Here is a 114,828-nt window from a genome sequence, read left to right as displayed (position 1 = left end):
AGAATCATTAAAAGTGCAAGAAGAATACCGCCGAGAGTTTATTGGCAATGTGGCACATGAGCTTAAAACACCGCTTTTTACCGTGCAAGGTTATATTTCTACATTAATAGAAGGCGACGTAAAAGATAAAGAAATCCGCAAAAAATACTTAGAACGTGCCGATAAAGGCATTGAACGGTTAATTGACATTGTGAACGATTTGGATATGATTACCAAATTAGAAACCAATGAACTAAAACTGAATATACAATCTTTTGATATCATTGAACTTTTTCAAAGTGTTTTTGATCTTTTGGAAATGAAAGCCGATAAAAAAGACATTACTTTGATGTTTGATAAAGACCATTACCGCACTATTTTGGTGAAAGGCGATCGCGAAAAAATCAATCAAGTGTTTCTTAATTTAATTGATAATTCCATAAAATACGGAAAAGAAAACGGCACCACCGAAGTATCCATAGAAAATCTTACCGAAAAAAAATTACTGGTTCGCATTACAGACAATGGCTTCGGAATAGAAAAAAAACACATCGGTCGCTTGTTTGAACGCTTCTACCGAACCGATAGCAGCCGCTCCCGCGATATTGGTGGCTCTGGTTTAGGACTTTCAATCGTAAAACACATTATAGAAGCCCACAACGAACATATTTATGTGGAAAGCAAAGTGGGCGTTGGCTCTGAGTTTTCGTTTACCATTGAAAAAGCTGTTAAAGAATAATCGCTTTTTTTGTTTTTATCATATGCTAAATACCTTGCTACCATTTAGCACCTCTATTTATTTACATTCAGGGCATATTCCCGATAGCGCAAAGTTAACCTTATAAACTTTATATTCTTTTGGTAAATTAAATAGGGGCTCTACATCATCTATACAAGTTACAGAATGACATTCTTCACAACTAAAGTGAATATGGTTATGATGATGCTTGCTAGAGGAACAGCCATGACAGGCTGCATATTTAATCATTCCATAAATGGTAACAACTTTATGTATCAAGCCTTCTTCTATCAATCGGTCTAACACCCTATAAATTGTTACTCTATCACAAAAATCTTCTAACATTTGGTGAATTTCCGAATGAGCCAATGCTTTTTTCGAATCAGTAATCAATTCTAGAATTTTCGTTTTTGCTATTGTATTTCTACTTTTCTTCATTATTAAATAATTATTTAATGCAACTCTATTGCATTTACAAATATAATACATATTTTTGCAACACAATTGCATTAATAAATTTCTTAAACAAGCATTTGGATTAAAAATGAACAATAAAATCAGCAGGCGCTTAATAATTAAACAAGGTAGTTTAGCAATCACAGCTTTAATACTACCTTTTCCATTAACTTCATTTGCAAAATCAAATAGTATGAAAGAAAACAATCAGTTCGATGTAATAATTATCGGTGGAAGTTATGCTGGTCTATCCGCAGCCATGGCTTTGGGGCGTTCTTTAAAAAATGTATTAATTATTGATAGTGGAAAACCGTGCAATCGTTACACGCCCCATTCGCATAATTTCATAACGCACGATGGCGCTGTTCCTTCTGAAATAGCATCAAAAGCAAAAGAGCAAGTTTTGAAATACCATACCGTAAAATTCTTTGAAGGAAAAGCAATTAAAGGGAAGAAAACAGAAAACGGTTTTGAAATTTCAGTACATTCGGGTACAAATTTTTCGGCAAAAAAATTGATTTTTGCGACCGGTGTAAAAGATATTTTTCCAAATATTAAAAACTTTGAAGATTGTTGGGGCAAAACAGTTATTCATTGCCCATACTGTCACGGTTATGAGTTTAAAGGCAAAAAAACAGTTATTTTAGGTAACGGTGATCGTGCGTTTCATTTAGGTACTTTAGTGAATAATCTTACTAATGACCTTACAATTGTTACAAGAGGAAAAGCCGATTTTTCAGAAGAACAATTAGCAAAACTCAAAAAGCATCAAGTTAGAATAGTGGAGAAAGAAGTAAAAGAAATAGAACATCAAAAAGGAATTATTTCAGCTTTATTATATGAGGATGGAGCAAAAGAAAACATTGAAGCCGCTTATGCAGCAATCCCATTCGAGCAGCACTCAGACATTCCTTTTTTATTAGGTTGTGAGTTAACAGATTGGGGGCATATCAAAGTAGATATGTTTCAGAAAACAACTGTTCCAGGTGTTTTTGCTTGTGGCGATAATGCAACAATGATGCGTTCGGTATCATACGCTGTTGCAACCGGAGGTATTGCGGGGTCCATGGTTAATAATGAATTGACAATGGAACGTTTTTAAGCATCATAAACTAGTTGGAGGGTTTTATCATTTTAAAGAGAATTGAAAAAGCTGTTAAAGAATAATCGCTTTTTTTGTTTTTGGAAATATAAATTACCGTTCAATTGTTGTATTTTTACCAAAATTTATAAAAGTGGGAAGTAAAAACAAATTGAAACGCTTCAGAGAAAACGAAACGTTTTCAAATGTATATCAGCCAACCAGAGAAGCACTTACAACAAACAATTTTTCTTTTAAAGGCAACTGGAACAAAGAGGTTTTTAAAAACAACAACCCAATTGTTTTAGAATTAGGCTGTGGAAAAGGCGAATATTCGGTGGAATTGGCACGCCGATATCCAGAAAAAAACTTTATTGGTATTGATATAAAAGGATCTCGATTTTGGCGTGGGGCAAAAACCGCCATCGAAGAAAATTTACCAAATGTGGCTTTTTTACGCACACAAATCGAACTGATTGAAATGTGTTTTGCAGCAAATGAAGTAGATGAAATTTGGATTACTTTTCCCGATCCGCAGATTAAATACAAACGCACCAAACACCGCTTGACCAACGCCGAATTTTTGGCTCGATACAAAAACATTTTGAAATCCGAAGGAGTGGTTAATCTTAAAACCGATAGCGAGTTTATGCATGGTTACACCTTAGGTTTGCTTCATGGTGCTGGGCATAAAGTTTTGTATGCCAACCACAATGTATATAGAAACGAAGGTGCACCCGATGTGGTAACAGCCATTCAAACATTTTACGAATCGCAATATTTAGAGCAAAACAAGCCCATTACCTATATTAAATTTCAAATTAAATAATGAACTATTTCTTTCCTTTTTTCACTGGTCTTGGTGCATCGATACTTGGAACACTGCTTCCGGGTATTTTGAATGCCACAGTAGTGAAAATTTCTAAAAAGGAAGGAATGAAACACGCATATAGTTTTATTGCAGGCACATTGATTGTAATTGCTTTACAAACCTATTTGGCGGTTTTTTTTGCTAAAATAATAGACCGCAGTGCGTTTATCACTAATATGCTCCGCGAAATTGGTTTTGTGATATTTTTAATCTTAACCATCTATTTTTTTGCAACCAAACCCAAAAAAAAATTAAAAAGCGAAGTAACCATAAAAGGAAAAAGCAAACGCTTCAGTCAAGGAATATTGCTTGCTTTGATTAACGTGTTTCCTATATTTTATTATGTTTTTATAACAATCACGGCGATTAATAATAACTTTTACAGCATAAACTATATCAGCAATATTTTGTTGACCATCGGCGTGTTGCTAGGAACACTTCTTTCGTTTACTTTCTACATAAAACTATTTAAAAACACGGTAGTTGAAGAAAGTTTTGTGTTGAAAAACATCAATAAAATATTAGGATGCATCACTGGTATTATCACTGTTATTAATCTGTGTAAACTGTTTTATAAATAATGGAAAAGGATTTTTTTCAGCGGGTTTATGAAGTTGTAAAACAGATTCCGTATGGAAGAATCACCACTTACGGAGCTATTGCCAAAAAGATAGGTGCACCAAAATCAGCTCGAATGGTGGGTTATGCCTTAAATGCCTCGCATTTAAACGAAGAAATTCCAGCACACCGAGTGGTAAATCGCAAAGGATTGCTCACGGGTAAACATCATTTCCAAGGAACCAATTTAATGCAGCAGTTATTGGAAAATGAAGGAGTTAGAATAAAAGATAATACGGTTCAAAATTTTAACGAACATTTTTGGGAGCCTTGAAAAAAGTGTTCAAAGTTTAAACTTTGGACGTTTTCTGTTTTGAATCTTATTTTTTTATAAATTTAGAATGATAATTAATTTCATTATTAGATTCTAATTTTACTATATAATTCCCATATGCAAGATGCGAAACATTTATGCTGTTTTCAGAAACATTTTGTTCTACTATCTTCTTTCCATTAATGTCATATATGGTGATTTTTTCAATTATGATAACTTTTCCTGACCAAAAAAGTTTATCGGTAGTTGGATTAGGATATAGATTGATGTTTATCTCATTTTCATATCTCGGTACAGAAGCTTTCCCGCAATAATAAACCTCTTTAGGTGTAGTGGCAGGCGAAATTTGAGCAGGTAAATTTGTATTATCACCAAAATATGATAATGAATTGTCATTTTTTGTAAGCCAAAATCCCCTAGATACTCCTACACCTATTGATCCTGATACGCTTTTCAAGTCATTATTAGTACCTATTTTAGTTCGTATGTTTGTATTCATATTAGGCACATTCAAGTCTGATAATACTGTTATTACTTTACAACAATTTAGAAGTGACTCAACAAAATATGGTATTCACATAATTAACCAAGTTGGTTTTTTCGATCATAATCCTATCGCAATATTTAAAGTGTTTTAATTACTCAAATATTATACTCTCCAAAAATATTCAAAAAAAAAATAATCACTATACAACCTTTTTGATTTCTTTTGCGTCTATATAATAAACAGCCAAAAGTTGAAGGTAATAAACCATTTTTCCGAGACAGAATTAATTCAACAAGTGCAGAATAACAATCGGGTGGCACAAAAACAATTGTTCGATCAGTTTTCACCCAAAATGTTGAGTACTTGTAGGCAGTACATTAAAGATCTTCACAATGCAGAAGATGTTATGCTGTGCGCCTTTTTGAAAGTATTTCAAAACATCAATCAGTACCGGAACGATGGTAGTTTTGAAGGCTGGATCCGAAAAATCATGATTCGCGAAAGCTTGTCGTTTCTTCGTTCAAAAAAAGAACTCGATTTTATAGAAGACGCCAGTCAATCGGTATTAAGTGTGGTTTCAGATTCCTACGAAATATCAAACGATTACCAAAAACTGATAGACGATTTGCCACAAGGCTGCCGATATGTTTTCGTGTTGAGTGTGATTGAAGGATACAAACACCAGGAAATTGCCGAAATGCTGCATATTTCAGTAGGAACATCGAAATCGCAGCTGGCTTACGCTAAAAAATTATTAAAACAACAAATTGAATTAATACGATAGATGATGGAGGATTTTGAAAAAAAAATAAAAGATTTTTTCCAACGCCGTGAAATAAAACCATCGGCAGATGCATGGCAACGAATGGAACATCTTTTAAACGAACCACAAGCAAAACCAAAAAACGCATATAGAATTTATTGGGCAGTAGCAGCATCTGTTGTTGTACTATTCGGGTTGTTTACGTTACTACAGAAGCAAGATTCGGAATTGATTCAACCGGCTTCCAATAATGTGTATGTATCAAAAGACACATTATCAAATAAAATACAGCAACCACAAAACCATCATCCAATTGTGAAAACAGCAGTTGTTCCGCAGAAAACAGAAGATACTAAAAAGCAGTCGGCAATAATCAAGAAAGTTCCTGCAGAAATCGTTCAAAATATTAAAAATCAACCACAAGAATACGAAGTAGGTCAGCCAATCGAAAGTTATTCTATCATTCAGAAAGCAGATAGGGAAATCGAAGAAAAGCCTTTGATAGCTGCATCAAAAGTTGAAATCAAAGTGAATCCAAGCAAATTGTTGCGAAGCGCCGAAATGGAACGCCAAACCGACAATATGGTTTCAAACGGTCAAAATTTCTGGAAAAAAATAAAGGAAATAAACACAGTTGTAGCACATTCAAAATAATCCATTATGAAAAAAGTAATTTTAACAACCGCATTTTTATTAAGCATTTTAAGTGTTCAGGCACAAGAATTTTTTAGCGACAAACGCCCCGTGCAATCGGCAAATGAGTTTACAAAAAAGGTAAACGATATTTCATATGATATCGATCTAATCATTAAAAACAACAAAGAAAAGTTGAAACAGGATTTGAACGAAATCGACCTAAAAGTTGAAAATAACGAATTAACAAAAGCCGAAGCGGATAAGTTACGTAACGAAAAAGCCGAGTTTTATGCCAAACAAATCGAAGAAGAAACCAAAATTCAGGAAGATAAAATTAAAGTGCTAATTAATAATAAAATCGAAGATAATATTAATTTTAGTTCAGATATGACAGCTTATCAAAAGCAGTTAATAGAGAATAAATCATTATTTGTGGTAGAATATAGATTTGGTAACAGTTCTTTAATAATTGACGATTCGGTATATAAAGATTACTATGAAAGTGGTTTTGTTTCTTCGGCAGGTGTTGGTTTAGGAGCAAAAACGCGTATTGGAAAAGAAACTTCCCAAATTTATTGGAAATCTATGCTGGACGTTAACTTTCATCTTTTCAAGATAAAAGATAATAAAACATTTGAGAGTGTTAATAACGAAACCGTTTTAGATGATGTTGATTTTCCTGTAACTAAATCAAGAATGAATTTTACAGAACTAAATTGGTCTAATTATTTAGAATATGATTTTTCTAAGAGAAAATATGATGAATTTGGAAATCAAATCATAAAATCTCGCCAATCTTTTTTTGCAGGACTAGGAGGTTTTTTAGGATATTCACAATTAAGTAGGCAGTTAGAATATGAAATTGACGGAGAAAAATACAGACAAACAACCGCTGCTAAATTCAATTCCAATCAATTTATTTATGGAGTAGGAGCTTATATAGGTTACCAGAATTTTAGTTTAAGAGCTACCTATAATCTAAACCAAGTATTTAAACGATCATTTGCAGATCAAAACATATTTAATATGAGTGTTGTTATAGAATTACTATAATTTTGTAATAAAATGTTAAAAACGGCACAAGCTTTGCCTTTGCATGTAACAAATTATTAAATTACACACTCACTTAAAAAATTAAATACTTAAGAATGAAAAAACTATTATGTTTTGCATTATTTGCATTCACCGTATCGGTACAAGCACAGAATATCGATAGCCTCATCGAAAAAAACACTGCAATAAAAGAAGCGGTTGCCAACGAAGATTATTCGTTAACCGATAAAATTAAAGTGGTTAATGATCAAGTAGATATGGGGCGTATCTCAAAAGAGCAAGCCTATCAAATCATCACCAAAATTTCAAACGAACCGCCAGTAGCGATACAAGTTGTTCCAGTTGTGGAAGAAGTTGAGGTTGTTGAAGTAGAAGCAGTTGATGCAACCGAAGAAAACTATGATTACGATTGGGGCAAAGAAACCTCACCTTTCGATTTTGCCATGGGCGTACAAATGGATACCGTAGTAAAATACCGCACTAAAGTTACCCCTTATCTGGCATTTGGTGTAGGCAATGTAGCAACCGATGGTGCTTTCGCCAATTCCGAATTCGGTTATCTGCGTTCCAATTATTTCGAATGGGGAATCGCCGCACGAGCACCTTTCAGTAAAACCAACAACAAATGGGGAATTCGTTACGGTTTAGGTTTTAAATACAACGGATTAGCAACCACACAAAATCGCGAATTCACCCTTGCAGGTAACCAAACAGTAACAGCGCCTTCAACAAAAGAATTGCGTAAAAACTACGCCTATTTGCGAAACACCTATATAACCATACCCCTTTCGTTAGATTTCACAACCACCACAAAAACCTATAACCAAGCAAACCGCCGATTCACAACAAACGAAGGCATCAACTTTGGGATAGGAGGATATGTAGGGTACAACATCAATTCCAAACAATTCATCAGATACGAAAACGCCGATGGATACAAAATTTCCGAACAGCAAAAAGGCGATTGGAACGTAAACGATTTTCAATACGGTTTAACCGCTTATGCAGGAAAAGACACGTTCAAGCTGGTGCTAAAATACGATCTAAACCCTGTGTTCAGTGACAATATAGTAGATCAAAACTATTGGAGCATCGGCCTTCAATTAGGCTTATAAAACAAAAAACCAGCTCATCAGCTGGTTTTTTTATGCACGGGTGGAGGGATTCGAACCCCCATCAACGGTTTTGGAGACCGCTATTCTACCCTTGAACTACACCCGTAGAACATTTCGGTTGCAAATATAAACGCAAAAACCTTACAAAACCTAATAAATTAACCAAAGAAATTTAGCTTAACCCTTAATCTGTTTAATTTCAGCGCCTTTAATAAGTATAAATTAAATTTGGGCGTTCCCCTTCCATTCCGTTTCAAAACAAAGCTCAGGGTACACATACCATTTCGTCCACCACAGAAAAATCCAAGCAAACAGTCGGGTCGGGCTATTCGCTACAATCTTTTTGTTCGCGAGCTCACAAAAAGGATTTTCGCTGCTATCCCTAACGCGGTTTTTACTGTATAATGTAAATTGTATGTTTTAAAATTGTACAACTTTGCCAAAGTTTAGAACTTTGGCAAAGATTAAAAACATTATCAACGAAGAAGTTTCAATGCGCAATTGGTTGCAGGAAATGAAATAAGATTTTATACAAGAGGCTGTCCAAAAAGGATAGCCTCTTTGTTATACTACTAACTTTTCAACATCATCACTAAAGTTAATTTCTTGCTTTTTTTGAAATAAAGACCGCTGATAGCATCTAAATTCGACAAAAATGACAAGTTTAGAACCAAAAATACGGCGTTTGAATACCGTTTTTCTTCCCGCAACTGCTACAGCCACCATTTTTCTAAAATTATGTCCAAGAGCCATCAGTAGAAATTCTAATTCTACTTTCTCTAAGCCTTTGAATGTAAATCTATTAAAATCATTATTGTACTTGAGTTGCCCAAAAACAGCCTCTACTTCTATAGGGCGTCTACTGCGATGTTCCAGCCCTTTCTCGCTCGTTAATAAATTTCTCGCTCTTTCTTTAAGCTCATTCAAACGGTGATTGACTTCTATTCTGCGATTACCTTTTGCATTGAAACATTCCTCTCGAAGCGGACAATTATTACAGTTTTTTGATTGATAATAAGACACTTTCGATTCGTGTCCGTTGCTCGAAATTCGTTTTCCTTTGCCAACATTTTCCATTCGTTGCCCCATCGGACAAACGTAAAAATCTTGTTCTTTGTTGTAGAATAAATTCTGAACCAAAAACGGATTATTTTTCATCGTCCGTTTCGCTTCTTTGTGAAAATAATTGTACTTCACGTAGGCTTTAATGCTTTTATTTTCAAGCATTTCGTAATTTTCTTCGCTTCCATAACCTGCATCGGCAACCACATCTTTGCTTTGTTTTCCATAGAGATTTTCAAAACCATCGAGATGCGATTCCAAAGTCGTGGTATCCCCCGGTTTTTGATGGATGGAAACGTGGGTAATAAACTGATTTTCAGTTGAAATCTGCGTATTATAAGCCGGTTTAAGCTGTCCGTTTTTCATGTGATCTTCCTTCATCCGCATAAAAGTAGCGCCAGGGTCGGTTTTGCTGTAAGAATTCCTATCGCCTAAAGTTTCTAGGTCTTTTTCGTATTTTTCTAATTTTGGAAGATGCTCATCCTGAAGTTTTTGTAGCTCTTTTGCCTGTTTTTTAGTGGGTTCTTTCAGCTTTTTATTCAAGATCGATAGCTTCTCCCGAAGTTCTTCCGAATTGATGCTTTTAGGTAATTCTTCTTTGTTAATTTCTTGATTATCAGACTGAATAGCACTTTCGATATCTGAAATAATCGTGTTGATTTTAACTTCTAATTTTTCCTTGTATTTTTCAATCGAACCTCTCCAAACAAAAGTATAACGATTCGATTTGGCTTCGATTTTTGTTCCATCAATGTACTGAATATCAAGACTTACATAGCCCATTTCAACCAGCATTTTCACTACTTCGGCAAATAGTTGTTGAATATGATTTTTTAATATTTTCCCTCGAAAGTCGTTAATGGTTCGGAAATCGGGCGTAGAGTTGCCCGAAATGTACATGAAATAGATGTTTTCGGTGAGTGCTTTAGCTATTTTCCGGCAAGAATAAACGTTTGACAAATAGCTGTAAAACAACACTTTAATCATCATTCTTGGATGATATGCAGAGGTACCACCTCCTTTGTACAACTTAATTATATTGCTAATATCCAACGAGTTAACGACCTCTTCGATTAATCGAACAGGGTGATTATTAGGGATTTTATCAAAAATATTAATCGGAAAAAGTTCAGGACTATTGCCTGTTTGATTTTTAAAAACTACCTTAGCCATTGTTGGTTTTTTGTGCAACTCTAAGATAATTATTTTGGAGAAAAAATACAACAAAAAAAAGCTGTCCGACTTTTCGGACAGCTTCTTATTTAACAACATGTTAATTTTTTTATTATATTTACAATTCAATCAACTTAAATATAATAATTATGAGCAAATTAAGCAAAATTTTGTGGGGGGGGGGTAATAGGCCTAACCCTTACAGCATGTACAACCGACAGTGTATTTGAGGACAATGGTCAAGCAAGTACTTCAGAGCATCCTTCTAATCCCGGTTCACAGTATGCAACTTATAGCATGTCTGATTCTTATGAGTCGCCATGGGATATTGATTCATTGTATAAAGTGAAATACGAATTATACAGCGGTACAATGAACGACGGTGTACACGTCCGGGTAACCCCTTATATAGGTTTGGCATATTATGATGGTGCTAATGACGGTTTTTACAATACCCCAACAGGTGGGTTTAACTTGGCAAGCGGTGCCTATCCAAATCTTTTTGCCAGTGGAAATGAATACGGCGATTATGTACAAGCAAATCCTATTGTATTAACACAAGTGCCTGGTACAGGTTGGTACACCCACGAGTTGTGGGTGCAACACGATGAAGATCATTGCCCGTTAGTAAACATACCAGTGGGTATTAATTATAATTTAAACAGTATTGGTTTTGATATTGTAAACAACAATATTGTACAACCTATGCAGTTAGGGTATCCATTACCTGCGCCGCCACCTGCTGGTACGGGTGCAGAAGAACGTTTGTTGCGCGAGTATGGCAAAGTGTTTTATTACAAAGTAGAGTTTGGTACCGATATGTATAATTTTGACCCCGATGCGTATTATGTATTAGCCTTAGAAAATAATGTTACTACAAATGGTGATTGGTCTCCAATGGGGCTTTCAGATATGCCTTTTGGCAGCGTTTTGTTTTATCACGATAGCCCCAGTGGTGTAAGCACAAAAGAAATTGTTGTTGATCCAATTACGTTTACAGGTCCAGATCCTCAACATCGCAAAAGGTCTAGAGAGTTGTTTGGTACTGCTACCCCAGGCAGCGGCACTGGTATTCGCAAAATAACTACCGTGCCGTTTTATGATGAGTGGGTTCAAATTCCGGCTCTTACCGGTCCTTGGGTGCCAAAACCTAATAGACAACCTCGTGGAGTAAAAATTTATATAGAGTAAATAGTTAACTATGAAAAAGATTCTCCTTATTATAACCACCTTATTAGGCGTTTATAACTTAACTGCCCAAGTACTCTACACCGAAAATTTTAACAATTATCCTGTGGGAAATATAGGCACCGATTATAACGGCACGGTACCTGGTGTAGGCGGTTGGTTTACCAAATCTGTAAATAAGCTCATTTACAATTTACCGCTTATCAATAACGATTATAAAATTGTAGCCGAAGCCAACAAAGGGAATGTTGCACAAATAGGACCCCTCACCAAAAAAGGCGAAGCGAACCGTACTTTATTCCGTACCGATTTAAACACCTATTGGCAGCAGCGTACGGCAGGTAATAATGTTTTTAAGTGCAGTTTTGATTTGTATGTAGATGATAGTTATATAAGCTCCACTCCTCCATCTGATCCAATACGTATAATTTTATACAGCAAGGAAGGAGGGTTGACCAGGTTTTCATATGAACCTCGTTATCATCGTTTTGGTGCCGGTTTTGATTTTTCTAGGGGTAATTTTAATCGCGGAGGAGGTGAAGCTGTATTGGTAAGCCCCGGTACCCCCTTACAACCGCCACCAATGGGCAGTTGGATTACTGTAGAAATGTATATAGATTATGATAACAACAAAGCGTATTTCAGCATACCAACTTTAAACTATACGAATGTTAAAAACATTGCATTTACTTTAGAGTTGGGTGGTTTAGATACCGAGGGCAACCCCTTGCCTGATGACAGCCCTGTTGAATTAGTGTTTTTTTACACGAAGTCTGGCGATGTTGATGGTACTTTTTATACCCCCAAAATAGATAACATTAATTTAGTAGCTCAAAACACGGTACCCACTTTAGCAACTACCGAGCAGTTGGCTGCAAAATTTAACTTATACCCCAACCCAGCAAACAGCGTGGTAAACATCACCAACGCCGAGAATATGCAGATACAGCAAATCACGGTATATGATGTTGCAGGCAAGCAATTTAGTACTCAAAACTACAACAACGAAACCGATATACAATTAAACGTTGCAAACTTAGCAAGCGGCACGTATATGCTGCATTTGCAAACCAACCAAGGCACAGCGGTTAAGAAGCTGGTGAAAAAGTAGTTTTTTTTTCTGTAGCTTCAAAACAACTTTGCCAAAGTTCCAAACTTTGGCAAAGATTATTTTAACCTAGCTAAAACTTCAAAACCACACGCTGTCAAATAATTACAAAAAAGTTTAAAAAACTTTCAAAAAGCATTTGCAAAAGCCAAAAAAAGAGTAGTATATTTGCAACCGCTTTCAGGACAACGAAAGCCACGTTCCTAGAAAAAAAAGTAAAAAATAAATTTGGATGGTATAGAAAAAGGTTATTATCTTTGCAGTCCGTTCAAAAAGAAAAAGGGCGATTAGCTCAGCTGGTTCAGAGCACCTCGTTTACACCGAGGGGGTCGGGGGTTCGAACCCCTCATCGCCCACAAAAAAAACTTTTTCAAAAAAAAGCAAAAATAAATTTGCTGATTAAAAAATAAGTTTTACTTTTGCAACCGCTTTGAGAGAGAAGCGAAGGAAAGAAGAATAAGTTCATAGACATATTGGATTAACAGAGAATTAAAGAGTAAAAGCTCTTGGGTCACCAAGAGGTTTTAAACGACACATCAACAATAAAAAAAATTATACGATGAAGAGTTTGATCCTGGCTCAGGATGAACGCTAGCGGCAGGCCTAACACATGCAAGTCGAGGGGTATCCCGCCTTCGGGCGGGAGAGACCGGCGCACGGGTGCGTAACGCGTATGCAATCTACCTTATACTAAGGGATAGCCCAGAGAAATTTGGATTAATACCTTATAGTTAATAGAAATGGCATCATTTATATTATAAAGATTTATTGGTATAAGATGAGCATGCGTCCCATTAGTTAGTTGGTGTGGTAACGGCATACCAAGACGATGATGGGTAGGGGTCCTGAGAGGGAGATCCCCCACACTGGTACTGAGACACGGACCAGACTCCTACGGGAGGCAGCAGTGAGGAATATTGGTCAATGGGCGCAAGCCTGAACCAGCCATGCCGCGTGCAGGATGACGGTCCTATGGATTGTAAACTGCTTTTGTACAGGAAGAAACACTCCCATGCGTGGGAATTTGACGGTACTGTAAGAATAAGGATCGGCTAACTCCGTGCCAGCAGCCGCGGTAATACGGAGGATCCAAGCGTTATCCGGAATCATTGGGTTTAAAGGGTCCGTAGGCGGCTTTATAAGTCAGTGGTGAAAGTTTTTGGCTTAACCAAAAAAATGCCATTGATACTGTAGGGCTTGAATATTTGTGAAGTAACTAGAATATGTAGTGTAGCGGTGAAATGCTTAGATATTACATGGAATACCAATTGCGAAGGCAGGTTACTAACAAATGATTGACGCTGATGGACGAAAGCGTGGGTAGCGAACAGGATTAGATACCCTGGTAGTCCACGCCGTAAACGATGGATACTAGCTGTTCGAGCTTCGGTTTGAGTGGCTAAGCGAAAGTGATAAGTATCCCACCTGGGGAGTACGGGCGCAAGCCTGAAACTCAAAGGAATTGACGGGGGCCCGCACAAGCGGTGGAGCATGTGGTTTAATTCGATGATACGCGAGGAACCTTACCAGGGCTTAAATGTAGTTTGACGTATTTGGAAACAGATATTTCTTCGGACAAATTACAAGGTGCTGCATGGTTGTCGTCAGCTCGTGCCGTGAGGTGTCAGGTTAAGTCCTATAACGAGCGCAACCCCTGTTGTTAGTTGCCAGCGAGTAGTGTCGGGAACTCTAGCAAGACTGCCAGTGTAAACTGAGAGGAAGGTGGGGATGACGTCAAATCATCACGGCCCTTACGTCCTGGGCCACACACGTGCTACAATGGCCGGTACAGAGAGCAGCCACTTGGCGACAAGGAGCGAATCTATAAAACCGGTCACAGTTCGGATCGGAGTCTGCAACTCGACTCCGTGAAGCTGGAATCGCTAGTAATCGGATATCAGCCATGATCCGGTGAATACGTTCCCGGGCCTTGTACACACCGCCCGTCAAGCCATGGAAGCTGGGGGTACCTGAAGTCGGTGACCGCAAGGAGCTGCCTAGGGTAAAACCGGTAACTAGGGCTAAGTCGTAACAAGGTAGCCGTACCGGAAGGTGCGGCTGGAACACCTCCTTTCTAGAGATGGTTTAAACATCTTTTACTCTTTAACTGTTGGTTCAAAAAAAAGCAGAATAAAAAATACAGAGTCTCGTAGCTCAGCTGGTTAGAGTACTACACTGATAATGTAGGGGTCGGCAGTTCGAGTCTGCCCGGGACTACGAAGTATTACTGGGAAGACGAGAAGTTTATGCTGAGCCAAGTCGAAGCAAGTCTGCCCGGGACTACAAAGTATTTTATTCAAAGCAAATTTTAGGGTTGAGGGATTATTAAATTTAGTTCATATTTCATAATCCACAATTCATAATTAAATTGGGGGGGATTAGCTCAGCTGGCTAGAGCGCCTGCCTTGCACGCAGGAGGTCAAGGGTTCGACTCCCTTATTCTCCACCATAAGAGATTCAGCCAAAAGGGGCTGGAGCGTCCCGCTACAGGCGGGAAGGTCAAGGGTTCGACTCCCTTATTCTCCACGATTCAACGATTAATCGTTGATTTGTTTAATCGGTTAACCGATAACACGGTTTAACAATTAAACAAAAAAAGTTCATTGACATATTGAGATACATTTAAAAAGTAGAAATATTTAAAAATATTTTCAATAGGCATCAGTTTTAACTGGTGTTGAAAATAGTATAAAGCACATTTTTTGGGTTATAAATTTTTTTAAAGTAACAAGTTTAACTTGAAACCTTAAAAAAAGAAACATGAAACAAAAAAAATAGAGCACAATAAGCAAAATAAGGGCGTATGGGGAATGCCTAGGCTCTCAGAGGCGAAGAAGGACGTGATAAGCTGCGAAAAGCTACGGGGATCGGCACACACGAATTGATCCGTAGATATCCGAATGGGGCAACCCGGCATGTTGAAGACATGTCACATCGATAGATGAGCAAACCCGCTGAACTGAAACATCTAAGTAGGCGGAGGAGAAGAAAACAAAAGTGATTCCGTAAGTAGTGGCGAGCGAACGCGGAAAAGTCCAAACCAAAGTTGTTACGGCAATTTTGGGGTTGTAGGACCACGATATTGTATGCAAAGTGAATAAGAATCATCTGGAAAGATGAACCGCAGAGGGTGATAGTCCCGTATTGGTAAGCGATGTAATACATAGTGGTATCCTGAGTAGGTCGGGGCACGTGAAACCTTGATTGAATCCGGCGGGACCATCCGCCAAGACTAAATACTCCTGAGAGACCGATAGTGAACCAGTACCGTGAGGGAAAGGTGAAAAGAACCGTGAATAACGGAGTGAAACAGAACCTGAAACCATACGCCTACAAGCGGTCGGAGCCCATTCGTTGGGTGACGGCGTGCCTTTTGCATAATGAGCCTACGAGTTACCGTTGCTGGCAAGGTTAAGTAATTAAGTTACGCAGCCGAAGCGAAAGCGAGTCTGAATAGGGCGCATGAGTCAGTAATGGTAGACGCGAAACCGTGTGATCTACCCATGGGCAGGTTGAAGTTTGGGTAACACCAAATGGAGGACCGAACCGGTTGACGTTGAAAAGTCTTCGGATGACCTGTGGGTAGGGGTGAAAGGCCAATCAAACTCGGAAATAGCTCGTACTCCCCGAAATGCATTTAGGTGCAGCGCTGAAAAAGTTTAATAGAGGTAGAGCTACTGATTGGATGCGGGGGCTTCACCGCCTACCAATTCCTGACAAACTCCGAATGCTATTAAATGATTTTCATCAGTGAGGGCATGGGTGCTAAGGTCCATGTCCGAGAGGGAAAGAACCCAGACCATCAGCTAAGGTCCCCAAATGTATGCTAAGTTGAAAAAACGCGGTTTGATTGCCCCGACAGCTAGGATGTTGGCTTGGAAGCAGCCATTCATTTAAAGAGTGCGTAACAGCTCACTAGTCGAGCGATCGAGCATGGATAATAATCGGGCATAAGCATACTACCGAAGCTATGGATTGTACAATGTACAGTGGTAGGGGAGCATTCTAAACTGGGTAGAAGGTGATTTGTGAGAATTGCTGGACTGTTTAGAAAAGAAAATGTAGGCATAAGTAACGATAATGCGGGCGAGAAACCCGCACACCGTAAGACCAAGGTTTCCACAGCTATGCTAATCAGCTGTGGGTTAGTCGGGACCTAAGGCACACCCGAAGGGGGACGTCGATGGCCAACGGGTTAATATTCCCGTACTTGTAATAGTTGTGATGGAGTGACGCAGTGGTGAAAGTACCGCGAACTGACGGAATAGTTCGTTAAAGCACGTACCTATATCCTTTATAGTAAAATGCGTAGAGGATGGAGAAATGCGATAGTACTCGGAGCCTTCGGGCAAAGAGATAGTGTACCTAAAGGCTGTCAAGAAAAGCTTCTAAACTTAGATTATTACAACCCGTACCGCAAACCGACACAGGTGGTCGAGGAGAGTATCCTCAGGTGCTCGAGAGATTCATGGCTAAGGAATTAGGCAAAATAGACCTGTAACTTCGGGAGAAAGGTCGCCCCCGCCTCGGCGGGGGCCGCAGTGAAAAGGTCCAGGCGACTGTTTATCAAAAACACAGGGCTCTGCTAAATCGTAAGATGACGTATAGGGCCTGACACCTGCCCGGTGCTGGAAGGTTAAGAGGAGATGTTATCTTCGGAGAAGCATTGAATTGAAGCCCCAGTAAACGGCGGCCGTAACTATAACGGTCCTAAGGTAGCGAAATTCCTTGTCGGGTAAGTTCCGACCTGCACGAATGGTGTAACGATCTGGACACTGTCTCAGCCATGAGCTCGGTGAAATTGTAGTATCGGTGAAGATGCCGATTACCCGCAGTGGGACGAAAAGACCCTGTGCACCTTTACTATAGCTTAGTATTGTTCTTGGATAAGTGATGTGTAGGATAGGTGGGAGACTATGAAGCGGCGTCGCTAGGCGTTGTGGAGTCATTGTTGAAATACCACCCTTTGCTTATCTGAGATCTAACCCCGCTATGCGGGGGACATTGCTTGGTGGGTAGTTTGACTGGGGTGGTCGCCTCCAAAAGAGTAACGGAGGCTTCTAAAGGTTCCCTCAGCACGCTTGGTAACCGTGCGTAGAGTGCAATGGCAAAAGGGAGCTTGACTGAGAGACCTACAAGTCGATCAGGTACGAAAGTAGAGCATAGTGATCCGGTGGTTCCGCATGGAAGGGCCATCGCTCAAAGGATAAAAGGTACGCCGGGGATAACAGGCTGATCTCCCCCAAGAGCTCATATCGACGGGGGGGTTTGGCACCTCGATGTCGGCTCGTCACATCCTGGGGCTGGAGAAGGTCCCAAGGGTTGGGCTGTTCGCCCATTAAAGTGGCACGCGAGCTGGGTTCAGAACGTCGTGAGACAGTTCGGTCTCTATCTACTGTGGGCGTTAGAAATTTGAGTGGATCTGATTCTAGTACGAGAGGACCGAATTGGACCAACCTCTGGTGTATCAGTTGTGCCGCCAGGTGCATCGCTGAGTAGCTACGTTGGGAAGGGATAAGCGCTGAAAGCATATAAGCGCGAAACCCACCACAAGATGAGATTTCTTTAAAGGGTCGTTGGAGATGACAACGTTGATAGGCTATAGATGTAAAGGCAGTAATGTCATAGTCGAGTAGTACTAATAGCCCGTATGCTTATGTGCTCTGGAAGTTGCTTTGTAAAGAATAGTATTAAGATTTTAGTATTAAGTATTAAGTATTAAGACTAGAATATCTACAAAAAAAAGTATCGAAAATATGTTAACAATATTAGCCCGCCATTGGCGTGGCGTTTAAAGTTCAAAGTTTAACGTTCAAGGTTAAAACCTAAAACAAAAAAAACTTTAAACCTTAAACAAAGATTTAAGGTGGTTATAGCATCGGGGCTCACCTCTTCCCATTCCGAACAGAGAAGTTAAGCCCGATAGCGCAGATGGTACTGCATCTTCATGTGGGAGAGTATGTCGCCGCCTTTTTTTAAGAGAGGATTACTATTTTAGTAATCCTCTTTTTTGTTATAGGTGCGGCGCAATTCTCCGCCTCGGCGGATCGGGTCGCCGCCTTTTTTTAGTAAAGCCTGTCTTTTTCAAGACGGGCTTTCTTTTTTTGTTATTTACTGCGTACCGTTCGCTTCGCTTGGGTGGTGCGGCGCAATTCTCCGCCTCGGCGGATCGGGTTGTCGCTTTTTTTGTACAGTACCCAATATCTTTACACAATATTTTTCATATAAATGATGAGATGTAATATTATAGCATATTCTTTGTCTTAGGTCTTAAAGGGTTAAATGAGTTATAGTAAAAAACCGTCTCAATACTAATGAGACGGTTTGATTTACTTTATTGAAAGTTCTTAATGTTACTTTTTAACAAACTTAGAAGAAGCTTTTCCTTTCATAGTAGTAATATCAATTAAATAAGTACCTGCAGAAAGATCAGAAACATTAATTGTAGAAACATTGTTTAAAGTTCTTACCACTCTTCCAGATAAATCCGTAATTTTAATTTCTTTCATTTCTAAACCGTTTTTAGATGAAATATTTAAAACATCTGAAGTTGGGTTAGGGTATAAATTAAAGTTTTCTGTGAAGAATTGTTCTGATGAAGCTGAAGCATCTTCAACTAAGTCTAATACAATTTTACCGTTAGCCGGTGCCGGAGGTGTACCTACATTTACTGTGCTAATATCTGTTGGGTTTGCAATACCACAATTTGTTGCTTTAATAAAGCCACTAGTACCCGTAGCTGTTGGGGCTACAGCTCCCATTAAAAACAAACCTCCATTAACCGTAGCATGACTTACCTCTACAACAATTATATCTCCTACAGCAACCGGGACAGGCGTAGGTAAAGCAATATTTTCAGTTGCAGGAATTAAATTATTTTGAGAATCTACTGCAGATTTAGGTAATGCTTTGTTAACGGTAGCTAATTGCGTTAAACTAGAAGCTGGAAAAGCACCATTACTTTTATGTAAAGTTACAGTAATAGGAAAACTAGTAGGTGCTCCTGTTCCTGTTGCGAGGTTCACTATGTTTCCAACTTTTACAGATACAATTTTAGTAGCAGCAGTCATAGTGTATGATCTATAATAACTAGTTGCTTGAGTACCTACAGTTTGCGGAGGAGTTCCTGATTGTAGAGGACAAAAGATAGTATTTGTAGTTGGGGCTGCTCCGCCCGTTTGTGAAAGAGTTGTTTGCGCATTTGCTGCAATACTAGTAGCACCTATAAATGCTAAAGAGAGTAAAATTTTTTTCATGGTTAGAATTTTTTAAAATTATTATATAAAAGTAATTAAAAATTCAATATCTACAAATAAAAATTATATTATTCTCATTAAAAATTTTAAAAAACAATGTGCACTTTGTTTGTGATAGAAATGTAGTTACATTTTCAAATAAAAATCTTTAGTCAGGTTTATGTATTCTTGAGTGTAATTGTGGCGAGTTGTTTCAATGGTTAAAGCATCAATAATAGGTTCTTGTTTGAATCTAGAAAAAGCGATTAAACTGCGTTTAATTTCAGATACCGTGTTTCCTTTAACTCGTGTTATCTTTAACGGGAACAATCCAACAGATTCTGCTAAATCAATAAAGTTTTCTTCTTCTTTATGAGGAATGATCACTGCGAAGATGCCTTTTTCAGACAATAAAGCTTGTGCCGATTCTATTAATTCATCAAACGGTAAAGCTTCTTGAAAGCGTGCTTGATCGCGTTTTTCGTATCCCGATGAATAATTTTCAGAATAAAAAGGTGGGTTCGATACAATTAAATCATATTCTTCTTCATCTTCAAAAAATTCTTCTGTGAATTCATCAATCGATGCATGGTAGCAAAATAAACGGTCGTTCCAAGGGCTTTGCTCAAAATTTTCTACACATTGCTCGTAAGCTTCTTCGTCTATTTCAACCGCATCAATTTGCTGTGCATCGCTTCTTTGAGCCAACATTAAAGCAATTAAACCTGTGCCTGCACCAATATCCAATATATTGAATGGTTTATGAAAAATAGGAGTCCAAGCACCTAGCAAAACGCCGTCTGTACCAACTTTCATGGCACAATGATCTTGTTGAACGGTAAATTGTTTGAATTGGAACATTTTTGAAGTGGGTTTTTACTTCAAAAATACTGCTTTAAAATGAAAGTTAGCGGTAATTATAAGTACAAATCTATCAAACCTTCCGGAGTATTGAAAATAATGGATTTATTTTCGCGATTTACTTCAATAATAAATTCATCAATTAAAGGAACTAATATTAAGGCATCATCTTTCTGAACTTCAAACAAGGCTTGTACGCCGTTGTCGCTTATTCGGGCAATAGTTCCAAAATTACCTAATCGCTGGTCAATGGCATCAAAACCCACCACTTCATGGTAGTAAAATTTGTTTCCTTCTAATTTCGGAAGCATGGTAAGTGGCAAATACACATCTTTTCCCACTAAATCATCAGCTGCATCTTCAGAATGCACATCTTCAAATTGTGTGCGAAGAAATTTTTCTTTGTGTATGGATGCTTTTTCAATAAAAAAAGGAACCAAATGTCCGTTTATTTCAACGAACATTGATTCCAATTCTGTGTACAATTCAGGCTCGTCGGTGTCTAAAAACACCAAAACTTCGCCTTTGAAACTAAATTTCTTTGCGATTTTTCCTAAGTAAAAACAATCTTTTATACGCATTCAAAATCGCTTACAAATTATGCTTCCGTTTCTTCTGTATTTTCTTCTACTTCAGGAGTAGCTTCTTCTGCAGTTGCAGCTTCAGCAGCAGCTTTAGCTTCTTGTGCAGCAGCAATACGTTTTGCATTTACTTCTTTTTCAGCGTTTAATGCAGCAGCTTTAGCAGCAGCTTTGTTGTCAGCCAATCCAGAAACTTTAGAGTTCACTTTGTTTGCTTTTTCTTCCAACCAAGCAGCAAATTTTGCATCAGCTTGTTCTTGAGTTAAAGCACCTTTGCGAACACCTCCGTTTAAGTGGTGTTTTAATAATGCACCTTTGTACGATAAAATTGCGCGAGCAGTATCGGTTGGTTGCGCACCATTAAATAACCATTTTGCAGCAGCATCAACGTTTAAGTCAATCGTTGCAGGATTTGTGTTTGGATTGTAAGTTCCAATTTTTTCTAAGAATTTACCATCTCTTTTAGCACGTGCATCAGCAGCTACTACCCAGTAAAAAGGTTTTCCTTTTTTACCGTGTCTTTGTAATCTAATTTTTACAGACATAATCTTTTAATGATTTAATCGAGGTTCCCGACCTCATTTGTTATAAATTTCAATGTGCAAAATTAGTTATTTTTTTTATACCACCCATTTTTTGCGATTAAAAATAGGTGAAATTGTGTTAAAATTTAAAAAAGTTAAATAATTATTAAAAAAAATGATTGGCTGTAAAGAAAATATTCTATTTTTGTTTGTAAACATTGAATTCAGAATCTAAATAAATATGAAAAAATATTTTTTACTTGCATTAATGGCAGTCTCATTAGTTTCGTGCGAAGAAGAATTAAGCACTAATACACCCACTTTAGAAGTCATGAATGGTTATACGTTTTGGCGAGCAAACAACTTGGCAGCAAACGTGAATAGTGATGGTGATTTAGTTATTGTAGGTGTAAACGAATCTGAAAATGTTACCCTATTTATAGATAACTATGAATTTGGTGGCGAATATACTTTAGGAGTTTCTAACTTAAATGTAGCAACTTATTCAAAAACTATAGATGATAAAATGTATTTATACAGCACTTCATCATCAACAGGAAAAGGTTATATTAAGTTGAATCCGGTTGAAAAACAAGTTCCCGGAACAATCTCTGGTACTTTTATGGCAGAAATGGTACCGGTTGACGAAGCAATGGTTTTGCCGGAAATGCCTATTGTGAACTTAAACAAAGGGGTGTTTTTTAGAATTCCATTATCGTATCCATCTGCTGCACCACAAGCACCCAAACAATAATAATATATTAAAGGTGTTTAACACATCCTTAAGTCGTTCTTTTTTAAGAGCGACTTTTTTTTATTGTAACTTTGTATGAATTAACTTGCTTTAGAATACATGTATATAATTTTTGATACCGAAACCACAGGTTTACCAAAGGATTGGAATGCACCTATTACCGATGTTGACAATTGGCCACGATGCATACAAATTGCTTGGCAGTTGCATGATGAATTGGGAAATTTGGTAGCACATGAAGACTATTTGATAAAACCCGATGGTTTTGATATTCCTTATGATTCAGAACGAATTCATGGTATTTCTACCTTATTGGCAACCGAAAAAGGAATCGATATAAATACGGTTCTTACCAAGTTTAACACAGCTTTGAGCAAAGCCAAATTTGTTGTGGGGCAAAATGTAGGTTTCGATTTGAATATTATGGGTGCCGAATTTCACAGGGCAGCCGTGCAATCGTCTTTAAACAATATGCCGGTGCTGGATACGTGTACCGAAGTTACAGCCGATTTACTGAAACTTTCAGGCGGACGTGGAGGCAGATACAAATTGCCCACTTTAACAGAGTTACACGAATATTTGTTTGGAGTGCCTTTTGGCGAAGCACACAACGCTACTGCCGATGTGGAAGCTACCACACGATGTTTTTTTGAATTGATTCGTAAAAACGTTTTCACAGAAAGTGAATTGCAGCAACCAGCCGGATATTTACAACATTTTAAAGAAGTAAATCCGCAACCTTTTCAGTTAATCGGTCTAAAACATATCAACCTAAAAAAAGCATCTGAAGAAATTCGGAAGCAATTAGAAGCAGCGGGTGTTATAAAAGAAGAAGCGAAGCAAGTAATATCTACCGATGTTAAAAAAGCTTACGAAGCTGCTGTTTTTGCGCATTTGCACAATCACACACAGTTTTCTGTTTTGCAATCTACGATTGATATTGGTGCAATGATTAAAAAAGCTGCCAAAGAGAAAATGTCTGCCGTGGCAATGACCGATCACGGAAACATGATGGGTGCTTTTAAATTTGTTAGTGCGGTTTTAGATCACAACAAAAATGTAAAAAAAGCCAATGAAGCTGCGATTGAAAATGGCGAAGATCCTACCGAAACCGAACTAAAACCTATTGTTGGTTGCGAGTTTTTTGTGTGCGAAAATCATACCGATAAATCTAAAAAAGACAACGGATATCAAATCGTATTGTTGGCAAAAAATAAAAACGGATACCACAATCTTGCAAAATTATCATCAATTGCATCGATAAATGGGTTTTATTATGTGCCTCGTATCGATAAAGAAACATTATTAAAATATAAGGAAGATGTAATCGTGCTTTCTGGTAATTTGTTTGGTGAAATTCCCAATAAAATTTTAAACATTGGTGAAAAGCAAGCCGAAGAAGCGCTTTTGTGGTGGAAAGAACATTTTCAAGATGATTTTTATTTGGAAATCATGCGCCACAACCAAGAAGATGAAGACCGTGTAAACAAAACGTTAATCGCATTTTCTAAAAAGCACAACATAAAATTAATCGCGACAAACAATACCTATTATTTAGAAAAATCCGATGCCAATGCCCATGATATTCTTTTATGTGTAAAAGACGGCGAAAAGCAAGCAACACCAATTGGACGCGGACGCGGTTATCGTTATGGCTTGCCCAATCAAGAGTATTATTATAAAACCCAGGCGGAAATGAAGGCGCTTTTTAAAGATTTGCCTGAAGCCATCATTAATATTCAAGAAATTGTAGATAAGATAGAAGTATATTCGTTGTACAGAGATATTTTATTGCCAAAATTCGATATTCCTGCTGAATTTATCCACCCAGAAGATGCGATTGATGGAGGAAAACGAGGTGAAAATGCTTATTTACGATATTTAACCTATGAAGGAGCCAAACGTCGATACAAAGAAATTGACGAAACAATTACCGAACGCTTAGATTTTGAATTAAAAACAGTTGAAAATTCAGGTTATCCGGGTTATTTTTTAATTGTGCAAGATTTCATTGCGGCAGCCCGAAAAATGGGAGTGTCGGTTGGTCCAGGGCGTGGTTCTGCTGCGGGTTCTGCGGTGGCCTATTGTTTGGGAATCACCAATTTAGATCCTATTAAATATGATTTGCTTTTTGAGCGTTTTTTGAATCCAGACCGTGTGTCGATGCCCGATATTGATATCGATTTCGATGATGAAGGGCGTGGGCGTGTTATGGATTATGTAATCAAAAAATACGGTGCAAATCAAGTGGCGCAAATCATTACTTATGGTAAAATGGCAACTAAATCGGCTATTAAAGATGCGGCGCGTGTGTTAGATTTACCTTTATATGAATCGGAACGTATCGCCAAAATGATTCCGACCATGATGCCTAGTAAATGGAATTTGCGTCGTTTTTTATCAGAACCAGAGGAAGATATCAAAAAAGTATTGCGTTCGGAAGAGTTTGATGCGGTGAAAGAATTAATCAACGTTGCCAAACAAAACGATTTGCTTTCAGAAACCATTCAGCAGGCAAAAATCATTGAAGGTTCTATGCGAAACACCGGAATTCATGCCTGTGGAGTAATCATTACGCCCGATGATATTACCAATTTCGTGCCTGTTCAAACGGCAAAAGATTCTGAATTGTATGTAACTCAATTTGATAACTCGGTAGCCGAGAGTGCCGGTTTGCTTAAAATGGATTTCTTGGGTTTAAAAACCCTTACTTTAATAAAAGATACCGTTGCAATTATAAAGCAACGTACCGGTTTAGAAATAGATCCAGAAGAAATTCCGATTGATGATGCGAAAACCTATGAATTGTTCCAACGCGGAGAAACCGTAGGTGTGTTTCAATACGAATCGCCGGGAATGCAAAAATACATGCGCGAGCTGAAACCTACGGTTTTTGGTGATTTAATTGCCATGAATGCTTTGTATCGCCCGGGACCGCTAGAATATATTCCATCGTTCGTTCGAAGAAAAAATGGTGAGGAAGAAATTACCTACGATTTAGATGCATGCGAAGAATACTTAAAAGAAACCTACGGAATCACTGTTTATCAGGAACAGGTAATGCTTTTGTCGCAAAAATTAGCCGATTTTACTAAAGGTGAAGCCGATGTGTTGCGTAAGGCAATGGGTAAAAAACAAAAAGATGTTTTGGATAAAATGAAACCTAAATTTGTAGAACAAGCAGCTGCAAAAGGACATGATCCTAAAATATTAGAAAAAATCTGGAAAGACTGGGAAGCTTTTGCTTCGTATGCCTTCAACAAGTCACACTCTACTTGTTATGCGTGGGTGGCTTATCAAACCGCTTATTTAAAAGCACATTACCCAGCAGAATATATGGCTGCTGTGCTTTCAAACAATATGAACGATATTAAATCGGTTACTTTTTTCATGGAAGAGTGCCGCCGCATGGGCTTAGACGTGTTAGGCCCTGATGTAAATGAGTCGCACTACAAATTTGCCGTAAACGAGAATTATCAAATTCGCTTTGGTATGGGTGCTATTAAAGGAGTTGGCGAAGGTGCTGTAAACACCATTATCGAGAATAGAAAAAACGGAAATTATAAATCGATTTTTGATTTGGCAAAACGCATCGACTTAAGATCGGCCAATAAAAAAGCCTTCGAAAATCTGGCATTGGCCGGTGGTTTTGATTGTTTTACAGATACGCATCGCGCACAATATTTTTATACCGAAGGCGATGGAATTACTTTTTTAGAGAAAGCAATGAAATACGGAGCTAAATTTCAAGAAAATGAAAACTCTGCCCAAGTGAGTTTGTTTGGAGAAAGCAGCGAAGTACAAATTCCCGAGCCTGTAATTCCAAGTTGCGAAGAATGGACAACGATGGAAAAATTGGCAAAAGAAAAAGATGTCGTGGGTATTTACATTTCAGGGCATCCGTTAGATGATTTTAAGTTTGAACTCAAATATTTTTGCAATGTAAAATTAGAGCAGTTGAAAAATTTAGATCTTTTGGTGGGCAGAACCGTAACTTTTGGCGGAATGATTTCAAATGTGCAGTTCAAAACCTCTTCAAAAGGAAAAGATTGGGCGATTTTTACGGTAGAAGGATATGATGAAAGCATTGAAATGCGCATGTTTAATGAAGATTATCTGAAAAACCGACACTTTTTGTTGAACAACACTTTTGTGTATTTTAAGGTGTATGTTAAAGAAGGCTGGATTAAGAAAGATAGCAACGAACGTTCAGAACCGCGCATGCAGTTTGTTGAGCTAAAGTTGTTGAACGAAGTGATTCCAACATTTGCCAAAAAACTAATTATTCAAATCGATGTTCGCCAATTAAAAGAAATGCAAGTTGAAAAAATTCGTTTTATAATGGATCAAAATCCCGGTTCAAAAGCAGTTGTTTTTGAAGTTTTTGAATTGGAAGAAGTGCAAAATCGTTTGCAAACCGAAGAGATCAACAAATTATTGCCCGATGTGTCAGACGAAGGAACGGCAGAGCTCATAGAAGAAAAAACCACCGACATTCCATTGCCCGAGGTGCAGTATTTGAAAAAAAATCTATTAGAAATGCCCAGCAAAAATATGCGCATTGAAATATCGTCTGATTTATTAGAAGAGTTAGAGCGTATGCAGGTTTCCTTTAGATTGAATTAAAAAAGCTTATTGTGCAATAGACAGAAGTTATGATTTGGGGCTTGCACCAATTAAAAAAATGATTAAATTTGTATAGAACATAGATATAAAAAATAAATTATGGCTTTAGAAATAACAGATGCTACCTTTGACGAAGTAGTATTAAAATCAGACAAACCAGTAGTAGTAGATTTTTGGGCAGAATGGTGTGGTCCTTGTAAAATGTTAGGTCCAACTATTGAAGAACTATCAGGTGATTTTGATGGAAAAGTAGTAGTAGGAAAAGTAGATGTAGATGCAAATCAAGATTTTGCATCGCAATACGGGGTGCGCAATATACCAACAGTTTTAATTTTTCAAAACGGAGAAGTAGTTGGTCGCCAAGTAGGTGTAGCACCAAAACAAACATACGTTGATGCTTTAAATAAACTTTTATAAGCAATATACATACAAAAGATGCCGGATTTATTCCGGTATTTTTTTTGTAAATAACTGAAAAATAACCCTCTGAAAAAAATATGAGCAACAACAATTGAATTTTTTAAAAAAATGTTTGCACCATTAGTAAATGGTCGTATATTTGCACCGTTGAATTAATGAAGAACACATTAAGATCACAAACGGTTTGGTAGTTCAGTTGGTTAGAATACATGCCTGTCACGCATGGGGTCGCGGGTTCGAGTCCCGTCCAGACCGCAAAAAACAAAAGAACAAGTTTCTTTACAATTTTGCGAAAGTAAAATTTCTTTGACATAAAACATTATCTTGGTTTGGTAGTTCAGTTGGTTAGAATACATGCCTGTCACGCATGGGGTCGCGGGTTCGAGTCCCGTCCAGACCGCCAAGATACAATAGCCCTTCGGTTACGAGGGGCTTTTGTGCCCTTTAATGTTTTGGTTTGGTAGTTCAGTTGGTTAGAATACATGCCTGTCACGCATGGGGTCGCGGGTTCGAGTCCCGTCCAGACCGCGAGATTCTCGCTTTAGAATCAAAAATAGTTGTGTTGTTTAGGTACGCAAGTACCTGGTTTAGTAGTTAGACCAATGAAAAGCTTTCCAAATCGGAGGGCTTTTTTGATTTTTTACAACTTAATACATTTCTTATGAAAAATATTTTATCCTTATTTATTATTTTGTTTGTTTGCTTATCAACATTCGCTCAAGAAACATCTATAATTCCGCAAGTAAAAGCACGCCCAAAAGAAGGAATGGAAAGTTTTATGCAAAACTTCATTAAAGAATTTAAAATTCCACATGTATCGAATAATATAGATGAAATTGCAATTAGATTAAAATTCATAGTAGAAGAAGATGGTTCTTTTTCTGATATTCAAGTGGTGGATGATAAAAGTGGGGTAGGAGAAGAAGCTAAACGTGTTTTAATGCTAATGCCTTCATGGAATCCTGCATTATATGATGATAAAGCTATTAAAAGTTCTTTTACTTTACCTATTAAAATAAGAATTGACAATATTGGTAATCCTTCTGATGTTCAATTTAAAACTGAACAAGAGATTGCTTCATATCTACAGTCATTGACAACTAATAAAATAGAAAATAAACATTTTGAATTTTCGTGCAATTGTATCTTTGAGAAAAATATTTTTCACGAAAAAAATAAAATAGTAGAATTTTCTTATGATGCTCCAGATAAAAGTGTCTTTTATTCAATTGGTTTAAAAGTCGCAGAATCTGATAATGTTGAAGATTATTTTACAGGTATAAAGAATGATGTAGAAAGGCAAAACGGAACATATAAAGAGGTTCAATATAAAAGTAAAAAAGCGATAGAAACTCTAATTAGTGTTCCAAGTGAAGGGTATGAATTTTATTATCGAACAATGTTTTTTAAGGAAAATAACTTTGTTGTTGGTTTAAATGTTGTTTCTGTAAATAGACAAATATTAGATTTAACATTTAATCATTTAGTGAAAAACTTTAGATGGAAAGATGCAAATAACTCTAATTGAGTATTATTTTGTAATTTAGGAAGTATATAATTGATTTTCAAAACCTATGAAAACCTTCCTGCTCATCTTTCTTATTCTGTTTTCGTCAGATATTATTCAAGCTCAAGAAATAAATGAGATGGATGATAACAAAATATATCGATTTGTACAGAAACAAGCAGTACCCAAACAAGAAATGTCTGCTTTTTTGCAAGCTTTCACTAATGAGTTTAATCCATTGGTTATTCCGCCAAAATATGATGAAATTTCTTTTAAACTGCAATTTGTTGTCGAAAAAAATGGGTTGCTTTCTAATGCTGAAATAAAAGGAAATGAACATGCTTATGGTTATATCGGTGAAATAATCAGGGTTTTAAAAATGATGCCGGCTTGGAAACCTGCCGAAAAAAATGGAAAAATAGTTCGTTCTTTTCATACAGTGCCCATTACACTTAGGTTTCCCATGCGAAATGTTGATAAAGCCTTATTAGACAAAGCCATTTTAGAACGAACAGTAAGCACCGATTATTTTGAATTTGAGTGTAGTTGTAAATTAATCAATAGCAGCACCAATCAATACAATAAGGTGAAAGAGTTTTCATACAGCACCGCAGACAACAGCACTTTTTACTCCATTACCATAAAGGAAATACTTTTGAGCAATACAACGCACCATTTGAATATCATTAAAACAGATGCGGCATTGAAAAAAACAGCAATTAAGGAAGTTGATTACAAAAGCTATAAAGCTTTAGAAGGCTATTTCAGTGTGAATAGTAATGAAGTGATGTATTATAACAACACCATTTACTTTATCGCTGGGACCTATTTAATCAATATCACAGTGATTTCGACCAATGCGCAAATTTCAAAGTTTAATTTTGCTGATTTGAAACGAACCTTCAAACTAAAAATCTAAAACCAAACACTCCAATACTTCCAAACGGTGTGAATATAAATCCCCAATAAAATCATACAAAACACAAATTTTACAAAAGTAGAGGCCACAAAACCTATAAAAGAACCCGTAGCTGCTTTCAATGCTCGTTTTGAATCGGTTTGGTCGTAAATCAATTCCCCAATAAAAGCACCTAAGAATGGCCCAATAACAAACCCAAAAGGAGGAAAGAATAGCCCCACAATCAATCCAATGTTTGTGCCCCAAATTCCGTACTTGCTGCCGCCAAAGCGTTTGGTGCCTTGTGCCGGAATCACATAATCTAAAATCACAATGATCAGCGTAAATACAAACGTAATTCCCAATAGCCAATAGTCAAAAACGATGCCGGGTGTGGTGTATAAAATCAGCAGTCCAATCCAGCTGATAGGCGGTCCGGGTAAAGCAGGCAACACGCTGCCAACAATTCCGGCAATTACAAATAACAAACTTATAATCAGTATTAAAATTTCCATAGTAATTTTTTTGTATTTTTGTCTCTAAATTTACGATTTAATTGTTCATGAAGAATTATTGGGCATTTCTTTTTTTTAGTATTTTTCTTACTTCTTGCAATTTCGCACAGAAAGAACTACCTAATTCACAAGAGTTGTTAAGACGCGAATTGCATACTATCGATTGGAATAAAGTAGATACCTATCCTACTTATGATGCCTGCGAAAAGCTAAAAACAGAAGAGGAAAACAAAGCGTGTTTTTTTGATCGATTGCATTTTGAAGTGGTTCATGTTTTAAAAACCGATTCACTGGTGCAAATTTCTACTATTGATACCGTACAGTTTTTAGTAACAATTTCTCCGAAGAGCGACCTTCAGTTCAAAACACAAATGGTAAATGAAAAATTGCTTCCCAAAAAAATGCTAGACAGTATTATGGCGCATCACCAAAAAAGTTTTTCAAAAATACATCCGGCAACCAAACGCGGTATTCCCGTTAAAACCCAATTTATACTGCCTGTTGGTTTAAATTCTTCTTCGGATTAAAAATAAGCAGAAAAATACTTCCAATTGATATAGGAATTACCAAATTTAACAACCAAATAAGAGCTGCTACAAGCGTTACAATCCATCCGTCCACACCAAAAAAGCTGAATAAATAAATAGCCACACTTCCTTTCAAAGCAAAATCTACCGCTTGAAAATTGGGCAAGCTCGATGCCAACAGATAAATACTCGCCACCACAGCCAATAATACAATATACGAGATTTCTACATGGAAAAGTGTGTACAGAATAAAATACTGATGGATCAACACTACATACCTTAACAAAGCCAAACCGATGTTTTTTCGATGAATTGTTTTAGGAATTTCGTTTAAACTTTTAAACAGTGTTTGCAGTGAATAACCCTTTATGCGAATGTTTTTAACGGAAAAAAACACTACAATTACCGCTATTAAAACCCCGAAAAACAGTAAAATATATTTTGTAGCAATAAATTGGTATAAAGAATTAATGTAAAACGTACCAATTAACCCAAAACTAACAGAAAATACCACTTGAATACCGTTGCAAACCGCATTTAAAAAGATAATTTTCACGGTGTTTTTCCGCTCATAAAACCATGCTTTTCCTGCGTATTCGCCAATACCGTTTGGTGTAACAATCCCAAAAGTAATACCAATTAAAACCTGTTTGGTGCTTTCCCAAATGCTGATTGGCTTTACAGTTTGTGCCAAATTTTTCCATTTTAAAATCTCGATAAATCTGTTTAAAAAGGTAAGCAGCAACAGTATGTCCACTAAAAACCATGCATTTGGTTTGTGTAAGGCTTTGGCAATAATTTCCCAATCGAAATCTTTCTCGGTGAGTTGTTTGTTAATAAAATAAAAAGCGCCACCAACTACTGCTATTTTTAGCAACAGTATTAGGAATTGTTTCATTTTGGGCGATAGCAATTTCATAGTGCAAAGAAATGATTTTTTTGAGCACCTGCATATTAAATTAACGAATTATATGGATGATTGGCTTCGATTGAAATAAAAAATGCTCCAAATTTTATTGGAGCATTTTTATAGATGTTCTTTAAAAAACCTAACTAACTAACTTCTTCGTTTTCTTTATCTAAATATTCCTGAACAATCTCGATTGCATTGGTAATTACATCACTCAAGGCAGTAATAAAAGTGCCGTCTTCGGCGCTGTTTATTGCGTGTTTAATAGCTTCGGTTTCTTTAGTAATGATTTCATAAGTAACAGTGCGTTCTGATTCTGAAATACCCTCCATAATCAAATCAATGATTTCTTGTTCGGTTCTGCCACGCAAGTGTTTTTCCTGTCGAATAATAATATGGTCAAACATTCGGGCAGCAATCATGGCACATTCTTTAATGTCTTCATCTCTTCGGTCTCCAACTCCGGCAATAATTCCTATTTTTTTAGTGGCTTCCACGGTACTTAAATATTCTTCCACACCACGATAACCGGCAGGATTATGTGCAAAATCAATCAAAACTTTAAACTTTTTAAACTCAAAAATATTCATTCGCCCTGGAGTTTGTGCAGCACTCGGAATAAATGTTTGTAGGGATAAACTAATATCTTCGGTTTTAAATCCTTGTAAGTATGCCGCTAAAGTTGCTGCCAACACATTGGCAATCATAAATTTTGCTTTTCCCCCAAGAGTTAACGGAACATGAGTGGCTCTTTCAACACGAATTTTCCATTCTCCTTTTTTTATGGTGATGAAACCGTTTTCATAAACCGCTACAATTTTTCCATCTTTTGCAAATTGTTTTACGATTGGGGCATTTTCATCCATGCTGAAATAAGCCACATTGCAACTTAAATCCTTTGCAATTTTCAGGCATTGTTCATCTTCTGCGTTTAAGATTGCCCAGCCGTCTTCTTTCACACTGCGCACAACCACACTTTTTACGCGGGCTAAATCGTCTAAGGTATGAATATCAGACAATCCCAAATGATCTTCTTGAATATTTGTGATGATTCCAATATCACAACGACTAAATCCAAGCCCCGACCTTAAAATACCTCCTCTTGCCGTTTCTAAAACAGCAAATTCTACCGTAGGGTCTTTCAATATATATTCTGCCGAAATAGGTCCGGTGGTGTCGCCTTTTTCCATCATGTGGTTTTGCACATAAATTCCGTCTGATGTGGTGAAACCCACTTTGTAACCGTTATTTTTTACAATATGTGCAATTAATCGGGTGGTGGTTGTTTTGCCATTTGTTCCTGTTACAGCAATGATAGGAATACGGCTTGGTTTTCCGGGCGGATACAACATATCAATCACCGGAGCGGCAACATTTCTGGGTAATCCTTCGCTTGGAGCCAAATGCATGCGGAAACCAGGAGCTGCGTTTACTTCTAAAATACATCCACCATTTTCCTTAAGTGGTTGTGTTAAATTTTCTGCCATGATATCAATTCCGCAAACATCTAAACCAATTACGCGAGAAATGCGTTCGCAAAGAAAAATGTTTTCGGGATGCATCATATCAGTCACATCAACCGATGTTCCACCGGTGCTTAAATTAGCAGTAGATTTTAAATATACAATTTCGCCTTTGTTGGGAATTGTTTCTAAAGTATAGCCCAATTTATCTAATAAATCGGTGGTATCTCGGTCCACATCAATTTGCGTTAAAACATTTTCATGTCCGTACCCGCGTCTTGGGTCTTGATTGGTTTCATCGATTAATTGTTGAATGGTTTGCACGCCATCACCTTTCACATGAGCGGGTTCTCTTTTGGCAGCTGCCACCAATTTATGATCGATTATCAACACACGAAAATCAAATCCGGTAATAAATTTTTCAACGATCACTCTGCGGCTGTAATTTTTTGCATAAGCCAATCCGGTGACCGCATCTTCCCAATTTTTCACGTTAATTGATGCACCCTTGCCGTGATTACCGTCTAAAGGTTTAATCACAATTGGGTATCCAATTTTTTTCACTACTTCTTCTAAATCTTCTTCATCCACACAAATGCCGCCACTTGCCACAGGAATCGACGCCAATTCTAACAAGCGTTTGGTTTCTTCTTTATCACAAGCAATGTCCACAGCAATATTGCTTGTTTTGCAGGTGATAGTTGCCTGGAAACGCATTTGATTGATGCCATATCCCAACTGAACTAAGGAATTAGTACCTAAACGAATCCAAGGAATATCGCGTGCAACTGCTTCTTCCACAATGCTTCCGGTTGACGGTCCCAAGCGAACGCGTTCGCGAATTTCACGCATTCTTTGAATGTCTGCTTCCACATCGTATTCGGTTCCAGCAATTAAAGCTTCGGCAATACGAACGGCACTTTCAGCCGCAAACAAGCCAACGTTTTCTTCGGTATAACTAAAAACTACATTGTAAACACCTGGTGTTTTGGTTTCACGCGTTCTTCCAAAGCCTGTTTCCATGCCGGCTAGCGTTTGAATTTCTAATGCAATATGCTCAATAACATGTCCCATCCACGTGCCTCGTTCTACACGAGAGAAAAAACCACCTCTGGTTCCTTCTGAACAGCGATGTTCAATCATCGTTGGAAACATTGCTTCAATTCGCTCTCTAAATCCTTCAATTTTATTGGTGGGAAATTCTTCCATTTCTTCCAAATCTAATCGCATTTGTATTAATTTTTTTCTGCGAACGCTCCAAATGTTAGGTCCTCTTAAGGCTTGTACTTTTAATATTTTCATAAAAAACAATAATTTTTTCTTATATGATGTTCATTTTGTTAAAAATAAAAAAATATTTTAAATGTTGATTGTTTTAGATAAAAAAAACGAAATAAATAGTGAATATACTAATTAGTGCTTTCTCTCTGAAAGATTCCTTGCGTTTGACGATTTTTTTTGAAAAGTGTGTAAAAAAAATTATCATTTTCTTTTGTGTTGGAATTTGTGTAATTTCAAGAAATAGTTATTTTTACGCCATGGAAATATTAGGAAAATTAATTATAATAGGTGGTGCTGTAGATAAGGGAAGTTTTACAGAAACCAATTTAGATAAAGACGCTTCAAAGAATTTGAATTTTTTTGAAACAGGAATTCTAAAAAGAATCATTGAGGAATCAAAACATAAGGAAAAATCACGAATTGAAGTGATTACAACTGCGTCGAAAATTCCAAGAGAAATAGGTCCCGAATATATTAAAGCATTCAGCTATTTAGAGGCAAACAACGCCGATGTGTTGTATATTGAAAACCGCGAACAGGCAAGCGATCCGGAGGTTTTAGAGCGCTTAAAAGCAGCAGATGTGGTAATGTTTACCGGCGGCGATCAATTGCGTTTAACCTCTATTTTGGGTGGAACTCCTTTTGTAGATTTGTTGATTTCGAAATACAGAACTACCGAATTTATCTATGCCGGAACATCAGCAGGTGCAGCAGCAGCCTCAAACAGTATGATTTATCAAGGAAGCAGCAAGGAAGCTTTGCTGAAAGGTGAAGTAAAAATCACATCGGGTTTAGGGTTGATTGACGATGTGGTGATTGATACACACTTCGTTCAAAGGGGGCGAATTGGTCGTTTGTTTCAAGCAGTAGTGAGCAATCCAAAAGTTTTAGGTGTTGGCTTGGGCGAAGATACGGGCTTGTTGATTACCAATGGGCATCAAATGGAAGCTATTGGTTCGGGCTTGGTGATTCTGGTTGACGGACGAGAAGTAAAAGACACCAGTTTAACACAAGTGGAATTGGGTCAACCTATATCAATCAATCATTTGGTAACACACGTGATGAGTCAATTTGATAAATTTGATCTAAATACATATAAAATGAGTATTCATTCTTCGCAATATACAAATTAAGAGGTTATGAAAATCATTATTCACGGTGGTTTTTTCTCTGAATCAACCACCAATTTAGAAACCAAAATTGCCAAACAACAAGCACTTTTACGCATTGTGAAAGATGCTTATGCGTATTTGCAAAATCATTCGGCATTAGAAACAGTGGTCTATGCGGTTTCGCAGTTAGAAGACGATGAATTGTTCAATGCAGGAATTGGTTCTCAAATTCAATCTGACGGAAAAATAAGAATGAGTGCTTCTTTAATGGACGGCGAAACGCAGAAAATGAGCGGTGTGATTAATATCGAAGACGTTAAAAACCCCATTCAAGTGGCAGAGGTTTTAATGCAGGTTGACGACCGAATTTTAGGCGGAAGCGGCGCTACAAACTTTGCCCGTAAGCATGGATTTGAAGCTTTTTCTACTGAAATCCCCCAACGAAAAGCTGAATACGAAGCAAAAGTAAAATCGTTAGGAACAGGAACTGTTGGTTGTGTTGTTTTAGATAAAAACGGAAAAATTGCAGTTGCTACTTCAACCGGCGGAAAAGGGTTTGAAATTCCTGGAAGAATATCCGATTCAGCTACCGTTGCCGGAAATTATGCCAATTCATTTTGCGGTGTAAGCTTAACAGGCGTTGGCGAAGATATTGTGAGCGGTGCCGTGGCAGCAAAGATTGTAACCCGTGTTACCGATGGTTTTTCGTTAGAACAAGCGTTTGAAAAAACCTTTGCCGAATTAAAGCCTTACGATGGTTTTGCAGGAGCAATTGCGATTGACAATCAGGGTAATATCTTTCATCAAGATTCGCATCCAAGTATGGTTTTTGCAAGTTTTGATGGTATAAAGGAAGAAGTTTTTCAGTAATGAAAAATTAAATATGTGCCGCAACTTTTAAATAATAGTTGTAACTTTATTTGCTGAAATTTAGTTTAATATATCGTTGATAATTAGTTTATTACACGTTTATTTTGAATTAAATTTTACACTATTTCAATTTATAAAGACAATTTTGGCAAACGAACGTATTATATTAGGAATTGATCCCGGAACAACCATTATGGGTTTTGGATTGATTAAAGTGGTGAAAAATTCCATGGAATTCATGCAACTGAACGAGTTAAATCTTGCCAAAATGACCGATCCTTATTTAAAATTGCAACGCATTTTTGAACGCACCATTGAATTGATCGATACACATAATCCCGATGAAATAGCAATCGAAGCGCCGTTTTTCGGAAAAAATGTACAATCGATGCTGAAATTGGGTAGGGCACAAGGTGTGGCAATGGCAGCCGGATTATCACGCCAAATTCCTATTACCGAATACGAGCCCAAGAAGATAAAAATGGCAATTACAGGCAACGGAAATGCCAGTAAAGAACAAGTAGCCAAAATGTTACAGCAATTATTGGGTATAAAAGAATTGCCCAAAAACCTAGATTCTACCGATGGTTTGGCAGCTGCGGTTTGTCATTATTTTAACTCAGGAAAAACCGTTGTAGGCAAAAGCTATTCAGGTTGGGGCGCGTTTGTTAGTCAAAACGCCGATCGTGTAAATAAAAAATAATGGCAGGCATTTATATCCATATTCCTTTTTGTAAACAAGCTTGTCATTACTGCGACTTTCATTTTTCTACCTCACTGAAAAAGAAAGAAGAGATGATTGCGGCATTGCATCGGGAACTTTTTTTACGAAAAAATGAAATTACAGAGCCCATAGAAACCATTTATTTTGGTGGAGGAACTCCGAGTGTTTTATCGAACCAAGAAATTAATTTATTGGTTGATGCCATTTATCAGCTATTTGATGTTGTTCAGAAGCCGGAGATTACATTGGAAGCCAATCCAGATGATTTAACGGCAGATCGAATAAAAGAATTGGCTGAATCAAAAATCAATCGTTTAAGCATCGGGATTCAATCTTTTTTTGATGAAGATATAAAAATGATGAACCGGGCGCATAATGCTGATGAAGCGTGGAATTCGTTGCAAGAAGCCAAAAAATATTTTGATAATATTTCGATTGATTTAATTTATGGAATTCCCGAAATGACTGTTGATCGCTGGCAGCAAAACGTTCAGAAAGCATTAGATTTAAACATTCCGCATATATCCAGTTACGCGTTAACCGTTGAACCAAAAACGGCATTGGCAACCTTGATTAAAAACGGAAAAATCCCCACACCAGACGACGGAGTTGCCCATGAACATTTTTTATTATTGATTGAAATGCTAGAAAAAGCAGGATTTATTCATTACGAATTATCTAATTTTGGTAAGCCCGATTATTTCTCTAAAAATAATTCTGCTTATTGGTTGGGAAAGAACTATTTAGGAATTGGTCCTTCTGCACATAGTTTTAATGGCGAAAACCGCTCGTGGAATATTGCCAATAATTCTTTGTATATAAAAGCTATTCAACAAGATAAATTACCAAGCGAAGTAGAAGTTTTATCCAAAAATGATCGCTACAACGAATATGTAATGACAGGTTTACGAACCGTTTGGGGCGTATCTTTAGAAAAAATAAAAGTCGATTTTGGACAAAATTATTTAGATTATTTATTGAAAAACGCAGAAATTTTTCTCACCAACGAAAAATTGATAATTGAAAAGAACATTTTAAAAACAACTTTAAAAGGTAAATTCTTTTGCGATGGCATTGCAAGTGAATTGTTTTGGATTCATTGATAATTCCCACAGACGCACAGATGATTTTTTTTTTTCTATCTGTAATCGCTCTCGCGAGCGTCACGCTCGTGAAAAGTTTGAGGAATTTAATGTACGAGCAAGATGCTCGCACCAGCAAAAAATTAAATAATTAGCTGTTTAAACAACCGCAAGAGCAAAACATAATATGACTAAACAAATAACTTTAATACTTCTTATGGGATTTTTTTCATTTTTATTTGGTTGTAAAAATAATAACAATCAAAACGTACAAAAGAATAATATTGAGAGTAGTAATCTTGAAGAAATTACTTCTCGAATAGATTTTGAAGAAGGTTGGAAAGATATTTTTCTTAAAATTATCGAAGATAAAAGAACAGATAGTTCACATATTTATATTGTAAAAGGACTTTACAAAGAAGAGATTGTAGGGCTTCAAATAGAAATAAGTTCTAATATAAATGCAGGATTTATAGGGAATGAAATAGATCATAAGAATGGTTTTGTTTTAAAAGGCGTTAGCTTTAAATCAATTGGAAAAGAAAGTGATGAATTGGTTAATGCACTAGCTGAATTGTATGAAGTCCCAATGAAAAAGAGTTTTACGAAGCAAGCTATTTCTGCAACCGTATTTTCACTAAATGAGGAAATGGTAAATCTTGCCAAAAATGGTTACTATAAACTTAAACTTTTCTTTGAAGAAGATAATGAAGATTTGTATTCTGAACTTTATTTGAATATAAATACCGAAACACAAGAGATTGAACTACACGAAAAAGATGAGGAATATAGAATTCCAATAATAAAAATACTAACTAATTAGTATGAAATCTATGAAGACAACCATACAACATAACAACAAAACCTACACTATCGATTTATCACAACCCATCGATATTTCTTTACCAATTCAAAACAATGAGCAAAATCCCATTGCTTGGTATTTGGATCAGCCTGAAATAAATCCTGTGGTTATGGGCGATTTTGTAGGCAGTGTGGCATCGGGTAAATCATCAACAAATTTTAATAATATTTTGTTCAATCCGCATGGTCATGGCACACATACCGAATGTTTGGGACATATTACCAAGGATTTTTATTCAATCAATCAAACCCTAAAAACGTTTTTTTTTACGGCTGAATTAATTTCTATTGAACCTGAAATGATAGACGATGATTCAGTAATCACAAAAAATCAGATTGAAAAAGCATTGCAAAATAAATCATCGGAAGCTTTAATTATCCGAACGCTTCCAAATTCAATCGATAAAAAGCATAAAAATTATTCCAATACCAATCCGGCTTATTTATCTGAAGAAGCTGCTGTTTTTATCAGAGAAAAGGGAATAGAGCATTTGTTGATTGATTTACCAAGTGTGGACAAAGAAGTTGATGAAGGTAAATTAGTGGCGCATAAAGCCTTTTGGAATGTGAAAAATATAAACGAAGTAAATGCCGATGCCCGTTTTCATTGCACCATTACCGAATTGGTTTTTATTGATAATGAAGTTGCAAACGGAACATATATTTTAAACCTGCAAATTGCCTCTTTCGAAAACGATGCATCGCCAAGTAAACCTGTGGTTTTTAAAGTTTTCTAAATGAAAAAAGACCATTTTTCATGGTCTTTTAATTAAATTTAATTCTCCAAAGGTAAGAAATTATAATTTTTAGAATAATACAACATTTGTTCTGCAAACGTTTTAGGATAGGTGATCACTATATCGGTAATTTCGCCTTGTTCATTGGTTACAGGAACTAAAATTGGGTTTACAAAACCGCGATATGGTGCTGTGTTGAATTTTTTGTTGCGCTCCAACACTTCTTTATGCAATTGTTTGTCCACTTTTACCCCGTAGTTTTCTACCAAACTTTTAGCGGCTTTAAAATCACCTTCCGATTTTATGCGTTGAGTTTCTCGCAGTAGTTCTCCAAACAATTCATGTAAACGTTCATAATTGTTTATTTTAAAATAGGTTTTGTTGTCGCGAACCACTTTTTCTATTACATTTTCTGCTTTTCCTTTTTCATACACCCAAGCCGAAACCCATTGGCGATTGCGCATGTGTGCTTCTTCAATATCACTGCCTGGTTCAATACGCACCAATTGCGTCATTAAGCCATTGCGGATATAATCATTGTATGCAGCCATTCCCAAGCTTTTCCAGTCATCTACCAAGCCCAAATCTTGTATCTTTTGGTCGTATAAATAATATAATGCTACTAAATCGGCACGACCTTCTTCTAAAGTAGATGCGTAGCTTTTTAGTGTTTCTTTAGGTGTGCCCACTCCAGGATTTAGTTGTCCTGATGCATGCCCGATTACTTCGTGCAAAGCCGTGTGTAATTTATCTGCCAATTCGCTGTATCGTTCCGATAATTGTATTTCATTTTCATCGAAGGCAAATTCTTTTAATTTATCACTTCCGCCTGCTTTGTTGTATGCTTCAATAATATTTCCTAACGAAATAGATTTAGATCCATGCTCAGCACGAATCCAATCGGCATTGGGTAAATTCACTCCAATCGGTGTTGCGGGAGAGGTGTCGCCACTTTCTGCTGCCACAATAACTGTTTTATAAGAAACGCCCACCACATTTTTCTTTTTATGTTCGGGCATTAAAGGGGAATTGTCTTCAAACCACTGCGCACTTTTAGAAATCACTTCCATTTTAGCAGACATATCAAAATCTTTTATCTGCACAGTTGATTCATATGAAGCTTTGTGTCCCAATGGATCGTTATACACTTCTATAAATCCATTGATATAATCGATATTTCCTTCGGTTGCTTTTACCCACGCCACGTTGTAATCGTCCCATTTTTTAAGGTCGCCGGTTTTGTAAAAATCAATCAAAATATTTAAAGCTTCGGCTTGTTCTTTATTTTCTGATACTTTTACGGCTTTTTCCAACCAAAAAACAATTTTGTCGATAGCAGCACCATACATTCCGCCACTGCGCCAAATGCGTTCTTCTATTTTGCCCGATTCTGTTCGTACTAGTTTTGAATTCAATCCAAAAGAAAGTGGGCGCAAGCTATCTGGTTGCGGCATGTTGGCATAGAATTTTTCTACGTCGGCCGCATTTAATCCTTTGCCATAAAAATTTACAGCCGATCCTTGGACCAAACCTTTCGATTCGTTTAGGTTGACTTTTTTGGCATCTACATCGTTAAAAAGGATTTCCACAATGCTTGCACTTAGGTTTGTTTTGGTGTCTTTTAATAGTTTTTGAAGATACGTTTGCGGAAAACCTGGTTTTATTTTATCGTTTGAATAATGATGGTGAATACCGTTTGAAAACCAAATTCGTTTTAAATAGGTTTCAAATTTTTTCCAGTTTTCACTAGATCTATCGCCTTTGTAGTTGGTATAGATGTTTTCTAAAGCTGTGCGAATTTTTAGATTGTATTTGTAGTTTTGATCCCAAAAAATATCGCGGCCAGAATATCCTGCTTGTGCCAAATAATAGACAAGCTTTTTTTCTTTCAGGGTTAGTTTTTCCCAACCCGGAATATCGTATTTCAACACTTGCACATCGGCAAATTGCTCAGGTTGAAACTGAATGTTTTTCAAACTGTCTATTCTGCGCGTTTCATGCTGCATTTTGTCTTCTTTGTTGCAAGCAGTTATCGAAGCAACTGCCAAAGCTATTAGGGCAAATTGATTAAATTTCATAGATGAATACGTGTTAATAAAACAAATATATTAATAATTATATGGAATTTTGTTTCCATAGATAAGAAGTTTTGCTTTTGTTGAGATAGGGAAAAGCGCGAAACAATTCATAATCGTGTTGCATTTGAAAATTGTGGCTGTGAACTTCTTGGTTTTTCAGGGTAATTTTGATTTGGTTGGATACACCGATGGATACCGAAGGATTAAAAACCGATGTTTTGTTGTATTTTCCTAAAAAATCATGGTGGGTGAATTGTATCTGCTGTATTTCGCCATAGGGTATGAATTGATGCTTTAAGAGAATACCTTCATTTGAAAAAGTCAGCGCGCCTGTAAATGTCCCTTTTGTAAAGTAAAATCGTTTGTAATTGGTTGCTAAATAATAGGCAATATAGCCACAAAGCAGCATATTTATGAAAAACACAATTGTTTTGAAAGTTTTTATGGCAGCAGGTGTTACGCAAAAAAGCAACATGCCCGCAAACAGTGCTACAAACCATTTAGCAATGGCAGGCAATGGCTGTTTGGCGGCTGGATGGAAAAGTTGAAAACGGTACATAAAAAAAGCCTTGATAAAAATCAAAGCGTTAGTTTTGCGGTAAAACGTTTTTTAAAAATTCGTTTAATTGATCAAACAAATCTTTTGGACTGTTGTATAAAATATGAAAATTGCTTAGGGCAAAAAGCAGTTCGTTGGTATCGGCTTCGGCTTTTTGCAGATAAACAATTGGTTTGCGCTTTGCTTTGGCATAACCCAATTCAATACATGAAGTTACGTTTACTTTTGTAGCTTCAATAATCATAAAATTACTAGAATCGATTTCTTTCATTGCTTTTTGCATCAATTCGGCTTCCTGACCTGCTTCAAAAGGATATTTATCAACAAAAATAAATTGCTCTACATTTGCAGAACTCATTGCCATACCCAATGCAATAATTTCTTTTCCTAACGTTTTTCTTGTTTCGGTATCAACCGATATGTATGCTTTCATTTAATTTGGCAGTTTTTTTTGTAAAGGTAAGTAAATTAATAAAGAAAATTATTCTGTGGCAACACTTTCGCGGTTGCTTTCTTCATTTTTTCCTTCTTCAATCATTTCATTTATATCTTCATAGTCTTCTTTTTCGATAGGTTCCACTAAATCCTCCTGATCATTGTTTATTTTGTCGATAAAAAAAGAGCAGTATAAGGGCAAATGATCTGAACCAATGGGTTGCAATGCCTTTAGTTTTTCCACAAAAATATCGGTAGTATGAAACATTTGATCAATCGGAAAACGCAATAATTTATAATTTGCGTGAAAAGTTGATATAAAACCACGACCAATTCGGGGGTCAATTGTTTCGGAAGTTTTTCTAAACAAAACCGATGATTTTGCCCATGCCACATTATTAAAATCGCCAATTACCACCGTAGGTTTTTTGTTTTGTTTTACTTTTTTTGCAACAGCTAATAATTCGCCATCTCGTTCTTTGGCATTTTCTTCTTCGGTAGGGCTTGGCGGCGGCGGATGCACACCAAAAAAAACAAATTCAAAACCGTCTTTGGTTTTAAAATCAGCTTCAATGCTCGGAATATCATCTGCCATGAAATAGTGCTTTTGGCAGTTGGTCATTTCAATTTTAGAATAAAGATGCATTCCATAAGTATTTTCTAAAGCAATTTCACAAAAATAGGGATATTGTTCTTTCAAAGGTTGCAGGGCATTTTCCCAATCTTGATTCGATTCCATAGTGAGAATAATATCAGGATTTACCTCATTAACAAGGTTTAAAAACCGATGGTATTCTTTGTTAAACTGATAAATATTGGTAGATAAAATAGAAATACTTTTAGATGAATTTTGGTTTTTAGTTTTTGTTTCGATTTTATAAAGAGGTGTGTAAGGATACAACAAATACATTTCATAAATCATACAACCCATTAGCGCTGCTTGCATGATATAGAAGTTTGTAGATTTTGGCAGCAGAAACCACGCCGCAATAAAAACAAGAAGTTGCAGTATTAAAATTTGGACTTTACCAAAATCGAAAATTCTGAAAAACCAATGCTGATTTTGTATAAGAGGCACTAATGATGCAAAAACCAAAAGCGCCGAAAAACAATAAAAACCAATTTCCATTCCTTCTTTTTTTTACAAATTTAAAGTTTTAAAACCAAGCAGTTCATAAACATTTGTGAATACTTGCGAGGGTTTTGCTGTTAAATAAATGCGTTGCTTACTTTGCGGATGGGTAAACGCCAAAGTGTGCGCATGCAGCAACATGGTTTTCATGCCAAATTTCTCCAGCCACAATTTGTTCTGTTTGTTGCAACCATGCGGACGATCGCCAATAATTGGGTGTAAAATATGTGCCATGTGTTTGCGTATTTGGTGCATGCGTCCAGTTAATGTCTCGGCTTCAATTAAACTGTAACGAGATGTAGAGTGTTTTCCATAAGGTAAAACAATTTCGGCTTTTTCCAGTGTTTTTATTTTGGTAATAGCATCTTGCAACACACCATCATCACGATGCAAAGCGTAATCAATTGTTAATTCATCGGTGCAAAATCCACGAACAATTGCCCAATATTTTTTTTCGGTTGATTTGTTGGTAAACTGTTCCACTAAATTTCTGTTGGTTTCTTTATCCAAAGCAAAAAGCAAAACGCCCGATGTTTTTCGGTCTAATCGATGTACGGGAAACACTTTCTGGCCAATTTGATCACGCACTATTTGAATGGCAAATTCTTCAGCATTTCGAGCAATAGGCGACTGATGAACCAGTAAATCATGCGGTTTGTTGATGGCAACCAGATATTCGTCTTGATAAATTATTTCGAGTGGATACATTTATTTTTTTTACTTTTATAAAAAAGAAAATGACAAAGTTTATAGTATATACACTTTTGTTTTTGCCGATGTTTCTGTTTGATAAAGGTACTGAAATTAGCGATAAAAAGCTGTTTTTTATACCAATGGAGCAAAATGTTCGAAAAAAAGCAGCTTATCAATTAAAAAATGAAAAGGTGGTTTATCAACTCACTATGAAAAATGGTAAACTATTGTTTATTTGTATGGATAAAAACGAGAAGTATATTGTTTATAGATTTGGTTCAAAAAATAAAATTGAGTTAGAATATCCTAAAGAAAAAGATTTGTCAAGCTTTCAAAAGTTTGAATATTCTGAATATAAAAGAGGTGGAGGAATTCAAAATGCAGCAATGGAATTAAAATATTTAGCTTTTATAAACAACGGAGTAAAGTATGTTGTTTACGATACTTATTTTGCAGAAGGAAATAAAACAAATGCGGGAATTAAAGTGATTGAATCTAAAGACAAAATCACTGATTTAAAAGGATTAAAAAAATCTGCAAAAGGAAATTTATTCAACTTAAAAAATAAAGTAAAACAAGGAGATTGAGTTGTATGATTAAAAAAAATCGCCTTTCAGGGCGATTTTTTTATGGGTTAATTCCGTTTTTGTCCCAAACTATAAAAACCTCACTTAAAACATATTTAGTGAAAATTGGTCTAAATGTGTCGGATCCATATTTTTCATCTAGTTTAAATAACAAACTAGTGATCTCTTTTTCATTTGGTTTTGTTAATATGGAATTGTAATACTGATAGTAAACAGATAACCCCTCTTCTAAAGAAGTAAAATTTGTCTTATCTAGATTTTCCTTAATCCAACTTTTGTATTTTTCAGGTTCTAAAGATCCTTCCGGATAAAAAGATCTACCAACTTTTTCGGAGAATTCTTCCCTATTTTTTTCAAAGTTTATGTAAGCTTCAGATGTATAAAATTCAGTAGCTTTTTTAGCTAATGCTTTAAATTCGTTATCGTTTAAAATTACATCTTCAGTTTTTTGTGAAAAAGCAATACATGGAATAATAAGTAGTATGATTATAGAAATAAACTTTTTCATAATAATTTTATTTAGGAATTAGCTACACATAATTCAAAATTGTCCGCACAAACCGTCAAACTTTTGTTAAAGAAAAAATGAGCGCTTCTATATGCGTTTAAAGCGTCAGGTCCTCCAGCAGTAAATATTACATCGTCTATTAAGTTAGCAAGTGCATTAGCTTCACATGTTTTAAGTTGTTTAGTACATGGGTCTTCGTCAGTTGAGGTTTTTGTGAGCCATTTCTCAAAGTAATAAATTGAAATTTCTGGCTGAGAACCTCTAATGAAGTTGAGAACCTCTTGATGATTATTAAAGCTTAGTTCTAATAAATCTGAAATTGGTTGCCATTCAACTTCAGCATCTTCTATAGAATTAAAATCAGTTTTTTCTAAGTTTAGACCAATCCATTGTAGCATTTCTGTTTCAGTATTGAAATCATCTTTTGATACTGAAATTTTAAATTTAGCTTGAAAAATACTCAAAAGCCTGTTAGATTCCTTATACTCAAATGAGTTTATATAATTGTAGAACAAAGAGTCTATTTGATCATTTTCCATAGACTTATAAGTTTGTTGAGTTGCAAATTTTACATCATGAATATCTTCTTGATTGCCAATTCCAGTATCACTACATCCTAGTAATAAAATAGAAAGAATATTGAAAATAAAAATTTTTTTCATTTTGTTTAAGTTTTAAGTTTATCTTTTTGGGTTCATACAAACTGCCCAATCATCTTGACAACGATTCATACCATCTTGATAGGCTTGTTTAGCAGCCAGATTTGAAACTTTAATTTCATCTTCTGAACAGTCAGTTGCTGAATAATTTTCTCTGATTTCTAATTGATACTGAGCTGAAACACTATCCATACAGTTTTTTAGTATATCATGGCACTTTTGATTATTTGTTGTTACCAAGTTATTAGGGTATATCCATTTGTTAAAACGAAATATGACGTCTTTTAAGGGAGCTGTTTTGATAAAGTTAAATAATGCAGAAAACTTATCCTCCTTAATTTTTTCTAAACTTATTAAAGATGTTAATTCTGCTTCAGCTTCACTTACAGTAACAAAGTTTGTAGTAGCTAAATTATTTTCAACCCAAAGGATTAGCGTACTAACTTTTTTGATATTGTTATAATTGCCAGTATAATTTAACTTTGAAAAAAAAGAGATATGAGCATTTTCAGCATTAAAAAATTCTTGAGAATTTACATAATCATAGAACATTTGGTCAATGTCGTCATCAATTGTAGGCTCATCTTCTGAAGTTACAGACATTGTCTGATTTGTGGTGACTTCATTTGTTTGTGTTAATTCGTTTACTGATTCTGCTGAATCACTTGAACAAGCTACTGTAAAAGCTATTGTACATAACATTAAGATTTTTTTCATATTTAAAATGTTTTATATGTTTATTTTGCTAATATATAAAAATATTGTATTGAAATTCAATTATTACTTAATTTTATTTTTAATATTCTGAATAAATTCGAAAAATTTCTTGTTTTTCGGGTGTTTTGAAGCCTTTATTGTATATAATATCCCGAATTAAAGAAATCTTGAAGGAATAAAAAAATCGCCCCGAAAGGCGATTTTCACAATTATGAAAAAAATTATTTAGCGTCTGCATATTTTTTTGCAACAGCATCCCAATTAATCACATTAAAAAATGCGTTGATATAATCGGGTCTGCGGTTTTGGTAGTTTAAGTAGTAGGCGTGTTCCCAAACATCTAAACCTAAAATTGGTGTACCTTCGCAACCAATTCCCGGCATTAAAGGGTTGTCTTGGTTTGCAGTAGCACACACTTCTAATTTACCGTTTTTAACACACAACCAAGCCCATCCCGACCCAAACTGTGTTGCAGCTGCCTTTGCAAATGCATCTTTAAATGCTTCAAAACTTCCAAAAGCTTCGTTGATAGCAGTTGCTAAATCGCCAGTTGGTTCGCCACCAGCATTTGGTGCCATAACTTCCCAAAACAAATTATGATTGTAAAAACCACCACCGTTGTTGCGAAGCGCTTTATTGTTTAAATCTAGATTTTTTAAAATATCATCAATCGATTTTCCTGCTAAATCAGTTCCTTCAATTGCTGCATTCAAATTGTTGGTATATGCTTGGTGGTGTTTCGAGTAGTGAATTTCCATTGTTCGTGCGTCAATATGAGGCTCTAAAGCGTCATAAGAATAAGATAATTTTGGTAATTCGAAAGCCATAACTATTATTTTTTTAAAGATTAGTATTATTTTTATTCCAAATTTACGCAAAAAAACACAGCTATAAAAATTATTATAGCGGCGGTTTGTTAACATTTTTATAAATTATCTTGGAGAAAAAAGCCTTTACCATATACAATGCATCGGCAGGTGCCGGAAAAACCCATACGCTTGTAAAAGAGTATCTTAAAATTTTATTGGGATATTCGAACAAAGACGATGCCTACCGAAATATTTTGGCAATTACCTTTACCAATAAAGCGGTAAACGAAATGAAATCGCGCATTGTGTCGTGTATTTACGCATTTACTTTGAACGAAATTCCTGCGAAGGAATATCAACTGTTGGAACAAATTGTTGCCGAAACAACTTTTACCGAAGCATATATCCGCGAAAAATCGAAAAAGATTTTAAAGAACATTATTCATAATTATGCAGGTTTTGATATTTCTACAATCGATAAATTCACGCACAAAGTAATCCGGTCGTTTGCATTTGATTTGAATTTGCCTTTTCATTTTGAAGTTTCTTTGGATACCGAAGCATTGCTGCAAGAAGCGGTTGATGCCTTAATTGCTCAAGCCGGCGTTAATGAGGAATTAACGAAATTATTGGTCGATTTTTCAATAAGTAAAGCAGATGATGATAAAAGCTGGGATATATCAAGGGAATTAATGGAAATTGGGCGTTTGTTGCTCAATGAAAACAACAAACAAGAGTTGGAAGCATTTGAAAATATTGATATGCAAACGTTTTTGTCGTTAAAAACTTGGTTGCACCATCAAATAGATCAACTTAGCAATCAAACCGTTTTATTGGCAACAGAAGCATTACAATTGTTAGAAACGAATGGTATCAACCTAAAATCGTTTAGCAGAGGCACATTCCCCAATTATTTACAGCGAATTAGTAATAGAGATTTTACTAATGTAAATAAAGAATTTTCTCAACCAGAACATATATCAATAAATAAAACAGCGAAAGATAAAGATGCAATAGAGCAATTAATTCCCGATTTGTTGGCAATCACCAAAAAAATCTATCCATTGTTTGGAAAGATCTATTTTTACGAAGCATTTCTGAAAAATCTGGTGCCACTTTCGTTGTTGAATTTCATCAGCAATGAAATTAATCGCATACAAAACGAACAACAGATTCTTTCGATTTCGCAGTTCAATAAGATTATTTACGAAGAATTAAAAAATCAGCCTGCGCCTTTTATTTATGAACGATTGGGCGAAAAATACCGCCATTTTTTTATTGATGAATTTCAGGATACCTCCGAAATGCAATGGCAAAATCTGGTTCCGTTGATTGATAACGCGCTTTCCGGAGCAGACGATTACGGCAAAGAAGGTTCGCTAATGATTGTGGGCGATCCCAAACAAGCCATTTATCGCTGGCGTGGTGGCAAAGCAGAACAGTTTATGCAGTTGAGCGATGGCGAAAATCCGTTTTCTAATCCTTCCAAAGCTACCGTTAGTTTAGACACCAATTACCGCAGTTTTTCGGAAGTAATCGAATTCAACAACTGCATTTTCAAGTTTTTGGCAAATCAGTTTAATAACGGAGCCTATCAAAATCTCTACGAAAACTATTCGCATCAAAACACCACATCCAAAAAAGGCGGCTTTGTAAAGATTTCATTTCTAGATCAAAACTTGTTATCGGAAGAAAACGAAGTTACAAAAACCGATTTGTACTTAGATGAGGTGCTAAAAACCATAAACAGTGTGTTGCAACAAGGTTTTTCTTTGAGCGATATTGTGGTTTTAACACGTAAAAGTAAAAATGGAGTGGAAGTTGCCAATCATTTAACAAAAAATGGAATCCGCATTTTATCATCGGAAACCTTGTTGATTAATAATGCTACCGAAGTGCAGTTGCTGCTGAATTTGTTACGCTTTTTAAAGAACAATCACGATAAAGAAGCAAAAGCACTGATTTTATATTATGTGGGACGATTTATCTTGAAAGATGCCAAAGTACACGATGTAATTGTGAAAGGAATGGCGATGGATAATGAAACCGATTTTCAGAATTATCTGAAAACATTTGGTATCGAAATCAACTTTAAAGAACTCCGTAAAAACAATTTGTATGTTGCGGTAGAATTAATGGTATCGGCGTTTCTTCCAAGCAAAAAAACCGAAGCCTATGTGCAGTATTTTTTAGATTTAATATTAGAGCGAACCGTTAAAAATCAATCAACCGTAGCCGATTTTCTGAATTATTGGGAGCAGAATTATCATAAATTAAGCATTCCTTCGCCCGAAAACGAAAATGCGGTTCGATTGATGACGGTACACAAAGCCAAAGGGTTGGAATTTCCAGTGGTGATTTATCCCTTTGCCGATGACGATTTCTCTAGATCGCGCGATAAAATTTGGGTTGATTTAGAAGAAAACGAGCAGTTGGTTATCCCGAAAGCATTGGTCGATCTAAAAAACGATGTGAAAATGTATGGCGCAACAGCGCAGCGGTTATACGAACAAAAAAAGCAAGAAGAATTGCTAGATAATTTAAACGTGTTGTATGTGGCATTAACCCGCGCCGAAGAGCAATTATACATCATTAGCAACTATAAACGCAACAAAGACGGGACATTAGCAAACACCTTGGCACGTTTTTTTGTGACTTTTTTAGAAGATTCAGGTCGGCTTTCTGAAAACGAGTTGCATTATCCATTTGGAAATCCTGCCAAAGTTTCTGCGCAAAAAAAGCATCAAGAAAAACCAATCATTATTCAATCGGTAGAAAAGCCTATTACTTCATCGGTGATAAAAATTGCCAAACGCGAAGCGATTATGTGGGATACCAAACAGCAGCAAGCCATTGAAAAAGGAAATTTAATCCACGAATTGCTTTCTGAGATTTTTACTGCAGATGATATCGATTTTGTAATTCAACGCGCAGTTTCAAAAGGAATGATTCCTGCCACTGCAACCGATGAGATTCGTGAAACTATTGAAAAAATTGTATTCCACGAAGCTCTTCAACCGTTTTTTAACAAAGAATACATCATTTATAACGAGCGCACCATTTTGCATCAGTCCTATAAAAATAGCAAACCCGATCGCGTGGCAATCAACGGAAAAAAAGCATATATCATTGATTACAAAACAGGAGAAGAGCAATCGAAATATGCTCAACAAGTAAATGAATATGCCTTAGCAATCGAAGAAATGGGCTATGAAATTGCAAAAAAAGTAGTGTTGTATATTCAAGACGATTTAAAAATAATACATTTGTAACACATCAAATTTTAAACAAAACAAATCATATAATTATGTACGGAGCAATTAAAGAATTTTTGCAAAACGAAATCGACACCATTAAAGAAAATGGTTTGTATAAAAAAGAACGCATTATCACATCGCCGCAAGGAGCCGAAATTAGTATCAACACCGGCGAAACGGTTTTGAATTTTTGTGCAAACAATTATTTGGGGTTATCATCACACCCAGAAGTGGTGCAAGCCGCAAAAGATGCATTAGACAGTCATGGTTTTGGGATGTCGTCTGTTCGGTTTATCTGCGGCACACAAGACATTCACAAACAATTAGAAAAAGAAATCGCCGATTTTTACGGAACAGAAGACACCATTTTATACGCAGCTGCTTTTGATGCCAATGGCGGAGTTTTTGAACCGTTGTTAGGAGCCGAAGACTGTATTATTTCTGATAGTTTAAACCACGCCTCGATTATTGATGGCGTTCGTTTGTGCAAAGCAGGTCGCTACCGTTACGAAAATAATAATATGGAAGATTTGGAAAAACAATTGCAACAAGCAGTTGCCGATGGCCGCCGTTTTAAATTAATTGTGACCGATGGCGTTTTTTCAATGGATGGATTAGTAGCTCCGTTAGATAAAATTTGCGACTTAGCAGATAAGTACGATGCGATGGTAATGGTTGATGAATGCCACGCAGCCGGCTTTATTGGTGCAACTGGTAAAGGAACTTTAGAAGCGAAAAGCGTAATGGGTCGTGTAGATATTATTACTGGAACTTTAGGAAAAGCTTTAGGAGGTGCAATGGGCGGATACACCACAGCCAAAAAAGAAATTATTGATATTTTGCGTCAACGTTCTCGTCCGTATTTGTTTTCAAACTCTTTAGCGCCGTCAATTGTAGGAGCATCTTTAAAAGTTTTTGAATTATTAAAGAAAGACACCAAATTGAGAGATCAATTAGAATGGAACACCAATTATTTTAAAAAGGGAATGAAAGCAGCAGGTTTTGATATTATTGATGGCGATTCTGCAATCGTGCCAGTGATGTTATACGATGCCAAATTATCCCAAGTAATGGCTGATAAATTGTTACAAAAAGGCATCTATGTAATTGGCTTTTTCTTTCCTGTGGTTCCAAAAGATAAAGCGCGTATTCGTGTGCAATTATCTGCTGCCCATACCCAAGAACATTTAGACAAAGCCATAGAAGCATTTACCCAAGTAGGCAAAGAATTAGGTGTTATCTAAAAAAATCTTATAAAAATGTTAAAGGTTTCAAGAAATTATTTTGTATATTCGTTGAAACAATTTATTTTTGTCAAAATTACGTAAAGTAGAAAATTGAATAGTTATGAAACAATTAAAAGTATTTGCAGCTGCTTTGCTATTAGCTGGTACAGCTACGCAAGCACAGAATGCTGATCAACCATGGGCAATTACCGTGGGGGTTAATGCTTTGGACGGTGGACGTTCAAGTGTTGCAACAGACTTTCCTGATCGTTTTGGTCAATATTTCCAAACAGATAACTGGAGTATTTTACCATCTGCCTCTGTTTTAAACGTATCTCGTTATTTAGGTGCCAATGTATCATTTGGTATTACAGGGTCTGTAAACAAAATGAAAAAAATGGTAATGGCCGATGGTTTTGACAACTTGCAAAGACAAGGTTCAAGAGTTATTGGCGGCGATTTTAATGGTCAAAGACGCGTAGATGGAACAGATTTAATGTACTATGGTGTTGATGGTCAATTCCGTTACAGCATTGGTGGATTAATCGGTTCTAAATGGTTTGATCCTTCAATTCATGTTGGTGGTGGATATGCATTCTTAGGAAAAGCATCTTCAGGAAACGTGAACGGAGGTTTAGGTTTAACATTTTGGTTCTCTGAGAACATTGGTTTAAACTTATCATCTACCTACAAACATCAGTTTGAAGATGGACAAGATGATTTATTCAACTTTGAAAGAGGCCAAGATATTTCTGTACCAACCCATTTACAACACACAGCTGGTGTAACGTTCCGTTTCGGTGGAAAAGATACAGATAATGATGGTATCTTAGATAAATATGATGAGTGTCCGGAAGTTGCTGGTTTAAAACAATTCAATGGTTGTCCTGATTCAGACGGTGACGGTGTGGTTGATCATTTAGACCAATGTCCAGATGTATTTGGTTTAGCTGAATTCAACGGATGTCCTGATACAGACGGTGATGGTATCCCTGATAACCAAGATGCTTGTATTGATGTACCAGGTTTAGCTGAATTCAACGGATGTCCTGATACAGATGGTGACGGAATTACAGACGCACAAGACGAATGTCCAGAAGAAGCAGGTCCAAAAGCAAACAACGGTTGTCCTTGGCCAGATTCAGACGGTGACGGCGTTTTTGATAAAGACGATGAGTGTCCTGAAGTTGCTGGTCCAGCATCAAACAAAGGATGTCCTGAAGTAAAAGAAGAGCATATCAAACAATTAAATGATTACGGAAAAACAATCTTGTTCAACACAGGTAAATCAACTTTCCAAGAAAAATCATACGAAGTGTTAGATAATATGGCTAGAGTTATGAATCAGTTCCCGAATGCGAAATTTGCAATCGAAGGTCACACAGACAGCACAGGAACAGATAAGATTAACGACCCATTATCAAATGATCGTGCAAACGCAGTAAGAGAGTACTTAATTTCTAAAGGAATTTCTGCAAGCCGTTTATCTTCTCAAGGTTTTGGTTCAAAACGTCCTATAGACGATAACAGTACAGCAGCCGGTCGTGCAAACAACCGTCGTACAGAAATTAAATTAGTAAAATAATTTACTTTTAAATAATACCTTAAAACGTCTCGATTTGTCGGGACGTTTTTTTATTTTTATCAAATGGAAGCACATTGTTTTTTAGATAAATTGGCACAAGAAATTGTGCGTACCCATCAGGTTGATTTTTCATCAGTAGTTATTGTTTTGCCCAATAAAAGAGCGCGTTTGTTTTTATTAGAAAGTTTTAAAAAAGCAGCAAATCAAACTTTTTTTGCACCTGAAATTATCAGTATTGAAGATTTAATAGATACTCTTTCAAAGATAAATGTTTTAAACAGCGTAGAACTTTTATTAGAATTTTATGAGGTTTATAAAGAAATAACCGTCACAGAAGCGCAGCAAGATTTTGAACAATTCAGCAATTGGGCTAAAATGCTGTTGCAAGATTTTAATGAAATAGACCGTTATTTGCTCAAGCCATCGCATGTTTTTGATTACTTAAAAGAAATCGATATCATAAACCATTGGTCGGTTAAAACCGAAGATCATACTTTGTTAATTAATCGGTATTTAACTTTTTGGAACCAACTGCCTGCTTATTATAAAGCACTTCAAAAGCATCTTTTAGAAATTAACTGCGGCTATCAAGGAATGGCCTATCGATTGGCGGTGCAAAACATCGATGCATTTATTCAGCAAAACAGTTCGAAAATGTTCTACTTTGCCGGTTTTAACGCATTGAATCAAGCAGAAGAGCAAATTATTCAAAAGTTACTGAAAAATGCAATGGGCAAGGTTTTTTGGGATACCGATACCCATTTTTTAAACTATTTTGACCACGGAGCCGGATATTTTGCACGCCGTATCAAACAAAATTGGTCTTATTACAAATCGCATCCTTATGAATGGATCGTTAATGAATTTGGTCAACATAAAAACATCGAAATCATCAGCACACCCAAATCGGTTGGTCAGGCAAAAATCACAGGGCAACTTGTAGAAGAATTGCAAAAAAAGAATCCAAATCTGCAAAATACGGCTGTGGTTCTTTCGGAAGAAAATTTATTAATTCCGGTTTTATACGCTTTGCCTGAAACAGTTAGCTCGCTAAATGTAACGATGGGTTACGACAGCAAATCGAACCCTGTGCAGTTGTTTTTTGGCAAGTTTTTTAAAATGCACACAAACGCATTAAACCGCGGTAAAAACAAGGCTGTTTTTTACCATAAAGAGGTGTTAGATGTGTTGTCGCATCCATTAGTAGCGCATATTGCAGCTACTAAACCAATGGTTGATGAAATCAACAAACGAAATTTATCTTTTTTTGAATTTAAAAAGTTGGATGCTTCAAGCACCGCAACCGACTTGTTGCAGCTAATTGCGATGCCTTGGACAGATACTGTGCCCGAAATTTTGGAACGTATAGAACAACTGGTTTTTAAAATTCGGTTGCATTTGCGAGAAGCCAAAGACGATGTTTCATTGGTCTTTTTATATGCTTTTCATCAAGTAATCAACCAAATAAAAAACTATCAGTTAAAATATCAAGTAATAACAAACGCACAACAATTAGTAACAATTTACAAACAAATTGCCGATTTGGCTGAGGTTTCTTTTGAAGGTGAACCCTTAGAAGGTTTGCAAATTATGGGTGTTTTGGAAAGTAGGGTGTTAGATTTTGAAAATGTAATCATCACATCGGTCAACGAAGGTAAATTTCCAGCAGGTAAATCAATAAACTCGTTTATTCCGCACGATGTAAAGGTAGAATTGGGATTGCCAACCTTTAAAGAAAAAGACGCGATTTATACCTACCATTTTTATCATTTATTATTGCGGGCAAAAAACATTTATTTGTTGTATAATTCTGATGCAGAGGGATTAGATGCTGGCGAAAAAAGTCGATTCATCACCCAATTAACTTTAGATCCGCATCCTAAACATTCGGTGAAAATACACAACTATTTTGCTAAAGCACCTGAAACTGTTTCCGACCCACTTTTTATTGAAAAATCACCTTTATTGCAAGAGCGATTGAAAGAAATTGCTTGTGGAAAAGGTTTTTCTCCATCGGCACTTGGCAATTATCTGCGCAATCCGATGCAATTTTATATGCAACGGGTGTTGGGTATAAAAGAAGTGGACGAAGTAGAAGAAAACATAGCTCTTAATACTTTAGGAACCATTATTCATGGTGCTTTAGAGAATTTATACCTTCCATTTGTGGGTAAAAAGCTATCAATAGCTATGATTGATGGAATGCTGCAAGATTACGAAGAGGAAATCGCCAAGCAGTTTGAAATCAATTATTCCGACAATGCAGATAAACACGGAAAAAATCTTTTGGCCTTTGAAGTAGCAAAGCGCAATGTGTATCATTTTTTAATGCTTGAAAAATCGATGTTAGAAAAAGGTGATGATGTTGCAATCATTGGGTTGGAGCAAAACTTAGAAACTGTTTTAACGCATCAAAAATTACCCTATACGATTAAATTATCTGGAATTGCCGATCGAATTGAAATTCGAAACAATGTGCTGCGTATTATTGATTACAAAACCGGGAAAGTAGAGCAAAATCAAGTGCAAATAACAGAAATCAATGGAATTGCCAGCGATGTGAAATTTGAAAAAGCCATTCAATTGTTATTATACGGATTGATGTATTTTGATAAAACCAATTTGCCGATACAAGCTGGTATTTACTCCTTTAAAAATAGAAAATCGGGTTATTTACTTTTTGGTTTGAAAGAAGATAAAACAGTTAACGAGTATATTACGCAAGAGTTACTGACCGATTTTACAGATGAATTGGTGGAATTGTTAAGCGAGATTTTAAACCCAAATGTGGTATTTGAAGCAACGGAAAACTAACCGTTTTTCTTTAAAAAAGCGGATAAAATATCGAGCACCTTATGGAATTGTTCAATGGTTGAAACATGTCCGCCAGGCACGATTTCAAGTGAAACATCTGCGTTTTCAACTTGTTCCTTTATATCGTTTATTGGAATAATGGTGTCGTTTTCGCTGGCAATCATCAATTTGGGATAAGGACCAAAATGCAATAAAGCTTCGCGGTCCATTCGGGTTTTCATTCCTTCTAAAGCAGCAATAATGCCTTGTACGGGAGTTTGTAAGGCTTGGGTTGTAAAAAAAGCTATTTCCTTTTTTAATTTTTTATGTGCTTTATCATCAAATAAATTGCGTGTGGCCATTTGTATAAACGCATCGCTGTTTTTTTTTACCACCTCAATGGCGCGCCCCCGATTAATTTTTCGCTCTTCTGAATCTGCCTGTGCCGATGCGTTTAATAAAACCAATGAGCGTACATTATCAGGATACAATTCAGCAAAAGCCAAAGCAACATATCCGCCCATAGAATGCCCCACAATAGAGATTTTTCGCAGGCGAAGGTGCGAAATCAAAGCAAAAAGCATGTCGGCTTGGTCTTCCATCGTATGAATGTAACCATAACATTTGCTTTTACCGTGTCCTAATAAATCAACAGTAATCACACGGTAGCGTTTTGCTAATTCCTTAGCTGTTTTTTGCCACATACTGGCATTTTCCAAAAAACCATGAACCAATACCACTGCATTGCCTTTGCCGGTATCAGTATAATGAATAGCGGTATTTTTGTAATTGAACATCGGAAAATTTTCAGCAAAAATAAGAAACTAAGCCAGAAAACTAAAATTTTATCGTTTGGAAACAAAATTGTACTTTTGCCCGAAATATATAGAACTTATGAAAACAAAACTCTTCTATGTACTTTTTTGTACATTCTTCACGCTTTTTGCACATGCACAGCAATCAATTAAAAACGACACCGTTTACAGAGAAATTCCAGTTTATAGAGATGTAGATGTAATGGCGAAATACCGTGGTGGCTATCAAGTATTATTAAAGCAAATTGAAGATGGTACCCGAAAATGCAAGCGTGGTTCAATGAAAGGAAAAGATGCTACGCTTCTTATAGATGTGTTGGTTACAGATAAAGGAAAAGTTGCAAAAGTTGATTTTGTGAAGGCAGATGTAAGCATATGCAACGACGCAATTAAACAAATTGTGGAACAATCAAACCAATGGATACCTGCAAAAATCGGTAACAAACCAGTGAATTCGTACCTGCAACTAAATATTAATTTAAACAACGGACACGACAGCAGCGGTAAAACAGTAGTGCAACGATTGCAATAGAAATTAAATAAAAAAACACGCATACTGTTTTTTTATTTAAAATATTGTTCTAATTTAGTAGAACTAATTCTAAAAATATAGAATATGAAGTTAACAGCAGCCGAAGAACAACTCATGCAATACATTTGGAAGCGCGGAGATGTGGTTCTTAAAGATTTAATTGATAGTTACAACGATCCAAAGCCTGCAAAAACAACAGTGGCAACTACTGTAAAAAAATTAATTGATAAGGGTTTTGTGGGATACAACGAAATTGGTAATACTCGTTTATACTATGCAATTGTAAAGAAGGAAAACTATTTTTCAAAACAAATGAAAAATATGATTAAACAGTTTTTTGATAATTCTACCTCGCAGTTTGCTTCTTTCTTTGCAAAAGATGCTTCGTTAACAAAAGAAGAATTACAAAAACTTCGCGATTTGATAGATGATGAACTTAAAAATAAGTAGTTATGGTTTTGTATATTTTTAAATCAACATTTTTATTGTTTATTTTTTGGTTGATTTACAAAGGAAGCCTTGAAAACAAAAAATCATTAGTGTTTATAAGGTATTATTTGCTTATTGCTGTTTTTACAGCATTGCTGATTCCCTTGTTTCAATTTACGTTTTTCGTAACAGAAAATCCAGTAGTAAAAACGAAAGAATTTGTCTATGAAAGCATTTCAGAATTGCCAGTTGAAATAACGCAGCATTCTGCAGCAGATTTATCTGTTATTTCTCTAATTTATCTGTTGGTTTGTAGTGTTTTTTTAATGAAGTTTGTTTTCAATTTATTAAAAATCAATAAATTGAATAAAAGCGGAATAGCGGTTAAAACCATTTATGGTAAAGTGATTACGAATCCAAAAGTAACTTCACCTTTCTCGTTTTTTAATTGTATTTATGTAAATGCAAATGAATGGAATGAAAACAAAATAAACCAATCCATTTTAGTGCATGAACAAGCTCATATCACACAGAAACACACTATTGATATTTTATTGATAGAGTTGATAAAAGTTTTTTTTTGGTTTCAGCCATTTGTCTATCAGTATAAGAAACTTATCCAAGAAAATCATGAATTTTTAGCAGATGAAGCTACTTTAAAGCAAACAAACAACCTGAAGCAATATCAAGAATTAATCTTAAACTATTATAGCAAAAACGAACCAATTGTAGCGTTGAGCAGCGCTATACATTTCAAAAATTTAAAAAAACGATTTATTATGATGAAAAGCAAAACAAAAGCAAAAATTTGGGTACCGGTATTTTACTCCTTTATTATTTTACTAACCTACATTGGGTTTGTGGGAATGGAGGCGCAAGCAACTGAATTAAAAAAAATGGAAGATACGCTAACCAATGTAATTGAAAACGCAGTTCAAAAACCAACTTTAAAAGAAACCAAAGCAACACCAAATGGTTCGAATCAGTCTGTTGATCAAGAAATAATCATTTTGAAATATATCAAGGGTAAAGAAAATTCAGGATATTTTTACAATCCGAAAGACAAATTGGTGTATTACTACGTGATTAGTCCAGAACAACAAGTTACTATTTACAACCGTTATGGGGTTCTGCAAGAAAATAAAAATTTTACCTTTCGATTAGAAGAAATTAAAGCCGAGGAGCAAACCGATAACCGGAATAATGAATTGAATTCGGCTACTAACGCAGCTAATCAAGATGGTGAACAACTGCACACTTTTGTAGATAAAAAAGCACAACCTAAAGAAGGTCTTAGGTCTTTCTTTGATAATTTTATTACATCTTTTAATTCTGAAACGATTCACTCAAACGATACATTAATTTCAACCAGATTAAAATTTATTGTAGAAAAAGATGGTAGTTTTTCCAATATTTTAGCAGTTGGTGGCGGTAATGAAGAAGCGTCTAACGAAGCCATTCGGGTTTTAAAAACAATGCCTAAATGGCAGCCTGCAGAACATGAAGGAAAAGTGGTGCGATCTACATTTACCATGCCTATAAAAATCAAGATAAAACAACCGTTAAATGAAGTTGAAAACTAAATGAAGATAGCCATTTTGTTTTTTGTAGTATTTCTTGTTTCCTGCAAAATCAATCAGAAAAAAAATGGAGTAGAAGTTGGCAGGTGGAAATATGTTTCGGGCACAAAAACCGAGAGAAATATAATTAAAGGTAGATATGATAAGTACGGACGAGAAAAAGGTGTTTGGAAATATTACAATAACGAAACCCTTTTTAGGTCAGAAAAATATTTTTATCCCTATTCTGTAGATGTTTTATACCACAAAAACGGAAAAATGAGTGAAATAGGCAAAAGCTTTACAACTAAAAATTCATGGACAAAAGTAGGTACGTGGTTTTTGTTTAATGAAAGCGAACAACTTATTGATTCAATAACCTTCGAAACACAAACACCTCAGATGCACTGAGGTGTTTTTTTATCCATGAACGGTTTCTTTTGTACCGTAATTTTGAATCAATTGTCCTTCAAATTCCAGCCATTCTTTCCAACGCTTGTCCACATTGGTTCGTTCGGTATATTTTTTAGCAAACTTTATAAAAGTGGTATAGTGTCCCGCCTCAGAAATCATTAAATCTCTATAAAATTTAGCCAACTCTTCATCTTTAATATTTTCAGAAAGCACGCGGAAACGCTCACAACTTCTGGCTTCAATCATTGCAGCAAACAACAAACGGTCTATAAAAGCATCGTTTCTAGAACCGTCTTTCTTCATGAATTTATACAATTGGTTTACATAATCGTCTTTTCGTTCACGGCCCAGCGTATAACCACGTTGTTTAATAATGTCATGCACCATTTTAAAATGTTCCATTTCTTCAATCGCAATTTCGGTCATTGCCGTCACCAAATCTTCGTGTTCTGAGTTGTATGTTATAATTGTAATGGCATTTGTAGCCGCTTTTTGTTCGCACCACGCATGATCGGTTAAGATTTCTTCTATATTACCTTCAGCAATATTTGCCCAACGCGGATCGGTCAATAACTTAAGTCCTAACATTTGGTAGATTTTTTTTGCAAATTTACAAATTAATTAAACAGTTAGCATCTTTTAAAGATAACTTCGATATTTGCCTTATGAACAATCGTATTTTAATCATAGGTTTGGTGTGGCCTGAACCCACTTCATCTGCAGCCGGCTGGCGTATGTTGCAATTAATTGATGAGTTAAAGAAAATAGCAACCGATATTCATTTTGCTTGTGCGGCTGCTAAATCGGTAGCCTCGCATCCTCTGGCAAATGAGCAAGTAGTGGAGCATTCGATTGTTTTAAACGATTCCATGTTCAACGATTTTGTGCGGGAATTGCAACCTACCATAGTGGTTTATGACCGATTTTTAATCGAAGAACAATTTGGTTGGCGTGTGAAGCAAGAATTGCCCCATGCATTAACGGTTTTAGACACCGAAGATTTGCATTTTGTACGCAGAGCCCGAACGGTTGCTTATAAAAACAATACTGAAATAGATTATGATACGGCAGATTGCCACCGCGAATTGGCGGCTATTCATCGATGTGATGTGTCGCTTATTATTTCTCCATTTGAATACGATTTATTGGTTCATCAATTTCAGATTCCTAAAGTACAATTGCTGTATCTGCCTTTTATAGAGACGCATTTGTCTGAAGCTTATTTTCGATCATTGCCCACATTTGACCAACGCAAAAATATAGTGTTTATAGGTAATTTTATCCACGAACCCAATTATGAAACGGTACTTCAACTAAAAAAGATGTGGCCGCTTATTCGCAAGCGTTTAAAAAATGTAGAACTACATATATACGGTGCTTATCCTTCACAAAAAATCAACCAACTACAAAATACATCCGAAGGGTTTATCATAAAAGGGACAGCAGAAAATGTGAACACAACTATGCAAAATTATAGGGTTTTAGCAGCACCCATTCCTTTTGGCGCAGGTTTAAAAGGCAAGTTTATCGATGGTTTTAAAAACAATTTGCCCAATGTTACCACTTCAATAGGAAGTGAAGGCATTGCCACTGCAAATTGGGCAGGGTTTGTAGTCGATCAACCAGAAGATTTTGTGAATGCCGTTTGTGAATTGTACAATAATGAACGCATTTGGAACGAATCGGTTTTAAATGGATATCAAATCATAAATCAGTATTTTTCAGATAAAATTTGGAACGGAGTTTTGGCAACAACCCTTTTATCAATCCAAAAACAAATTTCCATCCACAGAAAAAAGCTGCCTATCCAAAAAATGTTGTGGCACCATAGTTTGCAGTCTATCAAGTACATGAGCTTATGGATTGAAACAAAAAACAAACTCCATAACAATCGTTAAAGTTTGTTGCATAGCAAGTTGGTTTTATTTAATAGCCGTATCTTTATTAAAAGAAAATTTTAATTGTTATGGAAAATCCTTTAGTAACCCAAGTGAAACAGTACATTTCGCCAACTTTTATATCAAGTTTGGCAATTAGTACCAACGAGATCGAAACAGCTATGCACAATGCTTTTGATGTAGCCATTCCTGCATTACTTCTAAAAATGCACTACAAAGGCGATGCGTATTTAAGAGCAATGTTTACCGAAGTGCAGCAAATTTTTAACAATGCAGCAAATGATTACAGCTTTAAATTTGATAAATCAGAAACCATTCTACAAGACTTTTTAGGAACAGATAAACACGATTTTGCGGATAAAATTTCCAGTTTTTCTAATATTTCCGATGAATCTGCTCATGCAGTTTTGAAAACTGCCTTTGTGGGAATTATTGATTATTTTCAAAATTTGGATGCCCAATTTGAACTAAGTAGTATTCAAACGGTGATTACAAATAATTTAAGTTCGCTGAAAGCAATGATTCCGGCCGGTTTGGGAATGTTAGAAACAGTAAACACTACGGTAAATGAACCAACACCTATTCATGCCGAAACACGTGAACACGCCGATAGTACCATTCATAATGTGGTAAACAACAACGAAGAAAATCAGTTTAAAACAAAAGAATCTGCTTATGAAGAACCTAAAAAAGGCGGTGCAGCAAACTTGTTTAAATACGCATTAATCCCTTTGTTTGTTGGTGTTGTGGTAATCTTTTTTCTTTACCGTGGATGCAATCGCGAACGAACCATTGAAGAAGCAGTGATGCACAACGACAGCTTGGAAAATCATAGTGAGAACTAAACATACCATTGATTTTTGCATGATTATTTAATATTTTATTGCAAGGGATAAAAAAATGCTAAAAAAGATAGTATATTTGCGATGTTTTAGTGATTATCAAAAAATTAAATATTATGAATAACGGTCAAGACAAAAGCGGAAATGCATTCAAATACAGTTTAATACCTTTAATGTTAGGTGTGGTGCTTATTTTCTTTTTATACAGAAGCTGTGGAAATTCTGTTTTTGAAGCAAAACCTTCAAAAGAAACACCAGCTGTTATTGTAGAAGACGAATTGTCGCCAGAACAACCTTTGGTTAAAAAAGATACAGCAAGTGTACCCGCTGAAGCAGTTGCACCCGTGACAAATGATACGGTACAAACAGCTGAATAATTAAAGATTACTTGATAAAAAAAGTCCACTTCATACATTGAAGTGGACTTTTTTTTGGGGTTATTTAGACATTTCTGTGAAATATTTATAAAACAATGGAATGGTTTCAATACCTTTTAAGTAATTGAAAATCCCGTAGTGCTCATTTGGTGAGTGTATTGCATCAGAATCTAAACCAAATCCCATCATAATGGTTTTCGATTGTAATTCTTTTTCAAATAAAGCCACAATAGGAATAGATCCGCCCGAACGAACAGGAATCGGAGTTACACCAAAGGTGTCGGTATATGCTTTCGATGCTGCTTGATAACCAATAGAATCAATAGGTGTAACATAACCTTGACCGCCGTGATGAGGTTTTACGACCACTTTAACCGATGCCGGAGCAATGCTTTCAAAGTGTTTTTTGAACAGCTCAGTAATTTCTTCCCAATCTTGGTTAGGAACCAAACGCATAGAAATCTTTGCAAATGCTTTAGAAGGAATCACTGTTTTTGCACCTTCGCCGGTATATCCACCCCAAATTCCGTTAACATCTAACGTAGGACGTATTGAATTTCGTTCGTTGGTAGTGTAACCAGCTTCGCCGTGAATATCGTGGATATCCAATGCTTTTTTATAATCATCTAACGAAAAAGGACGTTTGCCCATTTCATCGCGTTCTTCTCTTGATAACTCTTCGACCTTGTCATAAAAACCTGGAATGGTAATGTGATTGTTCTCATCGTGCAACGAAGCAATCATTTTAGATAAGATATTAATTGGATTGGCAACAGCACCGCCATACAAGCCCGAATGCAAATCGCGATTTGGACCTGTAACTTCAACTTCCACATAGCTTAAACCACGTAAACCAGTTGTGATAGACGGTTGTGTGTTCGAAATCATTCCGGTGTCGGAAATTAAAATCACATCATTTTTTAATTTTTGTTGATTTTTTGCAACAAACCAAGCCAAAGATTCAGATCCTACTTCCTCTTCGCCTTCAATCATAAACTTCACGTTGCAAGGCAGCGTATCTGTTTGCATCATTAACTCCAAAGCTTTCACGTGCATAAACATCTGACCTTTATCGTCACAAGCTCCACGCGCAAAAATGGCTCCGTCTGGGTGTAGTTCTGTTTTTTTGATAACCGGTTCAAAAGGTGGTGAATCCCATAATTCAATAGGGTCAGCAGGTTGCACATCATAATGACCATAAACCAAAACAGTAGGTAAATTTTCATCGATGATTTTTTCGCCATAAACAATAGGGTAACCAGGCGTTTCGCAGATTTCTACTTTGTCGCAACCGGCTTTTTCTAAAAATTCTTTTACTTTATCGGCAGTGTTTAAAACATCTTGTGAGTAGGCACTATCAGCACTAACTGAAGGTATTTTTAATAAGTCAATAAGCTCATTTATAAAACGTTCCTTGTTTTGCTGAACATAATTTTTAATAAGTTCCATTATATGAATTAAATGATTTGTATTGTTTACAACAAATATAACGATAAAAATTTAATGATTTTTTGTTGCAGAATAAAAAAGCATTTGTATATTTGCACCGTCTTACAAGAACGAATAGTTCTTACCAAACCGCGGGTGTGGTGAAATTGGTAGACACGCCAGACTTAGGATCTGGTGCTGCAAGGTGTGTAGGTTCGAGTCCTATCACCCGCACAAAAACCCTTGACTTTCAATAGTTAAGGGTTTTTTATTTGCGTTCTTCCGAACATTTGCAGAACATTTTAAAAAAAGTGTATTTTAAATAACTTTAAAAGTATCAAATCTGTTCAAAGTTTTAAATTTTATATTTATTGTGTTGTAGTACGTTTGTACTACTACTGATATAGTGAAATATGACGTTTTCCTTTAAAAGTGTCTTTCTTTTTTTTATTATTCCTTACTGATACTATGCAGTAAGTTGATTTAAAAGAAAATAAAAGTATAATTTGTGATTGTTGTTGTGACCATATCATTATATAGGATTGTTCGCGTACATACCGAAAATGCAAAATATAGGGGTATAGGGGTGTAATGATAGTCGGATCAAAAAAAGATTTTACTTTTTTGTAGTTATCTTATTCTTCTTTGATGGTTATTGTTACTATATTTTAATTTATACTACCCGTAGTGCATTATATAAAAAGTTGCTCAATATACAAAAAAGTAGTATATTGTATTGACTGACAATCAAATACAATCATGAGCAACTTAGAAGCAAGTTACAAATTAATTTTGAAGGAATTGCGGAAAATTTCGGAAAAAGAGAATTTATATTTTAAACCAATAAAGCCTAAACTATCTGATATTGAATTAATTAATTTAATAATCTTGTCAGAATTTAAATCGATTGATTCTGAACATCAGCTATTTAGAGAAATTAAGGGTTTTGAAATTGAATCTAAAATTGAGCGAAGTGTTTACAACAGAAGAAAAAGAAAATTATTTCCATTTATCGAAGAAATCAGAATGAAAATGGTAAAAAAATTTAATGAGTTTGAAAACTATTTTGTGGTCGATAGTATGCCCTTGGAAGTGTGTAAAATAGCACGTTCTTCCAGAAGTAAAATATGTAAGGAGGTCGATTATGCCATTCCCAACAAGGGATTTTGTGCTTCACAAAATTTACATTTTTATGGCTATAAATTACACGCTGTTTGCTCAATTTCTGGTGTTTTTCAAAGTTTTGATTTATCTCCTGCCTCTGTCCACGATATTCATTATTTGCAGGATATAAGAAAGCAAATGTCTGATTGTGTTTTACTTGGAGATAAAGGTTATCTTTCACAAACCATTCAACTTGATTTATTTAACCAGGTCAATATCCAATTAGAAACTCCGAAAAGAAAAAATCAAAAAGGTTATAAACCTCAATTTTATCATTTCAAAAAATATAGAAAAAGAATTGAAACTCTGTTCTCACAATTGTGTGACCAATTTATGATTAGAAGAAATTACGCAAAGACCTTTGAAGGATTTAAAACAAGAATTCTGGCTAAAATTACAACACTGACAACTATTCAATATTTGAATAAATTTGTGTTTAATAGAAATATTAACAACCTAAAAATTAATCTCGTTTAATAATGCACCAAGGGTTTATACTATTAATTTATTTCATTTTCTAACGGAGCAAATTGATTATTTTTGATTTAATTTGATGGAACTTATAATTTAAAATACTATGAACACTAAAAAAGTTACAACTTTTACCATCATTCTGTTATTTGGTATTACCGTTTTTAATTTATTTCAAATTAACGAACTGAATAAAAATTTGGAAGAACTATTAAAAAAAAGTACTACTCAAGAAAAGAGCATTAAAATTCTTAAGAATGATTTTGAAGATTTTAAGAAAGAAACTGAAGAATATAAAAATTTGAAAACGAACCAAATAAATGATATTAAGTTTCAAACGGAATTAAATAGAAGTGAACAAGAATTACAAAATGATATTATACAAAATCAGATAAATGATATTGAGAATATACAATAACAAACCTACTAACTAAAATAAGTTAATAGGTTTGGATTATTTTTAAAAACTGTATTTTGAAATTAAACCATCCAGATATTTATTGATAGATTCCTGCCGATAGTATTTTTCTCTATTCGCCATTTGCGTAGAACTTATTTGGTTTAAATTTACTTCTGTGTTGTTAAAGTTTTGTGAAATAACATTCGCTATTTCATTGATAAAAGATACTGTTGTATTCTCTATTTCAGAAACTAAATAATATTTTTGATTTTCAAATGTTTTACTGGGCAAACTATTAAATTTGGCTCGTATCTTGTTTTCTAAAATATCCTTTACCTTTTGATTTGCTAAATCAGACACATAATCTTTCAAGTTTCTTTCATTTACGTAACTCATAGTTCATAATATTAAATTCCCAACGTGTTTAAAATGTTTAGTTGAGATGGTTTATAAATTCTCTCTTGTTTTATTTTTTGGTTGTTAGCGGTGTTCCGGATATTATGCGCAATTTCTTTTATTTGCGTTTCTATATCGGTATTAAACCATTTTACAGATAGGTATTTATTTTTAACCTCATCAAATACTTTTCTGTTATGGGTGTAATAATATTTTAACCCTGTATGCGAAAGTAAAAAACTACCCTCTTTTTGCATTGAAATATCTAAACCAGTAATAATACAGTTTTGTTTAGGTAGAGGGGTGCAGTTTCCAATTATATTAATAGTGGAATATGCACCCTTTTGCCTTTTTTCTATAGGTGTGGAAAACGCACCCTTTTGCTCTAAATTTTTTAGTTTTTCAATTATGATATTTTTTAGTTCTGTATGGATATTATAACCTGTTTTGTTTACCAATTTTAAATACCTTTCTTTTGTTTTGCTGAATCGGTTTCGATTTATAATTTTACCTAATTTGTTTCGGCGTATTTGTTTTACCTTAAACCAGTTATTAGGATTAAGGTATTTGTTTAATAGATTGTTTTCCTTTGTTGTAAGGGTTTTATATTCCTGACTATTTCCTAATATTAAAACCTCGTTAAATTCCTTTATAAGTTCGTTTGATAATGTTTTGTATGTTTCAGGTTTTAATAAGTCTGCAATTGTTTCAATTCCTAACGGTTTGATATACTTTGTTTGTTTACTCTTAACCTCAAAACGAAACGTATTTATATCGCAATAATCGGGGAATTGTAACCCTTTATTATATGCCTTTATAATCTTGTACTTATTTGCCGTTCCGTTTTTGGTTTCAGAATAACTTTTTTTGCTATATGCTAAATTATCATCTTCTCTAAATTTATTCTTTCCATGATACTCGATAAACGTTATCAATTCTTTGCAGTCTATCGGACTAATTACATTAATGCCGTACTCGATATTAATTATTTTTAATTCGTTAGTATTTTCGGTTAAACACAACTCCTTTATTAACCGATAAATAACCATGATACAGTTAGCTGCACTAAAATCATTTGCATTGTGCAGATTATCGTTAAAATAATAATGTGGTCTAAAAAGTATCTCTAATTTGTTTTCGTAAAAACAGAATAAAACACCGTTGTAGATTTTTGTTTCTTTAGATAAAACCGTTTCAAAGTCAAAGTGTGATAATCTTTCTTGTTTGTTGTGCCATATCAACAAAGGGTTTGCATTGATTTTATTAATCAATGTTTTATTGGTTATTAATATTTTTAAAAAATCTATCATTTTTTATTTATCTTTGGCATATATTCTTACACGCCAGTATTGAATATTGAAAACTGAACAAATAAGAGGTACGTTTTGCTGTACCTCTTTTTTTATGCGTTATAATTACGTTTTAATATATCTTGTAGTATTTTTGGTGTGTTGGGATAAAACGCCCTATAAACGTCTATTTTTAACGCCTTGTCGTTGTCTAAATATTCAAATATTAAAAGATTACGTTTGCCGTTTACTTTTCTATCTCCGTAAAATACATTACGGTTCTTTGTTGGGCGTAAACCCGTAACCATTTCGCACGTTTGCCAGTTGGTTGAGGTGCGTAAACGTAAATAAGTTTCTATTCCTTTGGCGTTTGATTTACCACGATATACCTCTATGCGTAACGTTTCGGTTAAAAGTTGAATGTTAGACGATTTTATAAAGTTGTGAGTAAATACGCTGTATGATTTTACTTCGTGGGTTAAATAAAAAATATGCGTATAAAAATCGGGAGTTCTTACGTTGCCAGTACTCATAACTAATCGTTTAAAGGTGTTAAACAATTATCTATATCGGCACGTAAAAAATACACCCTTGCACCAATTCCGTACGGTTTTAGTTTACCCGATTTGCACCAGTTGTGAACGGTTGATAAATCTACTTTAAAAAGTTCTGCAACCTCCTGGCGTGTTAGGTAGTCGTTTGGTTGTTGCGGTTTGAAGTGTTTTAAAAAGTCCTCTAACTGACTTTTAACACCCTTGTTAATCTGCTCTTGCAGTTGTTCGGGTGTAGTTTGGATAAATTGTATTTGTTCCATTGTCGAAATAATTTTATAATTAATTATCTCAACAAATTTCTATCGGTTTCATTTCCGATTTATGGTAGTTTTTTCCGATTTATGGAAAACTATTTAAGTAAGTCGTTTAAAATATTATTGTAGTTGTTTTCTCTTTGTGCCGAATTGTATTTTGTGCTAAATGTTCCTTTTTTAATAAAATCATCATAAACTTTTTCAGAAATATAATCACTTGTCTTTAACCAATTCATAAAATCAAAATGCTTTATTTTATGTAATCTTTCTTCTTTAATCATTCTTTGAAATATAAAACTAAAATCTGCATAAAAATCAATAATATGTTTTTCAGCATAGGTTTTAAATATTAGAAAGTTGGTGTTGTCATCTCCCTTAAAAATATCTTCATATTGGTTTTTAACCCTGTTATTATCATGTATTTTGTCTATTTTTAATTTATAAATTGATTCAAAATGTTTTAATTTATATTGAAGATAATTTTTGTTAATTCCGCTTACATTACGCAACTGTACATATTTTTGATTTAAAAAAGATTTAACTACATGATCTATAATTGAGGTTGAGCATTGATTAAAATCTTTAGTTTTAAAACCTCGATAATCTTCTCTTTTAATTACCTCAAAAAGTGTTTTTTTATCTAACGAACATAATTTTTTATATTCATTTTCTGCATTTTCAATTCTTTGAATTTCTTCTATTATAAAATCATACTCGTTTTTATGATTGTTTTTATTAAAATATTTTTGATAATAGTAATAAAACATATCTTCTTGACTTACATAATCCATACACGCCAGTATATTTTTAGTTTACAAGTTAAAATCGCTCAACTCTTTAGATAAGTTGGTTTTTAATTCCTTTTCTAAATGTTTTACAATTGATACTAAATTGCTATCATATTCATAATCATCATTCTCACCGAAAAACTCCTTTGATGATTTACAAATTTCTTCTTCCTTTTCTACACATTCTAAAACTTTCTCTGTTAAACTTTCAATGTTTTTTTCAGATGGGTTATTTAATGTTAACAATGAAATTTTAAATAAATCTGAATTATTGTATTTTGAATTTTCAAAACGGTTAATTAATTTTTGTGTCATAGTCTTAATTATTTATTTGTTAGTATTTTGTTTATTTCTCATCATTACAAGTAAAAATGCTCTTTGGTTTGGTGTTAAATCTTCTACTTTGTCAGGTAATTTTTGCTTGTTTTCATTGATCTTTTTAGTTTTGTCTTGATTAACTTTATTGGGTTGTAAGTTGCTTTTTACACTAAGATTATACTTGTTATTTTCTAACTCAAAACCAGTGTTTGTTAAATAAACTTTGCCTTTAACCGTCAATAACAATTCTTCTTTATTTAATACAATTGGACTTTTGCCAAACTTTCGGTTAAAAATCCTATCCATTGTCATAAAGTAAAACACTTGTAAAACTTCATTTGTGTTTCCAATCTCAACTTCTCTATTGTATAATTCTATAAACAATTGATCTTCTAGAAATATCATTCTATTAAAAAAAAATAACATAGAATCTTCTATATTAACTTTACTAGAAAAACGTAAAGTAAATTCGCTGTTTTTTGTGCAATTCTTTTTCATAATTTATATATACAAAAATTCAATGTTTATTTAACCACCGTAATAATTCGTTGCATAGTATCTTTTATATTCTCAATGATAAAGTTTACAAAAGGTTGTTTATTGTTGTTTATTTGTGCTGTTTCTAATGCGTTGTAGTATTTTAAACGGTTATCTGCATCGCCTTTTAAAATAGCAATAGGGAAACCATTTTGTAATAAAATCAAGTTCATTAACAGCCGTGAAGTTCTACCGTTACCGTCTATAAATGGGTGTATTGTTACTAAACGTTCGTGCATTTCAGCACTTAATACAACTGGGTGTAAGTGGTTTTTGTTTTCGTTGTACCAAATAAATAAACTTTCCATTTCTTTCTGTACTAAATAAGGCTGTGGCGGTACGTGTTTTGCACCCGAAATAAGTACCTGCACATTGCGATACTTTCCTGCATTTTCGTTATTAATACCTTGCAATATTAAACGGTGTATTTGCAATATATCACGTTCGGTAATGTTATTTTTATCTTTTGCCAGTTCTTTAATAAACTCTATTGCGTGGGCGTGGTTTATTGCCTCTAAATGTTCGTTTAATGTTTTACCGCCAATGGTTAAACCTTTTTCAATTACTAACGCTGTTTCTTGTAAGGTTAATGTATTGCCCTCTATTTTATTACTTTCGTAAGTATATTCTATATCAAACGCCTTTGTAACTTTTTCGCCCTGTTGGTTGCGTAAATGGTTCAGTTCGTTTTTTAATTCGTCTAATTGTATTAATTCGTTTTTCATTTTACTTTGTATTTGTTATTGGTTACTTACTTTTTTTATTACTTTCATTGTCGGCTCTTGTTTTTGGTTCATCTGTTCAAAGAACTGCATAAATAAATCGGCATTGGCATCTTTATCGGCTCTTTGATTAATGTACTTTAAAAACATTTGTTCTGTGGTGTGCCCAGTAATTCCAATTAGTACGGCTGTTGGCATCATCTTGTAAAAATTGGTTGCAAACGAACGCCTGAAACAATGCGAGGTTATTAATTCATATTTCGGAAAAGTTGCAAACTCTCGTCTGTTTGTTTTGTTGTTGAATTTGTAACCTTTAATCTTTTGGTTAATTTTGGCAATCTCACAAACCTTTGATATGTATTTATTAAAACGTTGGTGCGATATTGGTTTAGGAAAATCATTTGTAAGAATATCTACAACATAATCTTTTACAACGCCAATTGTAACGTGCTTTTTTGTTTTCTGTTGAATTATATCTACATATACGCCTTTTGCGTTAATTCGTAAATTATCGGTTGTTAAACTTAATAAATCGCTACCACGTTGCCCAATGTAACAACCGATCAAAATCCATTTTTTTACTTCGTTTAATATTGGCGTAGGCATTTCGGTATTTTGTATTTGTTCCAATTCATCAAAAGACAATGTTTGTATGTGTTTATCATCTTCGGACTCTTTAAACGATTTTAGTTTTGTTGAATGTGGTGTTACCTCAACATCGTTTTTTTGGGCATCAATACAAACGGTTTTAATCATTTCAAATTGTCGCCCTGCATAATTAACCGAATAACCTTTATCTTTAAGTAACCAGTTTTTAAACTTGTCTGTAAACGTCTTGTTTAATTCTTTAAATTGTATTTGTTTCTTAATGTGTTTTTGATAATTGTTAATAAGATTTTTAAATAGTTTGTAGTTTTTTAAAGTGTTAGGACTTAAACCAATCTTGTTATTTCGTACTTCTCTTGTGTTAGCGTTATCAATAATGTATTGAATGTAATTAACAAAAATAGAATTATCGGTTTTCTCAACACGGTTAAAACATTTGTTTATGCAATCATCTAACCAATCGGCATCAATTAGTACACTTTGTGTTAAATCTTCGTTGTAACGGTCAAAAATGTAGTTTTCTAACTTATTAAGTTTAGAAATAAGGTTTTTATTTTCTGCTGTGGTTTGTTTAGGTAGGTTTGTTTTGTCGCTCCAGTCTTTCGTGTTAACCACGAAACCCGTTTTCTTTTGCAGTTTTATTGTTCTGCCTGCTGTAAAACTAATGTAGATTTGTAAACTTTCGGTTTTGCCTCGAATAAAGTACTTAATAGATGCCATTTTGATAATGAATTACTGAACATTCAAATATACAATTAAATAAAATCTTTCCGAACATCTTCCGAACATTTGTTACTTTTTATTCTATTTTATACAATTTCATTCAATAGGTTTTTAAATTAATATTCTTTGTTAAGTGTTGATTTTATTGGGTTTTTAAGAGTGTTTATTGAGGTTTGTAGAATTGCAAAAAAGTATGTGGTTTAGTTTAGGTTCGAGTCCTATCGCCCGCACAAAAACCTCTGATTCATTTGAATTGGAGGTTTTTTTATTTATAGTTTAAAATTGCTTGTTTCTATACTAAAAACAAAATCCCAAACGTTAAAGTGTTAAAAAATAATTATATGCGTTTATTTCTATTGTTATTTTGCATCATAACATTCAAAGGGTTTGCTCAACAAAAGCAAAGTTTCTATTTTAATTATAACGAAAATGAATTCTCTCTAACTGAAAAACAAAAAATTGATGACTGGATAAAACTTTATCCTAATCTAACTGTTTTAAAGGTTGAAGGTTTTTGTGATTGGGTAGGAAATAATCAGTACAATAACGAACTTTCAGACAAAAGAATTCAAACTGTGTTAAACTATTTAAAAGGCAAGGTTACAATTGATAAGGCAATTAGTACAAAATCTTTTGGAAAGCAATTTAAGCAAAATGAAACCCAAGATTTGAACAGAAGGGTAGATGTTTTCTTTACTTATGCAATAGATGAAGATGAAAAGGAAAAAAAATTGGATAAAAGACTAGATGCTGCTAAAGCGGGTGAAAAAATAAAATTAAAAAACCTGAATTTTAATGGTGGAACAGCAGTTTTTAAATCTCATTCATATCCTGTTTTAAAAGAATTGCTACAAATAATGAGATCAAATCCGAATTTGAAGATTGAAATTCAAGGGCATATTTGCTGCTATACTGAATCGGATGAGAATGATATTTCAGCAAAAAGAGCTTTGGCTGTTTATAAATACCTTATTAAAGGCGGAATTGATAAAAAGCGATTAAAGTATAAAAGTTTTGGGGGATCACAACCTATTTATGCTATTCCCGAGCAAAACGAAGAAGAACGAGAGGCTAATCGAAGAGTTGAAATTTTAATAATAGAAAAATAAAACAGAATAGCTTTTCTAAATACTTTTTAGTTACTTCGTATTTTAATTTTTTAAAATGAAATTCACTTCTCACGAATACAATCTACTTAAAATCATCATTGCTAAGGTGCTGGAACAGAACAGTGCTTTTGCAAATAATGAAAGCAAAACAAAAGTACTGAAAGATTTATACGAGCGATTAGAACTTGAAAAAATTGTAATGGGCGTGTATCTGCACGAGTTAAATATGCAGATTAGAATCTATGTGAGCCAGAATGAACTTGCTGATGATTTGAAAACTCAATTAGAAAACCTATCGGCAAAAATGAAACGAAAATCGCATGCCACTCGATAAGTTTATCAAAATGAAAAGTTAGTTGCGTAAATATTTTTAAACATTTCCTTTAACTACATTATCTTTGCAAAAATTGTATTTGTTGTAAATGAACGCAAAGATAAAAAAAGGGCTTATATATACCGGTATTGCTTTGGTAGCAGTGGCTGGTTTACTGTTGATTGCACCGCTGTTGTTCAAAAAGCAGATTGAACAAGCCGTGAAAGACGCTGCAAAAGAATTCGTGGTTACTCCTGTGAATTTTACCGATTTAAACGTATCGTTTTTTACCAATTTTCCGCATTTAAGTGTGTCTTTGCAGCAGTTAAGCATTCAGGCACCACCTGCTTTCGGTACTATGCAAACGGTAGAAAGCAATTCGGTTGATTTGGGAATTGATGTGCTTAGCTTGTTTTCTGACCAAATTAAATTCACAAAATTGTATGTGAATGAGGGAAAAATGAATGTAGTAACCGACAGTTTAGGCAATTTTTCGTTTGCTATTTTTAAATCTTCTGAAGAACCTTCCACTGATAGTTCTTTTTCTTTGGCATTGAACAAAATTCAGGTTAAAAACACCGATGTTTTGTATCAAGACAATCCATCGAAAATAAAAATTCAAACCAAGATTACCAATATTAATGGCGATGTTCAGGTAACCGACAAATACATTCATTTGGAAACCGAAACCGATATTAAATCGCTTTTTTTTCAATTGGATAAAAGTGTTTTGGTAGATCATAAACCTTTGAAAGGTGCTATAAATACCAAAGTACAACTCAATCCAATGATTGTTGAATTTAAAGAAAACCAGCTGCAGTTGGCGCAGTTGCCATTAAATGTGTTGGGGAAAATAGCGGTTCTTGAAAAAGGAATCGATTTTGATTTAAACGTGCAATCAAATCAAGCATCGTTAGAAAATTTGTTTTCGCTTGTTCCGCAAGAATATCAAAAATGGTATGATGGAATGGTGTTTAAAGGCACATCAAACATTCATTTATTATTCCAAGGATTGATGCAAGAAGGCGTTTCAAAGCCCAATTTAAACATTAAGCTCGATATTGCCAACGGATCAATCGCTGCCAAACAGTTTCAAAACGTTCCGGTTGAAAATTTGCATACAAAAACCGAACTGAACCTGCCGCAATTAAATCCAGATTCCTTGGCAATTAATGTGTCTAACTTTACTTTTAATATAGATAAAGGTTTTGCAAAAGGCAAGGCTTTATACCGTTTTCCGATGTATGTGGATGCATCTGTAAACGCAGATTTGAATGTGTCGCAACTTTGGCAAACACTTGCTGTTTCGGGCATGCAGTTGAAAGGAGATGTGGTATTGAATGCAACAGCAAAAGGAAATTACACCACCAAAAACAGTACCAACAAACAAGGTGTTGCAACTTCAGAAATCATTGAAATACCAGCGTTTAACATTCAGGCAAATTGGCAAAAAGGCTATTTTCAATGGACAGAGATGCCTTTGGCAATCAATAATTTGAGTTTTGATTTAGAGGCTGAAAATACCAGCGGAAACTATAAGCATACCAAAGTTTTTATACAGAATTTAATGGCACAAGCAGCATCGAATTTTGTAAAAGGTACTTTGAAAATAGACAATTTAATTGATTATACGACCGATACCGATTTGCAGGCAGTTGTGAATTTGGCCGATATAAAAAAGATTTTTCCGATAAAAGAAGTCGATTTTGGTGGCGAACTAAAGATTAACACCAAAGCAAAGGGAAGTTTTAATTTAGAACAAAACAAAATTCCGGTAACTCAATCCATTGTAAAAATGAAAAACGGTTATTTGAGATACAACAGTTTGCCCGATTTGCCTTTGGAAAAAGTAAATGTAGAAACGCATATTTCATCGCCAAGTGGTTCGTTGAATGATTTGCGTGTAAACGTGTTGCCTATCTCGTTTGTTTTGGCAGATGAGCCTTTTAAAATCGATGCCAATTTGTTCAATTTCAACAATCTTACTTTCGATTTGGGTACAAAAGGAAAATTAAATTTGGGCAATTTATACAAGGTTTGTGCAATTGATGGATTAAGCGTTGCCGGAGAATTGGAAACCGATGTGAAGCTGAAAGGAAAAGGCACTGCAAACGATCCTTCATCATTGAATAATCGCGGTTTTGTGCTGTTGAAAGATATTCACATTAAATCGGAATATTTTCCACATGATTTTGTGTTTACCGAAGGTGTTTTTAAGTTTTATAAAAAGCAAATGAAACTAGAAAATATCAAAATGAATTATGCCAAGCAAACCTTTGTTTTAAATGGTGATTTAGAAAATTATATCAATTATTTTTTAACTCCGAATGCTACTTTAAAAGGAAAATTGACCGTTAGTTCGCAGTTTGTCGATGTAAATTCGTTTATGTTGCCAGCAAATCCAAACGCATCAAAAACAAAAGCTGCAACAAATACTACTGGTGGAAGCGTGATTTTAGTTCCCGATAAAATCGATTTTGAGCTTACCGCAAATGCCCAAAAAGTAAAATTCAACGATTTGCAATTAGATGATTTAAGCGGTGTTTTAAAAGTTTATGATCAAAAATTGGCATTGCAAGAAGCAAAATTTGGTTTAATTGATACGCAGTTTTTGTTAAACGGAACATATCAACCTATTAACAGTCAAAGTGCCTTGTTTGATTTCGCGATCGATGCTCAGCAATTTGATATTCAAAAAGCATATAAACAGTTGAATTTATTCAGAGAAATGGCTCCGGCAGCTGCAAATGCTTCAGGACAGGTTTCGTTGAAATACCAGCTAAAAGGCGTTTTGAACAAAGAAATGTATCCAGATATGAAATCGATAAAAGGTTCGGGCGATTTAATTTTAGAGAATATTCAGTTTAAAGGTTTTAAGTTGTTTAATGCCGTGGCAAAAGAAACCAATACCGATGCTTTGCGCGATGCCAATGTGAAAAATGTGGTGGTGAAAACATCCATTGCCAATAATGTGATGACCATTGAACGAACCAAATTCAAGATTGCAGGCTTTCGTCCGCGAGTAGAAGGCAAGGTTACATTAGACGGAAAAATGAATTTGGGCATGTGTTTGGGCTTGCCGCCTTTTGGAATTATTGGCATTCCAATTACGGTAAACGGCACAAGTGATGATTTAAACATAAAATTGGGCAAATACAAAGAAGAAAATCTAACCGAAGACGACGAAGATTACGAAGCGTATAAAAAATCAATCGACACATTAAATCAACAATAATTATTAAACCCCATGAAATTTATCTTATTAGCCTTATTTGCTGCCATTTCTTTTAATTTAAAAGCACAACAAACTAACGCGATGCCTTTGGGAGGATATGAAGAATTCCTAGACAACCTTTTTAAAGAGGTAACTATTCCAGATGAAATGCACAATGCCAATAAAGGTTTTATTAAAATTTCTGTTGATAGCTTGGCAAATGCCAAACTGCTTATGATAAAGCCATACCAGAAAGAGTTTTTTGTGGAACTTCAAAAATTTATAGCAACCAGTAAATGGACAGCCGCTGTTGAAAATGGAATCACAAAAAAGAGTGTTGTTCAAATTCCGTTGGCTTTTAAAGATAGCTCTAAACCTCAAAATACCAAAGCAGCACCTAAAACCAGTAGTCATGAATTTTACAGCTATTTTGCGAAGAATATAAATCCGAAAATTTTTAAACAAAATGAAATTATTTGTAATGCCAAGTTTTCAGTACATAAAGATGGAAGTTTAGAATTAATTTCAATTGATGAAAATAGCGCAGTATTATTCGATGAGCTGAAAAGATTATTTGCAGGAGCTGAAAAGTGGAATCCCGAAATAAAGAACGGCATACCTGTTACCTCTATAAATAACTTTAAATTAACAATCAGAAAATGAAACACTTAGCTACAAGCGTTTTTTTGTTTTTATCATTATTATCTTACGCTCAAGATACTACTACTATTTATTCAGAAAAAAATCTGGAATTATTGGCACAATCTATTGCTAATAACATGTGAATTCCATTAAATTATTACGAAAACGAGGGATTTACTATTCAAATAAAAGTAGATAGTTTGGCAAATGCACAATTGACTTCTTTAAATCCTTACATTAGTGGTTTTTATAAAGAACTTCAAACTTTTTTGAAAGGCACGGCTTGGATTGCCACTAAAAACAATTTTCAGATATATACTTTACCTGTTAAATTAGATAAGCAAAAGATTGCGAATATGCAAAAAGCTCAGCCTAAAGAAGGAATGAATGCGTTTTATGAATCATTTATGAAGTATATTTTTTCTACTTACTATAGAAATTTTAAATATTCGTCGTACAAAATAAATTTTGAGGTTGATGATAAAGGAAAAATCTCTATTTATGAAATCACACCTGCTGATGGAGCCTTTCGTTTTGAGGTAAAACGTTTTTTAGAACGAAAAGCAGGTCTTTGGATTCCAGCAAAAATTGACGGAAAACCTGTGAAATCTACTTTTACCTTACCTATTAAATTTCAGTAATTTAGTGCGTATTTTGAAAGAAAAAATAAATATATTTGCAAAACATTAAATGGTTTAAAAAATGAAAACATTAAAAGGAATATCATTATTATTTATGGCTGCTGCTTTCATGGTAAGCTGTAAACAAACTTCAAACGAACAAAAAGAAAACACTGCTGAAACTACAGAAAAAGTAGCATCAACAGAAGTTGCTGGAACCATGCAAAAAGCTACTTTTCAGGTAGAAGGTATGTCTTGTGCAGTGGGTTGTGCAAAAGTTATAGAAGGCAAATTGGCAAAAATGGACGGTGTGAAAACCGCTACTGTTGATTTTGACTCTAAAACCGCTACTGTAGAGTTCGATGATGCAAAGCAGAACACAGACGCTATTAAAAAAATGGTGGAAGAAATTGCTGATGGTGCATACAAGGTGGAGAATTTAACTGTTGCTAAAGAAGTGGCAATGGTTTTTCAAGACGATAAAACAGCACAAAAAAAATGTTGTTCTTCTAAAAAAGACGGAAAATCTTGTGGGGACAAAAAAGACGATAAAAAGAAAAAAGACGGCTGTTGCAGTAAAGACAAAAAAGATAAAAAAACAACTACAAAGCAAAATATCATCTAAAAAAAAACTCTTGAGCAATCAAGAGTTTTCTTTTTTATTTGTTGGTCCATTCCAGCGATTCCATAATTTTTTTCATATCTTCTTCAATATATTTTGTTGCCGGATAGATTGAATCAAAATTGGGTTTAGCATAAAAATATAAAGTACCCACCACAAAATTTTTAGTACTGTCGGTTGCGTAAAATTGCACATTAGTGGCGGCGTCGCCAATTACCCGATAAAACATTCCATATACCTTTTTTTCTGGATGTTCGTACACCGATTCTTGTATATCATCTGCTTTAATGGTATGGTTGTAGGTTAATTTTTGCGCATCTTTCAAAAGCATCGTTAAGTTATTTTCCACAGGGCGATAATTCATATAAATACTTGCCTTCATTTTTGGGTAATCAATCTTAAAAGAACAAGCTTCTTCTGGGCTTATAACTGCCGATTGGTTTTTACTGAACTTAAAATTACAATTGGGGTACACATAGCTTTCGTAAGTCGCTGTTGGATATTCTAAGCTTAAAAATCCATCGGGTTTTGGAGTAACATTTTCTGTGCAACTTACTAAAAAAAGCGCTGTAATAGAGGCATATAAAAAAGAAATTTTTTTCATGGATTGGTTAACTTAATGTTTTGTGAATAAGTGTTTTGTGAATGATAACCGCTGCAAAAGAGCATCTTGTGTTAAAAAGGTAAATCATTCAGTTTGTCGTAATCTGCAATTTTCGGAATTTCAAAATTGTTCAAACGATCGTCGTCAGCGTGTTTCATTGCTTTTGTTTTAGAATCAATATCTTTTTTAATGGTTAAAAAGATAAATTCTGTTACCTGAATTTCGGTAGTGTGTTTGGTGGTTCCGTCTTCGGTTTGCCAATGGCGCGTACGAATTTTTCCTTCCACGTAAATTTTATCGCCTTTACTTAAATATTTTTCACACAATTCGGCCGCTTTATTTCTAAAAACCAAATTGTGCCATTCGGTAGATGTAATTTTCTCGTTGGTGGTTTTGTTGATATAAACTTCGTTGGTAGCAATAGAAAAGCGAGCGATTGAATTACCACCTTCAAAATAATGCATTTTCACATCGTCTCCTAAATGACCTATTAAAGTTACTTTGTTTAAAGTTCCGTACATGATATTATTACTTATCAACCAAAAGTACTAATTTTTTTCAAGCTTAAGAAAATCTTTTAGAAAATTCCAAATCACAATAGGGTAGGCATATTTGTGCAAATCGTTAAGGGAAACTTTTTGTTGGTTTGGTGCAAATGCAGCTATATCTATTTCATAAAAATTAATATGCAGTTGCTGGTGCGATAGTTTGTGTTTAATGCTGTTTGCGGTCACTTTTTTTATGGTGCTGTTCGGAAATCGGTTGGATAAATCGGTAAAAAGTTTTTCTTCGTTGATTGAAGATGTTTCAATAAGAGGCAGTTCAAACAATTGTTGCCAAATGTCTTTTTCGGTGCGTTGCTGAATTGCTATTTCATGGTTTTTTCTTAAAATAAGATAATTCAAATAGCGGTTTTTAACGCTGATTTTTTTGTTTTTAGTAGGAAGGATACTGGTTTCGTTTCTTAAAAAAGCCACGCAGTTTTCATTAAAAATACAGGTGCTGCATTTCGGGTTTGCAGGCAAGCAAACCATCGCTCCAAAATCCATAATGGCATGATTGAATAAATCGGGCTGTTCCTTTGAAATTAATTCATTTGCTAAATTTTGAAAAATGGTGCGGTTTTTAGCAACAGCTGTGTCTTCATAAATTCCAAAAAATCGAGCCAAAACCCTAAAAACATTACCATCAACCACAGCTACGGTTTCTTTAAATGCAAATGAGGCAATGGCGGCGGCTGTGTAAGGTCCAATTCCTTTCAATTGAATAATATCGCTGTATTTTTCAGGAAACCGATTGTTTAAATCAAAATAAATGGTTTTAGCCGCAGTGTGTAAATTCCGGGCACGCGAATAGTAGCCCAAACCTTGCCACAATTTCAAAACCGCATCTTCGTTTGCCGTTGCCAAATCTTTTAATGTAGGAAAATTTTCTATAAAAGCTTCATAGTACGGAGTGCCTTGTTCCACCCGGGTTTGTTGCAAAATAATTTCAGAAAGCCATATATAATAAGCGTTTGTGGTGTTTCGCCACGGTAAATCTCGTTTGTTTTTTTGATACCAATGTAGCAGTTGGTCGGTAAAATCCATGCGTATTATTTTCAGATGTAAAGGTAGTTTTTTTAGCTGTTTTTGTAGTAAAAATCCATTTAATTTAAAATGAGTAACTTTGTGTAGAGTAGAAACAAAAAATAAAGTTATGCTAAAAATCAAGACATACAGTCAAGAGAACACACCGAATACTAATGAAAAGGAAGCAATTTTAAACTTTCTCTACAAAAATTTAGAGCAATACGGCGATCCCATGCAAGATATTGAAAAATGTATGGATTATGCCTTAAAAATCACACCTTCTTTTGGCGGATTTGTGGCTACGGCTACTTTAGACGATCAAATTGTTGGTGCTGTGATTGTAAACGAAACCGGTATGAAAGATTATATTCCTGAAAATATTTTGGTATATATCGCAACAGATGCCACCCAACGCGGAAAAGGTATTGGTAAACAATTAATGCAACACGCGATTGAAAAAGCCAATGGAAATATTGCCCTACACGTGGAACCCGATAATCCTGCTATAAAACTTTACGAAAAACTAGGCTTTACAAACAAGTATTTAGAAATGCGTTTAACCAAATAATTGTTATGGCAGTTATAACCTTACATAAGGAACACCTGGCCTACAACTTTGAACGTTTAGACTATTTTTTTGACTTAAAAAATATTCAATGGTCAGTGGTTACCAAAATGCTATGTGGCAATAAATTGTTTTTGAAAGAACTGCTAAGCTTGCAACCCACGCAAGTGTGTGATTCGCGAGTAAGCAATTTAAAAGCCATAAAAGAAATCAATCCAAAGGTTGAAACCATTTATATTAAACCCACGCCCAAACGGTCAGTGGCATCGGTAGTGAAATATGCAGATATCAGCATGAATACCGATATTACTACCATAAAATTACTTTCGCAAGAAGCCCAAAAGCAAAACAAAACGCATAAAATTATTATTATGATTGAATTGGGGGAACTGCGCGAAGGAGTTATGCGGGAAAATGTGATTTCGTTTTACGATCAAGTGTTTCAGTTGAAAAATATCGAGGTGGTGGGTATTGGTACCAATCTTTCGTGTTTGTATGGCGTGTTGCCAAGCACCGATAAATTGATTCAATTGGCATTATACAAACAGCTGATCGAAGCAAAGTTCAATAAAAAAATTCAATATGTTTCAGGCGGATCATCCGTTACCATTCCATTGATTTTTCAAAACAAACTGCCATCTGGTATCAATCATTTTCGAGTGGGGGAAACCCTTTACCAAGGTACCGATGTGTATAAAGATGCACCCAGTAATTTACTGAAACAAGATGTTTTTACCCTAAAAGCAGAAATCATTGAATTAATTGAAAAACCAATGGTGCCCGAAGGTGATTTTGGAACCAATTTAGAAGGAAAATCATTTACGTTTGATGAAAAAGAAATCGGAAAAAAATCATTCCGTGCCATATTAGATTTAGGAATTTTAGACGTAGATCAAACCAATATTTTTCCAAAAGATGGCGACATACGTTTTTTTGGTGCCAGTTCGGATATGATTATTGTAGATTTACAAACAAATGAAAAAAACTACAAAGTAGGCGATTATTTAGAGTTTTCACTGAATTATATGGGAACATTACGCGCAATGAACTCTTCGTATATCGAGAAAGTAGTGCAATAACCCCAGAAAAAACAACCTAAATAGCTATTAGTTTAAAATTTAATGGTTTGAAATGTAGATATTATAATAAAATTAATATATTTGCAAACTCAAAAAACAGACAACAAATTAATTTACAAAGAGATAATGACTAAAGCAGACATTGTAGCTAAAATTTCAGAGAAATTAGGGCTTGAGAAAGGTGATGTGCAGGCAACTGTGGAATCTTTTATGGAGGAAGTAAAATCTTCTTTAGAAAGTGGAGATAACGTATATTTAAGAGGTTTCGGAAGCTTTATAATTAAAACTAGAGCAGAAAAAACGGGTAGAAATATATCTAAAAATACAACAATTAAAATCCCTGCTCACAACATTCCGGCTTTTAAACCAGCTAAAGTGTTTGTGGAAGGTGTTAAAACAAACACAGACGTAAAATAATTACTAACTTAAAAACTACAAGATTATGCCAAGTGGTAAAAAAAGAAAAAGACATAAGGTAGCTACGCACAAACGTAAAAAAAGAGCGAGAGCTAACCGTCACAAAAAGAAAAAGTAGTTTTAAACTACTTTTTCTTTTATTTCAAATTAAAAAGTTCTTTGAAAAATCTTTTAAATACACATTTAAAAGAAACCGGGAAATACCTGTTAATGTTTAATCCATCTGTATTTTTGGTTTCAAGTTTTTATTGTTTCAAGTTTTTAATAAACTTTTAAACCATAAACCTTTAAACTAAACACAGCAGATAAAAATGTACCAAGTGAACAAAGAGTTAATTATTAGGTCTGGTTCCAATACGGTAGATTTTGCCTTATTAAAAGATGGAAAATTAGTAGAACTACACAGAGATAGGGAAGACGAAAAAGGCTTTTCGGTGGGCGATATCTTTATTGCCAAAATCCGCAAACCCGTTCCTGGTTTAAACGCGGCATTTGTAAACGTAGGCTTCGATAAAGACGCCTTTTTGCATTACCACGATTTAGGTCCCAATCTTCCTACGCTCATGAAGTTTACAAAACTTGTAACTTCAGGTAAACTAAATGATTTCACTCTTAAAAAACTTCCTTTTGAAACTGAAATTGATAAAAACGGCGTCATCACCGATGTGTTAAGTGCCAATCAATCAATTTTAGTGCAAATAGTTAAAGAACCCATATCCACAAAAGGGCCGCGAATAAGTTCTGAACTATCGCTTGCAGGCCGCTATTTGGTGTTGGTTCCTTTTTCTGAACGAGTTTCTATTTCACAAAAAATAGAATCAAAACAAGAAAAAGATCGTCTTAAAAAAATGATGTTAACCATTAAACCAAAAGGATTCGGGGTTATTGTGCGAACAGTAGCCGAAGGCAAAAATGTTACCGAATTAGAAAAAGACTTGCAAAGTTTAATAGACAAATGGATATTGCTTTGCAAACGTTTAACTACAGCTCATCATCCATCAAAAGTTTTTGGAGAAGTAAACAGAGCATCAAGCATTTTGCGCGATGTTTTTAATGACACTTTTACAGGAATTTATATTGATGATGAAGAATTGTACTACCAAACGAAGGACTATCTGCAAGAAATAGCCCCTTCAAAAGTTTCCATCGTAAAGCATTATAACAACAAAGAAGTACCGTTGTTCGAAAAGTATCATATTGAACGACAAATAAAAACTTCCTTCGGTAAAACCGTATCTATGAGCAAAGGAGCCTACCTTATTATAGAACATACCGAAGCATTACACGTTATCGATGTAAACAGTGGAAACCGCTCGAACAAAGCTCAATCACAAGAGGATACGGCTCTTGAGGTAAACATGATCGCAGCATCAGAAATTGCACGCCAGTTAAGATTGCGCGATATGGGCGGGATTATCGTTGTTGATTTTATAGACATGAGTAATCCTGAAAATCGTAAAGTATTATACGATTTCCTAAAAGAAGAAATGAGCGATGACAAAGCAAAACACAAAATCTTGCCTCCTAGTAAATTTGGATTGATTCAAATTACTAGACAACGCGTTAGACCCGAAGTTTCTATCAAAACAAAAGAAGAAAACCCTGACCACAACGGTGAAGGTGAAATAGAGGCTCCTATTTTAGTTATTGATAAAATATCGGCTGACTTAGAACGAATTATTAAAGACCACAGAAATGTGGTTTTAAATGCGCATCCATTTATTGCTGCGTATTTAACCAAAGGATTTCCATCGGTACGAAACAAATGGTTGTTAGAACACAAACGCTGGATAAAAATCATTCCACGCGATGCCTATACCTACTTAGAATACCATTTCTTTGATAAAGAAGGAAACCAAATAGAATAGCAAAAAGCCGAACAAACGTTCGGCTTTTTTTTTACCCGCTTTTTAAATAGTTATCAAAAAAGCTTTGTTAAATCATTTTAATTGTTATTTTTGTTAGAAACAAAATTTTTAAAAATATATTTATGAGAAAAATTACGATGACCCTTTTAGGGTTGGTTGCGTTTTCTACAAGCGCATTGGCACAGCAAGAAGTAAAATTTGGTCCTAAAGCAGGTGTGAACTTTGCTAAAATTAATGGAGAAATTAAAGAAGATGGGGAAACAATTAAACTTGATAAAGGACAAGTAGGTTTTCACGTAGGTGCTTTTGCAGAAATTAAATTTAATGACAAATTTGCTATCCAGCCCGAACTTTTATATTCCGTTCAAGGAGGTAAAGCGGAACAGTCTGGAACGGAAACAATTATGGGGCAAACTTTTGCTTACGAAGCAGAAGCAAAATGGAATTTACATTACATAAATGTGCCTATTATGGCTAAATATTATGTAATTCCAAGTTTGGCAATTGAAGCAGGTCCTTATGTTGGTTTTAATATAAAATCTGAAGTTAAAAGTGAAGGAACACTTACAATGGCTGGTGTAACTGAGAGCGAAAGTTCAACAGAAGACATGAAAGACGGGACAAATTCTATTGATTTTGGTATCGGTGCTGGTGCGAGTTTCAATTTAGATAACGGCTTTTTTGTAGGAGCTCGTTACAATTTAGGCTTGGCAAAAATATCTAAAGAGTACACTGAAACTTTTGAAGGTATTGAGTATAAGAATCCTGCTTATGATATTAAAAACGGTGTAATCCAAATTTCTGTAGGTTACAAATTCTAATAATTACAATATTTAGTGAAAACCGCAACGATTTGTTGCGGTTTTTTTGTGGAAAAAAGTTACAGTTTATGCTTGAATCAAATAACATATTTGTGTTATTTTGAGTAATTTTAACTTTGGTTTAAAATTTGATAAACATAAAAAAAGATCTATTCTATGAAAAAGTTATCTAAAATTACAACAGCACTTTTTTCAGCGTTTTTATTTACAAATGCAGTTAGTGCGCAAGATTTTACTTTCGGTCCCAAAGTTGGGTACAACAATGCCAAATTAGAGGGAAGTAGTTGGCAAGAATTTCACGACAACAATTCCATCAACGGATTTCATATTGGTGCGTTTGCTGAAGTTCGTTTTGACAAGTTTGCCATTCAACCCGAAGTGTATTATTCATCGGCAGGTGGTAAATGGAAAACCACTTTTGAAAACAACACCTTAGAGCATGATTTTAATTTAAGTTATGTGAACGTACCGGTGATGCTAAAATATTATTTAACCAATGGAATCGCAATTGAGGCAGGTCCGCAAGCAGGATTTTTAACCGATTCTAAAGTAAAATGGTCTGATTTAGATCCCCAAAGCCCTAATTTCAATGACTTTGATTTTTCTGTAAATGTAGGCTTAAGCGTAAATATCATTGATTTTATGATTTCTGCCCGATACAATGCAGGTTTAACCAATGTAATTGATAATCCCGATGTGGATTGGAAAAACAGGGTAATGCAGCTTTCTGTGGGCTATCGTTTTTAACTAATAAAACCTGCTGAAAAAGCAGGTTTTTATCTTTTTTTTCTAAAAAAATCGTGCATCAATGCGCTGCATTCTTTTTCAAGAACACCATAAATAATTTCAGTTTTTGGATGCAGTTTTCCGCCCATAGTTGTAAACCCGCGTTTATTGTCTTGTGCGCCAATAACAATTTTAGAAATTTGGCTCCAATACAAAGCACCTGCACACATTTGGCAAGGTTCAACGGTTAAATACATGGTGCAGTTTTTTAGATATTTGCCTCCAATAGCATGTGCTGCTGCCGTGATAGCCTGCATTTCTGCATGCGCCGTAACATCGTTTAAACTTTCAGTGAGGTTGTGGGTTTTAGCAATGATTCGATCGTTTGCAACAATTAGTGCACCAATGGGAATTTCATCTTTCTCAAAAGCTTCTTTCGCTTCTGTTAAAGCAATTTGCATGTAATATTCGTGGTTCAGCAGCATACCAATCAGTAAATTATTCGTCAAAAATAAGATATTATTGTAAATTTGCTTTATATTTTTAAAACGAATGGCTCCGATTTTACCCACTATTGAATTTCCTGCCGATTTAAAATCGAAAACAATCGAGCAACTGCAACAGTTAGCTGCTGAAATTCGCAGTTTTATTATCGATGTGGTTTCTGTAAACGGCGGTCATTTGGGGGCAAGTTTGGGAGTGGTAGAGCTTACTATTGCGTTGCATTATGTGTTTGATACACCCATTGATAAATTGGTTTGGGATGTGGGGCATCAGGCATATGTACACAAAATTCTAACAGGAAGAAAAGAGCAGTTTGCCAGCAACCGACAAAAAAACGGATTGAGTGGTTTCCCGAAAATCAGTGAAAGCGCATACGATGCTTTTGGCGTGGGGCATTCCTCTACATCTATATCGGCCGCGCTTGGCATGGCAATGGGCAGCAAGTTAAAAGGCAATGCACACGCACAGCATATAGCCGTGATTGGTGATGCGTCTATTGCTTCGGGAATGGCGTTCGAGGCGTTGAATCATGCAGGTGTTGCCAATGCTAATTTAATTGTGGTTTTAAACGATAATGCCATCGGAATTGACCCGAGCGTGGGTGCTTTGAAAAGCTATTTAATGCAAGTGAAGCAAGGCGAAAATCCAAAGGTGAACAACATGATTAAATCGTTGAATTTTAAATACGTGGGACCGATTGACGGGCACGATTTAAAAGCCTTAATCCATGAATTGCAACGATTAAAAAGCAAAACGGGGCCACAGTTTCTGCACATCATCACTACCAAAGGAAAAGGACTAAAACAAGCCGAAGAAAACCAAGTGGTTTATCATGCTCCTGGAAAGTTTGATAAAATTACAGGCGATTTGCTTGAAAATAAAGCGCAAAAACGCACCAAATATCAAGATGTTTTTGGATTGACATTGTTGGAATTAGCCCAGCAAAATGCTAACATATTTGCCATTACCCCAGCAATGCCCACAGGAAGTTCGTTAAAACACATGATGGATGTTTTTCCGGAACGCGCCATCGACGTGGGTATTGCCGAGCAACACGCCGTTACCTTGGCAGCCGGTATTTCACTAAGTGGTTTCACTGTTTTTTGTGCCATTTATTCTACGTTTTTGCAGCGTGCATACGATCAATTAATCCACGATGTAGCATTGCAAAATATTCCAGTGGTTTTTTGCATTGATAGAGCAGGCTTGGTGGGCGAAGATGGTGCCACGCATCAGGGTGTATTTGATATTGCGTATTTACAAGCAATTCCCAATATGAGAATTCTTGCGCCAAAAGATGCAGTAGAATTGCGACAAGTGCTTTATAACCTTCAAAACAATCAATCACAGCCGGTTGCAGTTCGCTATCCGCGAGGCTATGCAACTATTCAAGAATGGAATGTTCCTTTTGAAACTATTGATTTTACTTCCATTCAATCTATAAAAAAAGGAAGAAAGGCAGCGGTTTTATCCACCGGAACCATCATCGAAAATGTGTTAGAAGCCTTAAATTTTGATGATGATTATTTTTCGGTGTATCATTTCTTGCAAATTAAACCTTTGAATAAACAGGCAATTTTAGATTTAGCAAATACCTACGAAATATTGCTCACGATTGAAGAAGGTGTTGTAAATGGTGGGTTTGGCAGCGTTGTGAATCAAATTGTTTCAGAAAGCAAAACCAACACGCAAGTGATCAATTTAGGTGTGCCCGATGCGTTTATAGAACATGCCACCGTTCATGAACAATGGCAACAATGTGGTTTAGATGCCGTATCTATTCAACAAATATTAAAAAAAATCAGTAATGTTTAAATTTAAAATAGTTGTTTTTTTTCTAATGATTTCGGCGATTGGTTTTTCGCAACCTGCTGATACATTGTTGGTAAAGAAACCAAAAATAGATATTGATACATTTTACAGAACACAATTTTCGGTTTTTGATACGTTGGTAAAGAAAAACGATACCATTTTTATACGTCCGATTACTGTTGAACCTAAAATGGTGCTGCAAGATTCTGTTTTAACTAGTTTCTCAGCGGGCAATGTGCACCAAGTGGTTCTATCTACCTTTGAAGTTACAAAACGCAACAAAAACAGCGATTTGGCCTATTTTTTAATTCCTAAACCAGAAGGAATGGTCTATGACCGTACACCCCGTGCCAACTCACAAATTTTGTATGATGCGCTTTCGCCTGTTCGGTCAGAAATGAGTTTTTGGAAGAAAACAAATACGCTTGGGCTAGATATCAACCAAGGAACATTTTCAAATTGGAATGCAGGTGGTTTTAGTTCCATTTCGGGTATTGTGAAAGGCGATTTCACCCGAAAATATGAAAGAGGACGCACTATTTGGGTAAACGAATTAAAGGTGCGGTATGGATTGAATAAACAAGAAAATTTAGAGCTGCGCAAAACCGACGACGTTTTAACCATTAATTCATCTTTTGGGTATAAAACATCGGTAAAATCGAATTGGTATTATTCTGCCAAAGTTACGCTGAACACGCAAATGGCAAACGGTTATGCCTATCCAAATGTAGAAGTGCCTATTTCGCGCGCGCTTGCACCTGCTTATTTATTTGCCGGTATTGGTTCTGAGTATTCCAAAAACAATTTTAAAGCCTATATTTCGCCCCTTACGTTAAAATCTACTTTGGTTTTAGATGATGCTTTGGCAAACAGTGGTGCTTTTGGTTTAGAAGGCGGAATATTTGATACCAATGGAAATTTGTTGCAACCGGGCAAAAAATCGAGAAACGAATTGGGTTTTTTGTTTACCACCGAATGGAATAAAAGCATTATGAACAATGTGAATTTAAAGAACAATCTTACCTTATATACCGATTATTTGAATAATTTTGGAAATATAGATATCGACTGGCAATTGCAGTTAGAAATGAAAATCAACAGTTTGCTAAAAGCCACTTTGGGCGGTCATTTGATTTATGATGATGACATAAAAAACAAGCGCGACGTTGATGGCGTGCAAATCACCGAAGGTCCGCGGGTGCAATTTAAGCAATTGCTAAGCGTTGGTTTGGTTTATAATTTTTAGTGCCGATTGGTTTTTTTGTTGGTATTTCGAGGGTGATGATGAAGTGTGTGGGGCGTTTGTAGTGCTAACACAACTTATCTTGAACATTTCGAAAGGCTTTGATGAACGGATGTAATTTTCTTTGGAAGTTGGATTGTTTTATAATTTGTAGATGATGAAAAAAAATTTTAACATATTGCTTCTTTTGGTTTCTGTACAAGCATTTTCGCAGGCAACAGATACCATTCCGGAATTGGAACGCACCATAAAAGTTACCGATCCTTTTTATCGGGAAGACCAGTTTTATGTGGGCGTAACACACAGTTTGTTGCTAAAAAAGCCCAATGGTATCAATCAAAGATCTATTTCCATAGGAACCAATTTTGGCTTTTTGAGAGATTTTCCAATCAATAAACAACGCACTTTAGCCATTGCACCGGGCGTGGGTTTTGCATTTTATAATTTGCGACACAATTTGGCTTTGGTTGATGATGCTTCGATTGCCTTTGCAATAGACGATAATCCAGATAAAAACGTTCAAAAGCTCTCGTATATCGAAATTCCAATCGAATTTCGCTGGCGCACTTCCAAAGTGCATTCACATAAATTTTGGCGTATTTACACAGGAATTAAATACAGCTATTTACTGAATTCTACTTCAAAATACCGAGGCGATTTAGGGAATTATACCTTCAAAAATCCCCATTTTTTCTCCAAATCAAACCTTGGTGTGTATGTTGCGGCAGGTTTCAATACATGGAATTTTTATGCTTATTATGGCTTTAAACCCTTGTATGCCCAAAATATTATCGATAGTGAAAGTCATTTTAATATGTTGAATCTGGGGCTGATGTTTTATATTTTGTAAGGTTCCTTCAATATTTTAATTAATAATTTTAAGGTATTTTAAGGAATTATTTTGAAGAAAAATAAAATTATTTTAAGAATGGTGTTTTTTTATTAAATTTGTTTTAACAAAAAATACCTACACTTATGAATACTTCTTGAAAAATCAAGATTAAATTTCTTTTATTTAATTTACAGTAATCCTTACATTTAAACTTATGAAAAGCAAGCCAATCGCTGGGCACGTAGATATTTTGATAAGCATTATGGCACCGGAACAGCAGGATATGAACAAGGAAGTGTAAACTTTTTTGATTTAAATTCGTATAGAAATGAGAATGTTTTATCACCTTATATAAATCCAAGGAATGGAGGAAATAATCCAGGTGGAAACACCTCTCATTACAGGCTACATTGGTCAGATTTAGGTTATTTCTTATTTGGCATAATTTTTTAAAAAACTAATTATTATGAAATTATTAAAATATGTATTCTCGATTTCAATTTTATTTTTATTGTATGGTTGCCCGGACATCGATGATGTTGATGCAGAGATTACTATAATAAACAATTCTGAAGGCGAAATATATTGGTGGGCGAGAGGAAAAGTAGCAGAATTGGAGTGGCAACCAAATGAAAATTTTTTTATTGAGCGAAATTCCTCGGCTAAACTAGGCTATATCAATGATGGCTCTAGGCTTTATATCTGGCTTTTTGATAGAGAAGTGATAGATAATACGCCTTGGGAAGAAGTGGTAGAAAACGAAAGGTACTTGATTAGGTATGATTTAACCATACAAGATTTAGAAGCTATGAATTGGGAAATCATTTATACAGGAGAATAATTCAGATTTAGGTTATTTATTTGGTATAGGTATTCACAGTTTACTAAGTGCTAAAAGTGATGATCATCATACAAAATCTTATGAAAGACAAGCTAACCGCTGGGCACGTAGATATTTTGATGGGCGATATGGCGTTGTTTGGAATTTTGTCGATTATATTCTTCGATAATTAATATTAATATTTTTATTATGAAAGCAAATGTTTTAATTTTTATTAACGTACTATTATTTATTAGTTGCGAAAACCCAACTCAAACGTATAAATTTCGTATAATTAATAATTCAGAAAAAACTATTTATTTTGAAAAAAATGAATCAATCATATCTAACGTATATCCAGATACTTTAATACCTGAACAAAAAGTACAACTTAAAGTTTCTCCTCATACGATTTCATATCAAGGTGGTCTTATAAGCATAGAAGAAGTTTTTAAAAAATACAATATTGATACTTTGTCAATATATTTCTTTGATGCTTATGTTGTTGATAATTATTCTTGGGAAACTATTCGCGAAGAATATAAAGTATTAAAGCGTTATGATTTAAGTATAGAAGATATTCAGCTATTAGATTATGAAATTACATATCCGCCTACCGAAGTGATGAAAGATATGCGCATGTATCCGCCTTATGAAGAATAAATAAATTAAATGACTATCGGTAACTTTATAAATATAAATCTTCCAGGGGAGGTTGATAATAGTATAAGTTTCGAACAGTTTGTTTTAACAACCCCACTTTATATGCACGAATATGGGCATATATTCCAAAGCGAACGTTCTGGTTTTGGGTATCTTTTTGCTTATGGAATACCAAGTTTAATAAGTGCAGCGAAAGATGAAAAAAGAGGTCATGTACATAATGACTTCGGTACAGAAACATCTGCTAATCGTTGGGCAAGAAGGTATTTTGACAAACATTATAAGGGGCTCGTAGATTGGTCACAATATCAAAATCCCGAAACAAGACCTTATTATCCATTAAATTAAAAAATAATATTATGTATCGTTTTAGAATCATCTCATATTTTGTAATAATCACAGCTTTAATAAGTTGTGAATATCCTGATAAAGAATATGCTATTTTGTTAAAAAACCATAGTAATCATGAAATAAGTAGTTATTCTTCGAAAAGTTATGGGGTACCAAACTATCCTGACACCACAATTGTTGAAACTAATTTTCGTTGGAGCGTGTATCCTGGAGAAAGTATAGATTTTTCATCTACTTTACCGTGGGAAGAATTAATTTCTGACGGAGATACACTATCAATATTTATTTTTCATACAGATACTATTAAAAATAATACGTGGAGTTCAATTATAGATGAATATAAAGTATTAAAGCGTTATGATTTAAGTATAGAAGATATTCAGCTATTAGATTATGAAATTACATATCCGCCTACCGAAGTGATGAAAGATATGCGCATGTATCCGCCTTATGAAGAATAAAGATTTAACGTTCTTAGAAAGAGGATACACAGGACACGAACATTTGCAAGGTGTTGGTTTAATAAATAGGAATGCCCGCTTGTATGACCCTAAATTGCATCGTTTTCTTGCACCGGATAATTTTATACAAAATCCAAGCAATTCACAGAATTACAATCGTTACGGATATGTAATGAATAATCCGTTAAAATTTCTCAATATCAATTTGAAAAGAGTGAAGTGCTTAGGTCTTTTTTAGAAACAATCTACTTTAAGCAAATACAGTTTGGAAGAAATTCAAGAACAAAATTTATACGATAAACGTTACAGTTTTACGTTAGATGAATTAAAAACTATGAATTGGGAAGTTGTTTACGATGGTAACTAAATTTATAAAGGAGCGGATATAGTCCGTTTCTTTAATTTTTTAAAGAACCCCAATCACGATTGCTACATACTATAAAACAAAATAAACGACGGCACAAAACCAATTAACGCACCAACGATGATTTCTACATGGGTATGTGCCCTTAAATACAAGCGCGAACTGGCAACTAAACCAATTAAAATCAACAAAATGGGCAAAACAAAAAACGGATTTAAGTAATAAGTAGTGGTTTGGTTTACAAAAAGCGGTATGGCACTGCACAGACTGGCCACGTGCACACTGTATTTACGTTTTAAAAGCACGCTGAAAAACAAAATGCTGTAGGAAATGCAATAGCCAATAAAAAATACTTTTAAAGAGCTGTTGGAAACATCTGCCCAAATTTTAAAGATTAAAACGTTGATAATTAAGATGTTTACAAAAATAGGTACGCTGCGTTCGCGCACATTTCGAATCATGATTGACGATTTCAGCAAACCCAACGATTTTAAAAAGAAATAAATGCAAATAGGCAGCAAAAAAGTCATTAAAAAGGCTTGTCCGGTGGCTACAAAACGTTCAATAGGCAAAAAAAAGTCGGCATTTAAGAAGTAAAAACATCCTGTGATTATGGTTGGAATAAAAACAGGATGGAATAGTATAGATAGTATGTTTGCAACATGCTTCATTAAATTTTTTTGCGCATACGGGCTACCGGAATATCAAGCTGTTCGCGGTATTTTGCAACCGTTCTGCGGGCAATTGGGTATCCTTTTTCTTTTAACATTTCTGCCAATTTATCATCGGGTAATGGTTTTTGTTTGTCTTCATCTTCAATAATGTTTTGCAAAATCTTTTTAATTTCTATGGTAGAAACTTCTTCGCCTTGATCGTTCATCATTGCTTCAGAGAAAAACTCTTTAATCAGTTTGGTGCCATAAGGCGTATCCACATATTTGCTGTTGGCAACCCGCGAAATGGTTGAAATGTCTAACCCCACCATATCGGCAATATCCTTTAAAATCATCGGACGTATTTTGGTTTCGTCGCCGTCTAAAAAATATTCTTTTTGATATTCAATAATCGCACTCATGGTCACAAAAAGGGTTTCTTGGCGTTGTTTAATAGCATCGATAAACCATTTGGCACCGTCTAACTTTTGTTTGATGAATTGCACGGCATCTTTTTGTGCGGTTGATTTTTGATTGGTTTCTTTATAGGTTTGCAACATTTCCTGATAGTCTTTTGAAACGTGCAATTCGGGAGCATTTCGGCTGTTGAGCAATAATTCAATTTCGCCATCATCAACCTTCACGGTAAAATCGGGAATAATATGCTCAATTGCTCGGGAACTGCCCGAAAAACTTCCGCCTGGTTTTGGGTTTAATTTTTCAATTTCATCAATAGCTTTTCGAAGTTGCGATTGGGTTACATTGTATTTTTGCAACAATTTATCGTAATGTTTTTTGGTGAAAGCTTCAAATTGATTTTCAATAATATCTTTAGCCAAATCGATCGATTCATTGGGTGTTTTGCTTTGCAGCTGTAGTGATAAACACTCTTGTAAATCGCGTGCACCCACACCGCTTGGTTCTAATTCGTGAATAATGTTTTCAAGAATTTGTTGCACTTGTTCTTCACTGGCGTAGATGCCTTGCGTGAATGCCATATCATCTACAATATCTTGAATATCGCGGCGAATATAACCCATATCGTCCATGCTGCCTATTAAGAACTCGGCAATAATTCGTTGTTCGTCGGTTAAAATAAACGTGTTTAATTGTTCAATCAAACTTTGATGAAAACTAATTTGTGCTTCGATAGGCATGAACGTATCGTCATCGTCGTCGCTGTAATTATTGCTTTTTAATTTATAATCAGGAATTTCATCATCGCTTAAATAATCATCGATATTGATGTCATCTGTGTCGATATGCTCATTGTCGAAATCATCAAATTCATCTGAATTATCCTGAAAATCATCGGCTTCGTTGGTTTCTTCTTTCCCCGATTCTAAGGCAGGATTTTCTACCAACTCTTCTTTTAAGCGTTGTTCAAAAGCAAGCGTGGGCAATTGAATCAGTTTCATTAACTGAATTTGCTGCGGCGATAATTTCTGCGATAATTTTAATTGTAAATTCTGTTTTAACATTTTGTAATGCTCCTATAACTTTTAGTAATAAAAAAGTTTGACACAAACTAATTTATTCAAAAATAACAAATAATTAGTCTTGTGTCAAACTTAAAGGGTTGTAAAAAATTGTTTTTTTATTCTTATCTTAAGAACCCCATCTCACGAATATTTTTGTGGATAGCAACTATATCTTTTGGTATTTCAGCATGTATTAGCCAATTAACGTCGAGCCCGTTATTTATGGCTGCTTTCATAAAACCAGGGTTTTCGCCGATACACATTCCTAATTGGTTCAAGCTTTCAGTGAATTCATACTGTTCGTCTTCGTGAAATTTTGAAATGTTCATTAAAATTTTAAAAATACGAGCTAAAGCAGGTACATAAAATTTATTTGCTTTTTGTGGCGGATACGTTTCTAATGTTTTATTTAGCTTAGGGATTAAACCGTTTAAAAGATGCAGATTTAGATATGGATCACCAAATTTATCTTTTGTAATTTGAACATGTTCGGTAATCATTCCACTCATATAGCGCACATCCATTGATAAATAACCGGGTGAATAAAAATGTTTAACAGCTCGATCTATTTCAAAAGATAATGATTCTTCTAATTTTTTTCGCTTTTCTTCAACAGTTTCTGTACTCACTAATTCAAAAAGCAAACGGTTTGCCAATGCCAGATCTTTTTTTAACAAACGGAAAATGAGTTTGTCTTTTTCGGTTGATGACAGATGTGTTATGGCTTCTTTAAGTTCTTTTGGTAAAATCATTTATAATAAAATTTAAAACGATAAGTTAATAAAAAAAAACGCTCAGACTTTTTTAAGTTGAACGTTTTTTATGACTTAAAACTCTGCGTTTTGCGGTGTTCTTGGGAATGGAATCACGTCGCGAATGTTGGTCATTCCGGTTACGAACAATACCAAACGTTCAAAACCTAAACCAAACCCAGAGTGCACTGCCGATCCAAATTTGCGGGTATCCAAGTACCACCATAATTCTTCTTCGGGAATGTTTAGTGCCTGCATTTTTTCTACCAACACCTCATAGCGTTCTTCACGTTGTGATCCGCCTACAATTTCACCAATGCCGGGGAATAAAATATCCATTGCGCGAACAGTTTTTCCGTCTTCATTCAAACGCATGTAAAAAGCTTTGATTTTCGCTGGATAATCAAACAAAATCACCGGACATTTAAAGTGCTTTTCAACCAAGAAACGTTCGTGCTCGCTTTGTAAATCGGCTCCCCATTCGTCGATAATATATTGGAATTTTTTGTTTTTATTGGGTTTCGATGCTTTTAAAATATCAATTGCTTCGGTATAAGAAACGCGTTTAAAATTATTCTCTAAAACAAATTGTAGTTTTTCAATTAAACTCATTTCAGAGCGTTCTGCCTGTGGTTTCGATTTTTCTTCTTCAATCAATCGGGTTTCCAACAATTTTAAATCGTCTTCGCACTTTTCCAAAGTATATTTAATCACAAATTTGATGAAATCTTCCGCCAAATCCATGTTGTCGTCTAAATTGTTGAATGCTACCTCTGGTTCAATCATCCAAAACTCAGCCAAATGGCGCGATGTGTTCGAGTTTTCTGCGCGAAAAGTAGGTCCAAATGTATAAACTTGCCCCAAAGCCATGGCATATGTTTCTGCTTCGAGCTGTCCGGAAACAGTTAAATTGGTGTGTTTTCCAAAAAAGTCTTCTTTATAATTGATGCTTCCGTCTTCGTTTCTTGGAGCAGAACCGTCTAATGGCAACGAGGTTACTTGAAACATTTCACCCGCACCTTCTGCATCTGAACCCGTAACAATCGGAGTGTTCACATAGAAAAAACCATTGTCTTGAAAATATTTGTGCACCGCATAAGAAAGCGTGCTGCGCACTCGCATAATAGCACCAAACATATTGGTACGAATACGCAAATGGGCGTTTTCGCGTAAAAATTCTAACGAGTGTTTTTTGGGTTGTATCGGATATTTTTCAGCATCTGAATCACCTAAAATTTCCAGCGAGTTTGCTTGAATTTCGTATTTCTGTCCTTTGCCTTGGCTTTCAACCAACGTGCCTTTTACGCTAATTGCCGCACCGGTTGTAATGCGTTTAATCGTTTCTTCGGGAAATGCATCTAATTCTAAAACGCACTGAATGTTGTGAATGGTTGAACCGTCGTTCAAAGCAATGAATTGGTTGTTTCTAAAACTGCGAACCCAACCTTTTGCCACCACTTCTTGTAAAAGACTTGAACCTGCTAAAAGATCTTTAATCTTGGTATGTTTCATTATATTTTGCTATAAATAGGTGTCAATTGTTATAGGGTGCAAAAATACAATTTTTTTTCATTGTTTGAACGGATAAATTTTAGCCCTTTTGTTTGCCGAATTTTCTATCTTTGATTGCTAAAGATTTTAAAAATGAACTGGATTTTATTGATTATTGGCGGTTTGTTCGAAGTTGCTTTTACATATTGTATTGGCAGAGCACATACGTCTGCCGGAACAGAAAAATATGCATGGTATTTAGGTTTTTTGATAAGTGTTTCAATCAGTATGGCATTGCTTATAAAAGCCAGTAAAACCTTGCCTTTGGGAACGGCTTATGCGGTTTGGAGTGGGATAGGAGCTGTGGGTTCGGTAACCATGGGGATTTTATTTTTTAAGGAACCAGCCGATTTTTGGCGTATGTTTTTTATTTTTACATTGATTGGATCGATTGTAGGATTAAAAATGGTTTCGGCACATTAAAACAATGAAAATTATAATAGCTTTCTGTTTTATAGTATCTTTTTCTTCTTGTAAAAAGGAAGAAAAGGTAGTGCTGCAAAGCGAATTCGTTTTTGCATATACAGGAATGCAAAATTTAAGTACATTTAAGTTCACAAAAGATACTGTATTTGTTTCACATAATTATCCATCAAGAATTAAAGGTTTTTTTTATTTAATGAATAATGATGAAAAAACTAAAATTAATGAGTATATAAACGCGGTTAAGCATATTAATTATAAAAAAGAATATATAAATGAGTATGTTGAAGATGGTTTAGATTATCAATTTGAATTTTTAGAGCATAAAAAACGAATTTACGTTCAGAATTTCGAATCTGATGAGACAAAAACGATTAACGATTTTGCAAACTATTTGATTAATTTAAGTAATAGAAAAGAACAAACCGAACATTCTAACTTAAAAATTGATTTTGGAAATACAGTAATATTTTTTAGAGATTCGGAACCTTGTTTGTTTGAGTGAGCAATTAAAACAAAAAATATAATGAGCATTAAAAAAGCAATATTGATTGAACTAGAGCGCGAAAAAGAAAACACCAAGCGCATCATCAGTAGATTAAAAAATGAACAATTTAGTTATAAACCACACGAAAAGTCAATGACTTTAGGCGCATTGGCAAATCATATAGTGGAGTTGCACAATTGGGTAGATTTTGTGCTTACTAAAGATACATTTGATTTTCATACCGATTATCAACAACCCAACCTATCATCCGTAGAGGAATTGTTGCAAACATATGAGGCAGATTTTCTGAAAAACAAGGCAATTATTGAACAAATGGATGAAACCATTGTTTTTGAAAATTGGACGTTGAAAGCGGGTGATCATGTAATTGTTTCGCTGCCCAAAACAGGTGCATTGCGTTTCTTGGTTACCAATCATTTGGTGCATCACCGCGGACAATTAACGGTTTATATGCGTTTGCTTGATATTCCTGTTCCGGGAATTTACGGTCCGTCTGCAGATGATAAAGCGTAAAGAAATATGATTTATCGTCACTTCGAGTTGCGTAACGAAGTGAAGTGTATCGAGAAGTTTTTGATAAGTTCTCGACAAAGCCTGTCTTGAGCTTGTAGAAAGGCTCGAACTGACGATGAATTTATAAATTGTTTTATGACATCAAGCGAAGTCGAGATGTGAATTTATTGACTTACAGAGTCAATATAGCGCAATAGTTCTTCAGTATCTAAATCACTCAAAGTGTGATTCCATTCGCCTACAATAATTTTGTTTAATTCAAATAAACGTTCGTAGGTGTAGTTGTAATCTAAAACTTCATCGTTTTTTCCTAAAAGAATCAATCCGTTGGCTAAATCAGTCGGTGGATTTTTCAATTGATTTGCCAGCAACATTGGGAAAAGATAATTATCTGTTTTTCGTTGTTCGATATTCAACAACGGATTTATCAATACAAACGAAATCTTTTTATCTGCAAATTGTTCTAAAAGTTGATAGGTGAAATTTCCCCCTGTTGACGATCCAATCAAACAAACCGGTTCGTTCCAATTAATTTGGTTAACAAGTTGCGATGTAAGCTGTTGCAAAATATCCGACTGCTTTTCGTTCCATTCCAATGCAATTGCTCTTGCATTATTTGCCCATGCATGTGCCTGAATTTTTTTGAACTTGATGCTGTTTGCGCCTGTGGTACCAAAACCGTGAATGTAAACGTACTGCATTATTTCTGTGTGAATAATTTTATGGTGTAATCAATTAAGTCGCTGTTTCCAACGGCACCATGCCCTGGAATCACAATTTGAACATCTGTGATCGTGCTTTTTAATTGGATTGCTGTTGCTGCCCAAGCGGCTTCATTGGCATCGGCTAAATTTCCTTTTGTAGCGTTTAGTTCCTTTATCAAACATCCGCCAAACAGCGCTTTTTCATGTGGATAATAAGCTACAATATTGTCTTTTGTATGGCCTTCACCAAAAAAATAAAGTGTTACAAAGTGCTTTCCGACTGCTATTTTTTCTTGATTGGTAAACGATTTTAAAGGAACAGGAAGTTGTTTTTCTTTTGCAATTTCGATTGTTTTTTCGTTTCCGATTGATGCAATTTTGTGTTTATGAAATGCATGTAATCCACCCAAACAATCATCGTGAAAATGCGTGGGAACAATTGCATTGATTTTACTTTTTAAGTTGTGCTGAATCCATTGAATCAATTCTTCTGAAATTTCACCGTTTACAGGTGTATCAATAACCACCGTTTCGTTATTATTGTGAACAATCATTCCGTTGCAGGGAACATTGCCAAAACGTTCGGTTTGCAAAAACGAAGTGTGCTGATACACATTTGGAGAAACTTGCGTAATGACTAATGTTTCGGACTGATAAACGGTTTTGTTTTCTGATTTTTTCTTCTGCGTAGAACAACTTAAAGTTATTATCGAAATCACAGAAAGCAGAAATAGTTGAATGATTTTCATGGAATGTAGATTTCATTCAAAAGTACAAAATAAAAAATCCGTTTTTAAATCTTAAAACGGATTTTCATGCTTTATATTTTCATTATTTTGTTGTTTACGCCTGCTACCGAAGTTTTGGCTTTGCCATCTGCTGCCGATGATTTTTTGTAGTTTACTTTATTACCCGTACCTTCAATTTGTATGGTTTTCACATCGTCAACCGTTACTACGTTATCCACACCTTCAATTTTAATCAAATCACATGCGCCAATAATGGTGATTTTGTTATTGGTTCCTTCAATACGAATGGTTTCATCACCGGTTACTTCAATAGTTTTGGTTACGCCCACACCTTCAATAATAATTTCTTTTTGGTATTTTTCCGTTTTTATAGAAGGAGTGTTTGGTATCATTGCAAATGTAGTTAAGGAAGCAATTCCTAAGCCAATAATCGCAATTATTTTTAAATGCTTTTTCATAAAAAATTATTTTTATTAAAGGTACAATTTTAATGCCAATTTTTCAAATTAATAATACAAATGAAACCCTAAATTGGTGCACAAAGCGTAATGTTTCTGAAACAGTTCTTCTACAAGTTCCGTTACATCGGTAAAATGAATATGCAGCGCCAAGAAGTGATAATCGAGCAAAATACTGCTTGTGAAGTTTTGATGTTGATAACCCGAGATGGCTTTTGCACCCGTGACATCTAAAAAAAATTGAGCCGTTTCGCTGTCTAAATTTAAGATTTTAGAGTTGGCAAAATGCAGAATTTTACCTTTTAATTTTCCTTCAAAAAGTTCGGCAATTTCTTCTAAAGTATAAAGGTAATCGTTTACGATGATTTCATTTTCTGTACCACCGCAAATAAAATACAACAAATCATAATCTTTAAAATTTCGATCCTCATAAAGCAACGTGTTCAAACTTTCTTCAAAATCTTCAATAGAATCAACGGCTTTGTAAACATTTACAATGCTGTGTTGCCTTACAAGTTGTTCTAAAAGCGGAAAAATCTTGCTGTCTGCATATTCATCAACGCTTTTAACGCATTCCAAACAAAATAACTTTAGTTGTTCGTTAGATAAATACATTACTATTTTTTATCAAAGATATTGTTTCGGTTGCTTATAAAAAAGCAGCATTATTAGGCTTTTGTTTTTTAGGAATATTTAATATACTATTTAAATTTCTTTAACGTTTTTCCTAAAATTAAAATTTAACTAGAACCAATAAAAACATTTTTATAGCTATTTATTTAGCAGAAAAGCCACTCGATTTGAGTGGCTTTTTACTTATACTTTCATGATTTCTGCTTCTTTCTCAGCGTAGATTTCATCGATTTTTTTAATATACGAATCGGTTAATTTTTGAATGCGGTCTTCGGCATCTTTACAAATATCTTCAGAAGTTCCTTCTTTTTCCTGTTTCTTGATATCGGTATTGGCATCTTTACGCGCATTGCGAATGGATATTTTAGCATCTTCAGCTTCGGTTTTCGCTTGTTTAGCCAAATCTTTACGGCGTTCCTCTGTTAACGGTGGAATGTTAATAATAATCATATCGCCGTTGTTCATTGGGTTCAATCCTAAATTGGCAATCATAATTGCTTTTTCAATAGGTTGCAACATGTTTTTTTCCCAAGGTGTCACGGTCAACGTTCGTGGATCAGGCACATTGATGTTTGCTACCTGTGATAATGCTGTTGCCGATCCGTAATAATCAACAAAAACAGCACCTAACATTTGCGGGTTTGCTTTTCCGGCACGAATGTTTAACAAAGCTTTGTTTAAATGCTCAATAGAACCGTTCATTGATTCTTTTGCTTCGTCTATTATAAAATTAATTTCATCTGTCATAACTGATCTTTTTTATTAGTAAACTGTTGTGCCAATGTTTTCACCCTGACACACTTTTAATAAATTACTTTCTTTGTTCATGTCAAAAACCACAATTGGCAAATGGTTTTCTTGGCTCAATGTAAATGCGGTTGTATCCATCACATTCAATCCTTTTTCTAAAACATCGGCAAACGAAATGTTTTCGTATTTCGTTGCAGATGGATCTTTTTCCGGATCGGCAGTGTACACACCATCAACGCGAGTTCCTTTTAAAATTACATCGGCACCCACTTCAATTCCTCTTAAAACAGCAGCGGTATCGGTGGTGAAATACGGATTTCCGGTTCCTGCACCAAAAATTACAATTCTGCCTTTTTCTAAATGGCGAACCGCTCTGCGTTTAATATAAGGTTCTGCAATGGCTTCAATTTTTAATGCAGTTTGCAAACGGGTAAGCATTCCTGCATCTTCCAAAGCGCCTTGCAATGCCATTCCGTTAATTACCGTTGCCAGCATTCCCATATAATCGCCTTGTACGCGATCCATACCTTTGCTTGCTCCGGCAACACCTCTAAAAATGTTTCCTCCGCCAATTACAATGGCTACTTCCACACCTAAATTAACGATTTTTTTTATTTCTTGGGCATATTCTGCCAAGCGATTTGGGTCGATACCGTATTGGTTGTCGCCCATTAAAGCTTCACCACTTAATTTTAGAAGTATTCTTTTGTATTTCATACTGAGGAAAATTTATTTGCAAATATATTATTTTTGCTATTGTTTAAAAAAGCTTACGGCAATTTATCTTTTATTTTTCCCGCTCTATTTTATTTGGGTTCTGACGGGTATCGAAAACATCTGCAATTTTTATCAGCATTTCATCATCATCAATGGAATAAATGATTTTATAATTTGAGGATAAAATATAGTGATAGGTAATTAATCTGTTTTGTAAAGTGTGTTCTTTTTGTCCGATTTTAGGGTTGTCGATTAAAATATTTGGAGCTAAAAGTATTTGGGTTACAATATTTAATGCAACTTTATAGGTTGCTTTTTAGGTGTAATAATTGAAAATAGCATCGATTTGATTTTCCGAAAACGCACACCAAACAATTTTTATTTCACCTTTTAGTATTTTGAAAGAATTTTCGCGGTTGTTTTAAACTTGTTATTTTCAAAATCTTTTTCCGATTGTAAAATACGCTCGTTTAATTCTTCAGCAGTAAAAGGCTCAAAATCTTTGTCAGATTCCAATTGTTTCACGTTTCTTAAAAGTTTTTCAAATTCAGAAATTAATTCTTCACTTTGAAGTTTAAGAAAAGCCTGTACAAATTCTATTTTTCTTGTTTGTAAATCCATGATTTTAAAACTATTTACAATTCAAATTTACGAAAAAAAATCAGATAACTGAAAATCATTCATTTGAACAATTTAGTTAAGGTAATTTATCTTTTATTTTTTCAAAGTCTGCTTTGGCGTGTTCGTATCCGATATCAAAAATTTCATCCATACGTTTTTTTGAAGTTTCAAAGGTGCTATAGTTTGCCAGCTCATCTGCTTGGATATGCCAATCACACAGCTCGTTTTGCGGAAAAGTGTTTTGCATCATCATGATTTCAAACGCTCGTAATGCCACCGATTTTATAGAGCTGAATTTTGTGGATTGTTGCGGCAAATAGGGGTTTACGTTGCTGCCAATTAAAAAATCGCATCGCCCTTGAATGGTGTTTACCGGATAATTGTTTAAAATGCCGCCATCGCTGTAAATTTTATTGTTTACTACAACTGGTGAAAAAACACCCGGAAACGCACTTGATGCCAAAATGGCCGAAACAATTTTAGTGTTTTTATGAAAGATTTTAAGTTTTCCGCGCTCCATTTCGGTAGCAGAGATGTACAATTCCACATCTAATTCTTTTATGGTTTTGTTGCCAAATTCTTTTTCAAGGTATCTTCCAAATTGATCGGCATCTAAAAAACCTGCTTTTCTAAAAGATAAATGCGTCCAGCTGAACAAACTCACCGATTTAAAAAATGTTAAAATTTCCTTGGGTTTCATTCCGTTGGCATACAACCCGCCTACGATAGAACCTGCGCTGGTTCCCGATATAATTTCGGGGAAAATCTCCTGTTCGTTTAAAAACTGTAGTACACCGGCATGGGCAATTCCTTTGTGACCGCCGCCCGATAATGCTAAACCGAAAACGGTTGAGTTGTTATTCATTATATTTTGTAACGTTAAATCGTTATTTTTGCATAAAAATACAAATTATGCAGGCGATATACCAAAAAGCAATCGAAAATTCGATGTCTTATAACGATTATTTAAATTTGATCGATCAAAAAATTAACGAGAACAGTTCAACGGGACACGAGCAGAACGAGATGCTTACCGATTTTACAAAACTGAACCGTGCCAGAATGAAACGCTTAGATAAAACCCAGCAAATACTTCCAGAACTGGAAAACGCTACAAAGCAAATTTCTGAAAAACAGGTGTGGATCGTGCTTACAGAAAGCTGGTGTGGAGATGCTGCACAGAATGTTCCAGTATTGCAAAAGCTTGCTGAAATTAATCCGTTGATTGATTTGCGTTTGGTTTTACGTGATGATAACGATGAATTAATGAAGCAGTATTTAACCAATGGAGGAAAATCGATTCCTAAATTAATTGCTGTTTCTGCTGATCTTAATAAAGAATTGTTTACTTGGGGACCACGACCGGCCTCTGCTCAAATTGAAGTTAAACGCCTGTTAGATGAAAATGGAGGTTTTAATGATAAAGTAAAAGAAGGTGTGCAAGTTTGGTACAACAATGATAAAGGAATTTCTATGCAGAATGAACTGATGGAATTATTAAAAAACGCAGCTAATTAAGCTGCGTTTTTGTTTAACGTTTTTTATTCATTGCTTTATATCTAAAAAAAAGTATAATAAATATTACAGTTGAATAAAATATAAATTCTGGTAAATTATAATTATTAAAGAAACCTCTGAATCCATTATCACTACTTTTTCCAAAAAAATTTACAAAAGGCCAAAAATCAGATGTGTAATTATGATTTGAAGAACTATAATGTTTATTGGCTGAAGTGAATAAGTTTGTAGTCTTGTAGGTATATCCACCACCTATAAAATCACTTCCGTTTGGGGTTTTTAAAATTTGACCATTGATTTTAAAAAAGTTCACAAAAAAAGCAAAAGCATGTATTGAAAACCAGATAACTAAAAAAGTTGATTTATCTTTTAAATATTGTGTGAAGCTCATGTTTTAGCTTGTTTTAAATAATAAATTATTCTTTAATGTAGAAGTTTCTGATTTAGCTATTTGTGGATTAAACCATTTTCTTCTTCATTTCTAAAATAAGATAATTTTGTTTTATTTTAATCAAAAATATAAATATATTTCTATTAAAAAAATATTTAAAATTAAAACGCAACTAATTAAGCTGCGTTTTTGTTTATTTCAGTATAGCATTCGTCCGTCTAATTGCTTCGGCATCTTTATAATCTAACCATTCTTGGCCTTTGCGTTTCCGCATAAAGTTGTCATATAAACGGTTGAATGTTACGTTTTTTAAACCTGCAAATAAATTTTTTGGTCTGCCTGCTAATGATCGTAAACTTAACGAAAATCCTGGTGTTTGGTATTTCATGTAATGCCACCAACCTTCGGGCATGTACAACATTTCGCCGTGCTGCAATTGCGTAATGTACGGATTCACTTTTTTAAGTGCCGGAAATCGTTCAAAATCGGGATTGTCAAAATCTATTTCTTCATGACAAATCCACGAATACGGCAAGCGGTACATGTATTTTGTTTCCTTTGGATCTACTAATACACATTGTTTTTTTCCATCGAAATGAAAATGGAAAATATTAGGTAAATCAATATCATAATGCATAAAAACCTTCGCATCTTCACCACCAAAAAACACCAACGGCAAACTTTTTATTAAACGTAAGCCTAAATCGGGCCAACGCATGTCGTCTTTCATCTGCGGTGCATCTTTCATAAGATTGTATAAGAAAATGCGTAAATCGGTTGGGCCTTTCTCAAGAATGTCAATGTATTCGGCCATTGTCATTTTAAAATCGGGCTCGTTTACTTTTTTGGTATAATCGGTTTTTCTGCTGTCATAAAGCGGTACTATTTTATCGCCGGCAATTTCTCTAATAAAATCTAAATTCCATTTGGTAAATGCAGGCCAATCTTCAATTTGATTGGTAATAACAACTGGTTTTTGTTTTTTATAATAGTTCTCTATAAACTCTTTTTTCGTAAGTTTTGTTACGCGCTCAATTTCTATATAATTAAAACTCATACTCAAATTTTAGCTAAATCTTCTAAAGGTATAAAAGTAGTGAATTTAACCATTTGTTGCTTTTTATTGTACTTTTTTTTAACAATAAATCCTTAACTTTTTGGGTTAAGGATTTCGGTGCGTTATTACAACAATTGCACAGATAGTTATGTTGAAAATTGAATAAAAAACCTGTGCATTTGTATTTATTTTAAGGATTTAGTTTTCATTAAATCATCGAAAGCTTTGTTTGTAGCTTCGGTTATTTTAGCATGAATTCCGTTGCCGTAACTAACTCTGTGTACGCCTAACTCAGCAAACTCTTCGTATGTTTTTAATCCGTCTTTCATAAAAACGTTTAAGGGCAATTGCGTAGTTTGTAACACTGCTTTAATATCTTCATCGGTATTTATCAAAGGGATAAAAAATCCGTCGGCACCAGCACTCTCATAAGCTTTAATGCGTTTTAAAGTTTCGTTGATTGCATCGGGATGTTTGGTTGTGTAGGTATCGATCCGCGCATTAATGTAAATATCTTTTCCTTTTGATTGTATATGCGATTTTATGGCTTTGATCTTATCAGTTAAAATAGAAATAGCTCCTAACGATCGATCTTTTCCGTTAGTTAAACCATCTTCCAGATTGATTCCTAAAACGCCTGCATCTACCAATTTTTCAACATTTTTAGCAACCTGTTGCGGATCATCTGAATATCCGGATTCAAAATCGGCAGAAACCAACAATGATGTAGATTTCGCAATTTTTTCAACCATAAAAAACATTTCTTCAAACGGAATATTCTCGCCGTCTTCATAACCTAAAATATTTGCAATGGCGTGGCTGGATGTTCCGATTATTTGAAAACCGGCTTTTTCGGCTGCTTTACTGCTAATAGCATCCCACGTATTGGCTATTAATAAGGGTTGATTTTGGTGGTGTAACGATTTAAATTTTTCTAAACTCATAGCTTTATAATTTTCTTGTTCCTTATAAAATTACGGTTTTTTCAATCGATAAAAAAAGGAGTTTGACAAACAAAACAGTTTTTTAACTAATTGCAGTTAAATATTACTTTAAAATTTTTAATCTTATTTTTTTATCAAGACTCATTCCGCCCGGGTTGCAGCCCGGTTTTCCTTCGGGGATTTCTATGCCGCGTTTTGCAAAATGTTCCACCCAAACAGGAAAAAAGTTTTCGGACTTTGGTTCTTTGTAAGTCATTGGGTATAATTTAAAAAACGGTTTGTTGTTATTGGCGAATTTAAACGCGTCATAAATCAATTCCGAACAATAATATTTGCCGTTATTGTACAAAAAATCATCATCGTATGGAACGCCTAATTGTGCTTCGCAAAATTCGGTGGTTTTTGCAGTATAATAGCGGTATTTTTTCTTTAAACGCCCCACATAAACCGGCTTTTTTGTGTAAGCTAAAAAATCTTTAAGCGGCGTTTTTACCACGGCACTGCCAATGGCTTCGTACACATAATATTCATTTTTTGCTGTTGTAACTACCAAACCCATGTGGTTAAAATCGTTGTTTTTGTAACCGTTTGTAACTGCATTAATGGCATCGCACATACCGCCACAATTGATGTTGATAAACAACAAATCACCACTCCACAATTCGGTTTTTTGAGCGAAAATGGATATGGAAAAAAGGAAAAAAAAGATTGTGTTTCTCATAAGCAAAAAAAGAAGCTTATTCGGCTTCTTTAAAATTTGGGTTGTATATTTTTTCAAAGGCTAAAGGTTCAATGGCGTCCGCAACAGAAAAATCGCCTATTTTGGTTCTTCGCAAAGCAGTTAAATGACCGCCCGAATTTAAAGCTTTTCCAAAATCAAAAGCTAACGAACGAATATATGTTCCTTTGCTACAAACCACTCTAAAATCAATTTCGGGTAAGGCAACACGTGTGATTTCAAACTCGGTAATTTCAATTTTTCTCGATTGAATCTCCACTTCTTCGCCTGCACGAGCATGTTCGTACAAACGTTTGCCATCTTTCTTTAATGCCGAGAAAATAGGAGGGAACTGTTCAATTGTTCCAATAAACTGTTTTCTGGTTTCTTCTATTAATTCGTTTGATATATGATCAATTGGGAAATGTTGATTAATCTCGGTTTCTAAATCGTACGAAGGTGTAGTTGCACCAACGGTAATGGTTCCGGTATATTCTTTAATTTGCCCTTGCAATTCCGCAATTCGTTTAGTGAATTTTCCGGTACAGATAATCAAAAGTCCCGATGCTAAAGGATCCAGCGTGCCTGCATGACCTATTTTGAATTTTTTAGGCAGATCCACATTTTTAATCAAGGTGTATTTTATCTTATTTACTGCCTGAAAAGAACTCCATGTGAGCGGTTTATCAATCAACAAAACCTGTCCTTCTAGAAAATCTTCTTTTGTTAAATGCTGCATTATTTGGTGTAGAAATAAATTAACAATACAATACCAATAACAATTCGGTACCAACCCCAAAACTTAAAACCATATTTGGTAAGCACCGCAATAAATGTTTTCACAGCAATCAAAGCGGTGATAAATGCCACCACATTGCCTATTAAGAACAAATTAATGTGGTTTTGATCTTGCAAAATCATTTCGTAACCTTTCATTTCAGCAGCCGTTCCTTTGCCCCAAGTTTTTACAAAGATGGAATAAACCGTTACGGCCAACATGGTGGGAACAGCCAAAAAGAACGAAAATTCTGCAGCTGCTTTTCTGCTTAAACCTTGCGTCATTCCACCAATAATTGATGCTGCCGAGCGTGATGTTCCGGGCATCATTGCCAAGCATTGCCAAAAACCAATGGTGATTGCGGTTTTAAAAGTGATTTCTTTTTCGTTGTGAATTTTTGGTGATTTAAACCAGCGATCTACAAAAATCAGAACCACTCCACCTAAAACTAAAACGGTTGAAATGGCAATTTGGTTGCCCAAAACAGCTTCTATTTTTTCATCTAACAAATAACCTAATCCCAAAGCAGGAATAATTGCAAAAGCTAATTTGTAGAAAAAATTAAGGTTGCTAAAATCGAAAAATTTTCTCCAATACAGCACCACCACTGCTAAAATGGCTCCGAATTGAATCGAAACTTGAAACATTTTTAAAAATTCAGACTCTTCCATTCCTAGAAGAGCTGCGGTGAAACCCATGTGGGCGGTAGATGATATAGGCAAATATTCGGTTAATCCTTCAATAATTGCAATGATAATGGCTTGTAATAAATCCATTTAAAAGTTTTTTGATTTTTTTGATGGCTTTTTGAATATCGAATAAATACAAATTCCAAAACCAATAAATATTACGGCTGGCGCTAAATGAATTCTTCGAGAGCTAAACACCGCTTCATTAAAAACGTTGGGATCATCGCTGTTTCCTCCTGCCATTAATAAAAATCCCAATGCAATTACTGCTACACCGGCCAATAATACAATATAATTTTGTTTGCCAAATAAAAATGGTTTTTCAGTAGTATGTTCCATAAGTTATAGGTATAAATCGTCTGATTTTAAATTCAAAAAGCGTTGGGTTGCAAAGTAGGTACTGATATAGGTGATGATAATTCCTACAATAAAAACAGCGCCACAAACCAATACAATAGATTGCGCGTCGGCCATTAAACCTAAAGTTGGCAGTTTTTTATCGGCATAAGCAGTAAGGGCTAAAATACCGATAATTGCCAATACAGATCCAATCATTCCCAATTTTACGCTGGTCCAAATAAAAGGTTTACGAATGAATGCTTTTGTTGCACCCACCATTTGCATGGTTTTTATAATGAATCGTTTAGAATAAATTGATAATCGCAACGAACTGTTTATCAATAAAATAGATATAAAAGCAAATACACCACTGATTATTAACACCCAAAAACTAATCGTACGGATGTTTTTATTTACTAAATCGACCAATTGTGCATCATACACCACTTCGTCCACCAAAGGATTTTCTTTAATACCAATTTCAATGTTTTTGATAGAATCTTTTTCTACATAAGCACCATTAAAATGCAAATCAAACGAGTGTTGCAACGGATTGAATCCTAAGAATTTTACAAAATCTTCACCGATTGTTTTTTGGTGTGCATTTGCAGCAGAATCTTTATGAACAAAAGTGAGGTCTTTAATAAATTTTTGAGAATCGAGTTCTGTTTGATAGGCTGCCAATTGTTCTTCATTCACATCTTCTTTAAAATAGATAGACATGGGGATGTTTTCTTTGAAATTATTGGATATTTTTTCATAATTAATCACAAACATTCCCAGTGAACCCAACAAGAACAATACTAAAAAAATACTTAAAATAACCGAAAAATAAGACGATACTAGCCTTCTCTTTTGATATCTTTCGTACGCTGTAGCCATAAACTTTATTTTTTAATGGGTAAAGATAACAAACTATTTAAATATAAAGCTACCTAAAATTATGTTAATACCTATAAAACCATTTTTGTGAATAAAAAAATCGATGACACGCATCGATTTTAGAAGTTAAATAATTCTGTAAATTCTGTTTACCGGAATGGTAACACCTTTTTTAAGTACTAAATGTTCGGGAGTAACCGCCCAAACAGTCGTGTTGGTTACCAATTGCTCTTTGTCGTCTTCAAAGAAAATCTCAATCTTTACCTGATCGGTATTTCCCATAGCCATTGCCTTTTCCAAGTCTTGTTTGCGTTGAAAAATTTCTTGCGGATCGGTCAATACATCATTTGATGAAAAAACTAAATGTGCTATATCTTCTTTCGCTATCGATTTGAATGTTGTTGTCATAATTGTTTGTTATTTCTGTTGTTGTTTCTGTTTTATAAAAGCAAAAATATATTTTTTCTCTAAAAATAAACAAGTTTTTTTTATTAGTGTACTTTTTAGGGTGATTTTTTTTAAATATTTAATTCACTTTTAAGACTTCAAGAATATACTTTTAGGGTTGCTCAACAAAAATTTAGTTATGTTAATAAATTAAAGTAATTTTGTATCCGTTAAAAAACATCGCTTACAAATGAAATACAATCCAAACGAAATAGAAGCTAAATGGCAGCAATATTGGAGTGAAAACAATACTTTTAAAGCAAGTAATCATTCCGATAAACCAAAATATTATGTGTTAGATATGTTTCCTTATCCATCAGGTGCGGGGTTACACGTGGGGCATCCACTTGGATACATTGCCTCTGATATTTATGCACGCTACAAACGCCATCAAGGCTTCAATGTGTTGCATCCACAAGGATACGACTCGTTTGGTTTGCCGGCAGAACAATACGCCATTCAAACCGGGCAACACCCGGCGGTTACTACCGAAACAAATATTAAACGTTACCGCGAACAATTAGATAAAATTGGTTTTTCATTTGATTGGAGCCGTGAAGTGCGTACATCAAATTCGGAATATTACAAGCACACACAGCGAATTTTCATTCAGTTGTTTAATTCGTGGTACAATAAAACTACCGATAAGGCGGAAAGTATCTGCACATTGATCGATTTGTTTTCTAAAGAAGGAAATGCAAATGTAAATGCGGTGTCCGATGAAAATATCGACTTTTTTTCTGCCGATCAATGGAATACTTTTTCTAATGATGATCAGGAACGCATCTTATTGAAATATAGATTGACCTATTTGGCTGAAACCGAAGTGAACTGGTGTCCGGCATTGGGAACGGTTTTGGCGAATGATGAAATTGTAAACGGTGTTTCAGAACGTGGCGGGCATCCGGTGATTCGTAAAAAAATGACCCAGTGGAGCATGCGTATTTCTGCTTATGCAGAGCGTTTGTTACAAGGTTTAGAAACCATTGATTGGAGCGAATCGATCAAAGAAGCACAACGCAATTGGATTGGAAAATCGGTGGGTGCGTCTGTAACGTTTAAAGTTTTAAGTTCAAAGTTTGAAAGTTCTACTGATAACTTTAAACCTGAAACTTTAAACCAAGAAAACTTTATAGAGGTTTTCACAACTCGTCCTGATACTATTTTCGGAGTAAATTTCATGACGTTGGCTCCCGAACACGAATTGGTTGCAGCAATCACAACTCCTGAACAAAAAGCGGCGGTTGATGCGTATATCGAAGCAACTTCAAAACGTTCCGAACGGGAGCGTATGGCTGATGTTAAAACCATTTCGGGTGTGTTTACCGGTGCGTATGCTGAACATCCTTTTACCAAAAAACCGGTGGCAATCTGGATTGGCGATTATGTGTTGGCAGGTTACGGAACGGGTGCGGTGATGGCAGTTCCTTGTGGCGATGAGCGCGATTATGCGTTTGCAAAACACTTTGCTGGGCAAAACGGAATGCCCGAAATCATCAATATTTTTAATAAAGATATTTCTGAAGAAGCTTATACCGAAAAGAGCGGTTTTGAATTGATGAATTCCGATTTTTTAAATGGAATGGATTACAAAGCAGCGACTAAAAAAGTGATTGAAGTATTAGAAGAAATAGGGCAGGGGAAAGCCAAAGTAAATTACCGTTTGCGCGATGCTGTTTTTTC

The 114,828-nt window shown here is 34.9% G+C and carries 118 protein-coding genes, 9 tRNA genes, 3 rRNA genes and 1 pseudogene (2 of these 131 cut by a window edge); 74 read left to right on the top strand and 57 right to left on the bottom strand.

The window, feature by feature from the left end:
* Positions 1–718, top strand: partial view of a sensor histidine kinase gene (locus MG290_RS08075; protein WP_264560826.1) — the 3' portion only. It extends 332 nt beyond the left edge of the window; only the last 718 of its 1,050 coding nucleotides appear in the window; the start codon falls outside the window, past its left edge; it ends in the stop codon at positions 716–718.
* A gap of 57 nt (positions 719–775) precedes the next feature.
* Here MG290_RS08075 and MG290_RS08070 read toward each other — a convergent pair whose 3' ends face one another.
* Entirely contained in the window at positions 776–1,156 is a 381-nt protein-coding gene (locus MG290_RS08070; protein WP_264560825.1) for a Fur family transcriptional regulator, read from the bottom strand.
* Positions 1,157–1,367: 211 nt separating this feature from the next.
* Here MG290_RS08070 and MG290_RS08065 point away from each other — a divergent pair, with 211 nt between their 5' ends.
* From MG290_RS08065 to MG290_RS08050, 4 genes are all read left to right on the top strand, one after another.
* Positions 1,368–2,276: an NAD(P)/FAD-dependent oxidoreductase gene (locus MG290_RS08065; RefSeq protein ID WP_264563188.1), complete on the top strand. Its 909-nt coding sequence runs from the start codon at positions 1,368–1,370 to the stop codon at positions 2,274–2,276.
* Between the two features lie 133 nt (positions 2,277–2,409).
* Positions 2,410–3,084 carry a tRNA (guanosine(46)-N7)-methyltransferase TrmB gene (trmB, locus tag MG290_RS08060; protein ID WP_264560824.1) on the top strand — a complete coding sequence of 225 codons (675 nt, stop codon included), beginning with the start codon at positions 2,410–2,412 and terminating at the stop codon, positions 3,082–3,084.
* Positions 3,084–3,707: a LysE family transporter gene (locus MG290_RS08055; RefSeq protein ID WP_264560823.1), complete on the top strand. Its 624-nt coding sequence runs from the start codon at positions 3,084–3,086 to the stop codon at positions 3,705–3,707. The genes trmB and MG290_RS08055 overlap by 1 nt, the downstream gene beginning before the upstream one ends.
* The gene (locus tag MG290_RS08050) at positions 3,707–4,018 is read left to right on the top strand and encodes an MGMT family protein (RefSeq protein ID WP_264560822.1); all 312 of its coding nucleotides are present in this window, start codon (positions 3,707–3,709) and stop codon (positions 4,016–4,018) included. Before MG290_RS08055 ends, MG290_RS08050 begins: the two co-directional genes overlap by 1 nt.
* Positions 4,019–4,064: 46 nt before the next feature.
* Here MG290_RS08050 and MG290_RS08045 read toward each other — a convergent pair whose 3' ends face one another.
* A complete protein-coding gene (locus MG290_RS08045; RefSeq protein WP_264560821.1) occupies positions 4,065–4,517 on the bottom strand; it encodes a T9SS type A sorting domain-containing protein in 453 nt (150 codons plus the stop codon).
* A gap of 238 nt (positions 4,518–4,755) precedes the next feature.
* Between MG290_RS08045 and MG290_RS08040 the strand changes: the two genes are divergently transcribed.
* The 4 genes from MG290_RS08040 (at position 4,756) to MG290_RS08025 (ending at position 8,072) form a co-directional block, all read left to right on the top strand.
* The gene (locus MG290_RS08040) at positions 4,756–5,289 is read left to right on the top strand and encodes an RNA polymerase sigma factor (protein ID WP_264560820.1); all 534 of its coding nucleotides are present in this window, start codon (positions 4,756–4,758) and stop codon (positions 5,287–5,289) included.
* Positions 5,290–5,922 carry a hypothetical protein gene (locus MG290_RS08035; RefSeq protein WP_272585154.1) on the top strand — a complete coding sequence of 211 codons (633 nt, stop codon included), beginning with the start codon at positions 5,290–5,292 and terminating at the stop codon, positions 5,920–5,922.
* Between the two features lie 6 nt (positions 5,923–5,928).
* Positions 5,929–6,957 carry a hypothetical protein gene (locus MG290_RS08030; RefSeq protein WP_264560818.1) on the top strand — a complete coding sequence of 343 codons (1,029 nt, stop codon included), beginning with the start codon at positions 5,929–5,931 and terminating at the stop codon, positions 6,955–6,957.
* A gap of 95 nt (positions 6,958–7,052) precedes the next feature.
* A complete protein-coding gene (locus MG290_RS08025; RefSeq protein WP_264560817.1) occupies positions 7,053–8,072 on the top strand; it encodes a PorT family protein in 1,020 nt (339 codons plus the stop codon).
* A gap of 35 nt (positions 8,073–8,107) precedes the next feature.
* On the opposite strand, the gene MG290_RS08020 is transcribed toward MG290_RS08025, so the two are convergent.
* Positions 8,108–8,178: transfer RNA gene (locus MG290_RS08020), tRNA-Trp, on the bottom strand.
* 617 nt (positions 8,179–8,795) lie between these two features.
* A pseudogene (locus MG290_RS08015) lies at positions 8,796–10,307 on the bottom strand (IS1182 family transposase); the annotation flags it as partial.
* Positions 10,308–10,604: 297 nt separating this feature from the next.
* Here MG290_RS08015 and MG290_RS08010 point away from each other — a divergent pair.
* The 9 genes from MG290_RS08010 (at position 10,605) to rrf (ending at position 18,577) form a co-directional block, all read left to right on the top strand.
* On the top strand, positions 10,605–11,498 hold the full coding sequence (locus MG290_RS08010) for a hypothetical protein (protein ID WP_264560816.1): 894 nt from the start codon (positions 10,605–10,607) through the stop codon (positions 11,496–11,498).
* Positions 11,499–11,508: 10 nt separating this feature from the next.
* Positions 11,509–12,606 (top strand): T9SS type A sorting domain-containing protein, encoded by a 1,098-nt coding sequence (locus tag MG290_RS08005; RefSeq protein ID WP_264560815.1) that lies wholly within the window; start codon positions 11,509–11,511, stop codon positions 12,604–12,606.
* 278 nt (positions 12,607–12,884) lie between these two features.
* Positions 12,885–12,959, top strand: a tRNA-Val gene (locus tag MG290_RS08000).
* Between the two features lie 200 nt (positions 12,960–13,159).
* Positions 13,160–14,677 (top strand): 16S ribosomal RNA (locus MG290_RS07995).
* A gap of 69 nt (positions 14,678–14,746) precedes the next feature.
* Positions 14,747–14,820: transfer RNA gene (locus MG290_RS07990), tRNA-Ile, on the top strand.
* A gap of 155 nt (positions 14,821–14,975) precedes the next feature.
* Positions 14,976–15,052: transfer RNA gene (locus MG290_RS07985), tRNA-Ala, on the top strand.
* A gap of 3 nt (positions 15,053–15,055) precedes the next feature.
* Positions 15,056–15,129: transfer RNA gene (locus tag MG290_RS07980), tRNA-Cys, on the top strand.
* Positions 15,130–15,386: 257 nt separating this feature from the next.
* Positions 15,387–18,264 (top strand): 23S ribosomal RNA (locus MG290_RS07975).
* 201 nt (positions 18,265–18,465) lie between these two features.
* A 5S ribosomal RNA gene (rrf, locus tag MG290_RS07970) occupies positions 18,466–18,577 on the top strand.
* Together the 16S, 23S and 5S rRNA genes with 4 tRNA genes alongside form the textbook arrangement of a ribosomal RNA operon.
* Before the next feature lie 379 nt (positions 18,578–18,956).
* Here rrf and MG290_RS07965 read toward each other — a convergent pair.
* From MG290_RS07965 to MG290_RS07950, 4 genes are all read right to left on the bottom strand, one after another.
* Positions 18,957–19,859 (bottom strand): T9SS type A sorting domain-containing protein, encoded by a 903-nt coding sequence (locus MG290_RS07965; RefSeq protein WP_264560814.1) that lies wholly within the window; start codon positions 19,857–19,859, stop codon positions 18,957–18,959.
* Positions 19,860–19,985: 126 nt separating this feature from the next.
* Entirely contained in the window at positions 19,986–20,699 is a 714-nt protein-coding gene (locus tag MG290_RS07960) for a tRNA1(Val) (adenine(37)-N6)-methyltransferase (RefSeq protein WP_264560813.1), read from the bottom strand.
* A 56-nt stretch (positions 20,700–20,755) separates the two neighbouring features.
* Positions 20,756–21,280, bottom strand: coding sequence for a ribosome maturation factor RimM (gene rimM / locus MG290_RS07955; protein WP_264560812.1), 525 nt, complete (start codon positions 21,278–21,280; stop codon positions 20,756–20,758).
* Positions 21,281–21,297: 17 nt separating this feature from the next.
* A complete protein-coding gene (locus MG290_RS07950; protein WP_257499819.1) occupies positions 21,298–21,825 on the bottom strand; it encodes a 30S ribosomal protein S16 in 528 nt (175 codons plus the stop codon).
* A 220-nt stretch (positions 21,826–22,045) separates the two neighbouring features.
* Between MG290_RS07950 and MG290_RS07945 the strand changes: the two genes are divergently transcribed.
* The 8 genes from MG290_RS07945 (at position 22,046) to MG290_RS07910 (ending at position 30,030) form a co-directional block, all read left to right on the top strand.
* Positions 22,046–22,558 carry a DUF6252 family protein gene (locus MG290_RS07945; protein ID WP_264560811.1) on the top strand — a complete coding sequence of 171 codons (513 nt, stop codon included), beginning with the start codon at positions 22,046–22,048 and terminating at the stop codon, positions 22,556–22,558.
* 99 nt (positions 22,559–22,657) lie between these two features.
* Positions 22,658–27,184: a DNA polymerase III subunit alpha gene (gene dnaE / locus MG290_RS07940; RefSeq protein WP_264560810.1), complete on the top strand. Its 4,527-nt coding sequence runs from the start codon at positions 22,658–22,660 to the stop codon at positions 27,182–27,184.
* Positions 27,185–27,283: 99 nt separating this feature from the next.
* Positions 27,284–27,601 carry a thioredoxin gene (trxA, locus tag MG290_RS07935; protein ID WP_257499816.1) on the top strand — a complete coding sequence of 106 codons (318 nt, stop codon included), beginning with the start codon at positions 27,284–27,286 and terminating at the stop codon, positions 27,599–27,601.
* Positions 27,602–27,785: 184 nt separating this feature from the next.
* Positions 27,786–27,859, top strand: a tRNA-Asp gene (locus MG290_RS07930).
* A gap of 71 nt (positions 27,860–27,930) precedes the next feature.
* Positions 27,931–28,007, top strand: a tRNA-Asp gene (locus MG290_RS07925).
* Positions 28,008–28,058: 51 nt separating this feature from the next.
* A tRNA-Asp gene (locus MG290_RS07920) sits at positions 28,059–28,132 on the top strand.
* A 133-nt stretch (positions 28,133–28,265) separates the two neighbouring features.
* Positions 28,266–29,132: an energy transducer TonB gene (locus MG290_RS07915; protein ID WP_264560809.1), complete on the top strand. Its 867-nt coding sequence runs from the start codon at positions 28,266–28,268 to the stop codon at positions 29,130–29,132.
* Between the two features lie 46 nt (positions 29,133–29,178).
* Positions 29,179–30,030: an energy transducer TonB gene (locus tag MG290_RS07910; protein ID WP_272585153.1), complete on the top strand. Its 852-nt coding sequence runs from the start codon at positions 29,179–29,181 to the stop codon at positions 30,028–30,030.
* Here MG290_RS07910 and MG290_RS07905 read toward each other — a convergent pair.
* Positions 30,027–30,524 carry a DUF456 domain-containing protein gene (locus MG290_RS07905; RefSeq protein WP_264560807.1) on the bottom strand — a complete coding sequence of 166 codons (498 nt, stop codon included), beginning with the start codon at positions 30,522–30,524 and terminating at the stop codon, positions 30,027–30,029. The two genes, MG290_RS07910 and MG290_RS07905, sit on opposite strands and share 4 nt — an antisense overlap.
* Before the next feature lie 47 nt (positions 30,525–30,571).
* On the opposite strand from MG290_RS07905, the gene MG290_RS07900 reads away from it, so the two are divergent.
* Positions 30,572–31,051, top strand: coding sequence for a hypothetical protein (locus MG290_RS07900; RefSeq protein ID WP_264560806.1), 480 nt, complete (start codon positions 30,572–30,574; stop codon positions 31,049–31,051).
* On the opposite strand, the gene MG290_RS07895 is transcribed toward MG290_RS07900, so the two are convergent.
* Together MG290_RS07895 and cphA are read right to left on the bottom strand one after the other, a co-directional pair.
* On the bottom strand, positions 31,014–31,949 hold the full coding sequence (locus tag MG290_RS07895; RefSeq protein ID WP_264560805.1) for a flippase-like domain-containing protein: 936 nt from the start codon (positions 31,947–31,949) through the stop codon (positions 31,014–31,016). The genes MG290_RS07900 and MG290_RS07895 overlap by 38 nt on opposite strands.
* A gap of 155 nt (positions 31,950–32,104) precedes the next feature.
* Positions 32,105–34,726 (bottom strand): cyanophycin synthetase, encoded by a 2,622-nt coding sequence (gene cphA / locus MG290_RS07890; RefSeq protein ID WP_264560804.1) that lies wholly within the window; start codon positions 34,724–34,726, stop codon positions 32,105–32,107.
* Between the two features lie 236 nt (positions 34,727–34,962).
* Here cphA and MG290_RS07885 point away from each other — a divergent pair, with 236 nt between their 5' ends.
* The 6 genes from MG290_RS07885 (at position 34,963) to MG290_RS07860 (ending at position 40,094) form a co-directional block, all read left to right on the top strand.
* Complete coding sequence (locus tag MG290_RS07885) at positions 34,963–35,838, top strand: cyanophycinase (protein WP_264560803.1); 876 nt, start codon at positions 34,963–34,965, stop codon at positions 35,836–35,838.
* Between the two features lie 6 nt (positions 35,839–35,844).
* Complete coding sequence (locus MG290_RS07880) at positions 35,845–36,687, top strand: isoaspartyl peptidase/L-asparaginase (RefSeq protein WP_264560802.1); 843 nt, start codon at positions 35,845–35,847, stop codon at positions 36,685–36,687.
* A gap of 145 nt (positions 36,688–36,832) precedes the next feature.
* Positions 36,833–37,390, top strand: a complete 558-nt coding sequence (gene ruvC / locus MG290_RS07875) for a crossover junction endodeoxyribonuclease RuvC (protein WP_264560801.1) — start codon at positions 36,833–36,835, stop codon at positions 37,388–37,390.
* Positions 37,390–38,514 (top strand): radical SAM family heme chaperone HemW, encoded by a 1,125-nt coding sequence (hemW, locus tag MG290_RS07870; protein WP_264560800.1) that lies wholly within the window; start codon positions 37,390–37,392, stop codon positions 38,512–38,514. Before ruvC ends, hemW begins: the two co-directional genes overlap by 1 nt.
* Positions 38,515–38,680: 166 nt before the next feature.
* On the top strand, positions 38,681–39,316 hold the full coding sequence (locus tag MG290_RS07865) for a hypothetical protein (protein WP_264560799.1): 636 nt from the start codon (positions 38,681–38,683) through the stop codon (positions 39,314–39,316).
* Between the two features lie 10 nt (positions 39,317–39,326).
* Complete coding sequence (locus MG290_RS07860; protein WP_264560798.1) at positions 39,327–40,094, top strand: cyclase family protein; 768 nt, start codon at positions 39,327–39,329, stop codon at positions 40,092–40,094.
* A gap of 38 nt (positions 40,095–40,132) precedes the next feature.
* Here the strand turns inward: MG290_RS07860 and MG290_RS07855 are convergent, their stop codons facing one another.
* The 5 genes from MG290_RS07855 to MG290_RS07835 are packed head-to-tail and all read right to left on the bottom strand — an operon-like array spanning position 40,133 to position 45,006.
* The gene (locus tag MG290_RS07855; RefSeq protein ID WP_264560797.1) at positions 40,133–42,172 is read right to left on the bottom strand and encodes a dipeptidyl peptidase 3; all 2,040 of its coding nucleotides are present in this window, start codon (positions 42,170–42,172) and stop codon (positions 40,133–40,135) included.
* 37 nt (positions 42,173–42,209) lie between these two features.
* The gene (locus MG290_RS07850; RefSeq protein ID WP_272585147.1) at positions 42,210–42,731 is read right to left on the bottom strand and encodes a hypothetical protein; all 522 of its coding nucleotides are present in this window, start codon (positions 42,729–42,731) and stop codon (positions 42,210–42,212) included.
* Positions 42,732–42,759: 28 nt separating this feature from the next.
* Positions 42,760–43,164, bottom strand: coding sequence for a hypothetical protein (locus tag MG290_RS07845; protein ID WP_257499799.1), 405 nt, complete (start codon positions 43,162–43,164; stop codon positions 42,760–42,762).
* 48 nt (positions 43,165–43,212) lie between these two features.
* Entirely contained in the window at positions 43,213–44,295 is a 1,083-nt protein-coding gene (locus MG290_RS07840) for an endonuclease/exonuclease/phosphatase family protein (RefSeq protein WP_264560794.1), read from the bottom strand.
* Between the two features lie 12 nt (positions 44,296–44,307).
* Positions 44,308–45,006, bottom strand: coding sequence for a pseudouridine synthase (locus tag MG290_RS07835; RefSeq protein ID WP_264560793.1), 699 nt, complete (start codon positions 45,004–45,006; stop codon positions 44,308–44,310).
* Positions 45,007–45,035: 29 nt separating this feature from the next.
* Between MG290_RS07835 and MG290_RS07830 the strand changes: the two genes are divergently transcribed.
* Positions 45,036–45,578, top strand: a complete 543-nt coding sequence (locus MG290_RS07830; RefSeq protein ID WP_264560792.1) for a hypothetical protein — start codon at positions 45,036–45,038, stop codon at positions 45,576–45,578.
* A gap of 40 nt (positions 45,579–45,618) precedes the next feature.
* Here the strand turns inward: MG290_RS07830 and MG290_RS07825 are convergent, their stop codons facing one another.
* The 4 genes from MG290_RS07825 to MG290_RS07810 form a co-directional block, all read right to left on the bottom strand.
* Positions 45,619–46,086, bottom strand: coding sequence for a hypothetical protein (locus tag MG290_RS07825; protein ID WP_264560791.1), 468 nt, complete (start codon positions 46,084–46,086; stop codon positions 45,619–45,621).
* 11 nt (positions 46,087–46,097) lie between these two features.
* Complete coding sequence (locus MG290_RS07820; protein WP_264560790.1) at positions 46,098–46,748, bottom strand: hypothetical protein; 651 nt, start codon at positions 46,746–46,748, stop codon at positions 46,098–46,100.
* Positions 46,749–46,766: 18 nt separating this feature from the next.
* Positions 46,767–47,462: a hypothetical protein gene (locus MG290_RS07815; protein WP_264560789.1), complete on the bottom strand. Its 696-nt coding sequence runs from the start codon at positions 47,460–47,462 to the stop codon at positions 46,767–46,769.
* 221 nt (positions 47,463–47,683) lie between these two features.
* The gene (locus tag MG290_RS07810) at positions 47,684–48,289 is read right to left on the bottom strand and encodes a superoxide dismutase (RefSeq protein WP_264560788.1); all 606 of its coding nucleotides are present in this window, start codon (positions 48,287–48,289) and stop codon (positions 47,684–47,686) included.
* A 107-nt stretch (positions 48,290–48,396) separates the two neighbouring features.
* On the opposite strand from MG290_RS07810, the gene MG290_RS07805 reads away from it, so the two are divergent.
* The 4 genes from MG290_RS07805 to MG290_RS07790 all read left to right on the top strand — a co-directional run bounded on the left by MG290_RS07805 (position 48,397) and on the right by MG290_RS07790 (position 57,153).
* Positions 48,397–51,543 (top strand): UvrD-helicase domain-containing protein, encoded by a 3,147-nt coding sequence (locus MG290_RS07805; protein WP_264563187.1) that lies wholly within the window; start codon positions 48,397–48,399, stop codon positions 51,541–51,543.
* 35 nt (positions 51,544–51,578) lie between these two features.
* Positions 51,579–52,772: a glycine C-acetyltransferase gene (gene kbl / locus MG290_RS07800; protein WP_264560787.1), complete on the top strand. Its 1,194-nt coding sequence runs from the start codon at positions 51,579–51,581 to the stop codon at positions 52,770–52,772.
* A gap of 103 nt (positions 52,773–52,875) precedes the next feature.
* The gene (locus tag MG290_RS07795; protein ID WP_264560786.1) at positions 52,876–54,339 is read left to right on the top strand and encodes an OmpA family protein; all 1,464 of its coding nucleotides are present in this window, start codon (positions 52,876–52,878) and stop codon (positions 54,337–54,339) included.
* Between the two features lie 63 nt (positions 54,340–54,402).
* Complete coding sequence (locus MG290_RS07790) at positions 54,403–57,153, top strand: PD-(D/E)XK nuclease family protein (protein WP_264560785.1); 2,751 nt, start codon at positions 54,403–54,405, stop codon at positions 57,151–57,153.
* On the opposite strand, the gene MG290_RS07785 is transcribed toward MG290_RS07790, so the two are convergent.
* Positions 57,150–57,929 carry an alpha/beta fold hydrolase gene (locus tag MG290_RS07785; RefSeq protein ID WP_264560784.1) on the bottom strand — a complete coding sequence of 260 codons (780 nt, stop codon included), beginning with the start codon at positions 57,927–57,929 and terminating at the stop codon, positions 57,150–57,152. The genes MG290_RS07790 and MG290_RS07785 overlap by 4 nt on opposite strands.
* A gap of 97 nt (positions 57,930–58,026) precedes the next feature.
* On the opposite strand from MG290_RS07785, the gene MG290_RS07780 reads away from it, so the two are divergent.
* The 4 genes from MG290_RS07780 to MG290_RS07765 all read left to right on the top strand — a co-directional run bounded on the left by MG290_RS07780 (position 58,027) and on the right by MG290_RS07765 (position 60,878).
* Entirely contained in the window at positions 58,027–58,479 is a 453-nt protein-coding gene (locus MG290_RS07780) for an energy transducer TonB (RefSeq protein ID WP_264560783.1), read from the top strand.
* 84 nt (positions 58,480–58,563) lie between these two features.
* Positions 58,564–58,929 carry a BlaI/MecI/CopY family transcriptional regulator gene (locus tag MG290_RS07775; protein ID WP_257499789.1) on the top strand — a complete coding sequence of 122 codons (366 nt, stop codon included), beginning with the start codon at positions 58,564–58,566 and terminating at the stop codon, positions 58,927–58,929.
* A gap of 2 nt (positions 58,930–58,931) precedes the next feature.
* Positions 58,932–60,491 carry a M56 family metallopeptidase gene (locus MG290_RS07770; protein ID WP_264560782.1) on the top strand — a complete coding sequence of 520 codons (1,560 nt, stop codon included), beginning with the start codon at positions 58,932–58,934 and terminating at the stop codon, positions 60,489–60,491.
* Entirely contained in the window at positions 60,492–60,878 is a 387-nt protein-coding gene (locus tag MG290_RS07765) for a hypothetical protein (protein WP_264560781.1), read from the top strand.
* Between the two features lie 9 nt (positions 60,879–60,887).
* On the opposite strand, the gene MG290_RS07760 is transcribed toward MG290_RS07765, so the two are convergent.
* Positions 60,888–61,469: a tRNA-(ms[2]io[6]A)-hydroxylase gene (locus tag MG290_RS07760; RefSeq protein WP_257499786.1), complete on the bottom strand. Its 582-nt coding sequence runs from the start codon at positions 61,467–61,469 to the stop codon at positions 60,888–60,890.
* A 77-nt stretch (positions 61,470–61,546) separates the two neighbouring features.
* Between MG290_RS07760 and MG290_RS07755 the strand changes: the two genes are divergently transcribed.
* From MG290_RS07755 to MG290_RS07745, 3 genes are all read left to right on the top strand, one after another.
* Positions 61,547–62,779: a glycosyltransferase gene (locus MG290_RS07755; RefSeq protein ID WP_264560780.1), complete on the top strand. Its 1,233-nt coding sequence runs from the start codon at positions 61,547–61,549 to the stop codon at positions 62,777–62,779.
* Positions 62,780–62,847: 68 nt separating this feature from the next.
* Positions 62,848–63,624, top strand: a complete 777-nt coding sequence (locus MG290_RS07750; protein WP_264560779.1) for a hypothetical protein — start codon at positions 62,848–62,850, stop codon at positions 63,622–63,624.
* Between the two features lie 113 nt (positions 63,625–63,737).
* The gene (locus MG290_RS07745; RefSeq protein WP_264560778.1) at positions 63,738–63,998 is read left to right on the top strand and encodes a hypothetical protein; all 261 of its coding nucleotides are present in this window, start codon (positions 63,738–63,740) and stop codon (positions 63,996–63,998) included.
* Between the two features lie 60 nt (positions 63,999–64,058).
* Here the strand turns inward: MG290_RS07745 and MG290_RS07740 are convergent, their stop codons facing one another.
* Positions 64,059–65,447, bottom strand: coding sequence for a dipeptidase (locus tag MG290_RS07740; protein ID WP_264560777.1), 1,389 nt, complete (start codon positions 65,445–65,447; stop codon positions 64,059–64,061).
* Between the two features lie 131 nt (positions 65,448–65,578).
* On the opposite strand from MG290_RS07740, the gene MG290_RS07735 reads away from it, so the two are divergent.
* The 3 genes from MG290_RS07735 (at position 65,579) to MG290_RS07725 (ending at position 67,479) form a co-directional block, all read left to right on the top strand.
* Positions 65,579–65,660 (top strand) — tRNA-Leu (locus tag MG290_RS07735).
* A gap of 525 nt (positions 65,661–66,185) precedes the next feature.
* Positions 66,186–67,067, top strand: coding sequence for an IS982 family transposase (locus MG290_RS07730; RefSeq protein ID WP_264560776.1), 882 nt, complete (start codon positions 66,186–66,188; stop codon positions 67,065–67,067).
* A 100-nt stretch (positions 67,068–67,167) separates the two neighbouring features.
* Positions 67,168–67,479 (top strand): hypothetical protein, encoded by a 312-nt coding sequence (locus MG290_RS07725; protein ID WP_264560775.1) that lies wholly within the window; start codon positions 67,168–67,170, stop codon positions 67,477–67,479.
* A gap of 42 nt (positions 67,480–67,521) precedes the next feature.
* On the opposite strand, the gene MG290_RS07720 is transcribed toward MG290_RS07725, so the two are convergent.
* The 9 genes from MG290_RS07720 to MG290_RS07680 all read right to left on the bottom strand — a co-directional run bounded on the left by MG290_RS07720 (position 67,522) and on the right by MG290_RS07680 (position 73,645).
* Positions 67,522–67,857 carry a hypothetical protein gene (locus tag MG290_RS07720; protein WP_264560774.1) on the bottom strand — a complete coding sequence of 112 codons (336 nt, stop codon included), beginning with the start codon at positions 67,855–67,857 and terminating at the stop codon, positions 67,522–67,524.
* A gap of 11 nt (positions 67,858–67,868) precedes the next feature.
* The gene (locus MG290_RS07715) at positions 67,869–69,167 is read right to left on the bottom strand and encodes a hypothetical protein (RefSeq protein WP_264560773.1); all 1,299 of its coding nucleotides are present in this window, start codon (positions 69,165–69,167) and stop codon (positions 67,869–67,871) included.
* A 92-nt stretch (positions 69,168–69,259) separates the two neighbouring features.
* Positions 69,260–69,679 (bottom strand): hypothetical protein, encoded by a 420-nt coding sequence (locus tag MG290_RS07710; protein WP_264560772.1) that lies wholly within the window; start codon positions 69,677–69,679, stop codon positions 69,260–69,262.
* 2 nt (positions 69,680–69,681) lie between these two features.
* Complete coding sequence (locus MG290_RS07705; protein ID WP_264560771.1) at positions 69,682–69,960, bottom strand: helix-turn-helix domain-containing protein; 279 nt, start codon at positions 69,958–69,960, stop codon at positions 69,682–69,684.
* Positions 69,961–70,049: 89 nt separating this feature from the next.
* Positions 70,050–70,721: a hypothetical protein gene (locus MG290_RS07700; protein WP_264560770.1), complete on the bottom strand. Its 672-nt coding sequence runs from the start codon at positions 70,719–70,721 to the stop codon at positions 70,050–70,052.
* Between the two features lie 45 nt (positions 70,722–70,766).
* A complete protein-coding gene (locus tag MG290_RS07695) occupies positions 70,767–71,057 on the bottom strand; it encodes a hypothetical protein (protein WP_264560769.1) in 291 nt (96 codons plus the stop codon).
* Between the two features lie 12 nt (positions 71,058–71,069).
* On the bottom strand, positions 71,070–71,558 hold the full coding sequence (locus MG290_RS07690) for a hypothetical protein (RefSeq protein ID WP_264560768.1): 489 nt from the start codon (positions 71,556–71,558) through the stop codon (positions 71,070–71,072).
* Between the two features lie 26 nt (positions 71,559–71,584).
* A complete protein-coding gene (locus MG290_RS07685) occupies positions 71,585–72,322 on the bottom strand; it encodes a Fic family protein (protein ID WP_264560767.1) in 738 nt (245 codons plus the stop codon).
* Between the two features lie 15 nt (positions 72,323–72,337).
* Positions 72,338–73,645: a tyrosine-type recombinase/integrase gene (locus MG290_RS07680; protein WP_264560766.1), complete on the bottom strand. Its 1,308-nt coding sequence runs from the start codon at positions 73,643–73,645 to the stop codon at positions 72,338–72,340.
* A 344-nt stretch (positions 73,646–73,989) separates the two neighbouring features.
* Between MG290_RS07680 and MG290_RS07675 the strand changes: the two genes are divergently transcribed.
* From MG290_RS07675 to MG290_RS07645, 7 genes are all read left to right on the top strand, one after another.
* Positions 73,990–74,757 carry an OmpA family protein gene (locus MG290_RS07675; RefSeq protein WP_264560765.1) on the top strand — a complete coding sequence of 256 codons (768 nt, stop codon included), beginning with the start codon at positions 73,990–73,992 and terminating at the stop codon, positions 74,755–74,757.
* 55 nt (positions 74,758–74,812) lie between these two features.
* On the top strand, positions 74,813–75,091 hold the full coding sequence (locus tag MG290_RS07670; protein ID WP_264560764.1) for a hypothetical protein: 279 nt from the start codon (positions 74,813–74,815) through the stop codon (positions 75,089–75,091).
* A gap of 88 nt (positions 75,092–75,179) precedes the next feature.
* On the top strand, positions 75,180–78,305 hold the full coding sequence (locus MG290_RS07665) for an AsmA-like C-terminal region-containing protein (protein ID WP_264560763.1): 3,126 nt from the start codon (positions 75,180–75,182) through the stop codon (positions 78,303–78,305).
* Between the two features lie 12 nt (positions 78,306–78,317).
* Positions 78,318–78,947 carry a hypothetical protein gene (locus MG290_RS07660; RefSeq protein ID WP_264560762.1) on the top strand — a complete coding sequence of 210 codons (630 nt, stop codon included), beginning with the start codon at positions 78,318–78,320 and terminating at the stop codon, positions 78,945–78,947.
* Complete coding sequence (locus MG290_RS07655; RefSeq protein ID WP_272585134.1) at positions 78,944–79,069, top strand: hypothetical protein; 126 nt, start codon at positions 78,944–78,946, stop codon at positions 79,067–79,069. The genes MG290_RS07660 and MG290_RS07655 overlap by 4 nt, the downstream gene beginning before the upstream one ends.
* 57 nt (positions 79,070–79,126) lie before the next feature.
* Complete coding sequence (locus tag MG290_RS07650) at positions 79,127–79,567, top strand: energy transducer TonB (RefSeq protein WP_264560761.1); 441 nt, start codon at positions 79,127–79,129, stop codon at positions 79,565–79,567.
* Positions 79,568–79,628: 61 nt separating this feature from the next.
* The gene (locus tag MG290_RS07645) at positions 79,629–80,171 is read left to right on the top strand and encodes a heavy-metal-associated domain-containing protein (RefSeq protein WP_264560760.1); all 543 of its coding nucleotides are present in this window, start codon (positions 79,629–79,631) and stop codon (positions 80,169–80,171) included.
* A gap of 34 nt (positions 80,172–80,205) precedes the next feature.
* Here the strand turns inward: MG290_RS07645 and gldD are convergent, their stop codons facing one another.
* The 3 genes from gldD to mutY all read right to left on the bottom strand — a co-directional run bounded on the left by gldD (position 80,206) and on the right by mutY (position 82,361).
* A complete protein-coding gene (gene gldD, locus MG290_RS07640; RefSeq protein WP_264560759.1) occupies positions 80,206–80,772 on the bottom strand; it encodes a gliding motility lipoprotein GldD in 567 nt (188 codons plus the stop codon).
* Positions 80,773–80,843: 71 nt separating this feature from the next.
* Positions 80,844–81,293: a single-stranded DNA-binding protein gene (locus MG290_RS07635; protein ID WP_257499773.1), complete on the bottom strand. Its 450-nt coding sequence runs from the start codon at positions 81,291–81,293 to the stop codon at positions 80,844–80,846.
* Between the two features lie 27 nt (positions 81,294–81,320).
* Entirely contained in the window at positions 81,321–82,361 is a 1,041-nt protein-coding gene (gene mutY, locus MG290_RS07630) for an A/G-specific adenine glycosylase (RefSeq protein WP_264560758.1), read from the bottom strand.
* A 109-nt stretch (positions 82,362–82,470) separates the two neighbouring features.
* On the opposite strand from mutY, the gene MG290_RS07625 reads away from it, so the two are divergent.
* The 6 genes from MG290_RS07625 to MG290_RS07600 all read left to right on the top strand — a co-directional run bounded on the left by MG290_RS07625 (position 82,471) and on the right by MG290_RS07600 (position 87,840).
* Positions 82,471–82,911 carry a GNAT family N-acetyltransferase gene (locus tag MG290_RS07625; protein WP_264560757.1) on the top strand — a complete coding sequence of 147 codons (441 nt, stop codon included), beginning with the start codon at positions 82,471–82,473 and terminating at the stop codon, positions 82,909–82,911.
* Positions 82,912–82,916: 5 nt separating this feature from the next.
* The gene (locus tag MG290_RS07620; RefSeq protein WP_264560756.1) at positions 82,917–83,987 is read left to right on the top strand and encodes an alanine/ornithine racemase family PLP-dependent enzyme; all 1,071 of its coding nucleotides are present in this window, start codon (positions 82,917–82,919) and stop codon (positions 83,985–83,987) included.
* Positions 83,988–84,068: 81 nt separating this feature from the next.
* Positions 84,069–84,404: an HU family DNA-binding protein gene (locus MG290_RS07615; protein ID WP_257499769.1), complete on the top strand. Its 336-nt coding sequence runs from the start codon at positions 84,069–84,071 to the stop codon at positions 84,402–84,404.
* Positions 84,405–84,724: 320 nt separating this feature from the next.
* Positions 84,725–86,272, top strand: coding sequence for a ribonuclease E/G (locus MG290_RS07610; protein WP_264560755.1), 1,548 nt, complete (start codon positions 84,725–84,727; stop codon positions 86,270–86,272).
* A gap of 122 nt (positions 86,273–86,394) precedes the next feature.
* The gene (locus tag MG290_RS07605) at positions 86,395–87,093 is read left to right on the top strand and encodes a porin family protein (protein ID WP_264560754.1); all 699 of its coding nucleotides are present in this window, start codon (positions 86,395–86,397) and stop codon (positions 87,091–87,093) included.
* 156 nt (positions 87,094–87,249) lie between these two features.
* Complete coding sequence (locus MG290_RS07600) at positions 87,250–87,840, top strand: porin family protein (RefSeq protein WP_264560753.1); 591 nt, start codon at positions 87,250–87,252, stop codon at positions 87,838–87,840.
* A 29-nt stretch (positions 87,841–87,869) separates the two neighbouring features.
* Here MG290_RS07600 and MG290_RS07595 read toward each other — a convergent pair whose 3' ends face one another.
* On the bottom strand, positions 87,870–88,304 hold the full coding sequence (locus MG290_RS07595; protein ID WP_264563186.1) for a nucleoside deaminase: 435 nt from the start codon (positions 88,302–88,304) through the stop codon (positions 87,870–87,872).
* Positions 88,305–88,371: 67 nt separating this feature from the next.
* Here MG290_RS07595 and MG290_RS07590 point away from each other — a divergent pair, with 67 nt between their 5' ends.
* The 8 genes from MG290_RS07590 to MG290_RS07555 all read left to right on the top strand — a co-directional run bounded on the left by MG290_RS07590 (position 88,372) and on the right by MG290_RS07555 (position 94,743).
* The gene (locus tag MG290_RS07590; RefSeq protein WP_264560752.1) at positions 88,372–90,138 is read left to right on the top strand and encodes a 1-deoxy-D-xylulose-5-phosphate synthase; all 1,767 of its coding nucleotides are present in this window, start codon (positions 88,372–88,374) and stop codon (positions 90,136–90,138) included.
* Positions 90,131–91,381: a DUF3078 domain-containing protein gene (locus MG290_RS07585; protein ID WP_264560751.1), complete on the top strand. Its 1,251-nt coding sequence runs from the start codon at positions 90,131–90,133 to the stop codon at positions 91,379–91,381. Before MG290_RS07590 ends, MG290_RS07585 begins: the two co-directional genes overlap by 8 nt.
* A 154-nt stretch (positions 91,382–91,535) precedes the next feature.
* Positions 91,536–92,228 carry a porin family protein gene (locus tag MG290_RS07580; RefSeq protein WP_264560750.1) on the top strand — a complete coding sequence of 231 codons (693 nt, stop codon included), beginning with the start codon at positions 91,536–91,538 and terminating at the stop codon, positions 92,226–92,228.
* A gap of 448 nt (positions 92,229–92,676) precedes the next feature.
* Positions 92,677–93,051, top strand: a complete 375-nt coding sequence (locus tag MG290_RS07575; protein ID WP_264560749.1) for a hypothetical protein — start codon at positions 92,677–92,679, stop codon at positions 93,049–93,051.
* 189 nt (positions 93,052–93,240) lie between these two features.
* Positions 93,241–93,693, top strand: a complete 453-nt coding sequence (locus MG290_RS07570; RefSeq protein ID WP_264560748.1) for a hypothetical protein — start codon at positions 93,241–93,243, stop codon at positions 93,691–93,693.
* A gap of 9 nt (positions 93,694–93,702) precedes the next feature.
* Entirely contained in the window at positions 93,703–94,041 is a 339-nt protein-coding gene (locus MG290_RS07565; RefSeq protein ID WP_264560747.1) for a hypothetical protein, read from the top strand.
* 11 nt (positions 94,042–94,052) lie between these two features.
* The gene (locus MG290_RS07560; RefSeq protein ID WP_264560746.1) at positions 94,053–94,505 is read left to right on the top strand and encodes a hypothetical protein; all 453 of its coding nucleotides are present in this window, start codon (positions 94,053–94,055) and stop codon (positions 94,503–94,505) included.
* Positions 94,495–94,743, top strand: a complete 249-nt coding sequence (locus MG290_RS07555) for an RHS repeat domain-containing protein (RefSeq protein WP_264560745.1) — start codon at positions 94,495–94,497, stop codon at positions 94,741–94,743. The genes MG290_RS07560 and MG290_RS07555 overlap by 11 nt, the downstream gene beginning before the upstream one ends.
* A 191-nt stretch (positions 94,744–94,934) precedes the next feature.
* Here MG290_RS07555 and MG290_RS07550 read toward each other — a convergent pair whose 3' ends face one another.
* The 4 genes from MG290_RS07550 to asnS all read right to left on the bottom strand — a co-directional run bounded on the left by MG290_RS07550 (position 94,935) and on the right by asnS (position 99,267).
* The gene (locus tag MG290_RS07550) at positions 94,935–95,540 is read right to left on the bottom strand and encodes a hypothetical protein (protein WP_264560744.1); all 606 of its coding nucleotides are present in this window, start codon (positions 95,538–95,540) and stop codon (positions 94,935–94,937) included.
* Entirely contained in the window at positions 95,540–97,003 is a 1,464-nt protein-coding gene (rpoN, locus tag MG290_RS07545) for an RNA polymerase factor sigma-54 (protein ID WP_264560743.1), read from the bottom strand. The genes MG290_RS07550 and rpoN overlap by 1 nt, the downstream gene beginning before the upstream one ends.
* 122 nt (positions 97,004–97,125) lie before the next feature.
* Entirely contained in the window at positions 97,126–97,755 is a 630-nt protein-coding gene (locus MG290_RS07540) for a hypothetical protein (protein ID WP_264560742.1), read from the bottom strand.
* Positions 97,756–97,830: 75 nt separating this feature from the next.
* A complete protein-coding gene (gene asnS / locus MG290_RS07535) occupies positions 97,831–99,267 on the bottom strand; it encodes an asparagine--tRNA ligase (RefSeq protein WP_264560741.1) in 1,437 nt (478 codons plus the stop codon).
* 132 nt (positions 99,268–99,399) lie between these two features.
* Here asnS and MG290_RS07530 point away from each other — a divergent pair, with 132 nt between their 5' ends.
* Genes MG290_RS07530 through MG290_RS07520 form a run of 3 tightly spaced genes read left to right on the top strand, consistent with a single transcriptional unit; the run spans position 99,400 to position 100,750 of the window.
* The gene (locus MG290_RS07530) at positions 99,400–99,729 is read left to right on the top strand and encodes a DMT family transporter (RefSeq protein WP_264560740.1); all 330 of its coding nucleotides are present in this window, start codon (positions 99,400–99,402) and stop codon (positions 99,727–99,729) included.
* A gap of 4 nt (positions 99,730–99,733) precedes the next feature.
* Positions 99,734–100,234, top strand: a complete 501-nt coding sequence (locus MG290_RS07525) for a hypothetical protein (protein WP_264560739.1) — start codon at positions 99,734–99,736, stop codon at positions 100,232–100,234.
* Between the two features lie 21 nt (positions 100,235–100,255).
* Complete coding sequence (locus MG290_RS07520; protein WP_264560738.1) at positions 100,256–100,750, top strand: DinB family protein; 495 nt, start codon at positions 100,256–100,258, stop codon at positions 100,748–100,750.
* Positions 100,751–100,914: 164 nt separating this feature from the next.
* Here the strand turns inward: MG290_RS07520 and MG290_RS07515 are convergent, their stop codons facing one another.
* From MG290_RS07515 to MG290_RS07480, 8 genes are all read right to left on the bottom strand, one after another.
* Positions 100,915–101,451: a YqiA/YcfP family alpha/beta fold hydrolase gene (locus MG290_RS07515; protein ID WP_264560737.1), complete on the bottom strand. Its 537-nt coding sequence runs from the start codon at positions 101,449–101,451 to the stop codon at positions 100,915–100,917.
* Entirely contained in the window at positions 101,451–102,203 is a 753-nt protein-coding gene (bla, locus tag MG290_RS07510) for a subclass B1 metallo-beta-lactamase (protein WP_264560736.1), read from the bottom strand. Before bla ends, MG290_RS07515 begins: the two co-directional genes overlap by 1 nt.
* Positions 102,204–102,274: 71 nt before the next feature.
* Positions 102,275–102,661 (bottom strand): DUF3060 domain-containing protein, encoded by a 387-nt coding sequence (locus MG290_RS07505; RefSeq protein WP_264560735.1) that lies wholly within the window; start codon positions 102,659–102,661, stop codon positions 102,275–102,277.
* Between the two features lie 48 nt (positions 102,662–102,709).
* On the bottom strand, positions 102,710–103,276 hold the full coding sequence (locus tag MG290_RS07500) for a DUF6642 family protein (protein ID WP_264560734.1): 567 nt from the start codon (positions 103,274–103,276) through the stop codon (positions 102,710–102,712).
* A gap of 201 nt (positions 103,277–103,477) precedes the next feature.
* A complete protein-coding gene (frr, locus tag MG290_RS07495) occupies positions 103,478–104,041 on the bottom strand; it encodes a ribosome recycling factor (protein ID WP_264560733.1) in 564 nt (187 codons plus the stop codon).
* 15 nt (positions 104,042–104,056) lie between these two features.
* Positions 104,057–104,761, bottom strand: coding sequence for a UMP kinase (gene pyrH / locus MG290_RS07490; protein ID WP_257499745.1), 705 nt, complete (start codon positions 104,759–104,761; stop codon positions 104,057–104,059).
* A 390-nt stretch (positions 104,762–105,151) separates the two neighbouring features.
* On the bottom strand, positions 105,152–105,382 hold the full coding sequence (locus MG290_RS07485; RefSeq protein WP_264560732.1) for a hypothetical protein: 231 nt from the start codon (positions 105,380–105,382) through the stop codon (positions 105,152–105,154).
* A 76-nt stretch (positions 105,383–105,458) separates the two neighbouring features.
* A complete protein-coding gene (locus MG290_RS07480) occupies positions 105,459–106,247 on the bottom strand; it encodes a patatin-like phospholipase family protein (protein WP_264560731.1) in 789 nt (262 codons plus the stop codon).
* Between the two features lie 47 nt (positions 106,248–106,294).
* Here MG290_RS07480 and MG290_RS07475 point away from each other — a divergent pair, with 47 nt between their 5' ends.
* On the top strand, positions 106,295–106,900 hold the full coding sequence (locus tag MG290_RS07475) for a thioredoxin family protein (RefSeq protein WP_264560730.1): 606 nt from the start codon (positions 106,295–106,297) through the stop codon (positions 106,898–106,900).
* A gap of 13 nt (positions 106,901–106,913) precedes the next feature.
* On the opposite strand, the gene MG290_RS07470 is transcribed toward MG290_RS07475, so the two are convergent.
* From MG290_RS07470 to MG290_RS07430, 9 genes are all read right to left on the bottom strand, one after another.
* Positions 106,914–107,291 carry a hypothetical protein gene (locus tag MG290_RS07470; protein WP_264560729.1) on the bottom strand — a complete coding sequence of 126 codons (378 nt, stop codon included), beginning with the start codon at positions 107,289–107,291 and terminating at the stop codon, positions 106,914–106,916.
* A 193-nt stretch (positions 107,292–107,484) separates the two neighbouring features.
* Entirely contained in the window at positions 107,485–108,348 is an 864-nt protein-coding gene (locus tag MG290_RS07465; RefSeq protein WP_264560728.1) for a cupin-like domain-containing protein, read from the bottom strand.
* 185 nt (positions 108,349–108,533) lie between these two features.
* Positions 108,534–109,292, bottom strand: a complete 759-nt coding sequence (locus MG290_RS07460) for an isocitrate lyase/PEP mutase family protein (RefSeq protein WP_264560727.1) — start codon at positions 109,290–109,292, stop codon at positions 108,534–108,536.
* A gap of 103 nt (positions 109,293–109,395) precedes the next feature.
* Complete coding sequence (locus tag MG290_RS07455; RefSeq protein ID WP_264560726.1) at positions 109,396–110,013, bottom strand: YiiX/YebB-like N1pC/P60 family cysteine hydrolase; 618 nt, start codon at positions 110,011–110,013, stop codon at positions 109,396–109,398.
* 16 nt (positions 110,014–110,029) lie between these two features.
* A complete protein-coding gene (gene truB, locus MG290_RS07450; RefSeq protein ID WP_264560725.1) occupies positions 110,030–110,749 on the bottom strand; it encodes a tRNA pseudouridine(55) synthase TruB in 720 nt (239 codons plus the stop codon).
* Positions 110,749–111,564 (bottom strand): undecaprenyl-diphosphate phosphatase, encoded by an 816-nt coding sequence (locus tag MG290_RS07445; RefSeq protein WP_264560724.1) that lies wholly within the window; start codon positions 111,562–111,564, stop codon positions 110,749–110,751. The genes truB and MG290_RS07445 overlap by 1 nt, the downstream gene beginning before the upstream one ends.
* Entirely contained in the window at positions 111,565–111,816 is a 252-nt protein-coding gene (locus tag MG290_RS07440) for a DUF3098 domain-containing protein (protein WP_264560723.1), read from the bottom strand.
* 3 nt (positions 111,817–111,819) lie between these two features.
* Positions 111,820–112,698 (bottom strand): cell division protein FtsX, encoded by an 879-nt coding sequence (locus MG290_RS07435; protein ID WP_264560722.1) that lies wholly within the window; start codon positions 112,696–112,698, stop codon positions 111,820–111,822.
* A gap of 126 nt (positions 112,699–112,824) precedes the next feature.
* Positions 112,825–113,106 carry a hypothetical protein gene (locus MG290_RS07430; protein WP_264560721.1) on the bottom strand — a complete coding sequence of 94 codons (282 nt, stop codon included), beginning with the start codon at positions 113,104–113,106 and terminating at the stop codon, positions 112,825–112,827.
* 229 nt (positions 113,107–113,335) lie between these two features.
* On the opposite strand from MG290_RS07430, the gene leuS reads away from it, so the two are divergent.
* On the top strand, positions 113,336–114,828 hold the 5' portion of the coding sequence (gene leuS, locus MG290_RS07425; RefSeq protein ID WP_264560720.1) for a leucine--tRNA ligase. The gene runs 1,381 nt beyond the window's last position; the window shows 1,493 of its 2,874 coding nt (coding positions 1–1,493); its start codon is at positions 113,336–113,338; the stop codon falls past the right edge of the window.

The organism is Flavobacterium sp. CBA20B-1, assembly GCF_028473145.1.
Taxonomy (GTDB): Bacteria; Bacteroidota; Bacteroidia; order Flavobacteriales; family Flavobacteriaceae; genus Flavobacterium.
The sequence above is the reverse complement of the archived record's forward strand: the minus strand, read 5'-3'. Positions and strand labels throughout refer to the sequence as shown.

Bases quoted from the DNA above. Each gene is read 5' to 3' on its own strand.
- MG290_RS08005 (WP_264560815.1), top strand. From the start codon at position 11,509: ATGAAAAAGATTCTCCTTATTATAACCACCTTATTAGGCGTTTATAAC.
- MG290_RS08065 (WP_264563188.1), top strand. From the start codon at position 1,368: ATGAAAGAAAACAATCAGTTCGATGTAATAATTATCGGTGGAAGTTAT.
- MG290_RS07540 (WP_264560742.1), bottom strand. From the start codon at position 97,755: ATGATTTTACCAAAAGAACTTAAAGAAGCCATAACACATCTGTCATCA.
- MG290_RS07520 (WP_264560738.1), top strand. From the start codon at position 100,256: ATGAGCATTAAAAAAGCAATATTGATTGAACTAGAGCGCGAAAAAGAA.
- MG290_RS07560 (WP_264560746.1), top strand. From the start codon at position 94,053: ATGTATCGTTTTAGAATCATCTCATATTTTGTAATAATCACAGCTTTA.
- MG290_RS07810 (WP_264560788.1), bottom strand. From the start codon at position 48,289: ATGGCTTTCGAATTACCAAAATTATCTTATTCTTATGACGCTTTAGAG.
- rimM (WP_264560812.1), bottom strand. From the start codon at position 21,280: ATGCGTATAAAAGATTGTTTTTACTTAGGAAAAATCGCAAAGAAATTT.
- MG290_RS07835 (WP_264560793.1), bottom strand. From the start codon at position 45,006: ATGTATCCACTCGAAATAATTTATCAAGACGAATATCTGGTTGCCATC.
- MG290_RS07500 (WP_264560734.1), bottom strand. From the start codon at position 103,276: ATGTATTTATCTAACGAACAACTAAAGTTATTTTGTTTGGAATGCGTT.
- MG290_RS07765 (WP_264560781.1), top strand. From the start codon at position 60,492: ATGAAGATAGCCATTTTGTTTTTTGTAGTATTTCTTGTTTCCTGCAAA.
- MG290_RS07680 (WP_264560766.1), bottom strand. From the start codon at position 73,645: ATGGCATCTATTAAGTACTTTATTCGAGGCAAAACCGAAAGTTTACAA.
- frr (WP_264560733.1), bottom strand. From the start codon at position 104,041: ATGACAGATGAAATTAATTTTATAATAGACGAAGCAAAAGAATCAATG.
- MG290_RS08010 (WP_264560816.1), top strand. From the start codon at position 10,605: ATGTCTGATTCTTATGAGTCGCCATGGGATATTGATTCATTGTATAAA.
- MG290_RS07470 (WP_264560729.1), bottom strand. From the start codon at position 107,291: ATGAGCTTCACACAATATTTAAAAGATAAATCAACTTTTTTAGTTATC.
- asnS (WP_264560741.1), bottom strand. From the start codon at position 99,267: ATGAAACATACCAAGATTAAAGATCTTTTAGCAGGTTCAAGTCTTTTA.
- MG290_RS07855 (WP_264560797.1), bottom strand. From the start codon at position 42,172: ATGAAATTTAATCAATTTGCCCTAATAGCTTTGGCAGTTGCTTCGATA.
- MG290_RS07750 (WP_264560779.1), top strand. From the start codon at position 62,848: ATGGAAAATCCTTTAGTAACCCAAGTGAAACAGTACATTTCGCCAACT.
- MG290_RS07950 (WP_257499819.1), bottom strand. From the start codon at position 21,825: ATGTCTGTAAAAATTAGATTACAAAGACACGGTAAAAAAGGAAAACCT.
- truB (WP_264560725.1), bottom strand. From the start codon at position 110,749: ATGCAGCATTTAACAAAAGAAGATTTTCTAGAAGGACAGGTTTTGTTG.
- trxA (WP_257499816.1), top strand. From the start codon at position 27,284: ATGGCTTTAGAAATAACAGATGCTACCTTTGACGAAGTAGTATTAAAA.
- MG290_RS07465 (WP_264560728.1), bottom strand. From the start codon at position 108,348: ATGAGTTTTAATTATATAGAAATTGAGCGCGTAACAAAACTTACGAAA.
- kbl (WP_264560787.1), top strand. From the start codon at position 51,579: ATGTACGGAGCAATTAAAGAATTTTTGCAAAACGAAATCGACACCATT.
- MG290_RS07485 (WP_264560732.1), bottom strand. From the start codon at position 105,382: ATGGATTTACAAACAAGAAAAATAGAATTTGTACAGGCTTTTCTTAAA.
- MG290_RS07960 (WP_264560813.1), bottom strand. From the start codon at position 20,699: ATGTTCCAATTCAAACAATTTACCGTTCAACAAGATCATTGTGCCATG.
- MG290_RS07905 (WP_264560807.1), bottom strand. From the start codon at position 30,524: ATGGAAATTTTAATACTGATTATAAGTTTGTTATTTGTAATTGCCGGA.
- MG290_RS07455 (WP_264560726.1), bottom strand. From the start codon at position 110,013: ATGAGAAACACAATCTTTTTTTTCCTTTTTTCCATATCCATTTTCGCT.
- MG290_RS08070 (WP_264560825.1), bottom strand. From the start codon at position 1,156: ATGAAGAAAAGTAGAAATACAATAGCAAAAACGAAAATTCTAGAATTG.
- MG290_RS07530 (WP_264560740.1), top strand. From the start codon at position 99,400: ATGAACTGGATTTTATTGATTATTGGCGGTTTGTTCGAAGTTGCTTTT.
- MG290_RS07665 (WP_264560763.1), top strand. From the start codon at position 75,180: ATGAACGCAAAGATAAAAAAAGGGCTTATATATACCGGTATTGCTTTG.
- MG290_RS07505 (WP_264560735.1), bottom strand. From the start codon at position 102,661: ATGAAAAAGCATTTAAAAATAATTGCGATTATTGGCTTAGGAATTGCT.
- MG290_RS07785 (WP_264560784.1), bottom strand. From the start codon at position 57,929: ATGTTCAATTACAAAAATACCGCTATTCATTATACTGATACCGGCAAA.
- MG290_RS07440 (WP_264560723.1), bottom strand. From the start codon at position 111,816: ATGGAACATACTACTGAAAAACCATTTTTATTTGGCAAACAAAATTAT.
- MG290_RS07760 (WP_257499786.1), bottom strand. From the start codon at position 61,469: ATGTTAGGACTTAAGTTATTGACCGATCCGCGTTGGGCAAATATTGCT.
- MG290_RS07575 (WP_264560749.1), top strand. From the start codon at position 92,677: ATGAAATTATTAAAATATGTATTCTCGATTTCAATTTTATTTTTATTG.
- MG290_RS07600 (WP_264560753.1), top strand. From the start codon at position 87,250: ATGAAAAAGTTATCTAAAATTACAACAGCACTTTTTTCAGCGTTTTTA.
- MG290_RS07685 (WP_264560767.1), bottom strand. From the start codon at position 72,322: ATGAAAAACGAATTAATACAATTAGACGAATTAAAAAACGAACTGAAC.
- MG290_RS07720 (WP_264560774.1), bottom strand. From the start codon at position 67,857: ATGAGTTACGTAAATGAAAGAAACTTGAAAGATTATGTGTCTGATTTA.
- MG290_RS07815 (WP_264560789.1), bottom strand. From the start codon at position 47,462: ATGAAAAAAATCTTAATGTTATGTACAATAGCTTTTACAGTAGCTTGT.
- MG290_RS07635 (WP_257499773.1), bottom strand. From the start codon at position 81,293: ATGTACGGAACTTTAAACAAAGTAACTTTAATAGGTCATTTAGGAGAC.
- MG290_RS07910 (WP_272585153.1), top strand. From the start codon at position 29,179: ATGAAAACCTTCCTGCTCATCTTTCTTATTCTGTTTTCGTCAGATATT.
- dnaE (WP_264560810.1), top strand. From the start codon at position 22,658: ATGTATATAATTTTTGATACCGAAACCACAGGTTTACCAAAGGATTGG.
- MG290_RS07730 (WP_264560776.1), top strand. From the start codon at position 66,186: ATGAGCAACTTAGAAGCAAGTTACAAATTAATTTTGAAGGAATTGCGG.
- MG290_RS07860 (WP_264560798.1), top strand. From the start codon at position 39,327: ATGAAGACAACCATACAACATAACAACAAAACCTACACTATCGATTTA.
- MG290_RS07945 (WP_264560811.1), top strand. From the start codon at position 22,046: ATGAAAAAATATTTTTTACTTGCATTAATGGCAGTCTCATTAGTTTCG.
- hemW (WP_264560800.1), top strand. From the start codon at position 37,390: ATGGCAGGCATTTATATCCATATTCCTTTTTGTAAACAAGCTTGTCAT.
- MG290_RS08045 (WP_264560821.1), bottom strand. From the start codon at position 4,517: ATGAATACAAACATACGAACTAAAATAGGTACTAATAATGACTTGAAA.
- MG290_RS07880 (WP_264560802.1), top strand. From the start codon at position 35,845: ATGAAAATCATTATTCACGGTGGTTTTTTCTCTGAATCAACCACCAAT.
- MG290_RS07725 (WP_264560775.1), top strand. From the start codon at position 67,168: ATGAACACTAAAAAAGTTACAACTTTTACCATCATTCTGTTATTTGGT.
- MG290_RS07430 (WP_264560721.1), bottom strand. From the start codon at position 113,106: ATGACAACAACATTCAAATCGATAGCGAAAGAAGATATAGCACATTTA.
- MG290_RS07605 (WP_264560754.1), top strand. From the start codon at position 86,395: ATGAGAAAAATTACGATGACCCTTTTAGGGTTGGTTGCGTTTTCTACA.
- MG290_RS07795 (WP_264560786.1), top strand. From the start codon at position 52,876: ATGAAACAATTAAAAGTATTTGCAGCTGCTTTGCTATTAGCTGGTACA.
- MG290_RS07710 (WP_264560772.1), bottom strand. From the start codon at position 69,679: ATGAGTACTGGCAACGTAAGAACTCCCGATTTTTATACGCATATTTTT.
- MG290_RS07770 (WP_264560782.1), top strand. From the start codon at position 58,932: ATGGTTTTGTATATTTTTAAATCAACATTTTTATTGTTTATTTTTTGG.
- MG290_RS07435 (WP_264560722.1), bottom strand. From the start codon at position 112,698: ATGGCTACAGCGTACGAAAGATATCAAAAGAGAAGGCTAGTATCGTCT.
- MG290_RS07590 (WP_264560752.1), top strand. From the start codon at position 88,372: ATGGCTCCGATTTTACCCACTATTGAATTTCCTGCCGATTTAAAATCG.
- MG290_RS07445 (WP_264560724.1), bottom strand. From the start codon at position 111,564: ATGGATTTATTACAAGCCATTATCATTGCAATTATTGAAGGATTAACC.
- MG290_RS07595 (WP_264563186.1), bottom strand. From the start codon at position 88,304: ATGCTGCTGAACCACGAATATTACATGCAAATTGCTTTAACAGAAGCG.
- MG290_RS07900 (WP_264560806.1), top strand. From the start codon at position 30,572: ATGAAGAATTATTGGGCATTTCTTTTTTTTAGTATTTTTCTTACTTCT.
- MG290_RS07690 (WP_264560768.1), bottom strand. From the start codon at position 71,558: ATGAAAAAGAATTGCACAAAAAACAGCGAATTTACTTTACGTTTTTCT.
- cphA (WP_264560804.1), bottom strand. From the start codon at position 34,726: ATGAAAATATTAAAAGTACAAGCCTTAAGAGGACCTAACATTTGGAGC.
- MG290_RS07865 (WP_264560799.1), top strand. From the start codon at position 38,681: ATGACTAAACAAATAACTTTAATACTTCTTATGGGATTTTTTTCATTT.
- MG290_RS07550 (WP_264560744.1), bottom strand. From the start codon at position 95,540: ATGAAGCATGTTGCAAACATACTATCTATACTATTCCATCCTGTTTTT.
- rpoN (WP_264560743.1), bottom strand. From the start codon at position 97,003: ATGTTAAAACAGAATTTACAATTAAAATTATCGCAGAAATTATCGCCG.
- MG290_RS07740 (WP_264560777.1), bottom strand. From the start codon at position 65,447: ATGGAACTTATTAAAAATTATGTTCAGCAAAACAAGGAACGTTTTATA.
- MG290_RS07670 (WP_264560764.1), top strand. From the start codon at position 74,813: ATGAAATTCACTTCTCACGAATACAATCTACTTAAAATCATCATTGCT.
- MG290_RS07830 (WP_264560792.1), top strand. From the start codon at position 45,036: ATGACAAAGTTTATAGTATATACACTTTTGTTTTTGCCGATGTTTCTG.
- MG290_RS07915 (WP_264560809.1), top strand. From the start codon at position 28,266: ATGAAAAATATTTTATCCTTATTTATTATTTTGTTTGTTTGCTTATCA.
- MG290_RS07965 (WP_264560814.1), bottom strand. From the start codon at position 19,859: ATGAAAAAAATTTTACTCTCTTTAGCATTTATAGGTGCTACTAGTATT.
- MG290_RS08055 (WP_264560823.1), top strand. From the start codon at position 3,084: ATGAACTATTTCTTTCCTTTTTTCACTGGTCTTGGTGCATCGATACTT.
- MG290_RS07475 (WP_264560730.1), top strand. From the start codon at position 106,295: ATGCAGGCGATATACCAAAAAGCAATCGAAAATTCGATGTCTTATAAC.
- MG290_RS07675 (WP_264560765.1), top strand. From the start codon at position 73,990: ATGCGTTTATTTCTATTGTTATTTTGCATCATAACATTCAAAGGGTTT.
- MG290_RS07780 (WP_264560783.1), top strand. From the start codon at position 58,027: ATGAAAACAAAACTCTTCTATGTACTTTTTTGTACATTCTTCACGCTT.
- MG290_RS07715 (WP_264560773.1), bottom strand. From the start codon at position 69,167: ATGATAGATTTTTTAAAAATATTAATAACCAATAAAACATTGATTAAT.
- MG290_RS07895 (WP_264560805.1), bottom strand. From the start codon at position 31,949: ATGAAACAATTCCTAATACTGTTGCTAAAAATAGCAGTAGTTGGTGGC.
- MG290_RS07850 (WP_272585147.1), bottom strand. From the start codon at position 42,731: ATGTACCGTTTTCAACTTTTCCATCCAGCCGCCAAACAGCCATTGCCT.
- MG290_RS08030 (WP_264560818.1), top strand. From the start codon at position 5,929: ATGAAAAAAGTAATTTTAACAACCGCATTTTTATTAAGCATTTTAAGT.
- MG290_RS07655 (WP_272585134.1), top strand. From the start codon at position 78,944: ATGAAACACTTAGCTACAAGCGTTTTTTTGTTTTTATCATTATTATCT.
- gldD (WP_264560759.1), bottom strand. From the start codon at position 80,772: ATGAAAAAAATTTCTTTTTTATATGCCTCTATTACAGCGCTTTTTTTA.
- MG290_RS07885 (WP_264560803.1), top strand. From the start codon at position 34,963: ATGGAAATATTAGGAAAATTAATTATAATAGGTGGTGCTGTAGATAAG.
- pyrH (WP_257499745.1), bottom strand. From the start codon at position 104,761: ATGAAATACAAAAGAATACTTCTAAAATTAAGTGGTGAAGCTTTAATG.
- MG290_RS07555 (WP_264560745.1), top strand. From the start codon at position 94,495: ATGAAGAATAAAGATTTAACGTTCTTAGAAAGAGGATACACAGGACAC.
- MG290_RS07480 (WP_264560731.1), bottom strand. From the start codon at position 106,247: ATGAATAACAACTCAACCGTTTTCGGTTTAGCATTATCGGGCGGCGGT.
- MG290_RS07820 (WP_264560790.1), bottom strand. From the start codon at position 46,748: ATGAAAAAAATTTTTATTTTCAATATTCTTTCTATTTTATTACTAGGA.
- MG290_RS07845 (WP_257499799.1), bottom strand. From the start codon at position 43,164: ATGAAAGCATACATATCGGTTGATACCGAAACAAGAAAAACGTTAGGA.
- MG290_RS07585 (WP_264560751.1), top strand. From the start codon at position 90,131: ATGTTTAAATTTAAAATAGTTGTTTTTTTTCTAATGATTTCGGCGATT.
- MG290_RS07695 (WP_264560769.1), bottom strand. From the start codon at position 71,057: ATGACACAAAAATTAATTAACCGTTTTGAAAATTCAAAATACAATAAT.
- MG290_RS07625 (WP_264560757.1), top strand. From the start codon at position 82,471: ATGCTAAAAATCAAGACATACAGTCAAGAGAACACACCGAATACTAAT.
- MG290_RS07790 (WP_264560785.1), top strand. From the start codon at position 54,403: ATGGAAGCACATTGTTTTTTAGATAAATTGGCACAAGAAATTGTGCGT.
- MG290_RS07645 (WP_264560760.1), top strand. From the start codon at position 79,629: ATGAAAACATTAAAAGGAATATCATTATTATTTATGGCTGCTGCTTTC.
- MG290_RS07580 (WP_264560750.1), top strand. From the start codon at position 91,536: ATGAAAAAAAATTTTAACATATTGCTTCTTTTGGTTTCTGTACAAGCA.
- MG290_RS07755 (WP_264560780.1), top strand. From the start codon at position 61,547: ATGAACAATCGTATTTTAATCATAGGTTTGGTGTGGCCTGAACCCACT.
- MG290_RS07660 (WP_264560762.1), top strand. From the start codon at position 78,318: ATGAAATTTATCTTATTAGCCTTATTTGCTGCCATTTCTTTTAATTTA.
- mutY (WP_264560758.1), bottom strand. From the start codon at position 82,361: ATGGATTTTACCGACCAACTGCTACATTGGTATCAAAAAAACAAACGA.
- MG290_RS07745 (WP_264560778.1), top strand. From the start codon at position 63,738: ATGAATAACGGTCAAGACAAAAGCGGAAATGCATTCAAATACAGTTTA.
- MG290_RS07570 (WP_264560748.1), top strand. From the start codon at position 93,241: ATGAAAGCAAATGTTTTAATTTTTATTAACGTACTATTATTTATTAGT.
- MG290_RS07525 (WP_264560739.1), top strand. From the start codon at position 99,734: ATGAAAATTATAATAGCTTTCTGTTTTATAGTATCTTTTTCTTCTTGT.
- MG290_RS08050 (WP_264560822.1), top strand. From the start codon at position 3,707: ATGGAAAAGGATTTTTTTCAGCGGGTTTATGAAGTTGTAAAACAGATT.
- MG290_RS07620 (WP_264560756.1), top strand. From the start codon at position 82,917: ATGGCAGTTATAACCTTACATAAGGAACACCTGGCCTACAACTTTGAA.
- MG290_RS07515 (WP_264560737.1), bottom strand. From the start codon at position 101,451: ATGCAGTACGTTTACATTCACGGTTTTGGTACCACAGGCGCAAACAGC.
- MG290_RS08025 (WP_264560817.1), top strand. From the start codon at position 7,053: ATGAAAAAACTATTATGTTTTGCATTATTTGCATTCACCGTATCGGTA.
- MG290_RS08035 (WP_272585154.1), top strand. From the start codon at position 5,290: ATGATGGAGGATTTTGAAAAAAAAATAAAAGATTTTTTCCAACGCCGT.
- MG290_RS07775 (WP_257499789.1), top strand. From the start codon at position 58,564: ATGAAGTTAACAGCAGCCGAAGAACAACTCATGCAATACATTTGGAAG.
- MG290_RS07825 (WP_264560791.1), bottom strand. From the start codon at position 46,086: ATGAAAAAGTTTATTTCTATAATCATACTACTTATTATTCCATGTATT.
- MG290_RS07565 (WP_264560747.1), top strand. From the start codon at position 93,703: ATGACTATCGGTAACTTTATAAATATAAATCTTCCAGGGGAGGTTGAT.
- MG290_RS07840 (WP_264560794.1), bottom strand. From the start codon at position 44,295: ATGGAAATTGGTTTTTATTGTTTTTCGGCGCTTTTGGTTTTTGCATCA.
- bla (WP_264560736.1), bottom strand. From the start codon at position 102,203: ATGAAAATCATTCAACTATTTCTGCTTTCTGTGATTTCGATAATAACT.
- MG290_RS07705 (WP_264560771.1), bottom strand. From the start codon at position 69,960: ATGGAACAAATACAATTTATCCAAACTACACCCGAACAACTGCAAGAG.
- MG290_RS07460 (WP_264560727.1), bottom strand. From the start codon at position 109,292: ATGAGTTTAGAAAAATTTAAATCGTTACACCACCAAAATCAACCCTTA.
- MG290_RS07700 (WP_264560770.1), bottom strand. From the start codon at position 70,721: ATGTTTTATTACTATTATCAAAAATATTTTAATAAAAACAATCATAAA.